Origin of the sequence: Blastopirellula marina (assembly GCF_002967715.1) — a bacterium.
Lineage (GTDB): Bacteria > Planctomycetota > Planctomycetia > Pirellulales > Pirellulaceae > Bremerella > Bremerella marina_B.
The window spans coordinates 57,672-142,357 of sequence record NZ_PUIA01000014.1 but is presented as its reverse complement, the minus strand read 5'-3'; the positions used below and the strand labels follow the sequence as shown (position 1 = coordinate 142,357).

Below are 84,686 nucleotides of genomic sequence, written 5' to 3'. Positions count from 1 at the left end.
CGTGGGCCACACCAACTCATTTCAGAGGAAGTACCACCATGTCCCACCCCCACGAAACCCCGGAGAGCGAACGCTACCCCACGCCGTACGCCGACCACATTCGAAAGATCGGCGAAGATCTGCTGGAAGAAATCCGCCAGGCCGATCTCGAGATCGAGCGGCTGGAAGCGGAGATTGCCGCGCTGCAGAAAGCGCAAGAGGCGAAAGAGCGAACGCCGCCACCTCTCGATTCCCTCGACCAAGAGATGCACGAGGCCATCCAACAACGACCGAGCGTTCCTCGCTTCCGCGTCGATGCGCACGGCAGGTTCACGCGGCGCGAGGAATCGTTCAACAACCTGCGGCCCAAACCGGTGGATGTCGACGCGATCCTTACCAGATCACTACCCACGCAAGAGTCGCCACCCAACAAGAAAACCTCTCACCCTCTCCCCGCAGGGGCGAGGGGACCGGATCGCGGGGGCTCGGTTGACTACCGGCGGGTACCAAGGTCCGAGCAACACCAGATACCCCAACCCTCACCGCACCCAACACCACCCCGGGGGCCACGCCCAAGTCTGCTTGGGCGTGCTTCTCGGCGGCATGCGTTACCACCGCCAGATCCTGCGGTGACATTACATCGACGGGCAGGCGATACCGCGGACGGCGCTACACTCCACGCAGAGTCCGCGTTGCGGCGATGCACATGTCTTCGCTTTGATCGAAGGACTTCGATTCGGCGATTACGCGGACGATTGGTTCCGTATTGCTCGCCCGAGCAATCAGCCAGCGATCTTTCCAGGTGAAGCGCAGACCGTCCCCTTCGTCGAGCATGGCGTCGGCGTATTGGTGCTTCAGACGATCGAAACCTGACGGCAATGCCTCGGGATCGAGATCGACTTTATGTTTGACGATCTCGTATCGTGGCAAGGCGTCGGCCAGTTTGCCAATCGACTTTTTCTTCTTGGCCATCAGTTCCAGAATGTTGGCCATACCAACGAAACTGTCGCGAATGTAGCCGACCTGCGGATCGATCGGCCCACCGTTTCCTTCGCCGCCGAAGACCGCGTCGCGTAGCAACATTTCCTGCGTCACGTTTGCCTCGCCAACCGCCGAGCGGAAGATCGGGCACTTGAACGAAAGCGCCACGTCTTCGTTCATGCGGCTGGTGGCCCCGTTGATGACGACGGCCCCTTTATGCTTCGCCAGAACGTTTTGCAGACACAACGCGACGGTGTACTCCTCGCCGATGTAGCGACCTTTTTCGTCGATCACCGCCAGGCGATCAGCGTCAGGGTCTTGGCAGAATGCGATATCGTACTTCCCTTGGGCGACCAACTCGGAAATCGATTTGAGGTTCGCTTCGGTCGGTTCAGCCGGATGCAGGAAGACGCCGTTGGGCTCTCCCCCCAGGACTTCGACTTCGCAGCCGAGCTTTTCCAGCAGCTTTACACCGACGATGCTGCCGGAGCCGCCGTTACTGTCGAGCAGGACTTTGAACTTTTTATCTAGAATCGGTATCGCGGTGATCGTCGCGAGGATCTTTTCGATATGGGCGGTGGTGGTGTCGACGCAGGCCGTCGTACTGCCGATTTCGTCCCACGGGGCCCACGTGATTGGTTGGTCTTTGTAGGCCGCTTTGACCTGGGCACCTTTTTCCGCCGAAATGACGCGTCCATCGGCCCCCATCAGCTTGATGCCGTTGTATTCCGGTGGGTTGTGACTGGCCGAAATCTGGATGCCGCCGGTGCAGCGATTTTCGCGAACCAGAATGCCCACGGTGGGGGTCGCAGCGACACCAACATCGATCACGTCGCGGCCCAGCAGGTTGATCGTTCCCTTAACGATGTCTCCCAGGGCCCAGCCGCTGGGACGACCATCGCGGGAAAGAAGAATGCTTCCCTCAGGCAATTGTTCGACAAATGCCGATACGTACCGGCTGATCGTCTCCGGTGAAAGGCTCAATCCTAAAATTCCGCGTAATCCGGACACGCTGATGATTGGTTCTTGCATCGTGCTTCGTCGGCTCGGCAGTAGTAGTAGTTTCAGGGCAATCGAGAGAGCTTCCCTACTATAAAACATAATGGGCACTCTTGGCGTGACCGTTTTCTTCGTTGCCCCGTGAAAGTGAAGAATTCACGTCCCGCCGCAGGGCCCAATTGATGATCCGTAAGGGGTTCCTTTAAAATTGGGGAATTCCTGTAGACCTAACAAGGGGACGACCATGAGCGGCAGCGACATCGACACCACAGCACTTCTCGAGCAAGTTAAGCAGGCCACGGCCGACGGAAAAATCACCGCCAGCGCTGCCGAGAACATCGAAATCTGGCTCACCGAAGACCGCTATGCCCGGTACGCCGGTCAGGTTGCCGAGCACATCACCGGCGGCAAGTGGAAAGAACTGGACGACGCGTTCTGGACGATCATCCCCTTCGGCACCGGTGGCCGTCGCGGCAAGATGTATCCGATTGGATCCAACGCGATCAACGAACGCACCATCGGCGAAAGTGCCCAAGGGTTGGCCGAGTACGTGAAGGATAACGTCGAAGGGGAGCTGTCGTGTGCGATCGCCTACGATACCCGCCACCGCTCGCGCGAGTTTGCTGAACTGTGTGCCCGGATCATGGTTTCCAACGGCTTCACGGTTTACTTCCTGGACGACTACCGCAGCACGCCGGAACTTTCGTTCCTGGTTCGCTACAAGAAATGCTCGTGCGGCATCATGGTCACCGCCAGCCACAACCCCCCCAGTGATAACGCCGTGAAGGTGTACTGGTCGACCGGCGGCCAGGTGATGCCTCCGCACGACAAGAAGATCATCGACAACGTGATGAATGTGCAGGAAATTCCGCTCGGTGTGGAATTCGACGCCGCAGTCAGCGATGGCAAGGTCGTTATCTGCACGAAAGAAACGGACGAAGCGTTCATCAGCAATGTCGCCCAGCAGAAGTTCGACGGCCCGCGTGACCTGAAGATTCTGTACTCGCCGCTGCATGGTGTGGGGGCTTCGGCCGTGATCCCGGCTCTTGCCGCCGACAACTTCACCGACGTCACCGTCTTCGGCCCACATGCCGAACCCAACGGCGACTTCCCGAACGTGCCAGAGCACGTTTCCAACCCGGAAAACCCAGCCGTCTTTGACGCTGCGATCGCGCAGGCCAAGACCGACGGCACCGAGCTGATCCTGGCAACCGACCCCGACTGCGATCGTGTTGGCTGTGCGGCCCCCAAAACGATGGACACCACCGGTGAATGGGGTACCTTCACCGGCAATCAAATCGCGGCCCTGCTGTGCGATCACGTTTTGTCGGAACGAAAGAAAGGTGGCGGGCTCACTTCCGATCACTACATCGTCAAAACGCTGGTCACCACCGAGATGGCTCGCCGCATTGCCGACAGCTACGGCGTGCGAACCTGTGGCAACCTACAGGTTGGCTTCAAGTGGATCGGCGGCACGATGGATGCTGAAGGGCCAGATAAGTTCCTGTTCGGCTGCGAAGAATCGCACGGCTACCTGGTGGGTCAGTATGCCCGCGATAAGGACGCCGCCGTAGCTTCGATGCTGCTGGCCGAGTTGGCCGCTAAGTGCAAGGCCGAAGGCCAATCGCTGCACGAGAAGCTCGAATCGCTGTGGTGGCAGCATGGTTACCATGCCGAACGCCTGCTCAACCAGAAGATGCCTGGCAGCGAAGGGATGGCCAACATGCAGAAGCTGATGGCCAAGTTCCGCGAAGAACCACCACAAACGGTCGGCGGCCTGAAACTGCTGGCGGTTCGCGACTACGGTAGCGATACCCTCACCCTGGCCGATGGCACCAAGAAGCCCCTCAACGGCCCCAGCGGCAACATGGTGATCTTGGACCTGGAAGAAGACAACTACGTCGCCGTCCGACCTTCCGGCACCGAGCCGAAGGTGAAGTTCTACATGTTCACCTACGTCGCCGCCGAACAGCTTTCGCTGCTGTCGATGGCCCAGGAAGCGATGGAAGAACGCCTCGACGCCTTCGAGACCGACCTGAAGGCGTTCGCCGACAGCGTTTAAGAGAAGGACGATTCGGCGCTGGATGGACCACACGGTCCAAGCCCCAACAAACTAGTCCCCTCTCCACCGTCCGCGGGGGAAAGGGGACAGGAAAGAGACTACGGCTTTGCTTTAACTAGCTCGGCTACCAGCGGGGCGATATCGGCGTGGTAGGTGAAGCCTTCCTCTTCGCTGGCGGCCTGTTCGTTATCGAAGCGTTTGGCCAGCTTGCCGTCGCGGCCGTACACCAGCACCGCCGGAGGCGCGGCCAGTTCCAGCTTCTTCAGCATCGTTTCGGAATCATCCGCGGCGATAATGTTGTCGAAGGTTGCTCCGACATGCTGGAGAAACGGCATCACCTTGTCCTTGTACGTTTCGGGACCTTCGTCGGCCAGGCCGATGTAGTCCAGGCTCACCGTGATGCACTTCACGTCGTCGCCGGGATATTGGTTGTGCACGTCGACCAGCCCTGGCAGTTCCTTGATGCACGGCGGGCAATCGGTCGACCAGTAGTCGACCACCACCACCTTGCCGCGGTACGACTCGACCAGCATTTGGATCCCTTGGTAGTCCATGACCTTCACGGCGATTTCGGTGGTCTTCCCGGCCGAGACATCCACCGTTTCCGCTGGCGCGGTCATGGCTGGTTGAGGTCCCGATCCTTTGCCACATCCGCACACAGCGACCATCAGCCCGAACACTAACCAGCGCGTATTCATAATTCGACCCGCTTCCACCTTGTGAAGTTTACGCATTACGATATTCCCACAGGGGGATTATCCATCCCCGTTTTTAGCCTAGCCGCTGGGGGCCTAGCAACCAGGGCCGCCGTTTTGAACGCAAGTAACATGGATTCCGAATTCGACGCCGATTCCGACTTCGAACACCTTCGCCACAAGCCCCCGACGGCGCTCGATCAGCCGCGCGAGTTGATCGTGGCCTGCTGTCCGATGCGCAGCAACGTGAACATCTCGCGCATCGTGCGGGCCGCTTCCTGCTGTGCGATCAGCAAAGTGGTGGTGTGCGGCAATGTGAAGATCGATCCGAAGATTGCTCGCGACGGTGCCGAGAAGCTGCCGATCTCGCGTCATCGCAGCCTGGCTCCTGTTCTGCGAGACCTGAAAAAAGAAGGCTACATGCTCGTCGGTCTCGAACAGACGACCAATTCGCAAGACATCCACCACTTTCCGTTCGTGCGAAAGACGGTGCTGGTAATCGGCAACGAACGCCTGGGCATCACCGACGACATTTTGACGCTGCTTGATGCGACCGTTGAAATCCCCGTGTATGGGATGCCCTATAGTTACAACGCCGCGACCGCCACGTGCATGGCGTTGTATGAATTTTGCCGACAGTTTCCCGAAGGGTAACGGCAAGCTCGCCTATACGCACACCGGCTGCTGTTGGTTCGCGACTTCGTAGAACTTCGCTGCTCTCAGTCGGTTAAGCACTGTCAGCGATTGTCCCTTGCTGGCAATCGGTTTACGATGCGTGGAGCGCAAACCTGTCGAGACTCGTGGACGATCGCAAGTAAAACTCATGACATTCCGCACTCCCCTGCTCTGGCTTCTTGCTTTGTGCCTGGTCGTTGGCTGCAACGGCACGAAAAAGAAGGAACTTCCCAAGATCGAAACGCCCCCTCTTTCGATCACCATCGTCGCCGACGAGCCGATGGCCGAAGCCGTTCGCCGCGAACTGGCAGCCCGGACCGAAGAGAAGATCACCGTCGAGGTCGTCACCGAAGAGGTGCTGCTGGGTCAAAAGCGATTCACGAGAGACCTGCTCATTTATCCTCCGGCGATGATGGGGGAACTCATCCAGCGCGATTGGATCGCTCCCCTGCCGTCGGGCACGCTTGGCAGCGAAGAGTTGAAGCTGGATGACGTTGCATTAGGGATTTCCCAAACCGAAACACGCTGGGGATCGAAGCCGTACGCGTTGCCATTGGGCAGCCCGGTGCTGATGCTGATGGTGCGTGCCGATCTGCTGAAGCAGCTTAACCTGGATGTTCCGAAAACCTGGGACGAGTACGCTACCGCCGTCGAAACGATCCAGCAGAGCGATCTGCTCAAAAGTAGCGATACGATCGCGGCGGCCACGCTCGAACCGCTCGACGAAACATACCTGGCAAACCTGTGGCTGGCCCGCAGTGCTGCTTACGTGAAGCATGGCGAGAACCTTTCGACCTACTTCGATTTCACTACCGGCAAGGCTCGCATCGATACGCCTGGCTTCACCAAAGCCGCCGAGCAGTTGGCCGCATCTGCCCGCACGATTCCCGACGCGTTCAACTCGCTCGATCCGAAAGCAGCGGCCGAGGCGTTCCTGGCCGGCAAGTCGGTCATGGCAATCGGCTGGATCAACAAGCACACCCTGGTGCCAGAGACGGTGCCGGAAGATATCATGTTCGCCCCCCTCCCAGGCTCACACGAAACGTACAAAACGCCTGAGAATCAATGGCTTCCCCGCCCAGGCAATCAGCCCGAAAGCATCCCGCTGTTGTCGACCTCTGGCATGGTCGGTTCCATCTCGTCGACATCAGGGCAAACGATGAACGCGGCGAATCTGCTGGTTCTGCTGACCGGGCCGGAACTGATTTCCCTGATTTCGCCCCCTTCGGAGCGAACCACCCTGTGCCGCGTCTCCTCTTTACCGATGGCCGACGCGTGGATGCCACCGAGCCTGCCAGGCACCGCCCTGAGGCAATACGCCCAGGTCAGCCTCGAGCAGTTACAATCGCCCAGGCACCTCTCGGCCCTGCGAATCCCGGGACGCGCGGCCTATGAAAAGGTCGTCCGCGAAGCGGTCCAAAAGACAATGGCCAGCGACCAATCAGAGGTGGAAACGATCTGGAAAGAAGCGGCCCAAGCCTGGGATAAGCTGTCCGCAGAATCAGGCCAAGCAGAACACATCAAAGCCTTCCGCAACAGCCAAGGGATCGGCGACAACGCGTTCTAACAAGGGCGCCAACCACAACATTTCAAACTAGACGAAGGCCCAACCGCCATTTAAAATCAACCAAACAACCTGGGGCTGTAGCTCAGCTGGGAGAGCGCTGCGTTCGCAATGCAGAGGTCGTGAGTTCAATCCTCATCAGCTCCACTTATTTGCTTTCTAAGTTTCTGAACCGGCTTGGGACCGAATGGCCTGAGCAAGATTTCTATTGAGAGTCCGACCGTTTTCTTGATCTATGGGGAAACGGGTTGCACGTTGACTCTACGCTTCACACTGCCGAGGGTGGCAGTGGCAGATGCTAGTCTTTTCTTTGGCTAGGGTCATCCTAAACGTTCTTTTGCTCTTTCAATCATTTAAGCACGCATTGTACGGATGCCCCCAATGGAAATATCCCTCTCACACGTGTCCGATTCGCCCATTACTGAAACTTTTCGGGTCGCGTTTCACTCCAGCACCGAGCGGTGTTTGCTTCCATATCCGAACATAACCGGTTTGACGTTTACAGACGCTCACGGAAAAATCGTCGCGCAATGGCGGACGCGGTTCTTGATTACCGTACCACTTGATGATTTCGTATTGGATCCTGACGCGAGAATCGCTTTCGATCTCTATGCAAACATTAATGGCAGTTACGACCAGGCTCGCTGGATGATTGACCTTCCAACCGGCACATACAATGTCCACTTTGCGTATCGCGTCGACCGTGATACGAAATGGTATGACTTTCTCGCCAAACGTTCTCGGTTCGCAGCACTAACCCCAATTTGGCGTGGAGAAGTACAGTCGAATACCATTCCGTTCACAGTAAGCGCCGACCACACGAAAAACGCAGGATAACAATACAATGAACTGGAGCGGCGAATTTAATTGGGTTTGAAGAGGAATATCTTTCGTCACAGCAAACCCAAGATTCCACGTGACATCACCTTTTCTGCTTTCTATACTTCGAATACGAAGGACACGACGAGTCTTCGCGGACTAACTTCGCTGGCGGGGCGATGGGGTCGTGTTTCGGTGTGACACATTCGACCCGTTTAGGAAACATTTCATGTGTCGATTCTTGCGATGCGTGCTGCTTTGCACCGGACTGTTTTCATTCGCAGCTAGTGCCAGCGCCGAGACTCCCTCCGTTGTGCGCGGTCCTGCTTTGCCAGGCACCAGCCTGTTGGAGATGGAAGGGGACGGGGCGGAGATTGCTTCGCAGATGGTTGCCGGGATCGATCGGTTTCTACTGCAGGAGATCGCGGATGCACCGGGGAAGCGTTCGCAGTATTGGGAGCGTGACACTAGTTCGCCGGAAGCGTATACGCGGTCGATCGAGAAGAACCGGCAGCGGCTGGCGGAAGTGTTGGGGGTGCGGGACGAGCGCCTGCCTGAGATTGCATTTCAGCGCACGGCCAGCGTGAATGAGCCGTTGGCGCTGGCATCTTCGGAGACCGTCGAAGTGATCGCGGTGCAGTGGCCGGTGTTTGGGGCGATCCATGGGGAAGGCTTATTGCTGCGGCCCCAAGGGAAAATACGCGGGTGCATTGTCGCGATCCCTGACGCAGCCCAAACGCCTGAGCAGTCGGCTGGTCTCGAACCAGGCATCGCTCCGTCGTCGCAGTATGCTCGGCACCTGGCCGAAAGCGGCTTTCAGGTGGTGATTCCGACGACCATCACGCGCGAACGCGGACTTCTGAAATTCGATGGACCGCGACAAAGCCAATTGCCGGGGCGGGAACTTCTATACCGGTCCGCTTTCGAACTGGGTCGGCATTTGATTGGGTACGAAGTGCAAAAGGTGTTGGCGGCGGTTGATGCTTTTACCCAGGAGGGGACGCAGCCGATCGGGGTGATTGGTTACGGCGAAGGAGGGATGCTGGCCCTGTACGCTGGTGCCCTGGACGAGCGCATCGATTCGGTTGGGGTGAGTGGCTATTTCACTTCGCGGCAGAAGATCTGGGAGGAACCGATCGACCGCAATGTGTTTGGCAGGCTGCGGGAATTCGGCGATGCGGAGATTGCCAGCCTGATCGCCCCCCGTCGCCTGGCGATCGAAGCGGCCGCCGGACCACAGGGCGATCTGCCCGGCGAGCATGGCTCGGCCCCAGGCACACTCGTGTCACCCTCGTTGGAAAAGGTAATACAGGAAGCGCGACAAGCCCGCGCACTGGTGGGTGATCGCATCTCTGATTCGTGGCTTACATTGACCAGCGAAGAAGAAGGACAAGGGGCATTCGGATCGCAGCGTTGGCTCACGCAGTTTCTCATGGGCCTCAAATCCAGCGAGTCGCTGGTGACCACCACGCAGTTACCAGAATACGATGGCCAGCCGATCGACAAGCAAGCCCGGATGGTTCGTCAGATGGACCAGATCAATCGCCAAAACCAGGTGATTCTGGCCGACAGTCCCGCGGTTCGCAGTAGCTACTTTCGACCAGATACTTCTTCATTAGCCGCGTTTGAAAAGAGTGTCGCGCCGTATCGCGAGGCGTTTGAAACGGAGGTGATCGGCAAGTTCGATCGCCCCCTGTTGCCGGCCAGTCCGCGTACCCGGCAGATTTATTCCGAGCCGAAATGGACCGGGTACGAAGTCGCTCTCGATGTGTTTCCGGAGGTGTTCGCGTATGGCTTACTTTTGGTACCAAACGATCTCGCCTCCGACGAGAAACGCCCGGTCGTGGTTTGCCAGCATGGTTTGGAAGGTCGCCCGGATCACTTGATCGGGGATGAGAAGTTTGGGGCTTACCAGGCGTACGCGGTGGCGCTGGTCGAGCGAGGCTTTGTCGTGTTCTGTCCTCAGAACCCGTACATCTACCAAGATCGTTTTCGCACCTTGCAGCGGAAGGCCAACGCGTTGGGCACGACGTTGTTCTCGATCATCGTTCCGCAGCACCGCCAGATTACCGCCTGGCTCAAGACGCAGCCGTTTGTCGATCCGGATCGCATTGCCTTTTACGGCCTGAGCTACGGTGGCAAGTCGGCCATGCGAATTCCTCCTTTGGTGCCTGACTACTCGGCGGTGATCTGTTCCGGCGACTTCAACGAATGGGTCGACAAGGTGGCCTCGACCCGCAACCCGCGAAGCTACATTTGGACCGGCGAGTACGAGATCTTTGAGTTCAATCTGGGCAATACGTTTAACTACGCCGAAATGGCCGGGCTGATCGCTCCGCGCGCTTTCATGGTCGAGCGCGGACATTTCGACGGTGTCGCCGACGACGAAAAGGTGGGGCACGAGTTCGCCAAGGTACGCCACCTCTACGCGGCGAAGCTAAAGATCCCCGAACAGTGCGAAATCGAATGGTTCGACGGAGGCCACATGATCAACGGCCAGGGATCGTTCAACTTCCTGCACCATCATTTGCAGTGGCCCAAGCGATAATCTGAGGCAGTTAACCGCGTCCATCCGCGTAATCCGCGGTTAGTCCTTCTTCTCCACATTTTCTCCGCCAAAGATTTACGACGGGTTCTGCGCCGCGTATTTTTGTTCTTTAGATCTAACCGCGGATACGCGGTTCGTACCTCCTCACTACATCTTCCGACGACCAGGTGACGCTCAGAACGGTCCGGTGCTAGGCTCTTCAATGACGTCACAAGTCAATCCCATCGTACCGTCTACAGCGTTTTGAAATCGGGTGATCCAGTCTTTGAGCTCTTCCGGACGGTTGCGATTGTAGTACATCCGAACATCGAGTCGATCTTCTCCGGTCACGATCACACCAACCATCAAGTACGGCTCATCGGCATAGGAGATACTGGCTAATGATCCGTCGTAGAGATAGGAAGAGCCATCTTGCTTGCAACCGAGGGAACGAAGAATGGAGTCGAGCTCTTGCAGGATGTTCAGTTTTGGGTCCGTCCGACTTACGTCCGCAGCGGCTTGCACCACCAACGGTTCAAAGTCATCTGGAGTTTGATCGAAAAGGCCCGGGGATTGCGAGCATCCAATCCAGAATGCAATCAACAAAATAGCAACCCGTTTCATGGAAACCATGAACCTCAACATCACGTATCGCAAGTGGCGGTGTATTAGCTTGGAGTTCTATCCGCGCCCATCTGCGTAATCCGCGGTTAGTCCTTCTTCTCCACATCCTCGCTTGCTTCCAGCTTCTTCTCGAGTTCGTCAAGCTTCTTCTGCAGCGAGTCGTTCGACTTTTCGAGATCTTGCATTTGTTTGCGGAGTTCGATCAGTTCGGTCGGCTGCGGGGTGCTTTGCTTGGTGATTGCGGCCAGGGCACCTTCGGCGGCTTTGGAAAGCTCTTCGTTGTGCGAGGCATCGGCGTAGGCTTGCAAGATTGGGCGGGCATCTTCCAGGCCGAGTTTACCCAGGGCTTCGATCGCTCCCTTTTGCACGTCGTTGCGGGCATCGTTCAGGTGGGGAGCAATATGCTCCAGCGATTGCAGCTTTTCCGGCTTCTCGTCGCTCAAGCTGGCGAGGGTTCTCAGCAGACTGGCCAGGCCGCGGGTCGTGTAGCTGTCGGCATGCAGGGCTACCTGTTCGGTCAGGTCTGGGACATACTGCGACGAACCGCTCTTACGCATCGCTTCGACCGCGGCTTCGGCGATTTCGTTGCGGAACGACTGCTTGTCGAGCGAAGCAATCAGGTACTGCGTGACCGGTGCGTCGGAATACTTGGCCAGCCCTTCGATCCAGGCCGCGGCAATCGCCGGGTTCTTTTCGGCCTGGGCGGCTTCCAGCAGCTCGGCAACCTTTTCGGGTTGATAGTCGCCGACGGTCGCTTTCACCAAGGCCAGGCGAACGCGGGCATCACTGGGCATCGCCGTCTTGCGAATCGCGGCTCGTGACTCGTCGCTATGGATCTTGCCCAGGGCCTCGGCGGCTTCGACGCGAACGCCGAAGAACGGGTCGGTTTCCAGGGCCTTTTGAATGGCGTCGATCGCTTTGTTCGACTTTTTCTTGGCCAAGGCACTAATGGCCAGGATGCGGCCAGGAGCACGCTCGGCGTTTTCGAGTTCGCTGATCCACAGGTCTTCCGGCTTGTCGAAATCAACCTTGGTCAGCAGGGTGTACTCGGGATCGAACTGCACCATCTCTGGCTTGCTGGGCAGCGCGACGTAGAAGTCGTGCTTGGCGTCGGTGATCTCTTCGGTATGCAGGACCATCTCGCCGTCACACAGGAAGGCGAACGTGGCGGGGAAGTGAAACAGCATCACGTCGTCGTCCACCTTTTGGGTTTGTTCGAGCGTGATCTGAGCGAGCGAAAGCTTCGGATCAAAGCGATAACGAATCTTCAAGTCAGGATGGCGGGCATGGTACACCCACTGATCGAAGAAGCGATCGAACGTTCGCCCGCTGGTTTCTTCGAAGGCGGCTTGCAGTTCCGGCGTGGTAACGGTCGTCAGGCCGTGCTCTTTTAAATAGCTTTGAATCGTCTCGCGGAACATCTCTTCGCCCAATTGGCTGCGAAGCATGTGCAGCACCCAGCTTCCCTTGGGGTAGGCTCGGTAGTCGAACTGTTCGCCTGCGTTGCGGTACTTCTTCCAGACGATGGGGCGTTTGTCGTTCGCACCGCCGGGCAGAACGCGATTGGTCGCATCGCGGTACAGACCGTACAACATCGCATCGCGACCGAACTTTTCCCCTTCGTACAGATGGGTGTAGTAGGTGGCGAACCCTTCGTTGAGCCACAGGTGGCTCCAGTCTTCGCAGGTGACGTAATCGCCAAACCACTGGTGGGCCAGTTCGTGAGCGTCGAGCCCGCGCGACGAACGGATGTTTTCAGTAGCCGGGGTGAAGATCGTGTTGTGGGTCAGCGTGGTGATGGTGGTGTTTTCCATCCCACCGGCCATGAAGTCGCGAATAGTGACCTGGTCGTACTTGTGCCAGGGGTACGCGACACCGATCTCCTTCTGATAGAAGTCCATGATCGAGGCCGTATCCTGGAACGAAGCAGCGGCGTGCTTGGAAAGAGTCGGTTGGCTGTAGTACCCGAGCGGAATGTTGCCGGCGGCATCTTCCAGTTTGTCGAAGTAGCCAGCGACGACGCAGATCAGGTAGTTCACGTGCGGCTTGTCTTGCAGCCAGTGAACTGACTTCAGGTTCGTGGCCGGGTCGATACTTTCTCCCAGGTTACGCCCGTTGGAGATCACCGTCATGTCGCTTGGCACGTGGCAGATGACTTCGGTAGTCGACTTTTCGTTGGGGTAGTCGAAGCACGGGAACCATTGCCGGGCATAGTGCGATTCGCCCTGCGTCCAGCAGTGGGTGTCTTCCTTCGGGTAGCCCATCTCCGGCGTGCGGAAATAGAAACCACCTTGCGGCTGGCAGTGATGCTCGATGGTGACCCAGCTTTCCTGACCGACGGGAATGGGTTCGGCGAACGCGATGGTCAGGTCTTTGCTGGTGGTGTCGAACTCGGAGACCGGCGTCGAGGCTTCGATGCTGGTGATCGACAGGTCGACCGCATCGAGCTTCAATACGTCGATCGCTTCACGCAGCGGGACGAAGCGAATGGTGGTCTTGCCGCCGACGGTACGCTCTTTGAAGTTCGGCGTGATGTCGAGCTTGATATGCTGCACGTCGACTTTACGCACGGGAGCATAGTGCGGGCCGTCATTCCCCAGGTCGACCCCAAACGCTGCCCGAGCCGCGCCGGACTCGCAGTAGCGGCACGTGCACTGGGCTTCTTCGGCCAGGACAATCGACTGATGTGCGGCGACAGCCAGAAACGTAGCTGCGGCAACGAGCAAAGTTCGGAGAGAGTTCATGGCGAGTGATTAAGAAGGAAGTTAGTGGCAACGCCGTATCGACTTCACGCCAGAATTACGTGTAACCGACAATCTATGCGCGTTTTCGTAAAATGGATAACCCCAGCCTAATCATCTTTTTGGTCAGGGGAAAGGAGCCCGTACTGTTCACACTTCTTTTTTACGGTGGTGCGGTGGATACCTAAAATGCGAGCGATTGCCAGATATTGGCCGTCACACTGCTCGAGCAGCACCTCAAGCATCTCTTTTTCCGCCAAGGATTGAAATCGGGCCCATAAATTTTCCGATTCCCCCTCACGAAGCTGGGCCTTGGTCCAGTCTCGGATGTTGGTTTCCAGCTGATCGGCCAACGATGTTTCGCCCGGCGAGCCGGTAAACCACTCGCGATCGACCGGCACCGGTAGGTGTTCGACTTCAATCACACCGCTGCGAGCCAGAATCTGGGCATGCTCGACCGCGTTGCGCAGTTCGCGAACGTTGCCGTACCACGGTCGTTTCTTCAGTTCTTCCATTGCCGCTGCCGAGATACGTAGCGGCCGGGCATATTCTTTTTCCAGCAGATGCATGAAGTGATGCACCAGTGGCGGGATGTCTTCGGTTCGATCACGTAGCGGCGGCAGGCTGATTTGGAACGTGTTCAGGCGGAACAGAAGATCGTGCCGAAACGTCCCCTTTTTAACGCACTCGGACAGGTCTTGATGCGAAGCACAGACGATGCGGAAATCGGTTTTCTCGCCTGCCGATCCGCCAACCGGGACGACCTCGCGCTGTTCGAGTGCCCGCAATAGCTTGGCCTGGGTTGGCAGAGGGATCTCAGCAACTTCATCGAGAAACAGCGTTCCGCCGTTGGCTTGTTGCAGAAAGCCCCGTTTGTCTTGCACCGCGTTGGTGAACGCACCGCGAACGTGCCCGAACAGTTCGCTTTCGATCAACGACGGAGCAAGTGACGCGATGTTGACCGCCACGAAAGGCTTATCGTGCCGGGGGCCATAGCGATGAATGGCCCGGGCGACCAGTTCCTTCCCGGTGCCGCTTTCCCCTTGGATGACGATGGGGGCCACGCTGCTGGCGGCCAGGGCAATGCGTTTGAAGACTTCTTGCATGGCCAGGGAAGAACCGACCATGTCGGCCGAAACCCGCTCGGGGCGAACGGCTTCGGCTTCGCTACGCTGCTCGAGCGCGCGCTGGATCACCGTTTGAATGTCTTCGACCGAGAACGGTTTGACCAGGTAATCGAACGTTCCCTGACGCACCGCTTCGACAGCGACTTCCAGGTCGCCAAACGCGGTGATTAGCACCACCGGCGTGTCCGGCGAGATCGCTTTTACCTTCGGCAGTGCTTCCAGCCCCGACATTCCTGGTAGACGAACATCGAGAAACATCAAGTCGGGGTGATGCTCTTCCAGTTGGTCGAGCCCCTGTTCGGCCGACGAGGCGACTCGGACTTCGTGTCCCAGCTTGGTGCCTAGCTTTTCGATGGCCCAGCAGACGCTGGATTCGTCGTCGATGACGTGGATGCTTGCCATGGGGATCATTTAACTCGGCGAGGTAACATGATTTGAAAGCAGGTTTTCCCGTCGACTCGGTACCACTCGATCGTTCCCCCGTGCAGCTCGACAATCTCGCGGACCACTGGCAGCCCCAGCCCGGTACCTTCCGGTTTGGTGGTTACCAGGGGCTCGAACAATTGATCCGCGATTTCGGCAGGCGGGCCCATTCCCTCGTCGCATACTCGAATTGTAATCGATTCTTCCCCTTCGTGCGGAGAGGCCTCGATTTCGAGCCCCCCTGTGCTGGGAACTTCCTTGCCTTCGGCCGCCTGGGCGGCATGTGCCGATAAAACCGCTTCGATCCCGTTAAGTAGCAGGTTCATCAGGCACGTTTGCAGCAGCACCATGTCGGCGTGCATGGTCGCATCGGGCGGAAAATCGACCTTCCGATGTATCGTCAGACCATGATGCTGGGCTTGCGGCTGAACCATCGATACCGTGTTGTCGATCAACTGGGCAATGCTGATCGTTTGCCGATCGATTCCCTGTTTGCGCCCCAGGCGAAGCATCGCTTGCACCATGTGCTCGACCATGGCCATCTGTCGCTGGGCAACCTGCAGACTCTCGCAATCGGGGATACTGCAGTCCAAACGATGCAGCCCCAGGGCCATCTGGCCGCCAGTCATCGCGTTGCGGATTTGATGCGAGAAGCCAGCCCCGATCTGCCCTAGTACCTGGGCGCGTTCCATCGTGCGAACCTTAGTTTCGTACTGCTGCAATTGCTGCGACATCTGATTGATCGCCAATGACAGGTCGCGTAGTTCATCGTTGGTTTGCCCCGGAGGCAGCTCGATGAAGTCCCCTTCGGCAATCGCGCCGACTTGCTTTTGCAGCCGGGCGATCGGCCGCGTGATACGTACCGCCAAATAGCTGGCCACCAATAGCATCGGCCCAACCGCGACCAACCCCAACAACATCAGCGGCCAGAACGACTGGGCCACTCGGCGGTCATAGTTCGCTTTCGGAAAGAGGAGATGCACGGTCACCTCGCCGCTGCCGGAAAAGCGTGACGTCGTGGTGCTGTGAAAGTAGCTGACGCCGCCAAGCTGGATGACTTCGGCCAGATCGACGATGCCTGGGTTGTCGTCTTTCAGCAGTGCAGGAAGTTCGTCAGGCGTGATCGCGGTGGTGGCTCGAATCAACTTGCCGCTATTGTCAGTAACGGCCAACTCGGTACCGGTCAGCCCCTGGATCTGTTCAAGGACCGGCTGTGAGAGGGGAAAGCGTACTTCGGTGAGCTGCTGGTTGATCGCGGCGAGGCGTGCCTGGACTTCTTCGCCGGTCTCGACCTGGGCATACCAGAGATTCAACAGCGAGAGGGCCAGCACGGTGACAAGCGTCCACAGCGTCAGCGGCAAGGTAACTTGGTAAATAAGGGGCCAACGCATCGGCGTCTTTCAGGCATTTGCGGGAAACGATCGTCCAGGCGAACTATTTATTGTAAACTGAAGTTATGAGACCGTGCCCTGCCTGCGAAGCCGGAGTTTTCATGGCTATCTTGTTTATTCCAGCCCAGTGGCGTGACCTGACCGCTCAGCAAACCAAGGTGGAAATTGACGCAACGTCCCTGCGGGAAGCCATAACTGAGCTTGATCGTCGCTTTCCAGGAATTCATACTCGATTGTTTGAGAACGACGTTGTTCGGCCTTCGATCCAGATTTCGGTCGATGGTTCGCTCAATGCACGAAACCTCCGCACACCGCTGAGTGCCAATAGCGAAGTTCATTTCCTTCCGGCGATTGGCGGTGGCTGACACCCCTCACACTTCCCCCTCCTCAGGAAATCCAACCATGCGTAGCTTGTTTAGCTTATCCCTCCTGCTTGCCCTGCCTTATGCGGCGGTTGCCTCGGCCCCGGAAAACTTCACCGTGAAGGTCCTGGGGGTCGATGCCAACGAAGGGTGCGACATTGCCGACTTCGACGGAGACGGCAAGCTCGACGTCATCGCTGGCCGCAACTGGTATCGCAACGGCGACTGGTTGCCGCGACCGGTTCGCTTCTTTGAAGACGCCAACGGCTACGTTCACTCCAACGGCGATTTCGCGATGGACGTGAACGGCGACGGCAAGATGGACGTCGTCGCTGGCGACTTCTTTCAAGGTCGCGTCAATTGGTACGAAAACCCAGGCTCGCCTGCCATACAGCAAGGCTTCCTGTGGAAAGAACACAACCTGATCGACACCAAGCTGACCACCAACGAAGCGACCGTGATGGTCGACCTGGATGGGGACGGGGTCGATGAGTGGGTCACCAATCAGTGGAACCCCAAGAACCCTTTGCTTGCTTGCCGCTTCACCAAGAACGACAAGGGGGAACCGCAGCTAACCTCGTTCAAGATTGGCGATCGTAACGGGCACGGCATCGGCGTCGGCGACATCAACAACGATGGCCGCATCGACATTCTCGTCGGCCAAGGCTGGTACGAAGGCCCTGAAGGTGGTCCGTGGTCCAGCGCGTGGACGTTCCACGAAGATTGGAGCGATCACCTCCCCTGCCCGATGCTGGTGACCGATGTGAACGGCGACGGCAAGAACGACATCATCGCCAGCAAGGCGCACGGCTTCGGTCTGTGGGCATGGATTGCCAACGGCACCGATAAGGACGGCAAACTGCTCTTCGAGCAGAAGATGATCGACGACACGTTCAGCCAGGCCCACGCGCTGCATCTGGCCGACCTGGATGGTGACGGCAAAGACGACCTGGTCACCGGCAAACGCGTGCGTGCCCACAACGGCAACGACCCAGGCGGCAAAGAACCACCGGTGCTGAACTACTACACATGGGACGCCGCCGGCAACTTCACCCGCCACACCATCAACCGCGGCGAAGTCGGCATCGGCCTACAGATCCGCACGGCTGACATCGACGGCGACGGCGACATTGATATCGTCGTGCCGGGCAAAGATGGCACGCAGATCTTGTTTAATCCGTTGAAGGATTAACCTCTACCCACCACGAACCCTGCCAACGTCACTTCTTAGGCGAAGCAACTTTGACTTCGCCTAAGTATTGGCTTGCGTTGTTCTCTTGCGTGGTAAAGTGAAACGCAAATTCCAGCCGCTGGCCAATCTCGCCCGGCTGGGCTTCTCGCAGCACACGCACTGAACACTTCTGCCCGGCGACCAATCCCGTAAGTTCGAAGCGTCCCTGGGCATCGGTTGTCGTGCCCCATTTGGCCGTCGCTGAATGTACCTCGCCATTGAACTCGAACTCGACAATGGCAGTAATTGGCCGATTAGCGACGGGCGTACCATTTTGCTCGACTAGCGTGCCGGTCGCTTTTATCGGCGCAGCTAACAAGATATCGAACTCATCGGTATCGGGCGGTACGAACGCCAGGCCTTGGCATTTGCCGTCTCGACTTTTCACCGTGACGACATAGGGATATCCAAGCGGTTTCGTCTCGAAATTGCCTTTCTCATCGCATGACATCTGAAACGTCGCGTAGTAGAACTCCTTGCTCGATCGATGGCTTTGAGCGAGCCCCTGAACGCGAGCCCTGGCAGCGCTACATCCACTGCCTTCCACCGTGACCACGTGCCCCGAGAGGACTCGCTCCGGAAACGCTTCGTTACGCAGGTCTAACTTCTTTGGTTCTTCCGAGTCGACCATGAGTTCCTGGTGTTGGGTTCTATTCCTCAGTCGGATCTCGTACTGCCCCTGACCCAATAAGACTTCGTAATTACCCTGTTCGTCGGACTTGGTGTTATAACGCTCAGAGGTGAATGAATGTCGCGGGCCATTCTTCAAACGCTGGTCGACGGGAAGCGTTTCAAAGTATTTTCCCCCCTTGCCATCAATTCGATGGAAACTGAGCTTTTCCATTTTCAAAGGCTGCCCGTTGCGGTCGGCTAATTTGCCAAAGACTCGCGCCATTGGCTTTAGCGTCAAGGTAATAGGCTCTAACGGCTGATCGTGGTGAATGACCAGTGGCTTGACCGGCGCGGCCAGAGCTTCTGTTTTGGCGAAAACGATGGCGTAACTATTGCCGGGAACTTCCAAATAGAACTTTCCTTCGTTATCGGTTCTGTCATAGCTACTAAAGCCTGACGTAGGTTCGTTCGAACCCGAGCAATTGACCGGCACCCCTTCGGCCGGACTTCCATCGGGATTGAGAATGGTTCCCTTAACCGGTACGAGAGGGACCATCTTGATTGGTGCCTTCGACTGCACAATGTTCGATAACACTTTGTGTGTGTAGTAGCCTGGCTTCTGAACGCCAATCGATGGAATCAAGGAGTCTTCAGGAATACGGACCTTCGCCCAGCCTTTGTCGTCCGTGTACGCCGTCATCAAAGTGCCCGAAGGGATCGGAGTAAGACGCCGAGGCAAGTGAACCCACTCAGGCGTTAACGCCGCCTGAACGATCGGTTGCTCGTCGAGATCGACGACTTGGATTGGATAGGTCTTCCAAGGGACAAGCTTCATCTGGACCGTCTCACTATGCATGGGCGAGATGCGGCCAGGCTCTACCTTTCCGAAGCGATCGAACGCAGCGTAGTCCATTCCGCGTTCTTTATCCCAAGCCAGGATTGCATCGGCCTTGTGCTCTGTCGGTGCCCGTATGGTGGCCTTGCCTTGAGCGTCGGTCTGCTGAACGAACTCTCCTAGAAACTCTGGCATGACACTGACATGGATACCTTCGCTTGGGTTGCCTTCAGCGTCTTTCACCTGGACGTCGTATCGGCGACAAGGCTTCAGTACCACTTTCGCAGGCTCCCAGACGGGTTCGCCGATGCGAGTTGTGCCACGTTTGACGTAGCCGGCCAAACCATTACCATCGCTGGCCAGGAATTCAATTCCTGAGACATTGCCCGCCGGCAGCGGCACAACGAATTTCCCTTCCTGATCCGTTCGTGTTATACCCAGCGAAGATCCGAACGGTGAACGGTATTCTGGTTTCCATAGCCCGCGGACTTCGATATCGGGTACGGGGCGATCCCTTTCATCGACCACGAAGCCATACTGCATCGCTTCAAATCGATCTTGGGCAGTCACTGTCGTCGCGGTAAGAAGCAGACCGAAGAGAAGTAGTGAACCAATCCGTGACATTGCATGACTCCGTGCTATTCCGGTGGGGGGAGCCGCCCATCGTAACACACCGATCATGCGGAACCAGCACGATTCCTGCATTTCGTGCCGCTACAGATACTTCGCCAGCGGGCCACCTTGGGCGGCCATAGCGTCGACCTTAGCCGTCACCGTGGGAGCTTCAACGAGCGGTGGGGCGTTCCATGGCTTCAAACGAGCATCGATCACCAAGGCTCCTTCGCAGCCCCAGTGCTTTTGTACCGTGCTGCTGGCGATGCCGTGGACGTCGGCGGCGGGGTTGCTGCGGGTAAAGGTGACCCACAAGAGGTTATTGAGCGTCTGGGCGGTGAACTCGCTTTCGTCGGCGACGATCACCAGCGGGAACCGGTTGATGCTGTCGCTGGCCGAGTAGAACGAGGTGAACCGCTCGATGGATGGTTCGGTTTCCTGTAGGGGCGCTTCGTACTTCGGGCCGCTCACGACCAGCACGCCGGGCATGGCGATCTTCGGTTTGTGGAAGCCATCGGGAAGGGTCAGGTCGCTGGGCAGTTCATTCAATAGCTCGCGAATCGGTGGCCCGACGGCGGCGACAATAGCCTTCGAGCCATGGTTGAACTGGCCGCTGGAGTAGTCGAGCGTGTCGATCGTGGTCTCAGTGAGGAAGTGGATGTCGCGTCGCCAGTCGACACGCCGCAGCATGTGCATAAGGAACGGACAGATCTCGTGCAGGTTCAAACTGGGGTCATCTTGTTCGGCGGCGATGAACAAGTACTTCGCCAGCGACATCTGCCCCTGTCCGAGGATGGCCGAGGCCTGGGTCATCAGTTCTTTCGGACGGCATCGTTCTTCGTATGGAACGTAGCGTTCGCTGCCGATTGCCAGCAGTAGCGGGTGGACGCCGGAGGCATCGACCGCGTGAACTTCCTTCACGCCAGGCAGCACGGTGGGAATGACCGGTCCGGTGATTTCGTGGATCAGCTCGCCGAAGGTTGTGTCTTCCTGGGGTGGTCTGCCGACGACCGTGAAGGGCCAGATGGCTCCGTCGCGGTGATAGACCTTGTCGACCCGCATGGTCGGGAACAAGTGCTTCAAGCTGTAATAGCCGAGGTGGTCGCCGAAGGGGCCTTCGGGCTTTTCTTCGCCAGCATGAATGGTGCCGCTGATGCAGAAGTCAGCCTCAGCGTAGATGGGTAGCTTGGTGCGCGCGGTGGCCATGGGAATGCGGTGCCCGGCCAGGGCCCCGGCGAAACCGAGTTCGGAAAGCCCCTCAGGCAGCGGCATCACGGCGGCCAGCGTCATAGCCGGATTTCCGCCGACGAAGATGTTCACCCGTAGCGGCTCTCCCTTGGCAATTGCGGCGGCGTGATGCACGCCGATGCCACGATGAATCTGATAGTGCAAGCCAACTTCGCTGGCAGGGTCATACTCGTTGCCAGCGATCTGCATACGGTACATGCCCAGGTTCGAGTGATTCAGCCCGCCGTGGCGTGGGTCCTCGGTGTAGACCTGAGGAAGGGTCACGTACGGTCCGCCGTCGTCGGGCCACGAGACTAGCTTGGGCAGATCGGTCAGCTTGATTTCGTTTTGGAAGATGGGCCCGCTGCGGACCTTTTTGGGGAGCATCGAAAGAGCACCCAGTGGCGCGTACGCGTACCGCAGCGGTGATTTCAGCAGTTGGTTCGGATCGATCTTCAGTTCGATCAGTCGCTTCACGGTTTCCAGCGTGTCGCGAAAGATGAAGCGGGCACGCTCGATCGAACCAAACAGATTGCCCACCATCGGAAAGCGGCAATCCTTGACGCTCGCAAACAGAATGGCAGGGCCGTTGTTGGCATAGACGCGGCGCTGGATCTCGGCGATTTCCAGGCGTGCGTCGACAACGTCTTCGACCACTAACAGATGGCCTGCGCGACGGAGATCATCGACGCAGGCTCGGAGAGTTCGATAGCCCATGATTTGTGCTGGTGTGCTTGAGTTGATCCGGCCTACTGGAGATTGCGCCCCATGACAAGCAATCCCAGGAGGTTACCGCTAAGGGAGCGGCCTGACAACACGGCACCACCGGCGGGCGACTAACCGTGGTCGTGATCGTGTGCGCTACCAGGACCGTGCGCGTGGCCGTGCTCAAGCTCTTCAGGCGTCGCTTCGCGCACGTCGACGACGGTGATGTCGAAATAGAGCGTTTCATCGGCCAGTTCGTGATTGCCATCGACGATGACCACGTCGTCTTTGATGTCGACGACAGTGACCAGGACCTGATCGTCTTCGGTCTCAAGAACGAACTGCAGACCTTCTTCGACCTCGCCCAGCTCGGCAAACTGGTCTTTTTCCAGTTCCCAGATCAGCTCTTCGTCGAACATGCCGTAGCCTTCTTCCGGCGGAATGACGACCTGGAAGGTCTCGCCGTTGTCACGGTCGTCGAGCGCCTTTTCCATTCCAGGAATCAAATTCCCAACGCCATGCAAATAAGCAAGCGGATCCGACGCATCGGCCGAATCGATCAGATTCCCTTCGGAATCTTTCAGGGTGTAGGTAATGGAAACGACCGTATTCTTGGCAACTTTCATCGATTCATCCCAGGCAGTGCCCAATGGGCATAAAATATCGTACGGGGCGATAGGTTCAGCATACTGTGGGAAGGGATCGGGCTCAATCTCGGCTTGGGGGAAACTAACTGGTTATGTAGAAAAGAATTAGGCCCAATTCCACCAAGGCGAACGATAATGCCAACCCAGATCGTACAAGGCGACCTTCTGCAGCAAGATGTCGAGGTGATTGTGAATGCCTGGAACCGTAACATCATTCCCTGGTGGCTGTTACTGCCGCAAGGAGTATCGGGGGCTATCAAGCGAAAAGCGGGGGACGCTCCTTTCCATGAACTGGCAAAGCTTGGCCCCATTGCTTTAGGCCAAGCGGTCTTTACGACCGCCGGCAAGCTGCCCTATCGCGGGATCATCCATGTCGCCGGTATCAACATGCTTTGGCGTGCCTCGGAGTATTCCATTCGCCACAGCGTGCAAAACGCGATGCGTCTGGCAGAAGAAAAACAATTCCGCACGATCGCGTTCCCGATTCTTGGCAGCGGCTCTGGCGGTTTTCGCCAGGACAAAGCGCGATCGATCATGGAAGACGAACTGACAAGCTTAGCCAGTTGTTTGGAGGTTACGCTTGTCGAGTATGAGGCCGCCAAATAGGCACTCGCGGAAAAACAGGGCACGAATGCTTGATTCTTGTCGAGCAATAAACGTCTTGCGACACAAGGCGTTACTACAACTTGCACACCTATTTTTCAATAACTTATCACAACCTTGCAACACAAACGCAGCTTATAACGATGCGCAGAATTGGTCACTTCGTGACCAGACAAAGCTTGGCGCATGTTCTTTTTAGGCGGGTTGCAACCCTTCCACCCACCCATATTCAGCGAGTTTAAGGACTACGTAAAGAGATTGATTCACCCTTAACATAACGTTCAGGCTGTGTGGGTTATTTGGGTGATGGGTGCGGCGTGCTAGTAAACCTTTGGGAATCGTGGATGGATGACTTTTCCGAAGACGGTGCGTGTTTCGATAACATTAGTGCTCACGAGGAGCACGGACGTTGCCAATTAAACACGGAGGAGATTCATATGCCGATTAATGATCATTATGTGGATGATACCGATTATGGCTGGGCTATGCGGAACCCAGGTATCGTCGGCGGTTTCTGTCTCGTTTTAGGAATCGCGGTAGGTATCGCAGCCAACCAGTTCTGGCTGCAGCAAGACTTGGTAAAGCAACTCGCTCAAGTTGAAAAAGAAGTCAAAGCAACCCACCACCCGCTCAATCAACTGACCGGGTTCAACGATGCCACTCAGCGAACCAACTCGCTTCTGGCACGCCTGGAAGATCAGAGCAGCAAGCTCTACAAAGCAGGTCAGACCATCCAGCGGTCGGATCGCCTGCACGACGAAATCGCTCGCCTGTCGGCCAAGCTGAATACGGTCGATGCAACGGCCGCCAAGCTCAGCAACATGCAGTCCGACCTGGACAAGGCCACGCTGAAGCTGACCGCTGCTCAGAAGCGTGTCGACGAACTCGAATCGCTGGCCGCTCGACTTGGACGTAGCGGAGTTGACATCTACAAAGCGAAGGACGCGCTTTCGTCGATGGAACTGGTTCAGCAGCAACTGATTAACCAACAGTGCCTGATGCCGGAACTAACCGCCACGGTGGACAATCACTGGAAGCTGCAGAACGCCATCTGCGACCTGGCCGCCCAGTCGGACGCTACCGATCGTGCCATCGATTCGCTGGCCCATAACCAAAACCGCGTACAGCAGTTGGCGATCGACACCGAGCAGTCCAACCTCGTTCTGGCACAGGTGCAATCAATTCTGGACAACCAGAAGTCGATGGATCTGCAGGTGCAGAAGCTGGCCGATACGCTGGATGCCGCTACCGAACTGTCGTACGAAGCAATTCGTCTGAACACTCGCATCAAAGACGTGCGAAAGGAAACCACTTCGGCGACCAAGAACATGGACGAACTGGCCTGGCTGGTGAACTTCCTGAACTCGCAGGAAGAAAAGATCTCCAAGGCACAAGAGAACCTGCACAAGATCGACCAGATCGAAGATCAGGTGGTCCGCCTGGACGATTGTGTGCCAGCCCTGGTAGAGAATGTCGACCTGGTGACAGGCCTGAACAAGACGATGGTTGCTGTCCTGGGTAGCTCGAGCGACCTGCGATCGCAGCTGGCCGAGATCGTTCTGATGCAGCCAGCGGTCGAACAACTGGCTACGCAGTTTCGCCAGATCACTGCTCCTTCGGAAGGAAGCAAGCTGGTCGACGCGAGAGATCGTGCCAAAGAGATGATTGAATCTTCGCAACCAGAGTTGAAGATTCCGATGTACATCAGCCGGGCTAAATAGCACGGCGGGTGGTATCGCCCCCATGCCTGCCCCAGCCGCCGGCGAACCGTGGCAAACAATTGGACATTCGCTTGCCTCCCGTGGCAAACCGTGGCTCTCCTCTTCTTAGGCGAGCGAATGACCAAAAGGATAATCGTCGGCGGCTTAGATCAGAACAAAACTCTGATCCAGGCTAGATCAGCAACTCTTTGACCGGGTGTCGCTCTTCGACCCCGGTTAGTCGGACATCGAGCCCCTGGAACGGGATCGACAGTCGGCGATGATCGATCCCCAGACAGTGCAGGATCGTCGCGTTCAAGTCAGCAATGTGGACCGGATCTTTGACGATGTTGTAGCTGAAGTCGTCCGTTTCGCCATGCACCACGCCAGGCTTCACGCCACCGCCAGCCATCCAGACGGTGAAACAACGCGGATGATGGTCGCGGCCGTAGTTTTCTTTCGACAATCCACCTTGGCTGTAGATCGTGCGGCCGAACTCGCCACCCCAGACGACCAGCGTATCGTCCAGCATGCCGCGCATCTTCAGATCTTGAATCAATGCCCACGCGGCTTGATCGACATCTTTGGCCTGAGCCGGAAGATCGCGAGCCACGTTCCCGTGCTGATCCCAACCGCGATGGAAGATCTGTACAAAGCGTACGTCCCGTTCAACCATACGCCGGGCCAGCAAACAGCTGGCCGCAAACGTCCCGGGCTTGGTGACTTCCGGGCCGTACATATCGAGCGTCGCTTGCGTTTCTTGCTTCAAATCGACCAGGTCCGGCACCGAGGACTGCATGCGGAACGCCATCTCGTACTGCGAGATTCGCGATTGTGTTTCAGGATCGCCTGAAAGCCGATAGGTTTCTTGGTTGATCTTGGAAACGCTATCGAGCATTCGCCGGCGGAGTGAGCTATCGATTCCTTCGGGATTCGACAGGAACAAGATCGGGTCGCCTGACTTGCGCAGCGTGACCGCCGAATGCTTCGACGGCAGGAAGCCGGCTCCCCACAGGCGGTTATAAAGTGCCTGGGCTTCCTTGCGACCGCTCCAGTTGGGTGTCATCACGACGAAGGTCGGAAGGTTCTCGTTCATCGAACCAAGACCATAGCTGAGCCACGAGCCCAAACTGGGTCGGCCAGGCAGTTGGTTGCCGGTGCAGATGTACGTGATGGCCGGGTCGTGGTTGATAGCCTCGGTATGGAGCGACTTTACGATCGCGATGTCGTCGACCATCTTTCCATGGTACGGCAACAGCTCGCTAATCATCGTGCCGTTTTCACCGTAGGGGGAAAACTTGAACTTGGAAGGAGCGATCGGAAAACGCTTCTGACCAGAGGTCATCGTCGTGAGACGTTGCCCCTGCCGGATTGATTCAGGAAGATCTTTGTCGTACCACTCGTTCATTTGCGGCTTGTAGTCGAACAAGTCCATCTGGCACGGAGCACCGGCCATGAACAAGTAGATGGCCCGCTTCGCTTTGGGGGCGAAGTGGGGCAGATTGGGCAGACCGCCAATGCCAGAACTGGGAAGCTTCGCTGCCTGGGCCGGCAGATCGGTCATCGAGGCCAGCGCCGCGGCACCTAGCCCAAGGGCCCCCTTCTGAAAGAAGTGGCGGCGGGTGATCGCTTGGATATATTCGCTCTGAGGATCCATCGAATAGGTCCTTGATACGTTTCGCGGGGTAGGAGGGAATTAGCGTTGGATAACGACTTCGTCGAGGTTGAGTATCGTATTGCACACAATCGCCCAGGCCGCTAATTCTGCTGGGGTCTCGTCCTTGCCAACCAACTTGCTGGTGGCTTCCGGGTTTTTCTGGAAGTAGGTAAGACTATCGAAATACAACGCTTCAAGCTCTTTCTTTTGAACTTCGTTTTCCTGGTTCAACACGCACAGTGTTACCAGGTAGTTCACCTTGGAAACGGGGTCCGAGCCCCCTTCGTCCATCACGCGTTTGGCCATGGCAACGGCTGCTTCGACGTACTGCGGATCGTTCATCAGCAACAAGGCCTGAAGCGGCGTGTTGGTGCGTTCGCGACGGACGGTGCACGACTCGCGATTAGGAGCATCGAAGGTGCTCATCTGCGGTGCCAAGGCCGTTCGCTTGATGAACGTGTAGAGCGTACGACGATGCACTTTCTCGTGCCCTTCGTCCGCTTTGAACTGCACCGTGTTGCTGCCGGAATAGCCGACCGCTTTCCACAGCCCGTCTGGCTGCGGAGGCTTAACCGATGGACCGCCTATTTTATCGACCAGCAAACCGCTGAATGCGAGGGCCTGATCGCGGAGTACTTCGGCGTCCAAACGATACCGAGGACCACGAGCCAGCAGTCGGTTTTCGGGATCCTTCTTCAGCAGTTCTGGCGTTAGCTTCGACGACTGGCGATAGGCCGATGTCATCACCAACCGCTTCATCAACTGCTTGATATCCCAGCCATTCTCGCGGAACTCGATGGCCAGGTTGTCCAGCAGTTGCGGATGGCTAGGAACGCTTCCCTGAGAACCGAAGTCCTCAGAAGTTTTCACCAGGCCCACGCCAAAAACATGCTGCCAGTAACGGTTTACCGTCACGCGGGCCGTCAACGGATGATTTGGATCCAAGAGCCACATGGCCAGACCGAGTCGGTCTTTGGGCATTTCTTCGGTCATGGGTGGCAAGAAGGCCGGCACATCGCGCGGGACTTCTTCACCGATCTGATCGTATTCGCCCCGAATCAAGATATGCGAGGGAACTGGCTTGGCAGCTTCTTTGTAGACCAGCGTCGTCGGCGAAGTCTTCTTCAGATCGGTCTGCTTGTCGGTCATCGCCTTCAACTCGCCACGTAGTTTATTGAAGGTCTCTTGCGTGTCCTGGCAGACAAATTCCAGAAAGTAGCCGCGGAGAGCTTTCGCTTCGTCTTCGCTTCGCTTGTCGGCTTCTTTCTTCAGGATCTCGGTGACCTGCTTGTTCTCAGGGTTAAGGGAAGCTGGCGACTTGGCGGCGAACTCGGTCCACGACTGCAGCGACTTGAACTGTGGCTGCTTGCCGTGTTTGGTCACGTAGCCGGCCTTGTCCCAATAAACGGTGCCGTCCCACTGAGTGAATGCCCAGCCGTTGACTTTATCCCCTTCTTTCAAGCCAACCTTTTCGATCGGCACTTCCAGGCGAACCCACTTGCCAGCTTCTGGCAGATCACCGATGCGATGCTTGGTTTTGCCGGTGTTGCCGTAGGGAATGAGGTCTTCGCCCCAGAATGCGCGTTGGTCCCAGCCCCCGTTATTCCACTGGAACATGACTTCCTTCGGTGGATTCTTCGGGTCGAGATAGACGTAGCCAAACAGGACGTCTCCCTTGTACACCGTAAACGTCTGATCCGAGCCGTTGAAGTAGACCTGATCGTTGCCGGTGACGGTACGTTTGGCCGACTTTTCGCCACTGAAGACAGGCTCTGGCTTTGTCACCCAGTTGTAGTCACCACTGACAGTGGCTTTGCCCGGGATGCCATCTTCAATCCAGACGACTTCTTCGGGTTTGATCTCCGGCGTATCGACGCCGGGGCCTGGGTCTTGGTACTCGATCTTGGCGAGCGTTGATTTGATTTCTTCCCGCTTCTGACCGATCTGCTGATCGAGCTGGGCGAGCTGCTCGGTGGCTTCTTTCGAGTAAATCGCCGGGGCATGGTCTTTGACGTTCCCGTCCATCGGGCTTCCGTCGATGCTGTTGAAGAAACCATACATCGAGTAGAAGTCTTTTTGCTTGAGCGGATCGTACTTGTGATCGTGGCAACGCGTGCAGTCCATGGTCAGTCCCATGAAGACGGTCCCGGTGGTCACCACGCGATCATTCACGTTACGCATCTTCACTTCCGCCGTGATCGAGCCCCCTTCGCTGGTCGTCACGTTGCAGCGATTGAAGCCTGATGCGACTTTCTGCTCCCACGATGGGTTGGGCAGCAGGTCGCCGGCCAACTGTTCGGTGAGAAAAACATCGTATGGCTTGTTCTCGTTGAGGGCCTGAATCACCCAGTCGCGATACATCCACATCTCGCGGTAGTTATCCAAATGCAGGCCGTGCGTGTCGGCGTAGCGAGCCGCATCCAGCCAGTACCGCGCCATGTTCTCGCCGTATTGCGGCGAGGCCAACAGGCGATCGACGACCTTCTCGTAGGCGTCAGGCGAGTCATCTTTAACGAATGCGTCGACCTCTTCCGGAGTTGGTGGAAGACCGGTCAGGGTGAACGTTACCCGGCGAATCAGGCTCAGCTTGTCGGCAGGCTCGCTTGGGGAGAGACCTTCTTTCTTCAGTCGTGCCGCCAGGAACTGATCGATCTCGCGCTGATTCCAATCAGCGATATCGACCTGCGGTGGATCGGTTTTCTTCGGAACTTCAAAGGACCAGTGACCTTGGAACTTGGCACCTTCGGCGACCCACTGTTTGAGCTTGCCGATTTCTTCCGGAGTAAGGCTTTTGTTCGAGTCCGGAGGAGGCATCTTCAGCGACTCGTCCGCGGTGAGAATTCGCGCAATCATTTCGCTTTCGTCCGGCTTGCCAGGCACGATGGCGGTCATGCCGGAGTCAGCTTCCGCCAGCACGCTTTCCGCCACGTCGAATCGGATGCCCCCTTCGCGATGTTTTTCGTCTGGTCCGTGGCAGGCATAGCAGCGATCGGAAAGTAGAGGGCGAATATCTCGATTGAAATCGATTTCCGCCGACTCTTCTGCCCAGGCTGCTCGGGGAGCCAGTGCCAAGAGGGCCAACGCGGCACCGAGAAGCATCTTCCGCGAGATGCTCGAGAGTTGCAGCGAGATCATAAGAACGTCCGGTTCTGGGGAAGGGGTGAAAGTTCAGGCGGGACGACAAGCTATATCGCGTGATAGTAACTCGCCCATTTGCAAATCCGGCAGGTCTTGCCCGATTTGCAATTCACTTTACCTTCATTCTACACCACCGATCAAGAGTTCCATCGGTAGAAAGATCTGAATGCCGATTACAAGGCAAAAATCCTGAACATTACCGGGCAAAAAGAGTAACTATTCCCCGATTTGCCCTTCTGAATTCCCCTCGGCAACCTGGATCGGCTGAATCGCTATATCTTGAGATCCCAGACCAACTTGCGACGATCCTTCTACCCATACCCGCACGTGGCAAGGCCCGTGGCAACTTTCGGGAATTTCGAGCTTCGTCAGGAATTTGCCGTCGGACTGTTGGGCTTCCACCATTTGCCACAGCCGGTCGTTGGCTGACTGGTAGGTTTTGGTGTATTGGGAAAGCTGTTCGTGAAGCGGCTCGTAGGTTGCCCGCTTGGAAAGCTGAGCCACACACCCATCTCGGCGGCAAACAAGTTCGACCCGCACCTTACCAGGTAGCGACGTCTTGCCGACAATCTCGATCGAAGAGCCCGGATGGGCAACTTCCGGGGCGGAAACCTCGACCGGCGAAGCATGTGGCAGCTTCAGCAGTGGATCGCCCAACAAGTTGAACAAAGCCATGTGCTCCAAACGTTCTTCCCGCAGCAGCTTCGGCTTGGGACTGACCAGGGCGGCCATCGTGTCGAGCATCTTCCGATTGCCGGACTTGCCTTCCTGCTGCATTGCTTCGCGCTTCGCATGAAGCAGTAGTTGCCCAAGCGTCGGCTGCTGTTCTTCAAAGTACTGCTGCAGCATCTCGGTTCCCATGACGCTCATCGCGTATGGCATCGTCACACGCGATCCGGCAAACACGGCGACAGGGCCCCCTTTTTCCCGCAGTAGCTTTTCGGCCAGGCAGTCGCGCGGGGCGTCGAATGCCCCAGTATAGCACGACAAAAAGATCGCGATCGGGCTCGCTGATTCGTTATGCAGCGCGGCGACATCCTTGTTAGTCAAAATGGGGTAGGCATCGTTGGGAACGCGGATATAGTCGAGCGTTTCGACGTGTCCGTGCCCCATATAGACCCAGAAAAGCCCCCCTTCATTGAGCTGTCGCACGACTTCGTCGCGGAATTCGCGGGGATCTGGGCAGTAGATACTCCGCCAGCTTCCCTGGGCGACGACGGCCTCGAAATGGGGTGGGATCTCGTCGGTAAGAAACTTTTTGGTGACCGTCTCCATCATGGTATCGACGGCCGAACCAAAGCCACCGACGCCCGCCACGAAGTGCAAACGTCGTTGCCAGTCGCCAGGCGGAAGCTTCGATTCATAGTCGATCGTTTTGGCAACGATCGTTTTCAGGTCTTCTTCGTTACTGACGGAAAACCGCCCGACGGCGATGTCAGGTACCTGGTCGTCATCGAGATCGGCGTAGTAGTTATCGGTGGGAATCTCAGGCTCGGAGCCAAAATGGACGTTGACGACCGCTTTCTGGTAATGCACCGGGATACCGACCTCGCCTGACTTATCGGCGACGGCGTCGCCCACCAGCAGAACCTGCTTCAGGGGGCCACTATTGGCGGCGTCACGAATGGTGCTGCGGATCTTCTCCTTCGAATCCACATCGGTCACCACCCCGATGTGGTATCCCTGCTGCATGCGGTACTCGAACCAGGGACGCATGGCCGGGACGTAGGCCTCGGGGCATACGACCAGGGTATCGAAGGCCTCAGGTGCCGAGGCTTCCGGCGCGGCCATCAAAAGTGCCAGGACTAGGATCGAAGTCATTGCGAAACGATCGGGAAAGGAGAATTCTGCTGAAAATGAGCACTTTTGGCCAAGTGGTCAGAAAATGCCCGACATTGGGGAGTGTATCGATTTGCCCCGCGAGAATGAAGCCGAATTCCCCCAGAATGGCGCTACACCGCAGTTCCGCCTCGTTGACCGGATCCCCTGCTTCGCGCTACACTAGTTGGGTTCGTCTGGAATTGATTGCTATCACTGGAGAAAGTTCGTGGCAGGTTCGTGTGTTATTGGTTTGCAGTGGGGTGACGAGGCCAAAGGTAAACTCGTCGATCTTTTGACCCAGCACCACGACATCGTCGCCCGATTTTTGGGCGGTGCTAACGCCGGCCATACCGTGGTCGACGGCGAAAACGTATACAAGCTGCACCATATTCCCAGTGGTATTCTCCGCAGCGAAGTCCTGAACGTTATTACGGCTGGTGTGGTAATCAACCCACCCATCCTGCTAGGCGAAATGGACGGCCTGACCGATCGGGGTGTCCCGATCGACAATCTGCGTCTGAGTGACCGCTCGCATATCATCTTCCCCTGGCACATCGCCGAAGACCGCGCGATGAACCAAGGGACTGCCGACGGCGAAAACATTGGCACCACGCTCCGCGGTATTGGCCCTTGCTACCGCGACAAGGTCGGCCGCAGCTATGCAATCCGCCTGGGCGACATGATGCGTCCCAACTTCAAAGACAAGGTCTTCATGATCTGCGACAAGAAGAATCGCACGATTGCCAGCATGTACGAAGATGGCTCGTTCGAGCCGCTCGACGCCGCGAAGATCTACGACGAATTCGCCGCCTATGCCGAGCGTCTGCGTCCGTTTGTATGTGATTCGACCGACCTGCTGCTCAATGCCGTCGACGACCACAAGACCATTCTGTTCGAGGGTGCCCAAGGTGCACTGCTCGACGTCGACCACGGCACCTATCCATTCGTAACCAGCAGCAACAGCTCTGGCGTTGGTGCTTCGGCTGGTGCCGGCGTCCCTGCCAAGCACATCGATCAAGTGATTGGTGTCGCCAAGGCCTACAGCACACGTGTGGGTGGCGGCCCGTTCCCAACCGAGTTGAACGACGAAACAGGCGAAAAGATCCGCATCCGCGGCAACGAATTCGGCACGACGACCGGTCGTCCACGCCGCACCGGCTGGTTCGATGCGGTAGCCGTTCGTTACACGGCCCGTGTCAGCGGTATCGATGTCCTGTCCCTCATGATGCTGGACGTTCTGTCGACCTTCGACGAGCTGAAGATCTGTGTGGCCTATGAACTCGATGGCGAGCAGATTACCCGCTTCCCTTCGCATGTTGACGACATTCGCAAAGTAAAGCCGGTCTACGAAACGCTTCCTGGCTGGCAGGAAGAAATCACCGGCGCACGTTCGATGGATGATCTTCCTGAAAACGCCCTGGCGTATGTCCGCCGTATCGAAGAACTGGTCGGTTTTCCGGTCGGCGTCGTTTCGGTCGGCCCCGATCGAAAGCAAACGATCTTTACCTCTGACGTGCTAAAGCTGGCGACCACGTAAGTATTATCCGCCAATCCCGCGTTGAAATGCATCCGAGGGACGCGTCATAATAGGGAATCGTTAAGCGTCCCCATATTTCGACTCCCTTGGCTCAATTTAGCGACGTGTCAAAAACGGCTACGACAGCGCGACATCCGATCGAAGACATCCCTCGCGAGCGGTTCCCCAAACACATCGCCGTGATTATGGATGGCAATGGCCGGTGGGCTCAGCGGCAAGGATTGCCCCGGATCGAGGGGCACCGGCGGGGTGTGCATTCGGTTCGCGCCACGGTCGAAGAATGTGCCCGGCTGAAGATCGACCAGCTGACGCTCTACTGTCTTTCCAGCGAGAACTGGAAGCGCCCTCAGCACGAACTCGATTTTCTCATGCACTTGCTCGAGCAGTACATGATTGAAGAACGCGCGACGATCATGAAACAGAACGTCCGCGTGAAGATCATCGGTCGCCGCGACGGTATCCCAGATCAGGTCCAACGCGAGATGGACAAAACCATCGAGCTAAGTGCCGCCAACACGGGCACCACGCTGTGCCTGGCAATCAACTACGGCGGCCGGGCCGAAATGGTCGACGCCGTGCAGTGCATTGCCGAAGGGGTCAAAGAAGGCCGCCTGAAAACGGAAGACATCACCGAAGAAACGATCGCCGAGCATCTGTATACCCGCGGGATGCCTGATCCAGACCTCATGATTCGGACCGCTGGCGAGATGCGGATCAGCAATTTCCTGCTCTGGCAAGTCAGCTATTCCGAGCTGTGGGTGACCGATCTTTGCTGGCCAGAGTTTCGCGAAGAGACGTTGCGAGACGCCATCGAAAACTTCGCTTCACGCGATCGCCGTTTTGGCGGACTTACCAACCAAGGGCCTTCAGGAGTTGACGCGTGCTCAAGTGGCGATTGATTGGAGCGATTGCCATTATTGTGCCCCTCTGCGGACTTTGCTGGCTCGACTACAACTACAACTTTGGCCGCCCTGGCATTTGGCTGTTGCCATTGGTATTGCTTTTGGGGGTGATGGCCGCGGAAGAAGTGCTTGACCTGTTGCGGGCCAAGCAGCTGCGTCCCATTGGCTGGTCTTGCCACCTGGGAACGTTCATCGTGATCGCCTCGGCGAGCCTGCCGATCTGGTGGCCATCGACCGATCTCCCTTCGCTAGCCAACCAGGCCGAGTGTACGCTCTATGCGCTGGCCTTCGGCGTGGTCCTTTCGATCCTGGGAGAAATGCGCCGCTACGAAAAGCCTGGCCAATCGATGATCCACTTGGGACTAACCATCTTTTCCATCTTTTACGTCGGCGGCCTACTCAGCTTTGTCGTTCGCCTGCGTCTGGTGCAACAAGGAACCGAGGACGGCAACGCCTACGGTATGCTGGCGTTGGTCGCGATGATTGTCGTTGTGAAGATTTCGGACATCGGGGCCTACTTTATTGGTTCGAACTTCGGTCGCACGAAACTTGTCCCCAGGCTATCTCCCGGCAAGACGCTGGAAGGAACCTTGGGTGGCCTGGCGACCTCGTGCCTGGGAAGCTACGTGATGTTCGAGTGGGTCGGACCATGGATGCTCGGCGGCGAGGTAACATCGATTCCGTACGGTTGGTTGATCTTCGCCCTGCTGGTTTCACCGGCAGGTATGCTAGGCGACCTGGCCGAGTCGATGTTCAAACGCGATATGGAAACCAAAGACTCCAGCAAATGGCTCATCGGTTTGGGTGGCGTGCTCGACGTGCTCGATTCGATGCTGCTGGGAGCGCCCATGGCACTGTTGTGCTGGGAAGTTGGGATTGTCGGCCCCGGCCGTTAAGTTAAGCAAAATACGCAAACTTGATCAACGACACACGATTCTCAACAAATATCTAACTTCAAACTGACTAACGAGTTACAATCTGCCAGGGCATAATAACGATTCCCATGCCCGAAACATTGTCTATATTTTGACATAGGAATTCTTCCTTTCCAGGATAAGGCAATAGGTATTGCCCAATCGATGTACGAAGCGACGATCAAATTTTTGGACCACGCATCGGTCCTCCAACTATTCGGCAGCCGCGATCAACACCTCAGGCGAATTCGTGATTCGTTGAACGTAACGATCACGCATCGTGACGAGCGGGTCAGCATTTCCGGAGAAGAGCGGAACGTCGTCAAAGCGATGAAGGTCGTCGAAGATCTGCGTCATCGCCTGGAACGCAACGGTGCCCTATTCTCGGAAGACCTGGACGAAGCCCTTTCCGACGCCAACGGCGAGTCGATCCCCCGCAAGACGATACCGATTTCGACTTTCCAGAAAGGGGGCGGAGTCAAGCCTCGTACGCCTGGGCAAGTCGCTTACGTCGAAGCGATTCGCAGCCATAATATGGTCTTCGCCCTGGGACCTGCCGGTACCGGTAAAACGTACCTGGCTGTCGCCATGGCGGTAGAAGCTTTGCTGGAAAACCGGATCGGTAAGATCGTACTGGTACGACCGGCAGTGGAAGCCGGCGAGCAGCTTGGGTTCCTTCCGGGTACTTTGTATGAGAAGATCAATCCTTACCTGCGTCCGATGCTAGATTCGCTCACCGAGATGATGGAGCCCAACCTCATCACGCAGTACATGGCCACCGACGTGATTGAAGTCGTTCCGCTGGCGTTCATGCGTGGACGTACGCTCAAAAATGCCTTCATTATTTTGGACGAAGCCCAGAACACGACCACTTCGCAAATGAAGATGTTCCTGACCCGCATGGGAAAGGACTCGCGAATGGTTATCAGTGGCGATACAACTCAGAATGACTTGCCGCCTCGCGTGCGAAGCGGTTTGACCGATGCCCTTTATCGCCTCCGCAATATCGATGGTATTGCTCGCGTCGAGTTAACAACAGCAGATATCCAGCGTCATCCGCTGGTTCAAAAGATTGTGGATGCCTACGAAACGGACTCGCAAGACGAGCCTGTCAGCGAAGGCAACTAAAACATGGCGCAGCCAGGTAAGACCAGAAAACGTGCGAAACATGTCGCGTCGCTAGAGCTTCCTCCCGGAACGTTCCGGCGATTCATCTCTGAGCTGTCGCATCCCGACAAGCTGCTGTACTTAGCCTGCGCGTTGTTCGCGGCGATTGCCTTGTGGTTGGTAACCGGCGCGTGGAATCCGCCGATGCAGTACCGCCCGGGGTACGTTCCGCCGTCGGAGATCCACCCGCGGGTACAGTTTTCGGTCCTCGACCCCTTGGCGACTGCCAAGGCCGAACGCGACGCGGAGAACGAGGCCAAGTCGGTTTACCTGAACGAGCCGGCACGAATTGATCAACTGCGTGCCCGTTTGCAATCGATCATTGTTCAGCTCACCACGGCCAAGCAGTTCGATGTGGAAGTCGAGCGTCTCTGGAACGAGTTCTTTCCGATCGCTGACGACGATGTCACTCCGGTCAGCCCAATGGAGCGAGAAGAACAGTTTCAAAAGCTGAAGGCCTTGTTCGCACGCGAGAACATGCTTACGGCGTTCGAGCAGAGCATTGCGAACGCCCTCAAGCCATTCGCTTCACGCGGTATCATGGCTCCCGAGCAACTCGACGAGAAGCAGGGGCAAGCGGCCAGTATCATCGTCGTGACACCAGGCCCCAATGCGACCAAGCAGATTATCTCGCAGAACGATGTGCTCAAGGCGCAAGTCTTTGAAAGCATTCGCAACCAATTGAAAACTCATTTGGAAAACTTGGCCAAAGGAGAAGACATCAGCTTCCTAGTCGAAGCGGTCGACTTTTGGATCGACAAGAACCTGCCGGGAACCCTCTTCATCGATAAGGCAGCGACGGCAAAAGAACGAGAAGATGCCGTCGCAGCGGTCGAGCCGGTGATGCATATCTACTCGACCAAAGACGCCGTCGTTTTGCCTGGCAAGCCGCTGGATGCCACGGGAATCGAACTGCTACACGCCGAGCACCGCGCCTACATTGATCAGCGCAGTTTCTTTTCCAAGACGATTTATTCGCTGGCCATCCTGGGGATGTACTACGCCCTGGGTACCTTGTGTGCGATCTATCTTGTTTTCAAATGCCCCAGCATTTTGAAAGATCTGAACGAATATTTGCTTTTCCTGATTCCAACCTGTGCGACGATAGCATTGGGCTATTGGTTTGACGATCGCTGGCAGGCAGAGATCATTCCGGCGATGATTCTGGCCATGACTGTTTCGATTGTCTATCGCCAAGAGTTTGCCCTTCTGGTAACCGCGTGTGTCAGCCTGGCGATTGTGCTGACCAGTGGCACAAGTCTGGTGGCCTTCGTGACGATTGCCGCCACTTGTAGTGCCGCAACGTTATCGATGAACCGGATTCGCAGCCGCAACAAGCTGATCTTCGTAGGTCTGTGGGCTGGCGTGGTGGCGTTTACCACCAAGTATGGCGTGAGTATTGTTTCAGGGCAGCCCGCTACGATCGCCCTGCTTCAAGCGGCTGCCTGGCAGGGCGTTTACGCCGTGGGTGCCGGCTTCCTGATGACCGGCCTGCTACCGTTTGTCGAAAAGGCATACGGCATCCTCACCGATATCAGCCTTCTGGAACTGGGTGATGCGGCGCATCCGCTGCTGCAGAAGCTCGCCCAGCGAGCCCCAGGCACGTATAACCACTCGATCACGGTCGCTTCGATAGCCGAGTCGGCGGCCGATTCGATCGGAGCCAATGGCCTTCTGGTGCGTGTCGGTGCCTACTTCCATGACATCGGCAAGATGATGAAGCCAGAGTACTTCATCGAAAACCAGAGCGCCTCGGACAACCGTCACGAAGGACTGAACCCGGCGATCAGTACCCTGGTGATCATCGCCCACGTGAAAGACGGTGCCGACCTTGCGCGTCAAAACCGGTTGCCGCGGGCTATTATCGATTTTATCGAACAGCACCACGGCACGACCCTGGTCGAATACTTCTACCGTGTTGCCAGCGCCAAAGTGGAAGCCAACCCGGACGAACGCGAAGTGGATGAAACGATCTACCGCTATCCCGGGCCGAAACCGCAAACCAAAGAGGCAGCCGTGCTGATGATTTGCGACGCGGTCGAAAGTGCGTGCCGTACGCTCGTCGAGCCAACTGCTTCCCGCATTGAAGCCCTGGTGGAAGAGCTTTCGATGAAGCGACTACTCGACGGGCAGTTCGACGAATGTGGCCTGACGCTCCGCGAACTGCGTCAGATTCAATCGAGCGTGACCAAGAGCCTCACCGCAGTCTACCATGGCCGTGTGAAGTACCCCAGTTCGCAGCCTGCATAAAGCGAGACCGATGTCCTCGGACTACGAAATAAATCTTTCCAATCGCCAAACAGAATTTCCTGTACCGCAGGAACTCTTCGAGAAAGCTGTCCAGGCAGTCTTCGCGGGCGAAGGCTACCCGCGCGGCGAAGTCGGGATCGCTATCGTCGACAACGCCGAAATCCACGACTGCAACGTTCGCTTCCTGCAGCACGACTATCCGACCGATGTCATCACCTTCCCGATGGACGAGGAAGATGACTTCCTGTCCGGCGAGATCATGATCAGTGCCGAGTACGCCGCCGACGAGGCGCGGCAGCACGGCTGGAAGATCGAAGAGGAAATGACCCTTTACGTTGTGCATGGCTGCCTGCACCTGGCCGGCTACGACGATCATGAAGATGCCGACCGTCAGAAAATGCGGCGTCTGGAAAAGCACTATCTCAGCAAACTGGGTATTGCGTACGCAGACCAGGCGTCTGCGTCCAGTTCCCCTAGTCAAGGAGCAACCTAGGCGATGGGACCAACGCTTTTCGTCTGGCTCGCGACTTCAAGCTGGCTGGTTTTGATCCTGTCTTCCATCGCCGCGACCATTCTGCCGGACATGTTCTGGCACGACTTGGAAGAGTACTGTGAAAAGAATGATCGTCCGCGCCTATTCAGTACCATTCACGAACATCATGAAATCGCCGCCCTGGCTGCCCAAGCACTTCAGGTGCTAAGCCTGGCGATCTTTCTGATTTCCAGTCAGGCCTGGCTGCTTGGTTTCCGCGAAGGATCGCTGCTGGATGCGTTCACCTTTATTGGTGACGTGGCCGGGGTGACGTTGGTTTTGATGGTTACAATGGTTTGGATTCCCTGGGCCGTCGCCGAACACTTCGGACCTCCGTTCATCTATTACACGTGGCCCCTCTGGTCGACCGTGAGCATCATTCTGTACCCGGTAACGTACGGCGTCGATTTCCTGGGGGGCATGATGAAGCGTGCCGCTGGTATCGTCGACGAACCACAGGATGAGGAAGAAGAGTTTGAAGAAGAGATCCGCACGATCGTGACCGAGGCGATCCGCGAAGGTCACATCGAAGAAGATGCCCGCGAAATGATCGAAGGGGTGATGGACCTCGACGATACGGAAACGGTCAGCATCATGACGCCGCGCAGCGAGATCGATTCGCTGGCGGCGACAACCCCCTGGTGGGAAATCGTCGAGTTCATCTCGAAAACAGGCCGCACCCGCATCCCGATATGGGATGGTAGTCGCGACAACTTCGCCGGCCTGCTTTACGTGAAAGACCTTCTACCGGAACTGGCTCGTCCCGAATCGACGCGTAAATCGCTGCTCGATCTGGCTCGACCGATCATTCACGTACCGCAGAGTATGACCGTCAGCGAACTGCTGAAGTACTTCCTGCGAAAGCGAACGCACCTGGCCCTGGTTGTCGACGAATACCATGCGGTGACCGGCCTGGTGACGATCGAGGACGTGCTGGAGGAGATCGTCGGGGAAATCGTCGACGAGCACGATATCGATGAAACCGACAACGGCATCATCCAGATCTCGGATGAAGAAGCGGACGTGACCGGTAAGGCCCACGTGGAAGACATCAACGAGATCCTGGGCATGGAACTTCCTGAAGAAGACGACTACGATACGATCGGCGGTTTGGTCATCCACGAAATGAAACGAATCCCCAAACCAGGCGAACAGCTTCAGGTGGGGGACGTTTCGATCCAGGTTGTTGCCTCCGATCGCCGCCGAATTCACCAGTTGCGGCTGATCCGCTCGAAGCCAAACAAGGTTCAGTCAGCATAGCTAGCTCGTTTTTTCGCCCCGCGTTCGAAGTTCGCATCGGAAATCCCTCATCTTATGTCGGCGGAAAAATCGCTAGCTATCGTCATTCGCACCGTCGATTTCAGCGAGACATCTTGTATCGCGACGCTATTTACCGAGGATTTCGGCAAGATCACCGCCCTGGCCAAGGGATGCAAGCGTCCTAAAAGCCCGTTTGAGTCTGCTCTTGACGTTTTGACCGTAAGTCGAATAGTCTTCCTCCACAAAAAAAGCGACAGCCTAGACTTGCTGACCGAAGCGAAGGTCGAAAGACGATTTCGCGCAGGGCAGAAGAGTACCGAACACCTGTACGCCGGGTATTACCTGGCCGAGCTTTTAGCACAGTTGACGGACCACTCTGACCCGCACCCGGAATTGTTTCATTTGGCCGACGAAACCCTTTCGCAGCTGAATCAGCTTGAGGCCGTTGCTCCTTTGGTGTTGCGGTTCGAAATGATGTTACTGCGCCACCTCGGCCAATTGCCTGAACTGACGCAGTGCGTCGAAACGGGAGAACCGATTGCCGAGACGGGCCGTACTCCATTTGGGCTGCTCGCTGGTGGTGTACTTTCGAGAAGAGCCCGGAGCGGACATCGGCAGGTCATCGACGTGGCCGTAGAAACGCTACAACTCCTTTCGATTTATGCCGCAGAAGACGAGCGTTGGAAACGTACGGAAATTCCTTCGCGTCTGGCCATGGAGGTCCGGGCACTCGTCAACAGATACCTCAGCCATACCCTGGGCAAGACACCCAGATTGAGAGAGTACCTGCAGATTCTCTCGATTTGAGTTTGGGTTGGACCACGCATAGGGCAAGGAAGTCCTCGATGATGAAAACCACCACGATCGTCACCCTCGGCATTTTGTCGACAGCGTCCGCCATCGGCTGTACCAATTTCGGCCAGCGCGATCCGGTTCCGCCGCCGACCGTCTTCAACCCAACTGGCAGCGAGGTCTCGCAAGTCAGCTACGAAGAAGAAGGGGTACAGCGTGGCCAGTCTCCAGAAGCGGGAGAAGCTACCGGCAACTCGTGGTGGGACCCGACTGGGGTTGGTGCCAAGACCTTAGAGGTGACGGGGAACACATCGGAAAACAAAGCCCTGGCCAAGAATCTGTTTAAGCAAGCGGAAACACTTTACGAACAAGGCATGGCCGCTGAAGGAAAAGAACGCGCCGCGAAGCTGAATGAAGCCGCTGGCCTGTTCAAACGAGCTGGGGTCTATGCTCCTGATTCCGCAATCGAGGAAGACTCGCTGATGTATGCCGGCGAGTGCTACTTCTTTCTCGATAACTACCCCGAAGCCACCAAGCAGTACGATCAGCTCGTTAAGAAGTATCAGAACTCGAAACACCTGGACGCCGTCGGTGCCCGACGCTTCAAATTGGCTCGCTATTGGCTCGATCGCCACTCCAAGGAACGTTCGTGGGCCATTCAGCCTAACTTCACCGACGAACAGCTTCCGCTGTTCGACCGCTTTGGCAACGCGATCAAACTGTTCGATCTGATTCGCCTGGACGATCCGACCGGCGACCTGGCAGACGATGCGACCCTGGCCGCCGCGAACGCGCACTTCCGTGAAGGTAATTTTGAATCGGCCGATCGCTTCTACACCGACCTGCGCGAAAACTTCCCCACCAGCGAACACCAGTTCACTGCTCATTACTTGGGTGTAGTCACAAAATTGAAGGTTTACCAAGGCCCCGAATACGACGGCAAGCCGCTGGAAGAGGCCGAGAAACTGTTGACGCGAATCAAGCGTCAGTTTCCCGACAAAACACAAGAAAACATGAAGGTCATCGAGAAGCTCGACTTCGATATTCGAGCCGCTCAAGCCGAACGCTTGTGGCAGAAAGCCGCGTTCTATGATGGTCGGGCCGAGTACCAGGGTGCTTACCATTATTACGCCCAGGTGATCGACAAATTCCCGAGTTCCAACATGGCCGAAGCGGCCAAGAAACGAATCGACGAGATTAAAGGACGTCCAGGTACTCCGGTACCTCCTGCCCAGTTCCTTTACGGTTGGCTGGAACGCAAAAAAGATTTGCCGATACCTTCGCAAACGCCGATCGAAAACATCGCCACTCGCGCGGATGACGATACGGAAACGCGGTAGGTTCCCTAAAGCGATAAGATTTCATGCGTCACTGCCTGACACCAACCCGATTTCTTCTTCTAGCCGCTGTGCTAATGCTAACGGCCGGGCAATTCGGTTGTGTGCATTATCAGATCGGGAATCGGAGTCTGTATCGCCCTGACATTCGCACAGTGCATGTCCCGATCTTCACGTCACTCACCTTTCGACGTGACCTGGGCGAACGCATCACGGAAGCAGTCATCAAAGAAATTGAATCTACGACGCCGTACAAAGTCGTCGATGCCCAGTCGGCCGACAGCGTGCTGCAAGGCAGCCTGGTTACCGAGAACAAGCTCGTGCAGGGGCAAAACACCCTGGATGATCCTCGCATTCTGCAAGAGAACTTTCAGATTCAATACCAGTGGATTGACCAGCGTGGGCAACTGGTTCGTCAGCCGGGGACGCTCGCGTTGGCTCCGGTCTTGATGAGCGAAACGATCACCGCCACCGGCGTTCTCTACCCGGAACCTGGACAATCGATGGTGACGGCACAACAAGAAGCGATCGACCAATTCGCAAGAGAAGTGGTTCGTCATATGCAGACCCCCTGGTAGAACCTGGGATACGTCGTCAATGACGCGTCTGCTAAAATCGAGGGATGAGATCCACACCCCATAGTACCAGTTTGGCGCAGCGTTATCCTTACCGGGCACTTGCCTGGCAACTTCGCACACGTACGTTGCGTTTCACGCGAACTCCCAAGCTGATGGGTATTCTGAACGTCACGCCTGATAGCTTTTCGGACGGGGGACAGTGGTTCGATCCGAAAGCCGCCATCGACCGGGCTCTCCAGATGGAAGCCGACGGCGCGGATATCCTCGATATCGGCGGCGAAAGCACTCGTCCTTATTCCGAACCGGTGACAACGCAAGAAGAACTCCGTCGTGTCATTCCTGTCATTCAAACGTTGGCCGAGTCGGTACGCATTCCCATTTCAGTGGATACCACCAAGGCCATCGTTGCCAAAGAAGCGATTGCCGCAGGTGCCGAGATTCTGAACGATGTCAGCGGACTGGAATTCGATCCTGAGATGATCCCGTTGGCAGTGAAAACAGGCGTGGGTATCTGTGCGATGCACATGCAAGGCAATCCGCAAACGATGCAGGACGCCCCCGAGTACGACGACGTGGTGCTGGACATCTTCGACTACCTGCAAGATCGATATCGTCAGCTACGGTACGCAGGCATCGAACGCGGCAAAATCTGTCTCGACCCCGGCATTGGCTTTGGCAAGACGCATCAGCACAACCTGGACCTGATGGCCCAGTGCGACGAATTCCACGCGCTCAACTGTCCGATTCTGGTCGGTCATTCACGTAAAGGCTTTCTGGCGAAGATTCTCGGCGATAAAGACAAAGACCGCACGCTGGCGACGGTCGGTTCCACGCTCACGCTCGCCCGGCTAGGGGTGCAAATCATTCGCGTACACGACGTCAAAGCCAATAAGGAAGCCTTGGACGCGTTTGTCGCGACCGGCGGAGTCGATGGTATCCCACGAGAATTGCCCGAAGACTAACCAACGCCCTCCCCTTCGATTACCGTAAACCATTTTCTATCAAATGGTTAGATCTCGCCGGCATCTCTCTCGGCACGAACCTTTCGCATTGACCCAATGTCCCATTCCAGAGATAATCTGAAATTGGACGAATTGTTTCTCAAGGTTTGAATAATGGCGATTGCTGACGATCTCGACTTAGCCACCTACTGCACAGAAACGGCTGAAAAAGCTCAGGCCGCGTCGCGTGTCCTGGGGACCGTTTCGGGTCAGGCCAAGAATGACTGGCTGCGTGCCTCGGCAGCTGCTCTGCGCAGCAGTTTCGAGAGCATCGCCGAGGCGAACGCCAAAGATATCGCTAACGCTCCGCAGTATGGCCTGACCGACGCCCAGATCGACCGGCTTCGCCTAACTAAGGATCGGGTCGAAGGGATTGCCGCGGCCCTGGAAGAGATCGCCATGTTCCCCGATCCGATCGGGGCCACGATCGAGTCGTCTGTTCGTCCCAACGGTTTGGCGATTCAAAAGATTCGCGTGCCGCTGGGGGTCGTGTTCTTCATTTACGAATCACGGCCGAATGTGACCGCCGATGCGGCTGCCATTTGTGTGAAGAGCGGCAACGCGGTGATCCTGCGTGGTGGCAAGGAAGCGATGCATTCGTCGCAGGCCATCGTCAGCATCCTGCAAGATCAAGCCGTGGAGTTTGGCATTCCTGCCGATGCGCTGCAATTAGTCTCCACCACCGATCGCGCAGCTGTTGGCCATTTCCTGAAACTCAACCAATACATCGATGTCGCGATTCCTCGCGGCGGCGAAGGTCTCATCCGCCGCGTCAGTGAAGAAGCGACCATGCCGGTCATCAAGCACTTTGCCGGTAATTGCCACGTTTACGTCGATCGAGCGGCCGATTTGGAGATGGCCGTGAAGATTACCTTCAACAGCAAGTGTCATCGCTATGGGGTCTGCAACGCAGCTGAATCCCTGGTAGTACATAATGACGTCGCCGAACAGTTCCTGCCGATGATCGCGGAAGCGTTCGCGAAGGAAGGGGTTGAGATGCGGGGGGACGCTAAGACTTGCTCCATCGTCTCGACAGCCAAACAGGCAACCGAAGAAGATTTTGGCGCGGAATTCCTGGGGCCGATCATTTCAGTGAAGGTCGTCGACAACATCGACGAGGCGATCGCCCACATCAACAAATACAGCTCGAAGCACACCGAATCGATCGTGACCGAGAACCTGGCCGCCAGCCGCAAGTTCTCGGCTCAGATCGATAGTTCAGCCGTGATGGTCAATGCGAGCACCCGTTTCAACGACGGTGGCGAGTTCGGCCTGGGTGCGGAAATCGGGATCAGCACCGACAAGTTCCACGCACGCGGCCCTTGCGGCATCGAGGCTCTCACGAGCTACAAATACATCGTCATGGGAGAAGGTCACGTTCGGAAATAGTTTCCGACGATGACAGGTTTCGTGAATCAAGGGAGTGATTCATGTCAGACAACGTACTGAGTCAGGCAGAAGTCGAGAGCCTTCTCAACGCGATGGAAACCAGCGCGGAACCGGCCAAGAGTCCGGTCGCACCGGTAGCCGATACCGGGTCGCCGTCGCGCGGCTTACGAGGGCGAGAGAAGGTGACCCCGTACGACTTCAAACGGCCCGAGCGAGTCGGCAAAGACCAAATGCGGGCCCTGCAGTCGATGCACGAAGGGTTCAGCCGAAACTTCGGCGCTGCCCTTTCGGCCCTCTTGCGATCGATCGTCGAGGTCAAGCTGACCAGCGTCGATCAGCTGACCTATAGCGAGTTCGTCTTCAGCCTGGAAAACCCCAGTTGCTTCAACCTCTTGGTTGCCGAGCCACTGGAAGGAAACCTGATTCTCGACATCAACCCGTCCATCCTGTATCCGATCATCGATCGTCTGCTGGGGGGCGGCAAAGAAAGTACGCCTGCGTCGCGGCGACCGCTGACCGAAATTGAACTCACACTCGTTTCGCGGATCTCGGATCTCTTCCTGATCGAGCTGAAGGATGCCTGGGAGAATGTTCTTCCGCTGAACCTGCGCGTCGTCCGTGTCGAAAGCAATCCTCAACTGGTTCAGATCGTACCGCCGAATGAAGTCGTGGTGCTGGTCAGCTTCGAGCTGGCCATTGGCGACGTGCGCGGGATGATCAACCTGTGTATCCCGTTCAACTCCATCGAACGAATCAGCAATAAGCTGACCGCCAATACCTGGTTTGCTTACGGTAGCAGCGAAGCAACCCCCGAATCGAAGGCCGCGTTGGGTGTACACCTCGATAAGGCCCAAGTCGGTCTCGATGTGATCCTGGCGGAAACCAATATCACGATGGAAGAGCTACTCGATCTGCGGGTCGGGGACGTGATCACCACTGAAAAAGACTCGCGTACGCCGCTACAGGTCAACGTGAACGGCACCCCAACGTTTCAAGCATTTGCCGGGGCGTTCAAGGGGCGTAAAGCAATTCAGATCGAACGTAGCTACGAACGGAAGAAGCCTGGTGCCTAAAATTATAGGCTCACACGCAGGATCAGGCTCAGAATCTCGATGGCGATTGCCCCTTTCGATCCTGGCTCGAAGTGCTTTTCTTTCGATAGGTTGACGAAGTGGCGAGCACAATCTTGCCGCAATGCTTCCAACTGACGATCAGGCTGAGCACACCAGGTGGCATTGAGACGCTCCAATGCGGTGACGTCTCCTTCTAAGGCCCGTTCGACCAGTACGAACAACTCGCCCCGATCGGTGTTCTCTTCCGGAATAACCAGTGGTGCCGCGGCGACCGGTGTCGGTTCCATCTCACGGTTCCGTTTCTTAGCAGACATCTCCACCCGCAGTCGATTGCCGACCGCGGAAAGGTCTTCCAATCGCGTTGTCAGAGGTACCTCGCCGATCATGCGAGCTGCTTCGTCCGGCTCGCGCTGGCATAACGCTACCTGAACCCATGTTGCCCACGGATGACGTGATGCTTCCGGCGTGCGAGCCGGTGAATCAAACTGGAATACGCTGCAACCTTCCTGACGTGCGGCCTTCTTTTGCTCTTCGAGATCGTTCGCCAGGCCAATCAGTTTGAAGTTGCGACGCGGTGAGTAACGCAGCCGAGTCGAGAACGAAAAGGAGGGGCGAATCGAAACGGGCAAGAGATTGAAGAAGACCGTCAGAAAACGATCGTTATAACCTCCAGTGAACATCAATTTCTTCGACGTCATCGCGTGGTGTGTCCAAGCGACGAGCGATTGCTGCTGAACCGGAGAATCGAAGAAGCGAATCAGTCCGGCATCGACAGGCCCTCCTGACGGCAGCATCCGCAGCGAGGGCAAGTCTGTAGGCAACTTGGCCCCTGGTCGAAGATCGTGAATCGCGAGTGCCGCCGACAACACCCGAAACGGATCGTTGTGAAACCTACGAAACGAATCGGCGTCGAGCACGAAACAGTGCGTGTAAACCTGGCGTCCACCCCGGCCACTGTACTCGGCTGAACCGAGTACCGTTCGCGACACACAAAACTTGTGGTCACCCAGCGGATGAAAATTCAAACTGACGTCCATGGGGTCGTCAGCGATCATCGAGTCGTGGGCAGGACCCCACACTGCCAGCTGGCGGGCATCTTCACTACTGATACCAGGACTCCAGGCAACCAGTTGGTAGCCATCTTTGGATGAAGTGCGAGCCGACGTAAAGATGGCCTGCTCGACGGCAATAGTTCCCGAGGAATGATTTTGCCGAGGAGGTGCGACTTGAAGATCTTTGGGAGAGAGCGGAGCCATGGTGGTGACCAACTAGATTTTGCGTACGAGCCATTCAAACGGTTCTACGATGCCGCGCGGCTCGATCCGCAGCGGTACGGCGGAAGTACCTTCCCCTGGCTCTTCGCGGAACCCGACCGAGCCAGCGACACCAGAGGCAAAGAATCCATAGTTAGTAAAACGTTGTTGAACCTGTTGCCACAGATTGGGCGTCTTCTCTTTGGCATACAGTTCAGGATTATCGAAACATGGTTCGCAGCGATCGGCCTTCGAGAAAACAATCGCAACCGGTCGCGTGCTTTTCCCGCGAGCCTTGCGGTTATCTTGCTCACTCAGATAGGTGATCAGCTTCATCAGGAAGTAATTCTGTTCGGCCCCACCTCGCTCGATTCGGTCGGTGTCGGCCAGCAGGATCACGGCCGAGCACTTTTCCAGGAAGGAGTGAATCGCCGGATAAGCGTTAGGGTGATCGATCTCTTCCAAGATCGCTTCCCCGGCCATGTCCGGCATGATCAGTTCCATGGGGTTCTTCTTCGAGTTCACCTTGGCCTGGCAGTGCACCCAGTTCCAGCGATCAGGTTCATTGGGGGTCTTCTCCGGAAACCGGCAACTCGAAAGCGCCATCATCGTGCGCTGCTGAAGCGTGATCGAGAACGCACCCCGGGCAAGCACTTGAACGCGGCCGTTTTGCCGGGTGAGCATATCCAACAGCATGCCCAGGTAAACGGTTTTACCTGCCGCTGCGGTACCCAAAACGGCAACCATTTGTGGGCGAACACCTTGGGTGCGTGCCTGGTGCGACAAGGCCAAAGGGGCGGCGCAGTGGCGACAAAGTTCGGTGTTGTAATTGTTATCGGTACCGCAGATGTAACATGCCAACGGCACAGCGCATTCCGCGAGTCGATACGAATCCATAGCTACGAGGACACGCTTGGTCATTGGGCCACCTCAGCATATTCTTGAGTCTCGACCTGGGCCGGGTGCTCCTCGGCTTGCATCGACTGGTCAGGGATCAGATCACAGATTCCAATAGCACAGCGAAACCCAAGGTTTCGTTTACGAGCGACGGCCTTGTCGCCACTTTGAAAATCGCACGTGGCCTGGGTCTCGAAATAGGTATCGAAAGCTCCGCCACGAATACTTCGCATCGAAGCATCGAGCACCAGTGGCGAAGCACTGGATTGCCAGGCACCGAAGCGACTGGAAGTCCATTCCCAGACGTTTCCAATCAGTTGATTAGCACCACCAACGCTCATGCCTTCGTCATACTTTTCGACGGGAACCGTGCCACCATGCCCACTGCCCCAGAGATTGCATTTGTTTTGATCGAATGCTTCGCCCCAGGGGAATTTGCGTTGAATTGGTCGCGCACCTGGCAGCGGCACCGGCCAGCTACCTGACTTGACCCACTCGGGATCCGTTGGCAAGCGTTTTCCGACCCATCGGGCATAGGCTGCGGCTTCATACCAACAGACGCCGACCACTGGATGTTGGGCTTGTCCCGAAAGGTATTTGCCGTTCTTCCAGAAGCGAGGGCCTGGTTCTCCGGTGAGATCAACAAAGTCAAGCAGTGCCGGAACAATCTCCGGATCCCAAAGCGAGATTTGTTCGTAACCGCCATTCTCGACAAATCGAAAGTATTCTTCGTTGGTAACCTGGTAGCGATCGAGATAGAAGCCTTCGACTTGCACAATGCGTCCGTCGAGATGATCCGGCAAATCGGGAGAACTGTTGGCTCCCTTGCCAACAATGGTTTCTCCACCTGGAACGAGCGTCATCGCGTCATCAAGCATCGCTTGAGCACGCTGCAATAGTTTAGGCGGAATGCTCTCGGCAATCTGAGGACGCAAAAGCAACGTGTAGCGTCCTTGGTCGAGCATTTTCCGAGCCAGGGATTGCGAGTCGTTCGCATTACCAGTGCTTGCTGTTGCCGCGACTTTGTGCGATGCCACCTTTTCAGGTGCCGCATGACTGGTAGCTGGTTGTGCGGAAAACTTCTGTGTGAATTGTCGATAGGCAAAGTAACCGCTGCCGATAGCAGAAAGAAGAACTGTCGTAGCCAGAGCCCAAGAGAAGCTGCCGAAGAGCCACGTTAGCGACATCAATACGACTACGCTTGCTACGCCGGCTCCCCCTACTACATAGCGATTCATGAAATGTGTCCTGAGTAGGAAACTGTGGGAAAAGGGTGCAAACTAACGACGCTGGCCGCGGCGTTTGTTCACGTCTCGTTGCAATTTGGCAAATTGCGCCATCACGGAATCGACAACGGTATTGTTGTTATTGGCTCGATATTCCACTTCGTCTCGGCAGACGGTCGCGGTCTCGCTGATGACAGAGGTATCGGCAAAGGACTGGGTTTGCGTTGTTTGGGCAGGTGTCGAGCTGCGACGTTCCAACAGAGAACGCATAGCCTGAAGCTCTTCCGACCAGGCAGTCTTTTGCTGGTTGAGTTCTTTGCGTTGTTGATCGATCGTCTCGGTCAACTGCATGGCGTGCCCGCGGGCCTGGTGCAGTTCTCCTTCCAGGGCCTGATTACGTTCGACAAGCGAATTGTGATCGGAATCTTCGCGGACAATCGTGTGGGCTTCGTCACGCCGCATCAGTTCCAGCTTCGTGGCCGCGAGTTCTCGGCGCAGCTGCTCTACCTCGGCCAGCAGATCCGAATCAGGCTGGTTAGGAGCATGTGCAGCTTGAAGCTGTTGCTCAAGTTCGGCGATACGTTGCTGGCTCGCGGGGTCGCTGGAGGGGGACTGTGCCGACTGAGTAAGTTGCTGACGAAGCTGCTCGATTTCGGCGTTGGCCTTGTTCAACGCTTCTTCTCGTTGGACAACTTGCTGAGAAAGTCGCAAGTTCTCCTGAGCAGCTTGTACCGATACTTCTGAAGTCTGATCGATTTCACGACGAGCCTTCATCAACTCAGTTGCGCGCGATTCTACCTCTTGCCCGAGGTTGGCAATCTCTCGAAGAAGTTGATCGATGAACTTCTCCAATTCGCCGTTATGATGGCGAAGCTGAGAGAGTGCCTGATCGAGCGGAGCGTAGTCGGGGCTCATTCCTAATGCTATTGCGTGAGCATTCACGTCAACCCTGCCTTCCGCCAGTCATTGGTGGGAACTCGGCCATGAATCACTGTCCGGATTGGACGCCGTGGGAAACGGGGCCAAATTTGAAATAAGTCGAAAAGGAAAACACGAGGGTTTCCCTGGAAAAGTTGGAAGGAAGCTGGTCTGGTTCACCAACCGCCATTGAAAACGTAGGTCGAAAGTGCCCCTGAGGCAAAAGAATCCCATGAAAATGCCAGCCATCTCCTTCTTGAACATCCAGTACGAAGGATCTAACGAGGCGAAATATGGGGAGAAAACAACCCAGTTGCCCATGAACGGAGAGATGTTAGGCTAAAAGAAAGTGTTTGCGCTCGCTGGGAATTGCGGGTATCGCGTGCGAATGATTCGCGCCTTATTGCCTACTGGATTAACGGAGTCACTCACCATGAATTACCTCACCAAGACCCTCCCAATGCTCGTGGCCGTTGCCGTTCTGCTGGTTTCCGCTGGCCAGGCGACTGCTGCGAACAAGAATCTGGAACCATCGTGCTGCGCCCCTGAGCCGCCGACTCCTTGCTGCTACGATCCGTGCTTTCACTACAAAACGCACAAACTGTTCGTGAAGAAGGCCTGTCCTTGCGATTGCTGCCCCCCAGTCGAGGCTGTTCTGCAGGTCGTTGACCCACGTTGCAACTGCTTCGTCGATGTGCCAATCTGCCTGCCAAGTTGCTGCACCGACTTGCCCACGATCGACAGTCGCTGTGGTCTTTTCCATCGCGGTATTGTCGAGTACGAGTGGTGCTGTGGCTTCAAAGTCAAGATGGTCTTCCGGCCCGGTGGACATGTCGACGTTCACTACTACGGCTTGTAAGCCATAAACTTTCACGCACGTCGGTGTGTGCAAGTCAAACGGATAAAAGGATCATCAGGGCACCTTATCGAGGTGCCCTGTTTCTTTTGTTGTTACCAGGATGTTTGCAACGGTTAGAACGTTGACCAATTGATTTTGCCGCTTCATACTGAAGCACGACAGACACCACCCCCAGCATGCATAGGCCCGATTGTGTCCAAGAAGCGGCGAAGCAACAAGAAGTTGTCGCGTTCTGAGGTCCATCCACCTCCGAGCGAACCTCAATCCATTGAATCGCTGACGGTCTTTTGGAGCTTGTGTATCTTTGCGACCTTGGTGCTGGTTATTGTCTTTATGCTTCTCCGAGCTTCCGTAGCACTGTGGCAGCCAGCCGAGGACACCAATAATACATGGACTGGTTTTGCCAATCTGCTGCTCTTTTCGGCAATCGTCAGCGGCAGCATCGGTGGCATATTGACTCCGATCGTTCAGTCGCAACGCAAGCGCCGGGCACCCAAATCACTTCAGTTTGCCGCTGTAGCCATTGCCATTTCTCCGTGGATTTTGCTGGCACTGTTGGCTGCCCGCTCTTGATGCGAAACTAGTTCAACCTCTCGGCGCATCGCCCCCTACGCCTCATTTCGATAGCAACACAAGCGAAAGGATCGGTCTGAATGGACCCTCGTTTTGAAAAACTCGCCAAGGTAATCGTTCAATACTCTGGCCGCGTGCAGCCAGGGCAACTCGTGCGGATCACAGGAGCAACTGTCACCGAACCTCTGATGATCGCCGTGTATCGAGAAGTCGTCCGTGCTGGTGCCCATCCCGAAATCTCGATCGTGCCAGATGAGTGCAAGCGGATCATGCTCGAAGAAGGTTCAGACGAACAACTTTCGTATGAGAACCCTCTACTACTGCACGCCGTCGATACGATCGATTGCTCGATCGGAATATGGGGCCAGAAGAACTCCAAGGCTCTCTCTTCCATCTCACCACAGAAGAGCGCCCTACAGAGCCAGGCTCGCAAGACGTATTTCAACAAGTTTCTCGGTCGTGCCGCCGATGGTTCGTTGAATTGGGTCGGTACACAATTCCCTTGTGAATCCTCCGCACAAGATGCCGAGATGTCGCTGTCTGAATACGAAGACTTCGTCTTTCGAGGGGGTTTTCTCAATGAAGACGACCCGGTCGCTCTGTGGAAGAAACTAAGCATCCAGCAGCAAAAGCTGGCCGATTTCCTGATGACCAAAAAAGAGATTCGGTTTGTTACGCCTCAGGGAACGGACCTGACGCTGGGCGTCGAAGGACGCAAGTGGATCAACTGCGATGGGCACGAAAACTTCCCAGACGGCGAAGTCTTCACCGGCCCCATCGAGACGGCCACGCAGGGGATCGTCAAATACAGTTTCCCGGCCGTGCATGGTGGCCGCGAATCAGACGGTATCGAACTGACTTTCCGCGATGGACGCGTTGTCGAAGCGAAGGCATCCAAGGGAGAAGACTTCCTGATTGCCATGCTCGATCAAGATGCTGGCGCGCGTGTGCTAGGCGAAATTGCCATCGGCACGAACTACGCGATTCAGGAGTATTCCAGGAATACCTTGTTCGACGAAAAGATCGGCGGCACCTTCCATGCCGCCGTCGGAACTGCCTATCCTGAGTCAGGCGGCACGAATGAGTCGGGCCTGCATTGGGATATGGTTTGCGACCTCCGCCAAGGTGGGCAGATATTCGTCGACGGAGAGTTGATCAGCGAGAATGGACGCTTCCTGAACCCAGAATTCCCTCAGCCGTTGACTTAGTCAGCGGCTACGAAAATGGGGGGCGTATGATCCCTTCGTCACGAAGCGGATTGCAGTACAGAATCCGCTTGAGTAGTTCGGGATTTCCCGACTCATCGGCGGGGCGATCGTAGTGCCAATCTCGATGCGTGGGAATGTAACGCTCGTCAAAGGGCCAGCCGTGAAACGGCCCGAAACCGAGATGGTCTGTCAGTTTCTCCGAGTTCATCGCGACATTGCCGGCCCGCGGAGGAACGGGACCAGCTTCGATCCGCATACAGCCCATGAGCAGTTCTGGATCGTAGCCCCCAACTCGATTAACGATTTGGGCAATCTCGTAAAGACTCAGCCGCACAGGTCCTCCGGCATGATAGATCCCCGGCATGTCTCGCGAGAGAATCTCCTCGAATGCCAGGTTCATGCAGTCGGTGTAGGTAGGCGTGCGAACCTCGTCGAAATAGAGCGTCGCAGGACGGTTCTTTTTGAAACGGGACTGAATCCAGTCGATCGCACCAGCGTGGCCATTGAAACTGACTCCCATCGGCAACGAAATCCTCAAAATCGTTGCATCTGGTCGTATCAAAGATACCAGGCTTTCAGCGGCCGCCATCGTTTTACCGTAGACCGTTACCGGATCGGTTGAGTCGGTCTCGAGCATACTCCCCTCGCCAGAATCGCCGCTAAAGACCAGGTCGATCGAAAGATGGATCAGGCGAGTATCGGTACCCTCGAGAATATGAAGGAGGTTCCGGGTCCCTTCCAGATTGATCCGCCAAGCCATGGCGGGATCTAATTCGCACGACTTGAGGGCACAGCTACCGGCACAGTGCAGCACCGACTTGAACTGATACTCGTCAAACAGGCGTTTGAGGGCATCGATGTCTTCCATATCGCATGGAATGATCTGCTCACCTTCCAGCCGCCAGTTGTCGGTAGGGCGAATCCCTACCACATGTTGTGGAAATTTGTGTCGGAAGTGATACAGCGCGTTGTAACCGGGCACTCCGGGAACGCCAGTAATTAACAAAGGAAGTCCGATAGACATGGCCGCTCATCATTGCCTTGCGCGAAAGATGCAGTGCTCCCGGCACGGCATCTTTTGAATTTGCATGGGTTTTCTGCAATCTCGAATCACGTAGTCGATTTACAGTCCCCCCACCTACAGAGGAAGCGATTGCTCGCATATTCCGCATGGTAAGAATTTCCGGCAGATTCGATAGCCCTGATATGGGGTCAGGTACCCAGCAATACCTGTAAAGCCAGGTTTTACTCGGTATAAACCGATCTTTTCGGTTTCGCTGATCTCTCAGACTTACGTTTAAAACCATGCTCGAACATGGGTTATGACCTAAGTTTGAAAAAGGTGTGTCCAAGACCGCCTGAGTCAGATCGCCCGAAATGCTTATAGGAAATTCCCCCATGTCGTTGCCCCCCGCAGCTCTTGCACTCACCGGTAACACGGTAGGTACGTTCGTACCTGCGGTTCGTCACCGTCTGAAGCAAATGAGCACGGAACTCCGAAACTACTTCGGTACCTCATTCTGTTTGAGGGACGGAAGTACAGGCGAGTTAATGCTGGCTTCTGACGATCGCATCCTGGGAGACGACTCACTGCTTGCTTCGCTCTGTCCTGGTCTCCAGCGCGAAGGTACCGCCGCAATTGTTTCGGAAGAGAAAGGCTGCGCCGTCCTGGCCATTCCGCTTCGTGACGGAGTGAGCACTTACATTGCAACGGCCCCATTTCGCCTGGCGATCTCTGGCAGCGCAACGCCCGAATTCAGCAAGCTTTCTCAGGTGCTGGGCTGTTCTCTCAAAGAATCCAAGCAATGGTACCAGGCCCAATCCGAATGGACCGTTCCAGCTCTCGAACGCATGGCCGCCATCGTGGTTAGCAAGATCGCGTCCGATTCGGAAATTGAACGCCTGACCGAAGAGATCGACAAAGTCTCGGATAGCTTGTCGTCGACCTACGAAGAAATCAGTCTGCTTTACGGCCTCACCCAGAACCTTCGAATTTCCAGCAGCGATTCGCAGCTTGGTGATCTGGCACTCAACTGGTTGCTCGAAGTCATTCCATGTCGCGGGCTTTCGATCCTGTATCAACAGCCTGGACGACGCGGCGGTCAGAACGAGTCTTCTGGCTCGCAGTACGAACCGCACCTGCTTTCTGTCGGAGAATGCTCTGTCGATGCTCAGATGCTTTCGCATCTGGTGAAGAAACTGAATCTGAATGAAAAGCGATCGGCATTCGTCGCGAATCAACGTATTACCGAGCGTCCCGACTGGCCCTGCCCCGAGATCCGCCAGATTATCGCGGTTCCGTTGGTTGAAGGTGACAACATCTTCGGATGGCTGTTTGCCGTCAATCACAACGAAGACAAAGGATTCGGCACGGTCGAAGCAAGCCTACTTAGCAGCGTTGGGACAATCCTTGGTATTCACAGCGGAAATATCGAACTGTATCGCCGCCAGTCCGAGTTCGTTACCAGCGTGGTTCGCGCCTTGACCTCGGCGATTGACGCCAAAGACCCATACACATGCGGTCATAGCGATCGTGTTGCCCGACTTGCCGTTCGCCTGGCACAAGAGATGGGTCTGGACAGCGAGACCCTCAACTTGATGTACATGGCCGGGCTGTTGCACGACGTCGGTAAGATCGGCATCGACGATAGTGTCCTTCGCAAGCCAGGCCGCCTAACGGACGAAGAATACGAACACATCAAGCTTCACCCGGAACTGGGCTGCAATATCCTTTCGGGATTGAAGCAATTAGAAGCCGTGCTCCCCGTTGTTCTGCACCACCACGAACAATGGGACGGTAAGGGATATCCTCACAAGCTGGCTGGGGAAACCATTCCGAAATTGGCCCGTATCACTGCGGTGGCCGATGCCTACGATGCTATGTCCAGCGATCGACCATACCGCAAAGGGATGCCAGCGGATCGTGTCGATCAAATCTTCCGCGAAGGCTCCGGCACCCAATGGGATCCAGAAGTCATCGAAGCATTCTTCTCGGCTCGAGAAGACATCAACAGTATTATGCGTGAAGAACGTGCTGGCCTGGGCTTCGACGTCAGCAACTGGATCAAGTCGCTTCAAGACGAATAGTTCGCGACTTCCAGCGAACCGTTTTCCGAATCGATTCGTGTCCCTACAACGTTCAAACCTCGGCGGATCATGGCCAGTCCCCAATACTGGCCATCGATACATGCCAGCGAGGTAAGCCGCCCCACTTCTTTGCCGTCGACGACAATTGCCGCTGGCAACTCTTCCGGAACAGGCTCACTCAGCCAGTGCACTGCCACAAGCTTCTTGTTGACGTGCCCCATCGCGTCGATTCGCGCGACCGTTTCCTGCCCGAGATAACACCCCTTCTTGAAGCTAATCGCCGTATCGTCGCGATTGACTTCCTGGGCGAGATGCTCGCTACCAATATCGATCCCATGGATCGGAAAGCAGCCGGCAATACGTTTCTGTTCAAACGCTTCCGCAGATGGCTCGATCCCCTGCACCAGGCTTTCAACGTTGGGGCCTGAAAGCTCGTACGAGTCTTCCTGCAGAATAGGTGTTCGGAAGATCTCGATCGTCGCTCCCTCCCAACTGACCGATCGATGCTGCAGCAAATCAGGCAGATCGCTTACCTCAAGCTTTTCTTTTAACCACGCGGTGGCATCCTCCCCCCAAATGAAAATCGCATTTTTTGTATCGCTTTGGTCGGTGACTTCCACGTCTTCGATCATGGAGTACTTCTGCAAGTGCGGTAGTAACGCCTCGCTTTGTTGTCCCAATCCTAGAAACACGATCCGATCGTCGTACTTCTCCAGAAAACCATGGGCAAGAGTTTTGCCTTGCACCGAAGGAATGTAGGCTTCGCAGCTCACGCCGATGGCTGTTTGCACGACATCGTTCGAGCATAGCCCCTGCATGAATCGTACGTGACTGGGGCCGCTGACCTGAATCTGACATGTCAGCGGAGACGATACCCAAGAAATGGTGCCGTTCATTCTCTCTCGACTTTTGGAAGTTACGATGGCAGGCCAGACTCGGCCAGACGAAGCGACATGCATTGCGCGTCGTGCACGACGACGACGTCTTGATAGTGTTCACAGATCTTGCGACATTCGTCGTCGGACTCGACGGGAATCAGATCGAGTTGATCCAAGATCTCTTCCGAGAGTGCACTACGGAAGTAGATCTTGCACTGGGACAAAGTCTTGGCGAACTGCAACGCGATGGCCGCATCTTCGCTGCGAGACTTTCGCATGAGCATTTCAAAATCGGTGAACTCAAGCGATTCGGCCATTTGCGCCATCGCCAGACCTGGGCGTTGGCGAATCTCCGTCGCCAGGATAATAGCCCCGCCTGGCCGGACAAGGTCTTCGACGTTTGCCAGGGCCCTGGCTGCGTTTTCCCATGTCTGCCCTAGCTGACCACCGGTCACCAAGGCAATCACTGCTCCGGCAAGTGTCGGCACGCTCGGTTGCCAGTGCTCGGCCAATTGTTGGTCGGCCAATGCCTGGACCTGCGATGCCTCGCCGTAAACGGCATGCGAATAACCACCGCCCCGAGCAGGAAACAACAGACAGTTCACCGAGATCCCAAGTAGTTGGCGGATCTCTTCGATCTCGGCCGTACGACGCTTGCGACGTTGCGGCCTTGTCACGAACAAGGGGGAATTCCAGCGTTTGAGCGAATCGATATCCGAGTACGTCGGATAGATCGACGAGAAGGCTCCGAACGTATTGAACCTGCCGTCGTGTCGAGCGACCCCGACAGGAATTACCACATCGGCATCGCACAAGTGGCGGTTCAGGATGATGGCTCGATTCTCTTGGGTCGATGTGAGAAACGAATTGGCCTTCTGATCGTGCGGCTGGTGCACGTGGATTTCTGCGTGATCCCCCAGTGGAGCAACTATCGGCTTCAACAGCTCGACGACAGGCGAAGGGGTCTCGTGGGGCAACAGAAACTGAAACTGACGATCCGTCAGATTCGCCTGTTGGGCATAACGCACCACGCCGCGGGTAACGTCTTCGACGTCGCTTACTTCTTTGCCAAACGCGAACAGAATGATATCGCCGGGAACCGAGGCATCGGCCAAGTCGGGAAAGCCGGTGGGATGACTCAGCGCAGTTGCGATGGTCTCAGCAAGATCGGTTGCCGGCAGAGAATCGGATTGAAGATTTGCCAACAGATGCTCGGCAGCGATTTCGCACTGCGAAGTTGCATTGTCGCCAAACGGAGTCGAGAGGGGCATCGATACCCTAATGATTCGGGAAACATGGATTAAGTCCCCGAATCATAGGACTTCGCTTACCGCATGGTCAACGGGACGCCTCTTAGTCAGGCGTACCAGCACGCATCCGAAGACACATGCTCACCAGGTCTTGCAGACCACGTTGAATCGACTCAGCCGGAGCACTTTCGCGGCAGGCGTTTTCCAGAACAGCCGCAATCGCCGTGACATCGCCAAAACCATAGCTACCAGCGGCCCCCTTCATTTGGTGGGCGATGCGTCCTAGTTCTTCCCAATTCGAGTGCTCGGCAGCATCAAGCATGCTTTGAACACGATTAGGGATCTCGTCGACGAACATTTCCACAAGTTCGCCCAGATCCTCGTCGTTGCCGAATTCGGAATAGATCAGCTGTTGCTGGTTCGTCACTGTCATATCAATTGCCCCTATTAACGGTGAAAGCGGATACGGATTCCGTTTGAGTTAGCGGACCACCCCCGTAACTACCCAGACATGTGGAAATGTCTCTAAGTAAGAGTGGGTTTCGAACCGGCATGTTGAGAGCAATGCAGCGGTCAAAATGTGGGGGCATACAACCCGAGTGATAGCACAGCCAGACCATTCGTTACGATCGGACCTGGCAATTTACTCCGACTACACAATTTAGGCATTTTGCTAGAGGGTTTTGCTTTAGGGGGTCGATAGCGATTGATAGTTCCTAACCAAGGAAAGTTACTTGCGTGGACAATCGCTGGTGCTGGGTTTTGTTTTCCTGGTGCGTCAACGGCGTGAGCCCGCAAGAGTTGTTTTTTTCTGGTGGTAAATTGAGTCAAGTTGGAGTCCTCTCGATGAATGCCCGTTTTGCTTTCCCTGCGTTGTTGGTTGTCGGTATGATCTTTGCCGCTGCCTCCACCGCCCAAGCCGGTATGTTCGGCTTCTCGCACGGTTGTGGCTGTGCACCTGAACCTTCCTGTTGTGCTCCTGAGCCGACCTGCTGTGCTCCTGAGCCATCGTGCTGTGATCCTTGTGCTAAGAAGTGCAGCCTGTTCTCGCACCTGAAGCACAAACTGCACCGCTGCTGCAAGCCATCGTGCTGTGCACCAGAACCTTCGTGCTGTGCTCCAGAGCCAACCTGCTGCGCTCCAGAGCCAACCTGCTGTGCTCCAGAGCCAACCTGCTGTGCTCCAGAGCCATCGTGCTGCGATCCTTGTGCCAAGAAGTGTGGCCTGTTCCACCACCTGAAGCACAAGCTGCACAACTGCTGCAAGCCAAAGTGCTGTGCACCAGAACCGACCTGCTGTGCTCCAGAACCGACTTGCTGCGGCTAGTCGTTCCGGTAGCGACATTCGGTCGCTTTGATTGAAATAAGAAAACAGCCAGAGACATTCCCAACGGAAACTCTGGCTGTTTTTATTTCTTGACACTTGAAATTATTGCTTGGCGCATAAGGCGACTTAAATGGTCAGAAATGAGCGTATAAGTAGACTTATTGCTTGACGGATTCCCCAAAAGAAGTGATCCTGATAGTCTCTTTCGGAACATAGAGAAGTCACTAATCTGGAGAACTTTCCCGTGCTCAACCTTATCCGGGCGGTGATAGTGGCAAGTCTGATTCTTGCTCTGTCGATGCATGCTTCCTTCAGCCAAGCCGTTTATGGCCAGGAAGTATCCAATTCGAAAGTTGCGCTGGACAAGGTCCAATCGTTTAGCCGCGTCGGTGAATTCACGCGAGCATTCCAGGAAATCGCTAACGTCGAAGACGCAGCCCTGCGCGACGAGGGGCACTCGTCGATCGCCCGTATGCAAATGAAGGCCGGGCTAATCCAGGCCGCCGTCGAAACGGCTTCTTATATTGAAGATGACGTCAATCGCTCTGAGCTTCTCTCGGAAGCACAAACCGCTCGAAGTAAGGCCCCGGTGGCGCGAGGCGGGGGTGTTACTCCTGACTTCGATCAGTTGATTGATCTGATCACGACCACGGTCGAGCCCGAAAGCTGGGAAGAACTGGGTGGCCCAGGCTCCATCGCCCCCTTCCCTACCGGTGTCTACGTCGACTCCCAAGGCACATTGAAGCGAATCACTCAACTCTCCAATGATTCGCTTCTCTCGGATATCCATGACACATCCAAGATCCTTTCTGCTAACAATGACGCCGCCGCCGAGTCCGTTCTCCGGAAGGTTTCGTTAACGCGTCTGGAAAAGGAAGCTCAACTCCGCTGGGCCATCGGTCGCGATCCAAGCGACACCATGTTGAACATGGCTGGCATCTACGAAGTCAAATACTTGTTGGTCTACCCGGAAACAGGCGAGATTGTGATCGCCGGCCCGGCTGGCCCTTGGCATGCCAACGCCGAAGGACGCCACGTGAACATCGCGACGGGTCGCCCCGTGCTACAACTGGATGACCTGGTTGTCTTGCTTCGCAACGCGATCGATGAGCATGGCAAGTTTGGCTGTGCGATCACGCCGACACAGCAGGGGCTGAAGAGTGCCCAAGAGTACATCGACGTGACTTCCGCCAAGCCGCTACATCCTCGGCAACGCGATCAATGGCTGAAAGGTCTCCAAGCGGCCGTTGGCAAGCAGGACATCACCGTCCATGGCGTCAACCCAGACACGCGAGTCGGCCAGATCATTGTCGAAGCCGACTACCACATGAAGCGGATTGGCATGGGCTTGGAAGACGGAACGGCCGGGGTTCCCAGCTATCTTGAGATGGTCACCATTCCTCCTGGCGGCAGCCCGCCACCAATGGATGTTCTGCGTTGGTGGTTCACGCTCGATTACCGTAACATCAGTGTCACCAAAGAGCGAGACGCGTTCGCCCTGCAAGGTCCTGGCGTCAAAGTGTTGAGCGAGAACGAGCACCTCGACGCGCAAGGCCAGCGAATTCACACGAACACCAGCACAGCTCTCAATGCCACGTTCGCACGCAATTTTTCGACGAACTACGCCTCGCTTGCCGTGAAGTACCCAATCTATGCCGAGCTCAAGAACGTCTTTGATCTCGCCATGATTACCTCGCTAATCGAGAAAGAACGATTGGCTGATCAAGTCGGCTGGAACCTGACCCACTTCGGTCCCGACGGCGGCTACCAGGTTGCTACCGGTTCGGCTCCGAAGGTCGTCGACTCGATCATGAACATGAGGATAATCGACAAGAAGCACATCATTGCCGGCGTGAGTGGCGGCGTGAACTTCGATCCCTCAGAAATGCTCACCGACGAAAAGATGTCTGTTGATGAGTACGGCTTGATGACCGCGGATCATAAATCAGGTAACGTTCCCCAGACCATCAAGCATCACGGCTGGTGGTGGGACTAACGCAGACCTTACAGCGAGGTCGGGACGAGTGCCAGTCGCTCGTTCATTCCGCCGAGCATGATTGTCTCGACGCTTCCTCGCCGTCGCCCCTCTTTGACCAGCAAGACGGAAACCTCAGGGTATTTTGGCAGCATTGCCTCCGTCTCTTCCGGTCCCATGACATAACATGCGGTCGCCAGAGCATCGGCCAAAGCAGCCGTGGGCGCGATAACCGTTGCCGAAAGCACCGAAGTCGCCGGTTGCCCAGTACGAGGATCGAGTACATGACCGTACTTCTTCCCTTCGTGAAAGAACGCTTGGAACGCGGCACCAGAAGTTCCCAGTGCTTCGCCGTTCAGGTGTACCGTTCCGATCCTGCGATCAGGCCGCAAAGGATGAGGGACACCTACCTCCCAACCATCGCGCGGTGTTCCGTCGCGTCGCACTCCTTGGGCGAGCACGCTGCTGGTCCCGCCGTGCAGTAAGTAGTCTTCCACCCCAGCTTCGCGAAGGAGTTCGCGGCAACGATCTAACGCGTACCCTTTGCCAATACTCCCCAGGTTGAGTTCGACCCCTTCTTTCTGGAAGAAGATCGTGCGTTGGCTTTCATCGAGTGTCAGCTTGTTACTTCCGACCAGGCTCATGGCCTCGGCCAGGTCGACCTCGTCGGGGACCTTGCCTTCGCGATCAAAGAATCCCCAAGCTTTAATCAACGGTCCCGCGGTGATATCGAACGCACCGTGCGTGTCTCGGTGCAACTGAACTGCGAGCTGCAACAACTCGAATAGACGCTGTTCAACAACTTGGGGTCGCAAGTAAGCAGTCGCCCCCAACATGCAGATTTCGCTGTCGTAGCGATAGGCGGAAAGCTGTTGCTCGAGCTCGGTCACCATATCTAGTGCGGCGACCCCGGCTTCGGTTTCGGTGCCTGGCCCGACGGCATTCAAGTAGACCTCGAATTGGCAGGCCATCGCCTTCCTGGCCAGCTGAAGCAGGTAGGCACCAGGTGCCGTTGACGAGGCAGACATCCCCCCCTGCTCAGTGGCTTCCTCTGAGTTGGGTTCTTCTTCCGAACGGACCTTTCCCCACAGAAAGTTGCGGCGACTGGCCAGTTTTTCCTCTTCAGGTGTCACGACTTGTCCTGGTTTTGTGGGTAGCGAACTCGTGAAAATCGAAATTCTGTCCCTAGATCAAGTTCAGGGTTATACTAATTGTGAACGCTCGTCCCCAGGAGGCAACATCAATGCGTCAATTCGGTATCGTTCTTGTCGTCGGAATCATGGCTCCGCTGGTCAGCAACTCTTCGTTGCATGCCCAACAAGCCGAACGCCGTGCCAAGGCCCCGGAATTTAATAATACAACGACCAGCATCATCTTTTTCAAAGATGTCTTCGCGGAAGCCCTCCAGGGAGAACGCCCGACCATCCTCAGCGAGAACAGCCAAGCCCCAGCCATGGCACCGAGCTCGCCCGCTGGCGGCGGGGGCATGCAATCGCCAGCCACGACAGGGGGCGGCAAGGCCGGGGAATGGGCCGACATTATTTCGCCGGGCACCATTCAAGACGAAGTGAAACGTCTCAATAACCAGTTGGCGGAAACGGTTCAGAACGTCCGTAAGTTCAACGGGGGTGGTTTCGAGGAAGCACGTCGCGACTTCACCGAACTGGCCATGCTTTTCGAGATTATCGCTGAGCATGACGGTGACGTTCGCTGGAAGGAATTTGCCCTGACCGCGCGGGACGGGTTTGCCCGGGCTGGTTTCAATTCCAAAGTGGGAACCGACAACTCGTTCAAAGAAGCCAAATTGCGTGCCGAGGACGTAGAACAACTCGTTCGTGGTGGATCGATCGATACGCGCGAAGCCGATCCCAAGGCAACCTGGGATGCCATCGCCGACCGCCCTCCTCTGATGCAGCGACTAGAGATCGCCTACCAGAAGCGTCTTAAACCGATGACTGCTAGCGAATCAGAGTTCAAAAGCAATGTCGAAGAGATTCTGCATGAAGCCGAAATCATTGCCGCGATCGGACATGCCATGCAGAAAGAAGGCTTCGAATACTACGACGACGCCGACTACGTCACCTTCAGCCAACAAATGCAGGAAGCGGCGTTGAAAGTCGTGAAGGCCGTCAAAGAGAACAACGCCGATGCGGCCCGTACCGCCGCCGGCGATGTCGGTCAGTCGTGCACACTTTGCCACGAAAGCTATCGCTAGTTCGATTCAAACTTGGGAATGACCAGGTCGGGTATATCGCCTGGTATTCCCTCGAAACGGGCAGTGACTTGTCCCGGTTCGTCATTGATTTCAACCGGCTTGCCAGAGAAGTCTATGATCGGCAATTCCGCCAGCGGGTGCCCATTGGCAGCTTGAACGGCCGCCAGCCAGACTGTCATTCGCGACTTGTCCTTGGAAAGAGTAGCCTGCTGAGCATGCATGCCGCTGAGCAAAAAGTCGCCTGAAATAATCGGGTAGCTATCGGTCGACTGAGCCACGTTTAGAGCATCGTTAATCGCAGCCAACCCTTCGGCTCGTTGGTAATACGGCTTATCGGCCGCGGCGACGATATCTTTCATCGCATCCAGATAGAAAGCCTGATCGGTCGTCAGGTTACGGGAGATTGAGCTGGTCAGCTTGGCGAACTCGCCACTGGCCATCATCGCATCGTACTCTTCTCGGGTTAGCAGCGACGCCAGGTGCCCGGCACGAATCATTTCCATAAAGTGCAGACCACTGGCCCGGTCTGCTTTCCAAAGGTCCGTATCGCTCGGCCATCGCTGCATCGTCTGCTTGAGTACCGTTTCCAGCGTTCGCAGCTGGTTGGCAGAAAACTGCGGGTGCCGCAGCAGAGCACGCAAGGTGATTAGGGTCTCTTCGCGGATGGCAGCGGCACTATTGCGTGCCGGCAGCGTCGGTACCTGGTTCAACTGATCGGCGTAGGCCAAGGCATAAGCGGCCGCCGTCACGGCTTCGCTCATATTGTTCTGGCGGGCCTGGTTGGCGGCTTCCAGCAGTTCGGCCCGGGCCAGGCAATGAATGGTGGATGTCCAACCAGGATCAGCCAACATCCCTGATTCCAGGTTGACCGGAAAACGTGCTTTCGGTTGCAGCAAGACGTTGCGTCCGGCTTTACGCTGCATGTCCCAACCACTAAGAAAGTCCTGCCCCTGCGTTGAAACCAAGAGATCGCGCCCAGGCGATTTTGGATTCCACCAATGGGCACTATCGATCAGGGCCTGTTCGACGTCCTTTGAATCCGCACCGCGGAGGAAATTGAAGATCTGCTCGCCGGAAGTCTCATCGGTTCGACTGCGGTACGATTCAGCGATCTGCGTGGGGAGCGCGTTCTCTGTCTCAAGTCGATCCAGTTCCACTTTTACCCGCGGATCGTTCACCGTCTGCGAGAGCTTCAGCTGACTGTAGTCTGCTGGCGTTGCTCCTTGGCCGTACGGGTCGGCAGGCGAGCCTTGCCCGCATCCACACAACGTGGCGGCAGCAAGGAGCAAAATCGTTGGACAGTAGAATCGTTGCATGAGGGGACGCTTCCGGGAATCAAACGCTATCGACAGGCAGAGCGTATCGTACCCAGGGTCAAGCACATCAGAAAAGCTCGATTAGTTCTGCCAGACCGGTCTCGGCCAGTTCAGCCCCAGTCACAAACCTTCCTGGATGCGTCCACTGGGCGATCAATTCAGGTTTCGTCTTGAAAAGACTTGCCAGCATAGAATCCATCTCCGAATTCAGATGATGGTAGTGGCGAACCCATTCGGTAGCTTCCGTGATTGGAATATTCTCGTCACTTTGCCATCGCATCGGATGAAACAAGAGAACGCTCCAGGGGGTCACATAACGCTTCTTGCACGCAGCAAAGGGCCAAATTGCAGCCGAGGAGCATTCGCCTATGACAATGCCGGTTGCTTGGATCTTGCGAATGCGGAGAAGACTTACCAGCCCAATCGCTGCATAGGAACTGCCACCTGGGGAGTCGAAATAGAGAGTGCATTCTCCCTCAAGAGGAACTTCCAGAATTTTCTCATAGATTTCAGTACACGACTCCCCGAATTCGCCAGAGATAACGATTTCAAGTGGCCCCGATTCTTCTTCATGCTGGGAATCGCCGGAACTGTCCGACTTCTGAGACTTCGCCATATGAGTTTGTCACACCTTTTTTACGTCAGCCAGTTAGGGGCATATCGTCTATTCCGTTTATGATAACGCAAGTGACTTTGGCAGAAAGCCAACACGATACGATCCTGCCAGAGTGTCGTATTACTGAACCACATCGCAAGAATCGACGTAAAATTCACCAGTCTTGCTCTTCCAGACGGGCAAGATGGATGAATTGACACAACTTTAGGGATATCATTACGGATACCCTCTCATCGAAATTCGCCCCCATTTTTGGAGCTAAACGTGATGAAACGCATTTCGCCGGTTTGCTTGGTCCTGTTCCTGTTGACCGCGGTTACGGCAATGGCAGATGACACAAAGAAGCAGGCCGAACAGATTTCCTTCGGTGATGGCCACCTCGAGATGTCCAAGCCCGAAGGCTGGAAGTCCGTGAAACCCCGCGTTGGAATTATCGACGTTGAAATGGAAGTCCCGGCTGCCAAGGGGGATGGAACTGACGGTCGTGTTACCCTGATGGGTGCCGGCGGTAGCATCGAAGCCAATATCGATCGCTGGAAGGGGCAGTTCGTCAAAATGACGAAAGAAGCCGAAGTCAAAGAAGAAACCATCGCCGACCAGAAAGTGCATTTGGTCGAACTGGTAGGTGACTTTAAAGATCAGCGTGGCCCGTTTGCCCCAGCCGAGGTCAAAGAAGGTTACACCATGTTGGCGGCGATCATCACAACGGAGAAGTTTGGTAATTACTTCCTTAAGTTCTATGGGCCCACTTCAACGATAGACCAGAACAAGGAAAAGTTCACCACGATGGTAAAGAGCCTGAAGGTGAAATAGTCTGAACGGCTTCCCTAAGTGCCAAGTTAAAGGAGGCGATTCTTTCCATTCGCCTCCTTTTTTCATGCCTTGTTCACAATTCTCGCGCTGGTGGCGGGCTGGTAAATCTCGGCCCTGATCGTCCCCAGCCTGATGCAGGGCTATATTAGTGTTGAAGTAGAGGGCGGAAACTCGATCAATTATCGGGATTTCGTCGACGTTAACGAATTTGTCGATTTCTTCTCCCCGACGCAGACATCCATGAAGATCCATCAGTTCCTGGAACACTACGGAATTCAGTCGAATCCTTTCGCGGTCGAAGACGCCCAAACCGATACCGTTTTCAAAAGTGGCTGCATCGATTCCACCTATCACCCCTCGTGGCAGAAGGTGTACGGCGATCCCCAGGACCCGTCGACTTCGATCGTTTTTGGCGAAAAGGGGGCCGGTAAAACGGCAATGCGACTGCAGATCGTCGACCACATCGCCCGCTACAATCGCGAGAACCCCACGCAGCAGATCTACGTGATTGAATACGACGACTTCAATCCATATCTCGATCGGTTTCGTGAACACCAGATCGGTCGTAGCCGCCGGCCTGATCGAACGCTCAAACGCTGGATGCTATGGGATCACATGGACGCCATTTTGATGATTGGCGTGACCAGCCTGATCGATCGCATTCTGGCTACCCGTAACAGCATGGCCACACCTGGCTGTGACATCAGCGATTCCAGCGTAGCCAAGCTCGATCAGAATCAAGCACGCGATTTATTGCTGCTGGCTGCCTGTTACGATGAATCGACGACCGAAACGTTCAAGACGCGTTGGTCTGCCCTGCGAAAGAAGCTGGGTTTTTGGTCGCTTCAGTCGTGGGCTGCGTTTTCGCTGGGTATTGCCACCACCGTGGGGTGCATTGCGGTATTCACGTCGTTGACGATTCGCACCGAATCTCCATATTTTCCCCCTTGGGTCTATTTGATCGCCTTTGTTGCCGGTTGGCTGCCATGGCTGACCAAAGCCCTCAGGTCTGTTTGGAAAGCACACCGCATCTATCGCAACGTGAAAGTCAGCAACCACGAGCGGATTCCGCTTGCGCGCACGCTGATGACCTTTCCGATGAGCGATCTTTCGTCTCAGCCGCTGCCCATGCATCCGCGCACCGACGATCGTTATGCGATGCTGAACAAGTTCTCCGGTATTTTGCGATCGCTGGACGTGACCGGCATCATCGTGATCGTCGACCGCGTCGACGAGCCTCACCTGATCAACGGCTCGCCGGAACTGATGAAGCTCCTTCTGTGGCCGATGCTCGACAATAAGTTCCTCAAACAATCAGGCTTTGGCGTGAAGCTACTGCTGCCCATGGAACTGCAGCAATTTATCGAACGGGAAAACAAGGAGTTTTACCAGCGCGCGCGCCTGGATAAACAAAACATGATCCCTTCGTTGCAATGGACAAGCGAAGCTTTATACGACGTGGCGAGTGCCCGCATTCAGGCAGTCTCCAGCGGCGACGCTCCCTCGGTGCAGGACTTGTTCGACGAGAGCATCTCCAAGCAGCGCATCTTCGAGGCATTTCGCCAACTCCGTGTTCCGCGTCACTTATTCAAGTTCCTCTATCGACTTCTGGTTGCGCACTGTAACAACTACACCGATCAGGAACCGAGCTACAAGATTTCGAGCCAAACGTTTGAGTCAACCCTGGCCATTTACCTTCGCGAGCAAGATGCTTTCGACCGCGGTCTCGGTGCTGGCTAAACATTGGCCAAAATCGACGTTGACACTTTCGGCGCGTTCTGCGAGATTTCCTGCTGATCTTCGAATTAGCCCGAGCGGCAAACGTCTCGGTACGTACTACTCGTAAGGAAAATGCGTCATGCAGGGAAGCAAGCACGCGTGGCTGTTGCTGATCGCGATCGCCTTCTTCGGTTGCAATCAGTCGGATAATCCAACCAACACCGCTCAGAACGACGCCGACCATGAGCAAATCACGGTCGACGTTGTCAACGACGAGGTCCAAAAGGCTGCGCAAGATCCCAAGGCAGTCATTGAACTGTTTCTTGTGTCGCTGCGTCAGGGCGATGCAACGACCACAAGTCGGCTGTTGACATCCAAAGCACGCACCGAAACTGCCAAGCACGATATGGTCGTCCGGCCACCTGGCAGCGATACAGCGAAATTCGTTGTGGGGCAAACGATTTACACCACTGAAACCCACGACATTTGCCACGTTGAATCAAATTGGACCGATGTCGATGACGCCGGCCGCCGTCAAACGTACGAGATTGTCTGGATTCTGCGAAAAGAACCCTTCGGATGGGCGGTTGCCGGCATGGCCACCGAATTATTTTCTGGAGAAGCTCCCCTGGTCATGAATTTTGAAGATCCACTGGACATGCTGGCTCAACAGCAACGAGCCGAGCTGGAATTGACTCGACGCGGAAACGCTACCGGCGGAAGCCCCCAAGTAATGCCCGCCTCGCATTCGTCAGGTCTGAACCGCTAAACTGCCATTACAGGCAATTTGTAGAACATTAAGCCTCATAATGATGGAGTCTCTTCCATTATCATGAGGCTTTTTTCGTGGCCATCTTCCCTCAGTGACGGCTAACCGAGATGATATTGTGGTCAAGCACATCGCCCTGGCCCCTCTACAGGCGACTTGGAAAATCTTCTCTAAACACTCTAAATTCCCTTCGCACTGCTTGACTTAGCTTTCAGGCTTGGTAATTTTACGGCCTATGCTATGTAACGCATAAATTCCGCGTAATCGCCACAGTTTCACAACAGGGTAAGCTGAGTCGGTTCGCGGGATTTCCGGTGATCCTAACAAGTCGCCGGGTAATGTCCTCCGACGTTGTGCCGTCGTGGTCGGGGGATCACGTCGGACGGCGTCTTCGTGTTTAACTCCCTTACACTTCGGTAAGTGAAGTCTTGGAGGATTCTCAAATGAATCGTGTTTTCACTCTCGGTATCGCGATCTTTTTCGCGGTCGTTGGTATGGCCCTGATCGGCGGCGAACGTCAAGTTGACGCTGCTTTCGGTTGCCATGGTTGTTTTGGTGGTAAGCACTGTGGCGGTCTGTTCGCTCGTCACAAGGCTTCCTGCTGTGCTCCAGAGCCGACCTGCTGTGCTCCGGAACCAGTTTGCTGCGAGCCAGAACCGGCTTGCTGTGGTAAGAAGAAGCACCATTGTGGTGGTGGTCTGTTCGCTCGCCTGAAGGCGAAGCGCAGCTGCTGTGCTCCAGAGCCAACTTGCTGTGCTCCAGAACCTACCTGCTGCGCTCCTGAGCCAACCTGCTGTGCTCCAGAACCAGTCGTTTGCGGTGGTTGTGACAGCGGTTGCACCTCGTGTGCTCCAGAACCAACCTGTGCTGCTCCTGAAGCCGCACCTGCTGCTCCAGCCGAAGCTTCCCCTTCGGAAGAAGCTCCACCAGCTCCTCCAGCAGCTGAAGCAGCCTAAGTTGGCTTAACTTCTCTGACGGTGCCCAGGCCTGCGGTCACCCAGAGAAGCGCCTGACGGTGTGCGGGATTTGCCCTGTTGCCCGCCTCCTTCAGACAACTCAATAAAAGGCCCGGTCTCCTGTAACAAGAAGACCGGGCCTTTTTATTTGATTAGTGCCGAGTAACGAGCAAGCAAATTTCATAGATCATTCGATGTTCAACTTGCCTGCAATTACAATCAATAGGTATTCCTGCCTGACGCCACGCTGAAGAGTCTCTGCATGTCGAAATCGAAATCCCCTCCTGCCACTACGCCCGATTCAGAAGTTGCCAGCCCAGCCACACGTAGCTTTATTTCGCTGGCCTTATTCGCGTATCTGTTTGGGCTTTGGGTCGTCGTTTCGAGTTCACTCGGAGGCGGCTACTCGTCGCTGCTACATGAGAAGCTGTTGAATTTGTTTCAACTCTACACAGAACCCCTAAACTTGGAAGTGCGTGCTTCCCCCTATAGCTTGTACTCTGGCACACCTGCTGACTACGAACACTTTTTCCGGGTTGAAGTGAGCACCCCCAGCGGCGAAACCGAAACCTACGAAGTTCCCGGTCCCATGCTTGGATCTGGACCAAGAGACCCTTACCGATATCAGCGATTGGCCAAGATTGTTGGGCTGCAAGCAGAGATCAGCGACGACACGTTGCCGGCTGAAATTACCAAAGGGATTGGTCAGTACTTCCTTCGTCAAACGGGCAGCAGCAAAGTATCGATACGCTGTATTCGCCGACGACCTCAACCCATGGAACTGACCATTGATGGCCAGGTTTTTGCTGCCGATCCAAAAGATCCATCCTATGAAACCGAGCTCTACCGAGCGACGGTCCTTGTAGATCCGGAAGGGTCGTTCCAGCTCATCAAAGAAATGGCGACTGAACATGTCGCCCCCGTCGAGTAACACAGGAATTCCACGCGTGCTTGGTACCTATTTCAATCAACTCACCGACGCTGTTTCATCTGGCTGGAATCACTTTTGGTTTCAGCGAGACGATCCGAAAACCGTTAGCTACTTGCGGATTGTCGCCGGTGTCGTGGCACTGATTTATGCCCTGACGTTCACTTCGGAACTGGCAATCTGGTTTGCTGACGGCGGTGTTCTTCCGGTCGATCGAACCTACCGTCTGACGGGTGCGTCCGATCCTTCTACCCGCGTTTTTTATTGGTCAATCTTTTATCTCGCCCATACATCGCTGCAATTGTACATTCTGCACGCGATCGGCTTGGTTTCGATCCTGCTCTTCGCTGTTGGGTTTCAAACGCGAATCACCTCCATCATCGCGACGGTATTTGTCCTTTCGTATGCCGAACGAGCTCCGATGCTGATGGGTGTCCTGGAACCCCTGCTCTGCCCCGTCATGTTGTATCTTTGTCTGACTCCTTGCGGTGCGTATTTCTCGGTCGATGCCTGGCTCCGAGGGCGGAAGGGAGACACGCAAGAGGTGCCGGCTTCGTTTACCGCGCACCTGGCAACCCGCTTGATTCAAGTTCACGTCGTTGCGTTCTACTGGATGATGGCCTTTGCAAAGCTAGGCAATCCCGTTTGGTGGAACGGCGAAGCCATGTGGTGGTTGATTGCCCAGCCTGATAACCGACTGGTAGACCTTACATTCCTGGGCAGCTCCGAGGGATCGCGTCTGATCGTGTTTGCCTGGACACACCTGGTGGTCTTTTTCGAGTTGGCCTTCGGGCTATTGATTTGGTTCCGTATTTGGCGTCCCCTTCTAGCAGCGCTTGCCGTCTTTCACTGGGTCGGCCTGGCGTTGGTTACTGGCCACTGGGAATTTGCTATCTTAATGATTGGCTTGAGCATGGCATTCGCCCCCTGGGAATCATTCGAAGCCGCTTCTCAGAACTCAGCCAAGTCCCAACAATCAGAGACTTCCGCTGCCGAGCCGGTGCAAGCTGGCGCTTAGTTCCCCCTTCCCTCCCAAGACCCTGCCTGATAAGGAGCCCTGATGATGGAATCCTCGCCGAAGTTCACACGCCGAAATTGGATGATGGGTACCGCGGGTCTCGCCGCGGCAGGGTTCGTGGCTGAAACATCTCAGGCAGCGAAGCCCATTGCCGATCGCAGTGCCCCCAAATTCAAGCTCAGCCTGGCTGCCTACAGCTATCGAAAACTTCTGCAAGACACAAACTCAGGCGTGACGTTGAAGACGTTCATCGATGACTGTGCCAAGATGCAGCTGGATGGGACCGAGCTAACGTCGTACTACTTTCCCAAAGACGTCGAAGCAGGCTATCTCTATGATCTGAAATCGCATGCGTTTCGCCAAGGTCTAAGCGTTTCCGGCACTGCCATCGGTAACGATTTTGGTCATCCGCCCGGCGAACAGCGCGACCAGCAAATCGAGCTGACCAAATCCTGGATTGAAAACGCAGCCAAGCTCGGGGCACCTGTCATCCGCGTGTTCGCCGGACACCAGAAAAAGGGGATCTCTCCGGAAGAGACGCATCGCTTGATGGTGGAAGGTTTGACCGAAGTATGTCAGTACGCAGGCCAGCACGGTGTCTTCCTGGCACTGGAAAACCACGGCGGCCCCACCGCAACTGCCGAGGGCTTACTCAAGCTAGTGAACGACGTCGAAAGCGACTGGTTTGGCGTGAACCTCGATTCCGGCAATTTCCACAGCGACGACATTTATGGCGAACTGGCGCAAATTGCTCCTTACGCGTTAAATGCGCAGATCAAAGTCGTTGTCTCGGGACCTGACAAAAAGAAAGTTCCCACCGACTTCAAACGCATCTTCGATATCCTGGGTGAAGCCAACTATCGCGGTTTCGTTGTCTTGGAATACGAAGAGAATGAAAACCCGCGCGAAGAGTGCCCCAAGTTCATCGAGACACTTCGCGAAGCAATGGGCTAAACTCGGCCAAGTAACTTTCGGATGTCGTCCCACGATCGCGTATTGACGACATCCTCTTTGGTCAGGCCGGCTCTTCGTGCTTGCATGATCCCGTAGCGGATCACGTCCAGCCCTTCGATCTTGTGACCGTCGCTGTTGATGCCGATGGGAATGCCCTGCCCTTTCGCCGCGTGACAGTAAACGTCATTCAAGTCGAGCCGAGCGGGGTTGGCATTGAGTTCAACGAACTTCTTGTTCTCTTTGGCACATTGAAAAACGGCGTCCAAATCGACCTCATAAGGCTCACGACGGTTGATCAGACGACCTGTCGGATGAGCGATGATACAGACATTGGGATTTTCTAGTGCCCCCACAATACGATCGGTGATTTGCTGCTTTGGCTGGCCCTGACCATAGTGCACGCTGGCGATAATCCAATCCCCTTGCTCCAGCACCTCATCCGGAAGATCCATCCCACCCTGTTCGAGAATATCACACTCAAGCCCCTTGAGAATTTGAATCTTGCCGTCGTACTTATTGCGAAGCTTATCGATCGTCTTCCATTGTTCCAGCAGTCGCTCCGCATTTAAGCCATTGGCCATGCTGACTCGCTTAGAGTGGTCGGTGATCGCGATGTACTGATATCCTTTCGCGATCCCTGCCTCGATCATTTCTTCCAGCGTATTCAAACCATCAGTCGCGTCGGTATGCATATGCATATCCCCCACGATGTCCTCGACGGTGATTAGCTTAGGAAGTCCCGTTTCAACCAGCTTGAATTCATCGCGATTCTCACGCAGTTCTGGCGGAAAACAAGGTAGATCAAGCGCCGCGTAGACGTCCTCTTCAGTTTCGCCTGCGACGTAGGTTTCGCTTCCATCGTCATTCACGCGAAACACACCATACTCGTTGATCTTTAGCCCTCGCTGCTTGGCGATTCCACGAACTTTGACGTTATGCTCCTTTGATCCGGTGAAATACTGCATTGCCGCCCCGTAACTCTTGGCTGGCACGACGCGTAGATCGACTTGCATGTTGCTGGCTAGTCGAATCGACATTTTTGTATCCCCTCGGGCAATCACTTCTTCCAGATCAGGAAACTCACCCAAACGATCCATCGCTTCGTTCGACGACTCGGCGACCGTCAGAATATCGATATCGCCGACGGTTTCCTTGCCACGACGGTAGCTGCCTGCGAAGGTGAGTTTCTCGATGCCTTTCGCACTCTCAAGATGTTCTCTTAGACGCTGCACCAGCTTGTCGGCTTTGGCCCAGTAGACCCGCTGATCGGCTGTCGCGGCGAGATCGATGCCACTCAAGATGGTTTGCTCGGTCTTGGCACCGAAACCTTTGAGTGCCCGGATTTTTTCATCCTGGCAAGCTTCTCTTAGCCCCTCCAGCGTAGAGATTCCCAGTTCCTTGTAGATTACCGCTGCCTTCTTGGGCCCCAAGCCAGGAATTCGCAGCATGGCCAGCACGGAAGGGGGAATTTTCTTCTGAAGATCTTCCAGCTGCGGCAACTTGCCAGTCTCGACCAGTACCTGGCACTTCTCCGCCAGGTCTTTACCAATGCCCTCGAAGTCGGTCAATTTCTGAGAGGTGTCGTTCAGAATATCGCTGATTTGCTGCGACAGGCTTTCAATCGTGCGAGCCGCGTTTCGATAGGCACGGATGCGAAAGCTATTGGCTCCCTGGAACTCGAGAAGATCTGCCAGCATTTCAAACTTGGCAGCGATTTGAGCGTTATTCATGGCGTTATTCGCTGAAAGGTTTTCGTGTCTCCTCATTCAGCGTAGCGATTGCCATTTGGATCGATCAACTCCCCTTGCCCAGCACATCAAAAAAAGGGGCCCTGATTCAGGAGCCCCTTTTGCGATTTATTTGTTCTGCTGTTCACGCATTATTTATTCAGCGAGTACCAGCCATCGTTATCGGCTTGAATGGAAGCCGTTGGCGGTGTGAACGAGCGACGCGGCGGCTGCTGCGCCATCTCGTAGCCAACCGGAATCACCAGCGATCGCTGGTCGAGCCCGGCGGTCTTGTCACGTGGATCGAGCAGACGAGGTGCTTCGCTGGTCGAACCCGAGTTGGAGAACTGAGGATCCGGAATCGGCGTCACCGGAGTTACCTTCCACTGCCCAGCAGGTGCTGGAGCGGTCGACGACGGGGTAACGGTCGTAGGAGCCGGACGCTGGCTGGTTACTGGTTGTGGAATGTAGCGATTCAGCGGTGGAGCACTGGTCGAACTTTCAATGGTGATACCATTCGATCCATTAAGGACCGGTCCCTCTATTTCTGGTCGCAAAGCTGGTCGCGTATCGGCTGGTTGACCATCCTGCCCAGGTGGTGGGGCAAGCTGGAACTGTGGCGTAGCCGATGCACCAGGCTGGGGCGGCGAATAAATCGAACCGCCGGAACCGTACGATGGGGCAGGCGGGGCCGTTTGATATTGTGGTTGCACCTGAACCTGTGGTTGCGGCTGCGAGTACTGCATCGGCTGCTCTTCAACACGTGGAACCCATTGGCCAGGGGCAGGCGAGGTGATCGCTCCCCCTACTGGTGCACCAACAGGTGCGTTATAGCCGGCCGAGGCACAACCACAACTCGAAGGGGCTGGTGCGGCTCCGAAAGCCGGAACACGTTGCACTTGATAACGCGAAGTCGTGCATCCTTGATACCCAACGACCGGCACGCCAGCCGAATTGGGCTGGTACACGGGAACCGGACGGTACACCGTCACTGGCACTTGTTGATACTGCGAGTTGTAGTTCATTTGCGGAGCGTAACCGACTGTGGTTACCGGCGAAGGAGCTGCGCACGAACCAACCACCGAAGGTTGATAGTTGGCTTGAACGGTTGGATAGCAGGCATTCGACGGATAAGCCGGATAATTCGTCGTGATCACCGGTGGCGCAACGGGATACGCTTCGTTAGTGCCCCACAGCCAATCGGTCAGCCAACAGGCCTGAGCCTGGCTGGGATTGTTGAACACTGTCAGGCTGCACACCACGAGGGTGAGAACGGTTTTGATCGGCGAAGCAGTCATCCGGGAAAGGTCCTTCCGGTTGAAAACGCGTCAGGTCGTCGTTCCTTCGAACCTCCAAAAGCCGGGCTTCCTTTGCCTCGCAATAATAAAAGGGACGGTGAAGAATAGATCACAGGCTTGAGCCAGAACAGGAAAAATCTCTTGGATTTTCTCAACTCAGCCTACTTAGCCGTCACGCACGCCACGTGGTGAATGCGTGACAAGTAGTAAAAGTCTTAGGATCAGGCTGCCCCAATCAGACAGGTAGCCCTTGTGCCCCTTTAGATTGCCCGGACATCAGGTAAATTCCGTGCAATTCGCACCAGTGGTATAACCGGAAGAAGTAAGCACGAATGTCGCCGGGGGCTTCATTCCATACAGCATACAGATCCGCTTCGTAAGCCATTACGTCGCAGGCAAGAAGCATCGAAGACAACTGGTATGCCAAGGCCCAATCGGGCTGTGTTCGTAGGGCCACCGGCAGACCACAATCGCCGTGCGTTGTAACCAACAGACGTGCCCTTTTCTGCTGGCAGCGCCAGCGAATCCAGCGTTGCTTCCAATACAAAAGCTGCTCGAACCCATCGATCACCAGCAGCGAGTTGGCGTCAAGTTCACTCAGTGGAATGGTCTCGCGTTTTCTCGATGCTGTCAGCCGGACACGTTGCTCGACAAGTCCGTGTTTTCGCCAATGCTCGCTAAGGGTTTCCAGCAAGGTTGACTTACCACTTCCGTGCGGTCCAACGATCGCGCCTTGCGCACCCGGCTGCTGAAAAGCTTCGATGATCGTTTCCAACGAGTTCCCAGCCGGAAAGACAAAGGGAATCTCGCCGGGGCGAGTAAATCGCGTCGAAAAAGGATTACGCCGCATCATCGGCTCGCTTCCTTGACGAACGCCCGGTTGCAATGGGTACTGCCGGAGCCAATTCGCCCAGGTTGAAAGGAACTTCCTGCACATATTCCTTTCCCTGCTGCATGAAGACGCGCACGCGAACCGCCCAGCGAATTTTGACGATCAGTCCCTGATACGACAGCGGGCTTCGCGGCAAACGCGTTTGAAACTTACGGCGTTTGGTCAGGTCGGCATCATTGCGATCGATCGGCAACAGGCGTCGAAAGTCGTGCGTGGCCAGGTCTTCTTCGCCGGTCCCCTCGGTGTACCACAACACGGAAGCCTCGATTGCCTGGACTTCGGACGGACGAGTTCCTTTGATCTCGAAGCTGGCAATCAGTTCGTCATCTGGCAGATAGGTTCGGCTGGGGCGATCGAGCGTGATCTCGATTTTTGGCTCTGGAATCATCGTGCCACCTCCAATTCCGCCGGATAAACGACGATCGGGAAGCTACGACTCAGCCGCGTACCGTGATCGGCGTTAATCTGCACGACCAGTTTCCAGTGGATCGCATTGTGATCTGACTTGAAGCTGTGCATACAACCTTCAGGCACTCTCAGCTGATAATCCGCCTCGAACGGGAGCCCTGGCTTGATTTCAAACCCCTTGGCTGCGGCAACCTCTTCTTCCACAACACGCTTGGTTTCGCTGCGAACGTCGGTACCCTGCAGGAAAGTGGCTGCTTCTTCGCAAACGAGCAAGATCTGCAACTGTCGAACCTTCATTTTACCTGCCTGGGTCACAAAGACGCGGTATTCCTTTCCAGGATAAAGGGGATGGTTCGAAATTTCCAAGCCCGTTGGCCCCACCCGGGTGTTTGCGGTAACCTCGCGGAGGAACTGCGAAATCGCCGCCAAGGCAATTCCGATGGTCGGCAACGAGATGATCGTCAACATCCAGTCCGGTTTTCCGGCTAAATGATTGCCCAATGCGGCAATGAAGAAAACGCCAGCCATACCGCTCCAAAGCAGACTAAAGATCAGCGTGGCCAACAGCCACCAGCCTGGTGAAACCTCGATGGGCAGGCGAAATGCCAGACGCACGCCTGGGCTATTGGTCAGGTTCGCATCGTTGGGAATGGAAGGATACGTTGTAGCCGGCATCGCCTCGCGTAGAAGCTCAAGGGTCTTTGCTTTCTTGGCGATCGCGGCTCTGCGTTCGACCGAAGTCCCCATCAGCAGCAGCGTATAGATCAGACCGATCCCACCAATCACGATGAAGGAAATCAGCACCAGAAAAATAACCCACAGACCCCAAGCCGGAGTGCGTTCAAGAACAACGCTTTGGCCTGGACTGTCAGGATCGTACCAACATGGATAAATCCAGCCGGGTTCATACCCATTGAGCCGATCCCAAGCCGCCTCTTCCGTAGAATAGGAAAGAGAAGACCGCCGCAACGTCCAGCGATGATGCTGGCGCTGAGGCAGATCCAGCAAGACGAGTGCCTCGGGTTGGTAGCGGGGATAGTCGTCGGTTCCGAGCTTCAGGACACGGATTTCCTGAACCGTGCATTCCCCTTCCACGTAGGCGACTTCTGGAAACATTGTCCGGATGGGCCACGTTTCCAGTACGGTCGAAGCCACGGTCATTGCCGTGAAAATGACCCCGAAAAAGAATATCGCCGAGAAGAAAAACGTTTCCCCCACGCTGGCTACGACACGCGAAACCGTACGGCGTGAACCGCGTTTTTTCTCCCAGATGCGAAACCAGCGAGGCATACGAGATCTTCAGATTTCCGAAGAAGCAGTAATAACAAAGAATCTCGCGCCGGGCTCTACCATTTGGCGATTAGTCCCCTCGCGCGATACCATGCTAAATATAACTGGATTCACCACTTCGCGGCACCGACTCCCCTCAGGTTTCTCCGATGATTACTCGCCGTTTCTGTTTGAAAACCGTAGGCCTGACCTTTGGTCTGGCCTGTTTTACCTCATCAGCCTATGCGGGGGATTGGCCTCAAATCCTGGGACCGCAAAGAAATGGTCATGCGGAAGAGGAAAAGCTGCTTGATCAGTGGCCCCGACGAGGCCCCACAGAAGTCTGGAAAAAGGACCTCGGTAGCGGCTACGCAGGCCCGGCGGTCGCGGACGGCGTCGTCTACTTGTTCTACCGGGAAAGCAATTCCGAGTTGCTAGAAGCGGTCGAGTTGAAGACCGGGAAGAGGATCTGGTCACGCGATATGCGGGCCTCGTATCAGGCATCGATCAATCCCGACGACGGACCACGCTGCGTGCCAGTCGTGACGAAAGACTCGGTCATTGTTTACGGTGCCGCCGGTATCTTACGTAGTGTCGATCGTCAGAGCGGCAAGCTGCGGTGGGAAGTGGACATGGCCGGTAACTTCGGTGCCCCTGATGGATACTTCGGTGCGGGAAGTACCCCGATCGTGTTCGAAAAGTCGGTTCTCGTAAATGTCGGTGGACGCAACGGATCGGGCATCGTGGCCGTTAATCTGGAAGACGGCCAGTTCCAATGGCGAGCGCTCGACGATGCGGCCAGCTACTCATCACCTGTGATGACCACGATCGCCGATCGCCCCTATGCGGTGTTTGTAACGCGGCTACAAACCGTGGTGGTCGATCCCTTTACCGGAAATGTGTTCTATGGATTTCCTTTCGGGGCGAGAGGCCCAACAGTAAATGCCGCAACACCTGTCGTTTCTGGCAACAAGCTATTTGTGACTGCAAGCTATGGCGTGGGTGCCAAGCTGGTTGAACTTGAGAAGACCCAGTTCAAGCCGATATGGGAAAACGACGACACCCTTTCCAGCCAATACAACACGCCAGTTCTGGTGGGCGATTACTTGTATGGCATACATGGCCGCGAAGATTTAGGTTCGCCAGAATTGCGATGCGTGGAGTTTGCCACAGGAAGAGTCAGGTGGTCCCATCAGCTTCCGGGTACGGCGCACCTGATTTATGCGGATCAGAAGTTAATCGCTGTGACCAATGAAGGGACTGCGATTCTGTTTCTTCCCGATGAAAACAAATTCACAGAAGTCAGCCGCTTCCGCGCGAGCAACGACATCTCGCGTGCGTTGCCCGCGCTAAGCGGTGGTTATTTGCTTGTTCGCGAAACGGGTACACGGGGAGGTCCGATTCGCTGTTTTCAGATTGGCAAGTCCCCATAGTCATTGGGCTATCGGGAACACCTAAGTTTGCGTCAATCGCAGGGGGTACTCGTTAAACGGCGACGGCCGTAGCTCGAGCGAGTTGGCGAGTGTGACGATAGAACCCAACGCCTTCGAGCGCCGAGTAGACCTCGTCGAGGGTCTTTTCGCCGAAGTTGGAAATACTCAACAAGTCGGCTGGTGTGCAATTCAGCAGATCGCGAACGGTAAAGATGCCCTTTTCCTCGAGGCAATTTGTCGTGCGGACCGTCAATCCGATTTCCGCCGTACTCATTTCCAGCTTGGCCAACAGGTCGTCGTGTTGTTGGTCAGCCGCATTCAGAGGAATACGTGGCATGGGTTCCCTCCCTATCGCAAATGAAAAAGTGAAAAAGTTAGTGGCTCATCCCTAGAGTCACTTGGTCGTGGTCGCTCGACACGAAGCCGGGGGCATGGGCCTGGCTGAGGGTCTCGCGACGCGATCGGGTTTACTATACTCATTTCTTTAGAATTGAATACCAGTTTCGGAAAAATTTACTGAAACTACCTAAGCGGTGCTAGCGAACCTGGCTTGCCAGACACGCTAGCATTCTTTCGATAGGTTGATGGATGACCGATTATTTGTTTGAAGGGCTGACCAGCAGCCAGCGGGAAGCCGTGGCTCATGTCGACGGCCCAATCCTCGTTCTGGCAGGCCCCGGCAGTGGTAAGACGCGCGTCGTTACGCACCGCATCGCACATATGCTGCGTAGCGGAGTCTATTCCTCGCAGATCGTCGCGCTGACGTTTACCAACAAAGCTGCCGAAGAAATGCGTTCCCGCGTCGAACGCCTGGCTCCCGAAAGCACCGTCTGGGTCAGTACGTTCCATCGATTTTGTGCGCGGCTGTTACGAGCTTATTCCAACCTGGTTGGACTCGAGCCGAATTATACGATCTACGATACTTCAGACTCGCTGCAGATTCTCAAGCGTGCTCTTCAGACCGAAGAGATCTCGATGTCGCACGCCACGCCTGAGAAAGTCGCCAAGGCGATCAGTTGGGCCAAGAACAACATGGTTCTACCCGAACGTTACGAAGCCAACTCCGCCAACGCAATCAGTTCGATCGTGCAAGATGTCTACCCGGAATACCAGCGTCAACTGCGCGCGGCCAATGCGGTCGACTTTGACGACATGCTGATGCTCGTTGCCCAGATGCTGCAGGAAAACCCAGACCTTCGGGCAGCGCTCGACGAACGCTTTCGTTACATCCTGGTCGACGAGTACCAGGATACGAACCTGGTGCAGTACCTGCTGGTGCGTTCCCTTTCCCAACAGTACCCCAACCTGGGCGTTACTGGTGATCCCGATCAGTCGATTTATGGCTGGCGAGGGGCGAACCTGAACAACATTCTCGACTTTGAAAAAGACTTCGACCACGTGAAGGTCGTTCGTTTGGAGCAAAACTTCCGCAGCACGCCTAATATTCTCTCCGTGGCGGATCAACTCATTGGTCACAACAAGCGGCGTAAGAAGAAGTCTCTTTTTACCGACCACGCCCCCGGTCAGCCGGTACGTCTGCTGACATATTCGACGAGCCACGAGGAAGCCCAGGCAATTGCGACACGGGTTGCGACTTACGTCGCCCAAGGCAAGCGTCGTCCTCGCGACTTCGCCATTTTCTATCGAGTGAACGCACTTTCTCGCGCCTACGAAGAAGCTCTCCGGCAGCAGGGCATTCCGTACATGATTGTCAGCGGCGTCGAGTTTTATCAGCGAAAGGAAATCAAGGACGTACTGGCCTATGCCATGCTGATGAACAACCCGCGAGATGACGTGGCGTTCACTCGTATCGTAAATACGCCTACGCGTGGCATCGGCAAATCGACGATCCTCAAGCTACAGGTTCATGCCCTGGATCATGGGATCTCGATGATGGATGCCGCGCGTGAGGCTGGCATGATCGACTCGCTCAACAAGCGAGCTGCCGTAGCGGTCGCCAAATTTGTGGCCATGTTCGATCGACTCTCGTTGAAGATCAACGAACCTGTCGAAGAGATCCTGGGAGCCATCCTGAGCGAGACCGGCCTCCGGGCCCAGTACGAGAACTCGGATGACGAAGAGGACCTGTCCCGTCTGGAAAACATCGACGAGCTTCTTTCATCGGCCCGGGAGTTCGATTTCCAACACCCCGAGGATGGCACGCTGGAGCAGTACTTGGAAGATAAAGCTCTGGTCAACGAGACCGATGAATTCGACACGGCCCTCGACCGTGTCACCCTAATGACGCTTCATGCGGCCAAGGGGCTCGAGTTTCCCCACGTATTTATGGTAGCCATTGAAGAAGGCCTACTGCCGCACGAACGGTCGAAAGATTCAGATGCCCAACTCGAAGAAGAACGGCGATTGATGTTCGTGGGCATTACCAGGGCCCAGGAAGAACTGGAACTGAGCACCGCGAACCAACGAGATTTCCGCGGTCGACGCATGATGACGGTCCCCAGCAAGTTTCTCTTCGAGCTGCCCCGTGAAGAAATGGACTTCCAGGCAGCCTTGGGGCGATATGCTCCTACATCTCAAGAATGGGATGACATTCATGAGATCCCTGAGGACGACTTCAGCCAGACTGGCGAATCGGGCGATTTCGCCGACAACTCGCCAAGCAACGATCCCTCTCCCCAGACTAAAATGCTCATGACCGCGGCCGACATGGTAAAAGGTCCGAGTTCATCCAAACCGAAATTGAATCCGGACAAGTTTCATCAATCGATGGCTGTCATTCATCCGACTTACGGGCTGGGTAAGATCATTGCCATGAGTGGCGAAGGTGCCAAACGTACGGCAACCGTTCAATTCGTTACTGGTGAACAAAAGAAATTCGTTCTCGCCTACTCAGAACTTCGCCCCGCCTCATCCACTTGAGCTTGATTCATGAGCAATCGTTTCATCAAAGTTGCCCAACTGAAAACCGTCGATGCGTTTCGAGATCGTCTTTCGGAATTGGGGCTCAGCTTGCCATGCGATGACACGATACTAACGCGCGAGCAGGGCTCACCGATGGCAGCCCTGCTTGAAACCGAAGGCTTCACGATCGGCAACCGATGGTGTATTCATCCCATGGAAGGATGGGACGCGAATACCGATGGTTCGCCCACTGAGTTCACGATTCGTCGCTGGGAAAACTTCGGGCGAAGTGGAGCCAAGCTGATTTGGGGTGGGGAAGCCGCAGCCGTTCAAGAAGACGGTCGAGCCAATCCAAATCAAACGCTGGGAACCGAATCAAATCGCTTTGGCTTGGAAAGGCTCTACGACTCACTCGTCAGCGCGCATAAGAATGAGGTTGGAGATCCTGCCGACCTGATGATCGGACTGCAACTGACCCACTCGGGGCGATATAGCCGCCCCAATCAGAAACAAATCGCCGAGCCACGCATCGCTTATCATCACCCAATTCTCGATGCCCGCGTCGGCATTGATTCCAATGATGACAGCGCTATTTGGACCGATGCCGAACTCTACCAGCTCATGGAAAAGTTTGTCGCTTCAGCCAAGATCGCCCAGCAGCTTGGCTTTCACTTTGTCGACGTGAAATGTTGTCACGGTTATCTCCTGCACGAGTTTCTCAGTGCGAGAACCCGCACCGGGGAATTTGGCGGTGACTTCGAGGGCCGCACACGGTTGTTGCTGACGATCATTCGCCGAATCCAGCAAGAGTGCCCGGGGCTGATGATTGGAGTACGGCTGAGCGTGTTCGACTTGATTCCATTTCGGGCAGGACTTGAAGCTGGCGAACCGATCGATTTCCAAGACTTACTCCCGTATGAGTACGGCTTTGGGGTTAACCCAGAGAATCCTCTGGAAATGGATTTGAGCGAGCCTATCCGGTTGATCAAGTTGCTCCGCGAGTCAGGCGTCTTCTCGGTTAACCTTTCGGCCGGCAGTCCTTATTACAATCCCCATATTCAACGCCCGGCCATCTTTCCGCCGAGCGATGGCTACCCACCTCCGGAAGACCCTCTGGTGGGTGTTGTTCGCCAGATCGAAGCCGTTCGAGATGTCAAGAAAGCGGTCCCGGAAATGATGATGGTCGGTACCGGTTACACCTATCTGCAAGAGTACCTTCCTCTCGTGGCCCAGGCCGCCGTTCGGGCTGGATGGGTCGACAGCGTTGGCTTGGGACGCATGGTCCTTTCGCTGCCTGAGTTGCCGCAAACGACGCTCGCAGAAGGCACCATGCCGCGGAAAAAGATATGCCGCACGTTTAGCGACTGCACTTCCGCCCCTAGAAATGGCATCATCTCGGGGTGTTACCCGCTGGATCCGTTTTATAAGAGTCTGCCTGAGCACCAGCAACTGAAAGACGCCAAATCTGCGGCCGCTAAATAGTCTCTTGCTGGACGGAAGTAATCTCTCGCGACATGTGGCGTGGTGAGTGCCTTACCGCTCCCCCCCGTGCTG

Annotated in this window: 69 protein-coding genes and 1 tRNA gene; 40 read left to right on the top strand and 30 right to left on the bottom strand. The window is 55.8% G+C overall.

The genetic code is table 11. The features are described 5' to 3' along the window. Both C5Y96_RS27695 and glmM read right to left on the bottom strand, forming a co-directional pair. Window positions 1–266, bottom strand: a 266-nt coding sequence (locus C5Y96_RS27695; protein WP_214609069.1) for a hypothetical protein, incomplete at its 3' end; no start/stop codon positions are given. A 382-nt stretch (window positions 267–648) separates the two neighbouring features. Continuing rightward, the gene (glmM, locus tag C5Y96_RS01920) at window positions 649–1,992 is read right to left on the bottom strand and encodes a phosphoglucosamine mutase (RefSeq protein ID WP_105349859.1); all 1,344 of its coding nucleotides are present in this window, start codon (window positions 1,990–1,992) and stop codon (window positions 649–651) included. 211 nt (window positions 1,993–2,203) lie between these two features. Between glmM and C5Y96_RS01915 the strand changes: the two genes are divergently transcribed. Continuing rightward, the gene (locus C5Y96_RS01915) at window positions 2,204–4,021 is read left to right on the top strand and encodes a phospho-sugar mutase (RefSeq protein ID WP_105349858.1); all 1,818 of its coding nucleotides are present in this window, start codon (window positions 2,204–2,206) and stop codon (window positions 4,019–4,021) included. Window positions 4,022–4,119: 98 nt separating this feature from the next. Here the strand turns inward: C5Y96_RS01915 and C5Y96_RS01910 are convergent, their stop codons facing one another. After that, window positions 4,120–4,755, bottom strand: coding sequence for a TlpA disulfide reductase family protein (locus tag C5Y96_RS01910; RefSeq protein WP_105349857.1), 636 nt, complete (start codon window positions 4,753–4,755; stop codon window positions 4,120–4,122). Between the two features lie 93 nt (window positions 4,756–4,848). Between C5Y96_RS01910 and C5Y96_RS01905 the strand changes: the two genes are divergently transcribed. From C5Y96_RS01905 to C5Y96_RS27565, 5 genes are all read left to right on the top strand, one after another. Next, window positions 4,849–5,370 carry a TrmH family RNA methyltransferase gene (locus tag C5Y96_RS01905; RefSeq protein ID WP_199188610.1) on the top strand — a complete coding sequence of 174 codons (522 nt, stop codon included), beginning with the start codon at window positions 4,849–4,851 and terminating at the stop codon, window positions 5,368–5,370. A gap of 169 nt (window positions 5,371–5,539) precedes the next feature. Further along, on the top strand, window positions 5,540–6,958 hold the full coding sequence (locus C5Y96_RS01900) for an ABC transporter substrate-binding protein (protein WP_105349856.1): 1,419 nt from the start codon (window positions 5,540–5,542) through the stop codon (window positions 6,956–6,958). Between the two features lie 71 nt (window positions 6,959–7,029). Continuing rightward, a tRNA-Ala gene (locus tag C5Y96_RS01895) sits at window positions 7,030–7,102 on the top strand. A gap of 234 nt (window positions 7,103–7,336) precedes the next feature. Then, a complete protein-coding gene (locus C5Y96_RS01890; protein ID WP_105349855.1) occupies window positions 7,337–7,792 on the top strand; it encodes a hypothetical protein in 456 nt (151 codons plus the stop codon). A gap of 211 nt (window positions 7,793–8,003) precedes the next feature. Then, complete coding sequence (locus C5Y96_RS27565; RefSeq protein WP_105349854.1) at window positions 8,004–10,322, top strand: alpha/beta hydrolase family protein; 2,319 nt, start codon at window positions 8,004–8,006, stop codon at window positions 10,320–10,322. A gap of 174 nt (window positions 10,323–10,496) precedes the next feature. Here C5Y96_RS27565 and C5Y96_RS01880 read toward each other — a convergent pair whose 3' ends face one another. The 4 genes from C5Y96_RS01880 to C5Y96_RS01865 all read right to left on the bottom strand — a co-directional run bounded on the left by C5Y96_RS01880 (window position 10,497) and on the right by C5Y96_RS01865 (window position 16,607). Then, entirely contained in the window at window positions 10,497–10,925 is a 429-nt protein-coding gene (locus tag C5Y96_RS01880) for a hypothetical protein (protein WP_146115484.1), read from the bottom strand. Window positions 10,926–11,011: 86 nt separating this feature from the next. Then, window positions 11,012–13,669, bottom strand: coding sequence for a M1 family aminopeptidase (locus C5Y96_RS01875; RefSeq protein ID WP_105349852.1), 2,658 nt, complete (start codon window positions 13,667–13,669; stop codon window positions 11,012–11,014). Between the two features lie 107 nt (window positions 13,670–13,776). Beyond that, a complete protein-coding gene (locus tag C5Y96_RS01870) occupies window positions 13,777–15,195 on the bottom strand; it encodes a sigma-54-dependent transcriptional regulator (protein ID WP_105349866.1) in 1,419 nt (472 codons plus the stop codon). Window positions 15,196–15,200: 5 nt separating this feature from the next. Beyond that, the gene (locus C5Y96_RS01865; RefSeq protein ID WP_105349851.1) at window positions 15,201–16,607 is read right to left on the bottom strand and encodes a sensor histidine kinase; all 1,407 of its coding nucleotides are present in this window, start codon (window positions 16,605–16,607) and stop codon (window positions 15,201–15,203) included. 101 nt (window positions 16,608–16,708) lie between these two features. On the opposite strand from C5Y96_RS01865, the gene C5Y96_RS01860 reads away from it, so the two are divergent. Both C5Y96_RS01860 and C5Y96_RS01855 read left to right on the top strand, forming a co-directional pair. Beyond that, the gene (locus C5Y96_RS01860; protein ID WP_158261040.1) at window positions 16,709–16,972 is read left to right on the top strand and encodes a MoaD/ThiS family protein; all 264 of its coding nucleotides are present in this window, start codon (window positions 16,709–16,711) and stop codon (window positions 16,970–16,972) included. Between the two features lie 37 nt (window positions 16,973–17,009). Beyond that, a complete protein-coding gene (locus tag C5Y96_RS01855; RefSeq protein ID WP_105349849.1) occupies window positions 17,010–18,161 on the top strand; it encodes an FG-GAP repeat domain-containing protein in 1,152 nt (383 codons plus the stop codon). Between the two features lie 28 nt (window positions 18,162–18,189). On the opposite strand, the gene C5Y96_RS01850 is transcribed toward C5Y96_RS01855, so the two are convergent. The 3 genes from C5Y96_RS01850 to C5Y96_RS01840 form a co-directional block, all read right to left on the bottom strand. After that, entirely contained in the window at window positions 18,190–20,271 is a 2,082-nt protein-coding gene (locus tag C5Y96_RS01850; protein WP_105349848.1) for a carboxypeptidase regulatory-like domain-containing protein, read from the bottom strand. Window positions 20,272–20,361: 90 nt separating this feature from the next. Next, the gene (locus C5Y96_RS01845; protein WP_105349847.1) at window positions 20,362–22,203 is read right to left on the bottom strand and encodes a UbiD family decarboxylase; all 1,842 of its coding nucleotides are present in this window, start codon (window positions 22,201–22,203) and stop codon (window positions 20,362–20,364) included. A 119-nt stretch (window positions 22,204–22,322) separates the two neighbouring features. Then, window positions 22,323–22,817 carry a peptidylprolyl isomerase gene (locus tag C5Y96_RS01840; RefSeq protein ID WP_105349846.1) on the bottom strand — a complete coding sequence of 165 codons (495 nt, stop codon included), beginning with the start codon at window positions 22,815–22,817 and terminating at the stop codon, window positions 22,323–22,325. 156 nt (window positions 22,818–22,973) lie between these two features. Here C5Y96_RS01840 and C5Y96_RS01835 point away from each other — a divergent pair, with 156 nt between their 5' ends. Both C5Y96_RS01835 and C5Y96_RS01830 read left to right on the top strand, forming a co-directional pair. Beyond that, window positions 22,974–23,444 carry a macro domain-containing protein gene (locus C5Y96_RS01835; RefSeq protein WP_105349845.1) on the top strand — a complete coding sequence of 157 codons (471 nt, stop codon included), beginning with the start codon at window positions 22,974–22,976 and terminating at the stop codon, window positions 23,442–23,444. Between the two features lie 434 nt (window positions 23,445–23,878). Further along, window positions 23,879–25,162: a hypothetical protein gene (locus C5Y96_RS01830; protein WP_146115483.1), complete on the top strand. Its 1,284-nt coding sequence runs from the start codon at window positions 23,879–23,881 to the stop codon at window positions 25,160–25,162. 172 nt (window positions 25,163–25,334) lie between these two features. On the opposite strand, the gene C5Y96_RS01825 is transcribed toward C5Y96_RS01830, so the two are convergent. From C5Y96_RS01825 to C5Y96_RS01815, 3 genes are all read right to left on the bottom strand, one after another. Further along, window positions 25,335–26,798, bottom strand: coding sequence for a DUF1501 domain-containing protein (locus C5Y96_RS01825; RefSeq protein ID WP_105349843.1), 1,464 nt, complete (start codon window positions 26,796–26,798; stop codon window positions 25,335–25,337). A 39-nt stretch (window positions 26,799–26,837) separates the two neighbouring features. Next, window positions 26,838–29,933: a PSD1 and planctomycete cytochrome C domain-containing protein gene (locus tag C5Y96_RS01820; RefSeq protein ID WP_199188609.1), complete on the bottom strand. Its 3,096-nt coding sequence runs from the start codon at window positions 29,931–29,933 to the stop codon at window positions 26,838–26,840. A gap of 219 nt (window positions 29,934–30,152) precedes the next feature. Next, the gene (locus C5Y96_RS01815) at window positions 30,153–31,757 is read right to left on the bottom strand and encodes a C25 family cysteine peptidase (RefSeq protein ID WP_105349842.1); all 1,605 of its coding nucleotides are present in this window, start codon (window positions 31,755–31,757) and stop codon (window positions 30,153–30,155) included. A 226-nt stretch (window positions 31,758–31,983) separates the two neighbouring features. Between C5Y96_RS01815 and C5Y96_RS01810 the strand changes: the two genes are divergently transcribed. The 13 genes from C5Y96_RS01810 to fliM all read left to right on the top strand — a co-directional run bounded on the left by C5Y96_RS01810 (window position 31,984) and on the right by fliM (window position 46,489). Beyond that, window positions 31,984–33,294: an adenylosuccinate synthase gene (locus C5Y96_RS01810; protein ID WP_199188608.1), complete on the top strand. Its 1,311-nt coding sequence runs from the start codon at window positions 31,984–31,986 to the stop codon at window positions 33,292–33,294. Window positions 33,295–33,398: 104 nt separating this feature from the next. After that, the gene (locus C5Y96_RS01805; protein WP_105349863.1) at window positions 33,399–34,193 is read left to right on the top strand and encodes an isoprenyl transferase; all 795 of its coding nucleotides are present in this window, start codon (window positions 33,399–33,401) and stop codon (window positions 34,191–34,193) included. Continuing rightward, on the top strand, window positions 34,175–35,092 hold the full coding sequence (locus C5Y96_RS01800; protein ID WP_105349841.1) for a phosphatidate cytidylyltransferase: 918 nt from the start codon (window positions 34,175–34,177) through the stop codon (window positions 35,090–35,092). The genes C5Y96_RS01805 and C5Y96_RS01800 overlap by 19 nt, the downstream gene beginning before the upstream one ends. A gap of 183 nt (window positions 35,093–35,275) precedes the next feature. Further along, the gene (locus C5Y96_RS01795; protein WP_105349840.1) at window positions 35,276–36,238 is read left to right on the top strand and encodes a PhoH family protein; all 963 of its coding nucleotides are present in this window, start codon (window positions 35,276–35,278) and stop codon (window positions 36,236–36,238) included. A 3-nt stretch (window positions 36,239–36,241) separates the two neighbouring features. Continuing rightward, window positions 36,242–38,527 (top strand): HD family phosphohydrolase, encoded by a 2,286-nt coding sequence (locus tag C5Y96_RS01790; RefSeq protein WP_105349839.1) that lies wholly within the window; start codon window positions 36,242–36,244, stop codon window positions 38,525–38,527. A 10-nt stretch (window positions 38,528–38,537) separates the two neighbouring features. After that, on the top strand, window positions 38,538–39,020 hold the full coding sequence (gene ybeY, locus C5Y96_RS01785) for an rRNA maturation RNase YbeY (RefSeq protein WP_105349838.1): 483 nt from the start codon (window positions 38,538–38,540) through the stop codon (window positions 39,018–39,020). A gap of 3 nt (window positions 39,021–39,023) precedes the next feature. Then, window positions 39,024–40,319 carry a hemolysin family protein gene (locus C5Y96_RS01780; protein ID WP_105349837.1) on the top strand — a complete coding sequence of 432 codons (1,296 nt, stop codon included), beginning with the start codon at window positions 39,024–39,026 and terminating at the stop codon, window positions 40,317–40,319. Window positions 40,320–40,373: 54 nt separating this feature from the next. Next, window positions 40,374–41,126 carry a DNA repair protein RecO gene (recO, locus tag C5Y96_RS01775; protein WP_105349836.1) on the top strand — a complete coding sequence of 251 codons (753 nt, stop codon included), beginning with the start codon at window positions 40,374–40,376 and terminating at the stop codon, window positions 41,124–41,126. A 38-nt stretch (window positions 41,127–41,164) separates the two neighbouring features. Then, the gene (locus C5Y96_RS01770; protein WP_105349835.1) at window positions 41,165–42,451 is read left to right on the top strand and encodes a tetratricopeptide repeat protein; all 1,287 of its coding nucleotides are present in this window, start codon (window positions 41,165–41,167) and stop codon (window positions 42,449–42,451) included. Between the two features lie 23 nt (window positions 42,452–42,474). Then, window positions 42,475–43,026: an LPS assembly lipoprotein LptE gene (gene lptE, locus C5Y96_RS01765; RefSeq protein WP_105349834.1), complete on the top strand. Its 552-nt coding sequence runs from the start codon at window positions 42,475–42,477 to the stop codon at window positions 43,024–43,026. A 44-nt stretch (window positions 43,027–43,070) separates the two neighbouring features. Beyond that, window positions 43,071–43,988 carry a dihydropteroate synthase gene (gene folP / locus C5Y96_RS01760; protein ID WP_233198711.1) on the top strand — a complete coding sequence of 306 codons (918 nt, stop codon included), beginning with the start codon at window positions 43,071–43,073 and terminating at the stop codon, window positions 43,986–43,988. Between the two features lie 153 nt (window positions 43,989–44,141). Next, window positions 44,142–45,416 (top strand): glutamate-5-semialdehyde dehydrogenase, encoded by a 1,275-nt coding sequence (locus C5Y96_RS01755; protein ID WP_105349832.1) that lies wholly within the window; start codon window positions 44,142–44,144, stop codon window positions 45,414–45,416. 41 nt (window positions 45,417–45,457) lie between these two features. Then, window positions 45,458–46,489: a flagellar motor switch protein FliM gene (gene fliM / locus C5Y96_RS01750; RefSeq protein WP_105349831.1), complete on the top strand. Its 1,032-nt coding sequence runs from the start codon at window positions 45,458–45,460 to the stop codon at window positions 46,487–46,489. A gap of 2 nt (window positions 46,490–46,491) precedes the next feature. Here the strand turns inward: fliM and C5Y96_RS01745 are convergent, their stop codons facing one another. The 4 genes from C5Y96_RS01745 to C5Y96_RS01730 are packed head-to-tail and all read right to left on the bottom strand — an operon-like array spanning window position 46,492 to window position 50,780. After that, window positions 46,492–47,745 carry a hypothetical protein gene (locus C5Y96_RS01745; protein WP_146115482.1) on the bottom strand — a complete coding sequence of 418 codons (1,254 nt, stop codon included), beginning with the start codon at window positions 47,743–47,745 and terminating at the stop codon, window positions 46,492–46,494. A gap of 12 nt (window positions 47,746–47,757) precedes the next feature. Then, on the bottom strand, window positions 47,758–48,663 hold the full coding sequence (locus tag C5Y96_RS01740) for a TRAFAC clade GTPase domain-containing protein (protein ID WP_105349829.1): 906 nt from the start codon (window positions 48,661–48,663) through the stop codon (window positions 47,758–47,760). Then, on the bottom strand, window positions 48,660–49,877 hold the full coding sequence (locus C5Y96_RS01735) for a formylglycine-generating enzyme family protein (RefSeq protein ID WP_105349828.1): 1,218 nt from the start codon (window positions 49,875–49,877) through the stop codon (window positions 48,660–48,662). The genes C5Y96_RS01740 and C5Y96_RS01735 overlap by 4 nt, the downstream gene beginning before the upstream one ends. Before the next feature lie 42 nt (window positions 49,878–49,919). After that, entirely contained in the window at window positions 49,920–50,780 is an 861-nt protein-coding gene (locus C5Y96_RS01730) for a hypothetical protein (RefSeq protein WP_105349827.1), read from the bottom strand. 436 nt (window positions 50,781–51,216) lie between these two features. Here C5Y96_RS01730 and C5Y96_RS01725 point away from each other — a divergent pair, with 436 nt between their 5' ends. From C5Y96_RS01725 to C5Y96_RS01715, 3 genes are all read left to right on the top strand, one after another. Beyond that, the gene (locus C5Y96_RS01725) at window positions 51,217–51,642 is read left to right on the top strand and encodes a hypothetical protein (protein WP_105349826.1); all 426 of its coding nucleotides are present in this window, start codon (window positions 51,217–51,219) and stop codon (window positions 51,640–51,642) included. A 222-nt stretch (window positions 51,643–51,864) separates the two neighbouring features. Then, window positions 51,865–52,215 (top strand): hypothetical protein, encoded by a 351-nt coding sequence (locus tag C5Y96_RS01720; protein WP_146115481.1) that lies wholly within the window; start codon window positions 51,865–51,867, stop codon window positions 52,213–52,215. 80 nt (window positions 52,216–52,295) lie between these two features. Further along, entirely contained in the window at window positions 52,296–53,423 is a 1,128-nt protein-coding gene (locus C5Y96_RS01715) for an aminopeptidase (RefSeq protein ID WP_105349824.1), read from the top strand. A 7-nt stretch (window positions 53,424–53,430) separates the two neighbouring features. On the opposite strand, the gene C5Y96_RS01710 is transcribed toward C5Y96_RS01715, so the two are convergent. Further along, entirely contained in the window at window positions 53,431–54,447 is a 1,017-nt protein-coding gene (locus C5Y96_RS01710) for an SDR family oxidoreductase (RefSeq protein WP_105349823.1), read from the bottom strand. Window positions 54,448–54,821: 374 nt separating this feature from the next. Here C5Y96_RS01710 and C5Y96_RS01705 point away from each other — a divergent pair, with 374 nt between their 5' ends. Next, the gene (locus C5Y96_RS01705; RefSeq protein WP_105349822.1) at window positions 54,822–56,510 is read left to right on the top strand and encodes an HD-GYP domain-containing protein; all 1,689 of its coding nucleotides are present in this window, start codon (window positions 54,822–54,824) and stop codon (window positions 56,508–56,510) included. Here the strand turns inward: C5Y96_RS01705 and C5Y96_RS01700 are convergent. The 3 genes from C5Y96_RS01700 to C5Y96_RS01690 all read right to left on the bottom strand — a co-directional run bounded on the left by C5Y96_RS01700 (window position 56,498) and on the right by C5Y96_RS01690 (window position 59,071). Then, window positions 56,498–57,406 (bottom strand): YgfZ/GcvT domain-containing protein, encoded by a 909-nt coding sequence (locus tag C5Y96_RS01700; RefSeq protein ID WP_158261039.1) that lies wholly within the window; start codon window positions 57,404–57,406, stop codon window positions 56,498–56,500. The genes C5Y96_RS01705 and C5Y96_RS01700 overlap by 13 nt on opposite strands. A gap of 20 nt (window positions 57,407–57,426) precedes the next feature. Further along, window positions 57,427–58,659: a lactate racemase domain-containing protein gene (locus C5Y96_RS01695; RefSeq protein WP_105349820.1), complete on the bottom strand. Its 1,233-nt coding sequence runs from the start codon at window positions 58,657–58,659 to the stop codon at window positions 57,427–57,429. 82 nt (window positions 58,660–58,741) lie between these two features. After that, window positions 58,742–59,071: an Hpt domain-containing protein gene (locus C5Y96_RS01690; protein ID WP_105349819.1), complete on the bottom strand. Its 330-nt coding sequence runs from the start codon at window positions 59,069–59,071 to the stop codon at window positions 58,742–58,744. Between the two features lie 413 nt (window positions 59,072–59,484). Here C5Y96_RS01690 and C5Y96_RS26985 point away from each other — a divergent pair, with 413 nt between their 5' ends. Next, complete coding sequence (locus C5Y96_RS26985) at window positions 59,485–59,964, top strand: hypothetical protein (RefSeq protein WP_146115480.1); 480 nt, start codon at window positions 59,485–59,487, stop codon at window positions 59,962–59,964. A gap of 271 nt (window positions 59,965–60,235) precedes the next feature. Then, entirely contained in the window at window positions 60,236–61,960 is a 1,725-nt protein-coding gene (locus C5Y96_RS01685) for a DUF1598 domain-containing protein (protein ID WP_146115479.1), read from the top strand. Window positions 61,961–61,968: 8 nt separating this feature from the next. On the opposite strand, the gene C5Y96_RS01680 is transcribed toward C5Y96_RS01685, so the two are convergent. After that, a complete protein-coding gene (locus C5Y96_RS01680; RefSeq protein WP_105349817.1) occupies window positions 61,969–63,072 on the bottom strand; it encodes an FAD:protein FMN transferase in 1,104 nt (367 codons plus the stop codon). A gap of 110 nt (window positions 63,073–63,182) precedes the next feature. On the opposite strand from C5Y96_RS01680, the gene C5Y96_RS01675 reads away from it, so the two are divergent. Continuing rightward, window positions 63,183–64,154, top strand: coding sequence for a cytochrome c (locus C5Y96_RS01675; RefSeq protein ID WP_105349816.1), 972 nt, complete (start codon window positions 63,183–63,185; stop codon window positions 64,152–64,154). Here the strand turns inward: C5Y96_RS01675 and C5Y96_RS01670 are convergent. Then, entirely contained in the window at window positions 64,151–65,470 is a 1,320-nt protein-coding gene (locus C5Y96_RS01670) for a hypothetical protein (protein ID WP_105349815.1), read from the bottom strand. The genes C5Y96_RS01675 and C5Y96_RS01670 overlap by 4 nt on opposite strands. 67 nt (window positions 65,471–65,537) lie before the next feature. After that, window positions 65,538–66,086: an ATP-dependent Clp protease proteolytic subunit gene (locus C5Y96_RS01665; RefSeq protein WP_105349814.1), complete on the bottom strand. Its 549-nt coding sequence runs from the start codon at window positions 66,084–66,086 to the stop codon at window positions 65,538–65,540. A gap of 267 nt (window positions 66,087–66,353) precedes the next feature. On the opposite strand from C5Y96_RS01665, the gene C5Y96_RS01660 reads away from it, so the two are divergent. The 7 genes from C5Y96_RS01660 to C5Y96_RS01625 all read left to right on the top strand — a co-directional run bounded on the left by C5Y96_RS01660 (window position 66,354) and on the right by C5Y96_RS01625 (window position 73,243). Beyond that, entirely contained in the window at window positions 66,354–66,899 is a 546-nt protein-coding gene (locus C5Y96_RS01660; protein ID WP_105349813.1) for a hypothetical protein, read from the top strand. A gap of 240 nt (window positions 66,900–67,139) precedes the next feature. Beyond that, the gene (locus C5Y96_RS01655) at window positions 67,140–68,639 is read left to right on the top strand and encodes a hypothetical protein (protein WP_105349862.1); all 1,500 of its coding nucleotides are present in this window, start codon (window positions 67,140–67,142) and stop codon (window positions 68,637–68,639) included. 118 nt (window positions 68,640–68,757) lie between these two features. Next, window positions 68,758–69,387 carry a hypothetical protein gene (locus C5Y96_RS01650; protein WP_105349812.1) on the top strand — a complete coding sequence of 210 codons (630 nt, stop codon included), beginning with the start codon at window positions 68,758–68,760 and terminating at the stop codon, window positions 69,385–69,387. Window positions 69,388–69,830: 443 nt separating this feature from the next. Beyond that, window positions 69,831–70,343 carry a hypothetical protein gene (locus C5Y96_RS26980; RefSeq protein WP_146115478.1) on the top strand — a complete coding sequence of 171 codons (513 nt, stop codon included), beginning with the start codon at window positions 69,831–69,833 and terminating at the stop codon, window positions 70,341–70,343. A gap of 262 nt (window positions 70,344–70,605) precedes the next feature. Next, complete coding sequence (locus C5Y96_RS01635; RefSeq protein ID WP_105349809.1) at window positions 70,606–71,274, top strand: hypothetical protein; 669 nt, start codon at window positions 70,606–70,608, stop codon at window positions 71,272–71,274. A 16-nt stretch (window positions 71,275–71,290) separates the two neighbouring features. Further along, complete coding sequence (locus C5Y96_RS01630) at window positions 71,291–72,289, top strand: hypothetical protein (RefSeq protein WP_105349808.1); 999 nt, start codon at window positions 71,291–71,293, stop codon at window positions 72,287–72,289. Window positions 72,290–72,331: 42 nt separating this feature from the next. After that, the gene (locus tag C5Y96_RS01625) at window positions 72,332–73,243 is read left to right on the top strand and encodes a sugar phosphate isomerase/epimerase family protein (RefSeq protein WP_233198709.1); all 912 of its coding nucleotides are present in this window, start codon (window positions 72,332–72,334) and stop codon (window positions 73,241–73,243) included. On the opposite strand, the gene polX is transcribed toward C5Y96_RS01625, so the two are convergent. From polX to C5Y96_RS01600, 5 genes are all read right to left on the bottom strand, one after another. Further along, window positions 73,240–74,973, bottom strand: a complete 1,734-nt coding sequence (gene polX / locus C5Y96_RS01620) for a DNA polymerase/3'-5' exonuclease PolX (protein WP_105349806.1) — start codon at window positions 74,971–74,973, stop codon at window positions 73,240–73,242. The two genes, C5Y96_RS01625 and polX, sit on opposite strands and share 4 nt — an antisense overlap. Window positions 74,974–75,122: 149 nt before the next feature. Beyond that, window positions 75,123–76,268: a hypothetical protein gene (locus tag C5Y96_RS01615; protein ID WP_105349805.1), complete on the bottom strand. Its 1,146-nt coding sequence runs from the start codon at window positions 76,266–76,268 to the stop codon at window positions 75,123–75,125. Between the two features lie 235 nt (window positions 76,269–76,503). Further along, the gene (locus tag C5Y96_RS01610) at window positions 76,504–77,121 is read right to left on the bottom strand and encodes a hypothetical protein (protein WP_105349804.1); all 618 of its coding nucleotides are present in this window, start codon (window positions 77,119–77,121) and stop codon (window positions 76,504–76,506) included. Next, entirely contained in the window at window positions 77,108–77,548 is a 441-nt protein-coding gene (locus C5Y96_RS01605; RefSeq protein ID WP_105349803.1) for a hypothetical protein, read from the bottom strand. Before C5Y96_RS01605 ends, C5Y96_RS01610 begins: the two co-directional genes overlap by 14 nt. After that, window positions 77,545–78,858 (bottom strand): hypothetical protein, encoded by a 1,314-nt coding sequence (locus C5Y96_RS01600; protein ID WP_105349802.1) that lies wholly within the window; start codon window positions 78,856–78,858, stop codon window positions 77,545–77,547. The genes C5Y96_RS01605 and C5Y96_RS01600 overlap by 4 nt, the downstream gene beginning before the upstream one ends. Window positions 78,859–79,007: 149 nt before the next feature. Here C5Y96_RS01600 and C5Y96_RS01595 point away from each other — a divergent pair, with 149 nt between their 5' ends. Further along, the gene (locus C5Y96_RS01595) at window positions 79,008–80,270 is read left to right on the top strand and encodes a PQQ-binding-like beta-propeller repeat protein (RefSeq protein WP_105349801.1); all 1,263 of its coding nucleotides are present in this window, start codon (window positions 79,008–79,010) and stop codon (window positions 80,268–80,270) included. A gap of 52 nt (window positions 80,271–80,322) precedes the next feature. Here C5Y96_RS01595 and C5Y96_RS01590 read toward each other — a convergent pair whose 3' ends face one another. After that, on the bottom strand, window positions 80,323–80,607 hold the full coding sequence (locus tag C5Y96_RS01590; protein ID WP_105349800.1) for a DNA-directed RNA polymerase subunit alpha C-terminal domain-containing protein: 285 nt from the start codon (window positions 80,605–80,607) through the stop codon (window positions 80,323–80,325). 251 nt (window positions 80,608–80,858) lie between these two features. Between C5Y96_RS01590 and C5Y96_RS01585 the strand changes: the two genes are divergently transcribed. Continuing rightward, entirely contained in the window at window positions 80,859–83,150 is a 2,292-nt protein-coding gene (locus tag C5Y96_RS01585) for an ATP-dependent helicase (protein WP_105349799.1), read from the top strand. A gap of 9 nt (window positions 83,151–83,159) precedes the next feature. Beyond that, a complete protein-coding gene (locus C5Y96_RS01580) occupies window positions 83,160–84,614 on the top strand; it encodes an NADH:flavin oxidoreductase (RefSeq protein ID WP_105349798.1) in 1,455 nt (484 codons plus the stop codon). The last annotated feature ends 72 nt before the right edge of the window (window positions 84,615–84,686 follow it).

Bases quoted from the DNA above. Each gene is read 5' to 3' on its own strand.
- C5Y96_RS01795 (WP_105349840.1), top strand. From the start codon at position 35,276: ATGTACGAAGCGACGATCAAATTTTTGGACCACGCATCGGTCCTCCAA.
- C5Y96_RS01700 (WP_158261039.1), bottom strand. From the start codon at position 57,406: ATGAACGGCACCATTTCTTGGGTATCGTCTCCGCTGACATGTCAGATT.
- C5Y96_RS01860 (WP_158261040.1), top strand. From the start codon at position 16,709: ATGGCTATCTTGTTTATTCCAGCCCAGTGGCGTGACCTGACCGCTCAG.
- C5Y96_RS01845 (WP_105349847.1), bottom strand. From the start codon at position 22,203: ATGGGCTATCGAACTCTCCGAGCCTGCGTCGATGATCTCCGTCGCGCA.
- C5Y96_RS01915 (WP_105349858.1), top strand. From the start codon at position 2,204: ATGAGCGGCAGCGACATCGACACCACAGCACTTCTCGAGCAAGTTAAG.
- C5Y96_RS01815 (WP_105349842.1), bottom strand. From the start codon at position 31,757: ATGACTTCGATCCTAGTCCTGGCACTTTTGATGGCCGCGCCGGAAGCC.
- C5Y96_RS01695 (WP_105349820.1), bottom strand. From the start codon at position 58,659: ATGCCCCTCTCGACTCCGTTTGGCGACAATGCAACTTCGCAGTGCGAA.
- C5Y96_RS01820 (WP_199188609.1), bottom strand. From the start codon at position 29,933: ATGATCTCGCTGCAACTCTCGAGCATCTCGCGGAAGATGCTTCTCGGT.
- C5Y96_RS01675 (WP_105349816.1), top strand. From the start codon at position 63,183: ATGCGTCAATTCGGTATCGTTCTTGTCGTCGGAATCATGGCTCCGCTG.
- C5Y96_RS01585 (WP_105349799.1), top strand. From the start codon at position 80,859: ATGACCGATTATTTGTTTGAAGGGCTGACCAGCAGCCAGCGGGAAGCC.
- C5Y96_RS01595 (WP_105349801.1), top strand. From the start codon at position 79,008: ATGATTACTCGCCGTTTCTGTTTGAAAACCGTAGGCCTGACCTTTGGT.
- C5Y96_RS01855 (WP_105349849.1), top strand. From the start codon at position 17,010: ATGCGTAGCTTGTTTAGCTTATCCCTCCTGCTTGCCCTGCCTTATGCG.
- C5Y96_RS01730 (WP_105349827.1), bottom strand. From the start codon at position 50,780: ATGAGCCCCGACTACGCTCCGCTCGATCAGGCACTCTCTCAGCTTCGC.
- ybeY (WP_105349838.1), top strand. From the start codon at position 38,538: ATGTCCTCGGACTACGAAATAAATCTTTCCAATCGCCAAACAGAATTT.
- C5Y96_RS01710 (WP_105349823.1), bottom strand. From the start codon at position 54,447: ATGTCTATCGGACTTCCTTTGTTAATTACTGGCGTTCCCGGAGTGCCC.
- C5Y96_RS01650 (WP_105349812.1), top strand. From the start codon at position 68,758: ATGCAGGGAAGCAAGCACGCGTGGCTGTTGCTGATCGCGATCGCCTTC.
- C5Y96_RS01880 (WP_146115484.1), bottom strand. From the start codon at position 10,925: ATGAAACGGGTTGCTATTTTGTTGATTGCATTCTGGATTGGATGCTCG.
- C5Y96_RS01625 (WP_233198709.1), top strand. From the start codon at position 72,332: ATGATGGAATCCTCGCCGAAGTTCACACGCCGAAATTGGATGATGGGT.
- C5Y96_RS01790 (WP_105349839.1), top strand. From the start codon at position 36,242: ATGGCGCAGCCAGGTAAGACCAGAAAACGTGCGAAACATGTCGCGTCG.
- C5Y96_RS01665 (WP_105349814.1), bottom strand. From the start codon at position 66,086: ATGGCGAAGTCTCAGAAGTCGGACAGTTCCGGCGATTCCCAGCATGAA.
- C5Y96_RS01755 (WP_105349832.1), top strand. From the start codon at position 44,142: ATGGCGATTGCTGACGATCTCGACTTAGCCACCTACTGCACAGAAACG.
- C5Y96_RS01610 (WP_105349804.1), bottom strand. From the start codon at position 77,121: ATGATGCGGCGTAATCCTTTTTCGACGCGATTTACTCGCCCCGGCGAG.
- C5Y96_RS01865 (WP_105349851.1), bottom strand. From the start codon at position 16,607: ATGCGTTGGCCCCTTATTTACCAAGTTACCTTGCCGCTGACGCTGTGG.
- C5Y96_RS01705 (WP_105349822.1), top strand. From the start codon at position 54,822: ATGTCGTTGCCCCCCGCAGCTCTTGCACTCACCGGTAACACGGTAGGT.
- C5Y96_RS26985 (WP_146115480.1), top strand. From the start codon at position 59,485: ATGAATGCCCGTTTTGCTTTCCCTGCGTTGTTGGTTGTCGGTATGATC.
- C5Y96_RS01875 (WP_105349852.1), bottom strand. From the start codon at position 13,669: ATGAACTCTCTCCGAACTTTGCTCGTTGCCGCAGCTACGTTTCTGGCT.
- C5Y96_RS01830 (WP_146115483.1), top strand. From the start codon at position 23,879: ATGCCGATTAATGATCATTATGTGGATGATACCGATTATGGCTGGGCT.
- C5Y96_RS01605 (WP_105349803.1), bottom strand. From the start codon at position 77,548: ATGATTCCAGAGCCAAAAATCGAGATCACGCTCGATCGCCCCAGCCGA.
- C5Y96_RS01825 (WP_105349843.1), bottom strand. From the start codon at position 26,798: ATGGATCCTCAGAGCGAATATATCCAAGCGATCACCCGCCGCCACTTC.
- C5Y96_RS01780 (WP_105349837.1), top strand. From the start codon at position 39,024: ATGGGACCAACGCTTTTCGTCTGGCTCGCGACTTCAAGCTGGCTGGTT.
- C5Y96_RS01580 (WP_105349798.1), top strand. From the start codon at position 83,160: ATGAGCAATCGTTTCATCAAAGTTGCCCAACTGAAAACCGTCGATGCG.
- C5Y96_RS01655 (WP_105349862.1), top strand. From the start codon at position 67,140: ATGAAGATCCATCAGTTCCTGGAACACTACGGAATTCAGTCGAATCCT.
- C5Y96_RS01910 (WP_105349857.1), bottom strand. From the start codon at position 4,755: ATGCGTAAACTTCACAAGGTGGAAGCGGGTCGAATTATGAATACGCGC.
- C5Y96_RS01590 (WP_105349800.1), bottom strand. From the start codon at position 80,607: ATGCCACGTATTCCTCTGAATGCGGCTGACCAACAACACGACGACCTG.
- C5Y96_RS01670 (WP_105349815.1), bottom strand. From the start codon at position 65,470: ATGCAACGATTCTACTGTCCAACGATTTTGCTCCTTGCTGCCGCCACG.
- C5Y96_RS01600 (WP_105349802.1), bottom strand. From the start codon at position 78,858: ATGCCTCGCTGGTTTCGCATCTGGGAGAAAAAACGCGGTTCACGCCGT.
- C5Y96_RS01615 (WP_105349805.1), bottom strand. From the start codon at position 76,268: ATGACTGCTTCGCCGATCAAAACCGTTCTCACCCTCGTGGTGTGCAGC.
- C5Y96_RS01745 (WP_146115482.1), bottom strand. From the start codon at position 47,745: ATGGCTCCGCTCTCTCCCAAAGATCTTCAAGTCGCACCTCCTCGGCAA.
- C5Y96_RS01890 (WP_105349855.1), top strand. From the start codon at position 7,337: ATGGAAATATCCCTCTCACACGTGTCCGATTCGCCCATTACTGAAACT.
- C5Y96_RS01740 (WP_105349829.1), bottom strand. From the start codon at position 48,663: ATGACCAAGCGTGTCCTCGTAGCTATGGATTCGTATCGACTCGCGGAA.
- C5Y96_RS01900 (WP_105349856.1), top strand. From the start codon at position 5,540: ATGACATTCCGCACTCCCCTGCTCTGGCTTCTTGCTTTGTGCCTGGTC.
- C5Y96_RS01660 (WP_105349813.1), top strand. From the start codon at position 66,354: ATGAAACGCATTTCGCCGGTTTGCTTGGTCCTGTTCCTGTTGACCGCG.
- glmM (WP_105349859.1), bottom strand. From the start codon at position 1,992: ATGCAAGAACCAATCATCAGCGTGTCCGGATTACGCGGAATTTTAGGA.
- C5Y96_RS26980 (WP_146115478.1), top strand. From the start codon at position 69,831: ATGAATCGTGTTTTCACTCTCGGTATCGCGATCTTTTTCGCGGTCGTT.
- folP (WP_233198711.1), top strand. From the start codon at position 43,071: ATGAGATCCACACCCCATAGTACCAGTTTGGCGCAGCGTTATCCTTAC.
- fliM (WP_105349831.1), top strand. From the start codon at position 45,458: ATGTCAGACAACGTACTGAGTCAGGCAGAAGTCGAGAGCCTTCTCAAC.
- C5Y96_RS01635 (WP_105349809.1), top strand. From the start codon at position 70,606: ATGTCGAAATCGAAATCCCCTCCTGCCACTACGCCCGATTCAGAAGTT.
- C5Y96_RS01835 (WP_105349845.1), top strand. From the start codon at position 22,974: ATGCCAACCCAGATCGTACAAGGCGACCTTCTGCAGCAAGATGTCGAG.
- polX (WP_105349806.1), bottom strand. From the start codon at position 74,973: ATGAATAACGCTCAAATCGCTGCCAAGTTTGAAATGCTGGCAGATCTT.
- C5Y96_RS01690 (WP_105349819.1), bottom strand. From the start codon at position 59,071: ATGACAGTGACGAACCAGCAACAGCTGATCTATTCCGAATTCGGCAAC.
- C5Y96_RS01770 (WP_105349835.1), top strand. From the start codon at position 41,165: ATGATGAAAACCACCACGATCGTCACCCTCGGCATTTTGTCGACAGCG.
- C5Y96_RS01715 (WP_105349824.1), top strand. From the start codon at position 52,296: ATGGACCCTCGTTTTGAAAAACTCGCCAAGGTAATCGTTCAATACTCT.
- C5Y96_RS01735 (WP_105349828.1), bottom strand. From the start codon at position 49,877: ATGAATCGCTATGTAGTAGGGGGAGCCGGCGTAGCAAGCGTAGTCGTA.
- lptE (WP_105349834.1), top strand. From the start codon at position 42,475: ATGCGTCACTGCCTGACACCAACCCGATTTCTTCTTCTAGCCGCTGTG.
- C5Y96_RS01905 (WP_199188610.1), top strand. From the start codon at position 4,849: ATGGATTCCGAATTCGACGCCGATTCCGACTTCGAACACCTTCGCCAC.
- C5Y96_RS01840 (WP_105349846.1), bottom strand. From the start codon at position 22,817: ATGAAAGTTGCCAAGAATACGGTCGTTTCCATTACCTACACCCTGAAA.
- C5Y96_RS01850 (WP_105349848.1), bottom strand. From the start codon at position 20,271: ATGTCACGGATTGGTTCACTACTTCTCTTCGGTCTGCTTCTTACCGCG.
- recO (WP_105349836.1), top strand. From the start codon at position 40,374: ATGTCGGCGGAAAAATCGCTAGCTATCGTCATTCGCACCGTCGATTTC.
- C5Y96_RS27565 (WP_105349854.1), top strand. From the start codon at position 8,004: ATGTGTCGATTCTTGCGATGCGTGCTGCTTTGCACCGGACTGTTTTCA.
- C5Y96_RS01725 (WP_105349826.1), top strand. From the start codon at position 51,217: ATGAATTACCTCACCAAGACCCTCCCAATGCTCGTGGCCGTTGCCGTT.
- C5Y96_RS01870 (WP_105349866.1), bottom strand. From the start codon at position 15,195: ATGGCAAGCATCCACGTCATCGACGACGAATCCAGCGTCTGCTGGGCC.